At 65.3% G+C, this 114,201-nt stretch carries 110 protein-coding genes and 3 pseudogenes (1 of these 113 only partly in view); 67 read left to right on the top strand and 46 right to left on the bottom strand.

Going from position 1 to position 114,201, the window contains the following annotated elements; translation table 11 throughout:
- Positions 1-476, top strand: the 3' end of a protein-coding gene (locus tag NOF53_RS16030; RefSeq protein WP_255970446.1) for an aldehyde dehydrogenase family protein. The gene continues 949 nt to the left of window position 1, outside the view; 476 of the gene's 1,425 nt are visible here — the last part of the coding sequence; its start codon lies off the left edge, out of view; it ends in the stop codon at positions 474-476.
- A 26-nt stretch (positions 477-502) separates the two neighbouring features.
- Here NOF53_RS16030 and NOF53_RS16025 read toward each other — a convergent pair whose 3' ends face one another.
- Positions 503-1,885: a flavin monoamine oxidase family protein gene (locus tag NOF53_RS16025; RefSeq protein WP_255970443.1), complete on the bottom strand. Its 1,383-nt coding sequence runs from the start codon at positions 1,883-1,885 to the stop codon at positions 503-505.
- A 437-nt stretch (positions 1,886-2,322) separates the two neighbouring features.
- On the opposite strand from NOF53_RS16025, the gene NOF53_RS16020 reads away from it, so the two are divergent.
- Both NOF53_RS16020 and NOF53_RS16015 read left to right on the top strand, forming a co-directional pair.
- Positions 2,323-2,829: an NADPH-dependent FMN reductase gene (locus NOF53_RS16020; protein WP_255970440.1), complete on the top strand. Its 507-nt coding sequence runs from the start codon at positions 2,323-2,325 to the stop codon at positions 2,827-2,829.
- The gene (locus NOF53_RS16015; RefSeq protein WP_255970437.1) at positions 2,829-3,317 is read left to right on the top strand and encodes a flavin reductase family protein; all 489 of its coding nucleotides are present in this window, start codon (positions 2,829-2,831) and stop codon (positions 3,315-3,317) included. The genes NOF53_RS16020 and NOF53_RS16015 overlap by 1 nt, the downstream gene beginning before the upstream one ends.
- Positions 3,318-3,399: 82 nt before the next feature.
- Here the strand turns inward: NOF53_RS16015 and NOF53_RS16010 are convergent, their stop codons facing one another.
- Together NOF53_RS16010 and NOF53_RS16005 are read right to left on the bottom strand one after the other, a co-directional pair.
- Complete coding sequence (locus NOF53_RS16010; protein ID WP_255970434.1) at positions 3,400-4,395, bottom strand: methyltransferase; 996 nt, start codon at positions 4,393-4,395, stop codon at positions 3,400-3,402.
- 2 nt (positions 4,396-4,397) lie between these two features.
- Entirely contained in the window at positions 4,398-5,654 is a 1,257-nt protein-coding gene (locus tag NOF53_RS16005; protein WP_255970431.1) for a tryptophan 2,3-dioxygenase, read from the bottom strand.
- A gap of 285 nt (positions 5,655-5,939) precedes the next feature.
- On the opposite strand from NOF53_RS16005, the gene NOF53_RS16000 reads away from it, so the two are divergent.
- The 5 genes from NOF53_RS16000 to NOF53_RS15980 are packed head-to-tail and all read left to right on the top strand — an operon-like array spanning position 5,940 to position 13,396.
- Positions 5,940-7,100 (top strand): ATP-grasp domain-containing protein, encoded by a 1,161-nt coding sequence (locus tag NOF53_RS16000; RefSeq protein WP_255970428.1) that lies wholly within the window; start codon positions 5,940-5,942, stop codon positions 7,098-7,100.
- 53 nt (positions 7,101-7,153) lie between these two features.
- A complete protein-coding gene (locus NOF53_RS15995) occupies positions 7,154-8,206 on the top strand; it encodes a cupin domain-containing protein (protein ID WP_255970425.1) in 1,053 nt (350 codons plus the stop codon).
- Positions 8,200-11,652: an ATP-binding cassette domain-containing protein gene (locus NOF53_RS15990; protein WP_255970422.1), complete on the top strand. Its 3,453-nt coding sequence runs from the start codon at positions 8,200-8,202 to the stop codon at positions 11,650-11,652. Before NOF53_RS15995 ends, NOF53_RS15990 begins: the two co-directional genes overlap by 7 nt.
- Positions 11,618-12,535 carry a hypothetical protein gene (locus NOF53_RS15985; protein WP_255970419.1) on the top strand — a complete coding sequence of 306 codons (918 nt, stop codon included), beginning with the start codon at positions 11,618-11,620 and terminating at the stop codon, positions 12,533-12,535. Before NOF53_RS15990 ends, NOF53_RS15985 begins: the two co-directional genes overlap by 35 nt.
- Positions 12,536-12,544: 9 nt before the next feature.
- Positions 12,545-13,396 carry an aminotransferase class IV gene (locus NOF53_RS15980; protein ID WP_255970416.1) on the top strand — a complete coding sequence of 284 codons (852 nt, stop codon included), beginning with the start codon at positions 12,545-12,547 and terminating at the stop codon, positions 13,394-13,396.
- 32 nt (positions 13,397-13,428) lie between these two features.
- Here NOF53_RS15980 and NOF53_RS15975 read toward each other — a convergent pair whose 3' ends face one another.
- Positions 13,429-14,445: an AraC family transcriptional regulator gene (locus NOF53_RS15975; RefSeq protein WP_255970414.1), complete on the bottom strand. Its 1,017-nt coding sequence runs from the start codon at positions 14,443-14,445 to the stop codon at positions 13,429-13,431.
- Between the two features lie 130 nt (positions 14,446-14,575).
- Here NOF53_RS15975 and NOF53_RS15970 point away from each other — a divergent pair, with 130 nt between their 5' ends.
- From NOF53_RS15970 to NOF53_RS15960, 3 genes and pseudogenes are all read left to right on the top strand, one after another.
- The gene (locus NOF53_RS15970) at positions 14,576-16,036 is read left to right on the top strand and encodes a flavin-containing monooxygenase (protein WP_255970412.1); all 1,461 of its coding nucleotides are present in this window, start codon (positions 14,576-14,578) and stop codon (positions 16,034-16,036) included.
- Positions 16,037-16,074: 38 nt separating this feature from the next.
- Positions 16,075-17,019, top strand: a complete 945-nt coding sequence (locus NOF53_RS15965) for an alpha/beta hydrolase fold domain-containing protein (RefSeq protein WP_308213830.1) — start codon at positions 16,075-16,077, stop codon at positions 17,017-17,019.
- Positions 17,016-17,282, top strand: a pseudogene (locus NOF53_RS15960) (SDR family NAD(P)-dependent oxidoreductase); the annotation flags it as partial. The gene NOF53_RS15965 and the pseudogene NOF53_RS15960, both read left to right, overlap by 4 nt.
- A 176-nt stretch (positions 17,283-17,458) precedes the next feature.
- On the opposite strand, the gene NOF53_RS15955 reads toward NOF53_RS15960, so the two are convergent.
- Positions 17,459-18,283: an alpha/beta fold hydrolase gene (locus NOF53_RS15955; protein ID WP_255970406.1), complete on the bottom strand. Its 825-nt coding sequence runs from the start codon at positions 18,281-18,283 to the stop codon at positions 17,459-17,461.
- A gap of 249 nt (positions 18,284-18,532) precedes the next feature.
- Between NOF53_RS15955 and NOF53_RS15950 the strand changes: the two genes are divergently transcribed.
- Positions 18,533-19,135 carry a C40 family peptidase gene (locus NOF53_RS15950; protein WP_255970403.1) on the top strand — a complete coding sequence of 201 codons (603 nt, stop codon included), beginning with the start codon at positions 18,533-18,535 and terminating at the stop codon, positions 19,133-19,135.
- Positions 19,136-19,196: 61 nt separating this feature from the next.
- Here NOF53_RS15950 and NOF53_RS15945 read toward each other — a convergent pair whose 3' ends face one another.
- Together NOF53_RS15945 and NOF53_RS15940 are read right to left on the bottom strand one after the other, a co-directional pair.
- Positions 19,197-20,783, bottom strand: coding sequence for a GMC family oxidoreductase (locus NOF53_RS15945; RefSeq protein WP_255970400.1), 1,587 nt, complete (start codon positions 20,781-20,783; stop codon positions 19,197-19,199).
- 31 nt (positions 20,784-20,814) lie between these two features.
- Positions 20,815-22,566, bottom strand: a complete 1,752-nt coding sequence (locus tag NOF53_RS15940) for an aldehyde dehydrogenase family protein (protein ID WP_305086946.1) — start codon at positions 22,564-22,566, stop codon at positions 20,815-20,817.
- A 188-nt stretch (positions 22,567-22,754) separates the two neighbouring features.
- Between NOF53_RS15940 and NOF53_RS15935 the strand changes: the two genes are divergently transcribed.
- The 5 genes from NOF53_RS15935 (at position 22,755) to NOF53_RS15915 (ending at position 26,527) form a co-directional block, all read left to right on the top strand.
- Positions 22,755-23,933, top strand: a complete 1,179-nt coding sequence (locus NOF53_RS15935; protein WP_255970394.1) for a PucR family transcriptional regulator — start codon at positions 22,755-22,757, stop codon at positions 23,931-23,933.
- A gap of 91 nt (positions 23,934-24,024) precedes the next feature.
- Positions 24,025-24,246 carry a hypothetical protein gene (locus NOF53_RS15930; protein WP_255970391.1) on the top strand — a complete coding sequence of 74 codons (222 nt, stop codon included), beginning with the start codon at positions 24,025-24,027 and terminating at the stop codon, positions 24,244-24,246.
- Positions 24,246-25,559 carry a type I glutamate--ammonia ligase gene (locus NOF53_RS15925; protein ID WP_255970389.1) on the top strand — a complete coding sequence of 438 codons (1,314 nt, stop codon included), beginning with the start codon at positions 24,246-24,248 and terminating at the stop codon, positions 25,557-25,559. The genes NOF53_RS15930 and NOF53_RS15925 overlap by 1 nt, the downstream gene beginning before the upstream one ends.
- Positions 25,560-25,632: 73 nt before the next feature.
- Positions 25,633-26,103: a MaoC/PaaZ C-terminal domain-containing protein gene (locus tag NOF53_RS15920; RefSeq protein ID WP_255970386.1), complete on the top strand. Its 471-nt coding sequence runs from the start codon at positions 25,633-25,635 to the stop codon at positions 26,101-26,103.
- 91 nt (positions 26,104-26,194) lie between these two features.
- Positions 26,195-26,527 (top strand): hypothetical protein, encoded by a 333-nt coding sequence (locus NOF53_RS15915; RefSeq protein WP_255970383.1) that lies wholly within the window; start codon positions 26,195-26,197, stop codon positions 26,525-26,527.
- Between the two features lie 55 nt (positions 26,528-26,582).
- Here NOF53_RS15915 and NOF53_RS15910 read toward each other — a convergent pair whose 3' ends face one another.
- Positions 26,583-26,945 carry a VOC family protein gene (locus NOF53_RS15910; RefSeq protein ID WP_255970380.1) on the bottom strand — a complete coding sequence of 121 codons (363 nt, stop codon included), beginning with the start codon at positions 26,943-26,945 and terminating at the stop codon, positions 26,583-26,585.
- Between the two features lie 292 nt (positions 26,946-27,237).
- On the opposite strand from NOF53_RS15910, the gene NOF53_RS15905 reads away from it, so the two are divergent.
- From NOF53_RS15905 to NOF53_RS27930, 14 genes and pseudogenes are all read left to right on the top strand, one after another.
- Positions 27,238-27,951, top strand: coding sequence for a TauD/TfdA family dioxygenase (locus NOF53_RS15905; protein ID WP_255970377.1), 714 nt, complete (start codon positions 27,238-27,240; stop codon positions 27,949-27,951).
- Positions 27,948-28,964 carry an AurF N-oxygenase family protein gene (locus NOF53_RS15900; RefSeq protein WP_255970374.1) on the top strand — a complete coding sequence of 339 codons (1,017 nt, stop codon included), beginning with the start codon at positions 27,948-27,950 and terminating at the stop codon, positions 28,962-28,964. The genes NOF53_RS15905 and NOF53_RS15900 overlap by 4 nt, the downstream gene beginning before the upstream one ends.
- On the top strand, positions 28,961-30,280 hold the full coding sequence (locus NOF53_RS15895) for a KamA family radical SAM protein (RefSeq protein WP_255970371.1): 1,320 nt from the start codon (positions 28,961-28,963) through the stop codon (positions 30,278-30,280). The genes NOF53_RS15900 and NOF53_RS15895 overlap by 4 nt, the downstream gene beginning before the upstream one ends.
- 23 nt (positions 30,281-30,303) lie before the next feature.
- Positions 30,304-31,761 (top strand): GNAT family N-acetyltransferase, encoded by a 1,458-nt coding sequence (locus tag NOF53_RS15890; RefSeq protein ID WP_255970368.1) that lies wholly within the window; start codon positions 30,304-30,306, stop codon positions 31,759-31,761.
- Entirely contained in the window at positions 31,758-32,813 is a 1,056-nt protein-coding gene (locus NOF53_RS15885; RefSeq protein ID WP_255970365.1) for an Ldh family oxidoreductase, read from the top strand. Before NOF53_RS15890 ends, NOF53_RS15885 begins: the two co-directional genes overlap by 4 nt.
- Positions 32,810-34,036: an ATP-grasp domain-containing protein gene (locus tag NOF53_RS15880; RefSeq protein WP_255970362.1), complete on the top strand. Its 1,227-nt coding sequence runs from the start codon at positions 32,810-32,812 to the stop codon at positions 34,034-34,036. Before NOF53_RS15885 ends, NOF53_RS15880 begins: the two co-directional genes overlap by 4 nt.
- Positions 34,033-35,301 (top strand): GNAT family N-acetyltransferase, encoded by a 1,269-nt coding sequence (locus NOF53_RS15875; RefSeq protein WP_255970359.1) that lies wholly within the window; start codon positions 34,033-34,035, stop codon positions 35,299-35,301. Before NOF53_RS15880 ends, NOF53_RS15875 begins: the two co-directional genes overlap by 4 nt.
- Positions 35,298-36,218, top strand: a complete 921-nt coding sequence (locus NOF53_RS15870) for a branched-chain amino acid transaminase (RefSeq protein ID WP_255970356.1) — start codon at positions 35,298-35,300, stop codon at positions 36,216-36,218. Before NOF53_RS15875 ends, NOF53_RS15870 begins: the two co-directional genes overlap by 4 nt.
- Positions 36,215-36,967 (top strand): hypothetical protein, encoded by a 753-nt coding sequence (locus tag NOF53_RS15865; RefSeq protein WP_255970353.1) that lies wholly within the window; start codon positions 36,215-36,217, stop codon positions 36,965-36,967. Before NOF53_RS15870 ends, NOF53_RS15865 begins: the two co-directional genes overlap by 4 nt.
- Positions 36,964-38,268, top strand: coding sequence for an MFS transporter (locus NOF53_RS15860; protein ID WP_255970350.1), 1,305 nt, complete (start codon positions 36,964-36,966; stop codon positions 38,266-38,268). Before NOF53_RS15865 ends, NOF53_RS15860 begins: the two co-directional genes overlap by 4 nt.
- Positions 38,269-38,272: 4 nt before the next feature.
- Complete coding sequence (locus tag NOF53_RS15855; protein ID WP_255970347.1) at positions 38,273-39,529, top strand: ATP-grasp domain-containing protein; 1,257 nt, start codon at positions 38,273-38,275, stop codon at positions 39,527-39,529.
- Between the two features lie 135 nt (positions 39,530-39,664).
- Positions 39,665-40,480, top strand: a complete 816-nt coding sequence (locus tag NOF53_RS15850; protein WP_255970345.1) for an oxidoreductase — start codon at positions 39,665-39,667, stop codon at positions 40,478-40,480.
- Between the two features lie 60 nt (positions 40,481-40,540).
- Positions 40,541-40,934 (top strand): annotated as a pseudogene (locus tag NOF53_RS27935) (ketopantoate reductase family protein); the annotation flags it as partial.
- A 150-nt stretch (positions 40,935-41,084) separates the two neighbouring features.
- Positions 41,085-41,459, top strand: a complete 375-nt coding sequence (locus tag NOF53_RS27930) for a ketopantoate reductase family protein (protein WP_374212620.1) — start codon at positions 41,085-41,087, stop codon at positions 41,457-41,459.
- Between the two features lie 250 nt (positions 41,460-41,709).
- Here the strand turns inward: NOF53_RS27930 and NOF53_RS15840 are convergent, their stop codons facing one another.
- Positions 41,710-41,928 carry a hypothetical protein gene (locus NOF53_RS15840; RefSeq protein WP_255970342.1) on the bottom strand — a complete coding sequence of 73 codons (219 nt, stop codon included), beginning with the start codon at positions 41,926-41,928 and terminating at the stop codon, positions 41,710-41,712.
- A gap of 169 nt (positions 41,929-42,097) precedes the next feature.
- Positions 42,098-42,568 carry a DUF1707 SHOCT-like domain-containing protein gene (locus NOF53_RS15835; protein WP_255970339.1) on the bottom strand — a complete coding sequence of 157 codons (471 nt, stop codon included), beginning with the start codon at positions 42,566-42,568 and terminating at the stop codon, positions 42,098-42,100.
- Between the two features lie 101 nt (positions 42,569-42,669).
- Between NOF53_RS15835 and NOF53_RS15830 the strand changes: the two genes are divergently transcribed.
- The 3 genes from NOF53_RS15830 (at position 42,670) to NOF53_RS15820 (ending at position 47,081) form a co-directional block, all read left to right on the top strand.
- Positions 42,670-43,203, top strand: a complete 534-nt coding sequence (locus NOF53_RS15830) for a PadR family transcriptional regulator (protein ID WP_255970336.1) — start codon at positions 42,670-42,672, stop codon at positions 43,201-43,203.
- 247 nt (positions 43,204-43,450) lie between these two features.
- Positions 43,451-45,805 carry an arylsulfatase gene (locus tag NOF53_RS15825; RefSeq protein ID WP_255970333.1) on the top strand — a complete coding sequence of 785 codons (2,355 nt, stop codon included), beginning with the start codon at positions 43,451-43,453 and terminating at the stop codon, positions 45,803-45,805.
- 10 nt (positions 45,806-45,815) lie between these two features.
- Positions 45,816-47,081, top strand: a complete 1,266-nt coding sequence (locus NOF53_RS15820; protein ID WP_255970330.1) for a cation:proton antiporter — start codon at positions 45,816-45,818, stop codon at positions 47,079-47,081.
- A gap of 85 nt (positions 47,082-47,166) precedes the next feature.
- Here the strand turns inward: NOF53_RS15820 and NOF53_RS15815 are convergent, their stop codons facing one another.
- The 4 genes from NOF53_RS15815 to NOF53_RS15800 all read right to left on the bottom strand — a co-directional run bounded on the left by NOF53_RS15815 (position 47,167) and on the right by NOF53_RS15800 (position 50,199).
- Complete coding sequence (locus NOF53_RS15815) at positions 47,167-48,774, bottom strand: SLC13 family permease (RefSeq protein WP_255970327.1); 1,608 nt, start codon at positions 48,772-48,774, stop codon at positions 47,167-47,169.
- Between the two features lie 134 nt (positions 48,775-48,908).
- Complete coding sequence (locus NOF53_RS15810) at positions 48,909-49,250, bottom strand: YciI family protein (protein WP_255970324.1); 342 nt, start codon at positions 49,248-49,250, stop codon at positions 48,909-48,911.
- A gap of 73 nt (positions 49,251-49,323) precedes the next feature.
- Positions 49,324-49,608, bottom strand: coding sequence for a hypothetical protein (locus tag NOF53_RS15805; RefSeq protein ID WP_255970321.1), 285 nt, complete (start codon positions 49,606-49,608; stop codon positions 49,324-49,326).
- A gap of 210 nt (positions 49,609-49,818) precedes the next feature.
- Positions 49,819-50,199 (bottom strand): PLDc N-terminal domain-containing protein, encoded by a 381-nt coding sequence (locus NOF53_RS15800; RefSeq protein WP_255970318.1) that lies wholly within the window; start codon positions 50,197-50,199, stop codon positions 49,819-49,821.
- A 168-nt stretch (positions 50,200-50,367) separates the two neighbouring features.
- On the opposite strand from NOF53_RS15800, the gene NOF53_RS15795 reads away from it, so the two are divergent.
- From NOF53_RS15795 to nhaA, 3 genes are all read left to right on the top strand, one after another.
- Positions 50,368-51,075, top strand: a complete 708-nt coding sequence (locus NOF53_RS15795; RefSeq protein ID WP_255970315.1) for an alpha/beta fold hydrolase — start codon at positions 50,368-50,370, stop codon at positions 51,073-51,075.
- A gap of 106 nt (positions 51,076-51,181) precedes the next feature.
- The gene (locus NOF53_RS15790; RefSeq protein ID WP_255970312.1) at positions 51,182-51,622 is read left to right on the top strand and encodes an SRPBCC family protein; all 441 of its coding nucleotides are present in this window, start codon (positions 51,182-51,184) and stop codon (positions 51,620-51,622) included.
- A 92-nt stretch (positions 51,623-51,714) separates the two neighbouring features.
- Positions 51,715-53,577, top strand: coding sequence for a Na+/H+ antiporter NhaA (gene nhaA, locus NOF53_RS15785; RefSeq protein ID WP_255970308.1), 1,863 nt, complete (start codon positions 51,715-51,717; stop codon positions 53,575-53,577).
- Between the two features lie 3 nt (positions 53,578-53,580).
- Here the strand turns inward: nhaA and NOF53_RS15780 are convergent, their stop codons facing one another.
- Positions 53,581-54,840 (bottom strand): serine/threonine-protein kinase, encoded by a 1,260-nt coding sequence (locus NOF53_RS15780; RefSeq protein WP_255970304.1) that lies wholly within the window; start codon positions 54,838-54,840, stop codon positions 53,581-53,583.
- Between the two features lie 237 nt (positions 54,841-55,077).
- On the opposite strand from NOF53_RS15780, the gene NOF53_RS15775 reads away from it, so the two are divergent.
- From NOF53_RS15775 to NOF53_RS15745, 7 genes are all read left to right on the top strand, one after another.
- On the top strand, positions 55,078-55,455 hold the full coding sequence (locus NOF53_RS15775; protein WP_255970301.1) for a WhiB family transcriptional regulator: 378 nt from the start codon (positions 55,078-55,080) through the stop codon (positions 55,453-55,455).
- Between the two features lie 63 nt (positions 55,456-55,518).
- Positions 55,519-55,842 (top strand): amphi-Trp domain-containing protein, encoded by a 324-nt coding sequence (locus NOF53_RS15770; RefSeq protein ID WP_255970298.1) that lies wholly within the window; start codon positions 55,519-55,521, stop codon positions 55,840-55,842.
- Positions 55,843-55,951: 109 nt separating this feature from the next.
- Positions 55,952-57,370, top strand: a complete 1,419-nt coding sequence (locus NOF53_RS15765; RefSeq protein ID WP_255970295.1) for a DUF2252 domain-containing protein — start codon at positions 55,952-55,954, stop codon at positions 57,368-57,370.
- A 47-nt stretch (positions 57,371-57,417) separates the two neighbouring features.
- Complete coding sequence (locus NOF53_RS15760) at positions 57,418-59,061, top strand: MFS transporter (protein ID WP_255970292.1); 1,644 nt, start codon at positions 57,418-57,420, stop codon at positions 59,059-59,061.
- 142 nt (positions 59,062-59,203) lie between these two features.
- The gene (locus tag NOF53_RS28060) at positions 59,204-59,389 is read left to right on the top strand and encodes a hypothetical protein (protein ID WP_509908953.1); all 186 of its coding nucleotides are present in this window, start codon (positions 59,204-59,206) and stop codon (positions 59,387-59,389) included.
- 150 nt (positions 59,390-59,539) lie between these two features.
- A complete protein-coding gene (locus NOF53_RS15750; protein WP_255970284.1) occupies positions 59,540-60,931 on the top strand; it encodes a plasmid pRiA4b ORF-3 family protein in 1,392 nt (463 codons plus the stop codon).
- Positions 60,932-61,150: 219 nt separating this feature from the next.
- A complete protein-coding gene (locus NOF53_RS15745) occupies positions 61,151-63,208 on the top strand; it encodes a TerD family protein (RefSeq protein ID WP_255970281.1) in 2,058 nt (685 codons plus the stop codon).
- Between the two features lie 56 nt (positions 63,209-63,264).
- Here the strand turns inward: NOF53_RS15745 and NOF53_RS15740 are convergent, their stop codons facing one another.
- Positions 63,265-64,248 (bottom strand): hypothetical protein, encoded by a 984-nt coding sequence (locus NOF53_RS15740; RefSeq protein ID WP_255970279.1) that lies wholly within the window; start codon positions 64,246-64,248, stop codon positions 63,265-63,267.
- A 9-nt stretch (positions 64,249-64,257) separates the two neighbouring features.
- Between NOF53_RS15740 and NOF53_RS15735 the strand changes: the two genes are divergently transcribed.
- Complete coding sequence (locus tag NOF53_RS15735) at positions 64,258-65,301, top strand: DNA polymerase IV (protein WP_255970277.1); 1,044 nt, start codon at positions 64,258-64,260, stop codon at positions 65,299-65,301.
- A gap of 42 nt (positions 65,302-65,343) precedes the next feature.
- On the opposite strand, the gene NOF53_RS15730 is transcribed toward NOF53_RS15735, so the two are convergent.
- Positions 65,344-66,342 (bottom strand): MBL fold metallo-hydrolase, encoded by a 999-nt coding sequence (locus tag NOF53_RS15730; RefSeq protein WP_255970274.1) that lies wholly within the window; start codon positions 66,340-66,342, stop codon positions 65,344-65,346.
- Positions 66,343-66,562: 220 nt separating this feature from the next.
- Here NOF53_RS15730 and NOF53_RS15725 point away from each other — a divergent pair, with 220 nt between their 5' ends.
- Positions 66,563-67,441 (top strand): glycine-rich protein, encoded by an 879-nt coding sequence (locus tag NOF53_RS15725; protein WP_255970271.1) that lies wholly within the window; start codon positions 66,563-66,565, stop codon positions 67,439-67,441.
- A 143-nt stretch (positions 67,442-67,584) separates the two neighbouring features.
- Here the strand turns inward: NOF53_RS15725 and NOF53_RS15720 are convergent, their stop codons facing one another.
- Positions 67,585-68,034 carry a CarD family transcriptional regulator gene (locus NOF53_RS15720; protein ID WP_374212618.1) on the bottom strand — a complete coding sequence of 150 codons (450 nt, stop codon included), beginning with the start codon at positions 68,032-68,034 and terminating at the stop codon, positions 67,585-67,587.
- 157 nt (positions 68,035-68,191) lie between these two features.
- Here NOF53_RS15720 and NOF53_RS15715 point away from each other — a divergent pair, with 157 nt between their 5' ends.
- Positions 68,192-68,827, top strand: coding sequence for a TetR family transcriptional regulator (locus tag NOF53_RS15715; RefSeq protein WP_255970265.1), 636 nt, complete (start codon positions 68,192-68,194; stop codon positions 68,825-68,827).
- Between the two features lie 25 nt (positions 68,828-68,852).
- On the opposite strand, the gene NOF53_RS15710 is transcribed toward NOF53_RS15715, so the two are convergent.
- From NOF53_RS15710 to NOF53_RS15690, 5 genes are all read right to left on the bottom strand, one after another.
- Positions 68,853-69,263, bottom strand: coding sequence for a secondary thiamine-phosphate synthase enzyme YjbQ (locus tag NOF53_RS15710; protein WP_255970262.1), 411 nt, complete (start codon positions 69,261-69,263; stop codon positions 68,853-68,855).
- Positions 69,264-69,322: 59 nt separating this feature from the next.
- Positions 69,323-70,012 (bottom strand): TerD family protein, encoded by a 690-nt coding sequence (locus NOF53_RS15705; RefSeq protein ID WP_255970259.1) that lies wholly within the window; start codon positions 70,010-70,012, stop codon positions 69,323-69,325.
- A 123-nt stretch (positions 70,013-70,135) separates the two neighbouring features.
- On the bottom strand, positions 70,136-70,549 hold the full coding sequence (locus NOF53_RS15700) for a CoA-binding protein (RefSeq protein ID WP_255970256.1): 414 nt from the start codon (positions 70,547-70,549) through the stop codon (positions 70,136-70,138).
- Positions 70,550-71,106: 557 nt separating this feature from the next.
- Complete coding sequence (locus NOF53_RS27710; protein WP_255970253.1) at positions 71,107-72,081, bottom strand: BsuBI/PstI family type II restriction endonuclease; 975 nt, start codon at positions 72,079-72,081, stop codon at positions 71,107-71,109.
- Complete coding sequence (locus NOF53_RS15690; RefSeq protein ID WP_255970250.1) at positions 72,078-73,595, bottom strand: Eco57I restriction-modification methylase domain-containing protein; 1,518 nt, start codon at positions 73,593-73,595, stop codon at positions 72,078-72,080. The genes NOF53_RS27710 and NOF53_RS15690 overlap by 4 nt, the downstream gene beginning before the upstream one ends.
- Before the next feature lie 564 nt (positions 73,596-74,159).
- On the opposite strand from NOF53_RS15690, the gene NOF53_RS15685 reads away from it, so the two are divergent.
- A complete protein-coding gene (locus NOF53_RS15685; RefSeq protein WP_255970247.1) occupies positions 74,160-75,233 on the top strand; it encodes a DUF262 domain-containing protein in 1,074 nt (357 codons plus the stop codon).
- Positions 75,230-76,207, top strand: coding sequence for a RelA/SpoT-related domain-containing protein (locus NOF53_RS15680; RefSeq protein ID WP_255970244.1), 978 nt, complete (start codon positions 75,230-75,232; stop codon positions 76,205-76,207). The genes NOF53_RS15685 and NOF53_RS15680 overlap by 4 nt, the downstream gene beginning before the upstream one ends.
- A gap of 156 nt (positions 76,208-76,363) precedes the next feature.
- On the opposite strand, the gene NOF53_RS15675 is transcribed toward NOF53_RS15680, so the two are convergent.
- The 3 genes from NOF53_RS15675 to NOF53_RS15665 all read right to left on the bottom strand — a co-directional run bounded on the left by NOF53_RS15675 (position 76,364) and on the right by NOF53_RS15665 (position 79,433).
- The gene (locus tag NOF53_RS15675; protein ID WP_255970241.1) at positions 76,364-77,602 is read right to left on the bottom strand and encodes an IS256 family transposase; all 1,239 of its coding nucleotides are present in this window, start codon (positions 77,600-77,602) and stop codon (positions 76,364-76,366) included.
- Between the two features lie 329 nt (positions 77,603-77,931).
- A complete protein-coding gene (locus NOF53_RS15670) occupies positions 77,932-78,732 on the bottom strand; it encodes a HugZ family pyridoxamine 5'-phosphate oxidase (RefSeq protein ID WP_255970238.1) in 801 nt (266 codons plus the stop codon).
- A 32-nt stretch (positions 78,733-78,764) separates the two neighbouring features.
- Positions 78,765-79,433, bottom strand: coding sequence for an SIMPL domain-containing protein (locus tag NOF53_RS15665; protein WP_255970235.1), 669 nt, complete (start codon positions 79,431-79,433; stop codon positions 78,765-78,767).
- A 144-nt stretch (positions 79,434-79,577) separates the two neighbouring features.
- Between NOF53_RS15665 and NOF53_RS15660 the strand changes: the two genes are divergently transcribed.
- Both NOF53_RS15660 and NOF53_RS15655 read left to right on the top strand, forming a co-directional pair.
- On the top strand, positions 79,578-80,042 hold the full coding sequence (locus NOF53_RS15660) for an NfeD family protein (RefSeq protein WP_255970232.1): 465 nt from the start codon (positions 79,578-79,580) through the stop codon (positions 80,040-80,042).
- The gene (locus tag NOF53_RS15655) at positions 80,039-80,911 is read left to right on the top strand and encodes a slipin family protein (protein ID WP_255970229.1); all 873 of its coding nucleotides are present in this window, start codon (positions 80,039-80,041) and stop codon (positions 80,909-80,911) included. The genes NOF53_RS15660 and NOF53_RS15655 overlap by 4 nt, the downstream gene beginning before the upstream one ends.
- Before the next feature lie 58 nt (positions 80,912-80,969).
- Here NOF53_RS15655 and NOF53_RS15650 read toward each other — a convergent pair whose 3' ends face one another.
- The 4 genes and pseudogenes from NOF53_RS15650 to NOF53_RS15635 all read right to left on the bottom strand — a co-directional run bounded on the left by NOF53_RS15650 (position 80,970) and on the right by NOF53_RS15635 (position 84,002).
- Positions 80,970-81,551 carry a dihydrofolate reductase family protein gene (locus NOF53_RS15650; RefSeq protein ID WP_255970226.1) on the bottom strand — a complete coding sequence of 194 codons (582 nt, stop codon included), beginning with the start codon at positions 81,549-81,551 and terminating at the stop codon, positions 80,970-80,972.
- 31 nt (positions 81,552-81,582) lie between these two features.
- Positions 81,583-81,828 (bottom strand): hypothetical protein, encoded by a 246-nt coding sequence (locus NOF53_RS15645; protein ID WP_255970223.1) that lies wholly within the window; start codon positions 81,826-81,828, stop codon positions 81,583-81,585.
- A gap of 120 nt (positions 81,829-81,948) precedes the next feature.
- A pseudogene (locus NOF53_RS15640) lies at positions 81,949-83,759 on the bottom strand (zinc ribbon domain-containing protein).
- 3 nt (positions 83,760-83,762) lie between these two features.
- On the bottom strand, positions 83,763-84,002 hold the full coding sequence (locus tag NOF53_RS15635; protein ID WP_255970221.1) for a recombinase family protein: 240 nt from the start codon (positions 84,000-84,002) through the stop codon (positions 83,763-83,765).
- Between the two features lie 15 nt (positions 84,003-84,017).
- On the opposite strand from NOF53_RS15635, the gene NOF53_RS15630 reads away from it, so the two are divergent.
- Both NOF53_RS15630 and NOF53_RS15625 read left to right on the top strand, forming a co-directional pair.
- Positions 84,018-84,221: a hypothetical protein gene (locus tag NOF53_RS15630; protein ID WP_255970219.1), complete on the top strand. Its 204-nt coding sequence runs from the start codon at positions 84,018-84,020 to the stop codon at positions 84,219-84,221.
- 9 nt (positions 84,222-84,230) lie between these two features.
- Entirely contained in the window at positions 84,231-84,866 is a 636-nt protein-coding gene (locus NOF53_RS15625; protein WP_255970217.1) for an RES family NAD+ phosphorylase, read from the top strand.
- Positions 84,867-84,944: 78 nt separating this feature from the next.
- Here NOF53_RS15625 and NOF53_RS15620 read toward each other — a convergent pair whose 3' ends face one another.
- On the bottom strand, positions 84,945-85,718 hold the full coding sequence (locus NOF53_RS15620; protein WP_255970215.1) for an IclR family transcriptional regulator: 774 nt from the start codon (positions 85,716-85,718) through the stop codon (positions 84,945-84,947).
- 227 nt (positions 85,719-85,945) lie between these two features.
- Here NOF53_RS15620 and NOF53_RS15615 point away from each other — a divergent pair, with 227 nt between their 5' ends.
- Together NOF53_RS15615 and NOF53_RS15610 are read left to right on the top strand one after the other, a co-directional pair.
- Positions 85,946-86,710, top strand: a complete 765-nt coding sequence (locus NOF53_RS15615; protein WP_255970213.1) for a CoA transferase subunit A — start codon at positions 85,946-85,948, stop codon at positions 86,708-86,710.
- The gene (locus NOF53_RS15610; protein ID WP_255970211.1) at positions 86,707-87,375 is read left to right on the top strand and encodes a 3-oxoacid CoA-transferase subunit B; all 669 of its coding nucleotides are present in this window, start codon (positions 86,707-86,709) and stop codon (positions 87,373-87,375) included. The genes NOF53_RS15615 and NOF53_RS15610 overlap by 4 nt, the downstream gene beginning before the upstream one ends.
- Before the next feature lie 36 nt (positions 87,376-87,411).
- Here NOF53_RS15610 and NOF53_RS15605 read toward each other — a convergent pair whose 3' ends face one another.
- Complete coding sequence (locus NOF53_RS15605) at positions 87,412-87,708, bottom strand: putative quinol monooxygenase (RefSeq protein ID WP_255970209.1); 297 nt, start codon at positions 87,706-87,708, stop codon at positions 87,412-87,414.
- A 254-nt stretch (positions 87,709-87,962) separates the two neighbouring features.
- Between NOF53_RS15605 and NOF53_RS15600 the strand changes: the two genes are divergently transcribed.
- Positions 87,963-88,898 carry a phosphodiesterase gene (locus NOF53_RS15600; RefSeq protein ID WP_255970583.1) on the top strand — a complete coding sequence of 312 codons (936 nt, stop codon included), beginning with the start codon at positions 87,963-87,965 and terminating at the stop codon, positions 88,896-88,898.
- Here NOF53_RS15600 and NOF53_RS15595 read toward each other — a convergent pair whose 3' ends face one another.
- Positions 88,899-89,267: a helix-turn-helix domain-containing protein gene (locus tag NOF53_RS15595; protein ID WP_255970207.1), complete on the bottom strand. Its 369-nt coding sequence runs from the start codon at positions 89,265-89,267 to the stop codon at positions 88,899-88,901.
- Positions 89,268-89,350: 83 nt separating this feature from the next.
- On the opposite strand from NOF53_RS15595, the gene ppk2 reads away from it, so the two are divergent.
- Positions 89,351-90,295 carry a polyphosphate kinase 2 gene (ppk2, locus tag NOF53_RS15590; RefSeq protein ID WP_255970204.1) on the top strand — a complete coding sequence of 315 codons (945 nt, stop codon included), beginning with the start codon at positions 89,351-89,353 and terminating at the stop codon, positions 90,293-90,295.
- 18 nt (positions 90,296-90,313) lie between these two features.
- On the opposite strand, the gene NOF53_RS15585 is transcribed toward ppk2, so the two are convergent.
- A complete protein-coding gene (locus NOF53_RS15585; RefSeq protein ID WP_305086945.1) occupies positions 90,314-91,813 on the bottom strand; it encodes a stealth family protein in 1,500 nt (499 codons plus the stop codon).
- A gap of 238 nt (positions 91,814-92,051) precedes the next feature.
- Here NOF53_RS15585 and NOF53_RS15580 point away from each other — a divergent pair, with 238 nt between their 5' ends.
- A complete protein-coding gene (locus NOF53_RS15580) occupies positions 92,052-92,576 on the top strand; it encodes a flavin reductase family protein (RefSeq protein WP_255970201.1) in 525 nt (174 codons plus the stop codon).
- Positions 92,576-93,304, top strand: a complete 729-nt coding sequence (locus tag NOF53_RS15575; RefSeq protein ID WP_255970198.1) for a pyrimidine reductase family protein — start codon at positions 92,576-92,578, stop codon at positions 93,302-93,304. Before NOF53_RS15580 ends, NOF53_RS15575 begins: the two co-directional genes overlap by 1 nt.
- 1 nt (position 93,305) lies before the next feature.
- Here the strand turns inward: NOF53_RS15575 and NOF53_RS15570 are convergent, their stop codons facing one another.
- Entirely contained in the window at positions 93,306-93,734 is a 429-nt protein-coding gene (locus NOF53_RS15570; RefSeq protein ID WP_255970195.1) for a hypothetical protein, read from the bottom strand.
- Positions 93,735-93,929: 195 nt separating this feature from the next.
- Between NOF53_RS15570 and NOF53_RS15565 the strand changes: the two genes are divergently transcribed.
- Positions 93,930-94,145, top strand: a complete 216-nt coding sequence (locus NOF53_RS15565) for a hypothetical protein (RefSeq protein WP_255970192.1) — start codon at positions 93,930-93,932, stop codon at positions 94,143-94,145.
- A gap of 6 nt (positions 94,146-94,151) precedes the next feature.
- On the opposite strand, the gene NOF53_RS15560 is transcribed toward NOF53_RS15565, so the two are convergent.
- From NOF53_RS15560 to NOF53_RS15525, 8 genes are all read right to left on the bottom strand, one after another.
- Complete coding sequence (locus NOF53_RS15560) at positions 94,152-94,646, bottom strand: hypothetical protein (RefSeq protein WP_255970189.1); 495 nt, start codon at positions 94,644-94,646, stop codon at positions 94,152-94,154.
- A 102-nt stretch (positions 94,647-94,748) separates the two neighbouring features.
- Positions 94,749-96,263 carry an ATP-dependent DNA ligase gene (locus tag NOF53_RS15555; protein ID WP_255970186.1) on the bottom strand — a complete coding sequence of 505 codons (1,515 nt, stop codon included), beginning with the start codon at positions 96,261-96,263 and terminating at the stop codon, positions 94,749-94,751.
- 60 nt (positions 96,264-96,323) lie between these two features.
- Positions 96,324-97,739, bottom strand: a complete 1,416-nt coding sequence (locus NOF53_RS15550) for a phytoene desaturase family protein (RefSeq protein ID WP_255970183.1) — start codon at positions 97,737-97,739, stop codon at positions 96,324-96,326.
- A 108-nt stretch (positions 97,740-97,847) separates the two neighbouring features.
- Positions 97,848-99,122 carry an APC family permease gene (locus NOF53_RS15545; RefSeq protein WP_255970180.1) on the bottom strand — a complete coding sequence of 425 codons (1,275 nt, stop codon included), beginning with the start codon at positions 99,120-99,122 and terminating at the stop codon, positions 97,848-97,850.
- Positions 99,123-99,202: 80 nt separating this feature from the next.
- Positions 99,203-99,487, bottom strand: coding sequence for a YciI family protein (locus tag NOF53_RS15540; protein WP_255970177.1), 285 nt, complete (start codon positions 99,485-99,487; stop codon positions 99,203-99,205).
- A gap of 49 nt (positions 99,488-99,536) precedes the next feature.
- Complete coding sequence (locus NOF53_RS15535; RefSeq protein ID WP_255970174.1) at positions 99,537-100,322, bottom strand: DUF427 domain-containing protein; 786 nt, start codon at positions 100,320-100,322, stop codon at positions 99,537-99,539.
- Positions 100,323-100,400: 78 nt separating this feature from the next.
- On the bottom strand, positions 100,401-100,667 hold the full coding sequence (locus tag NOF53_RS15530; RefSeq protein ID WP_255970171.1) for a hypothetical protein: 267 nt from the start codon (positions 100,665-100,667) through the stop codon (positions 100,401-100,403).
- 93 nt (positions 100,668-100,760) lie between these two features.
- Positions 100,761-101,429: a DUF998 domain-containing protein gene (locus NOF53_RS15525; protein ID WP_305086954.1), complete on the bottom strand. Its 669-nt coding sequence runs from the start codon at positions 101,427-101,429 to the stop codon at positions 100,761-100,763.
- Between the two features lie 170 nt (positions 101,430-101,599).
- Here NOF53_RS15525 and NOF53_RS15520 point away from each other — a divergent pair, with 170 nt between their 5' ends.
- From NOF53_RS15520 to NOF53_RS15505, 4 genes are all read left to right on the top strand, one after another.
- Complete coding sequence (locus NOF53_RS15520; RefSeq protein WP_255970165.1) at positions 101,600-104,479, top strand: FAD-binding and (Fe-S)-binding domain-containing protein; 2,880 nt, start codon at positions 101,600-101,602, stop codon at positions 104,477-104,479.
- 106 nt (positions 104,480-104,585) lie between these two features.
- The gene (locus NOF53_RS15515; protein ID WP_255970162.1) at positions 104,586-106,181 is read left to right on the top strand and encodes an FAD-dependent oxidoreductase; all 1,596 of its coding nucleotides are present in this window, start codon (positions 104,586-104,588) and stop codon (positions 106,179-106,181) included.
- Complete coding sequence (locus NOF53_RS15510) at positions 106,178-106,504, top strand: 4Fe-4S dicluster domain-containing protein (RefSeq protein ID WP_255970159.1); 327 nt, start codon at positions 106,178-106,180, stop codon at positions 106,502-106,504. The genes NOF53_RS15515 and NOF53_RS15510 overlap by 4 nt, the downstream gene beginning before the upstream one ends.
- A 128-nt stretch (positions 106,505-106,632) precedes the next feature.
- Entirely contained in the window at positions 106,633-107,049 is a 417-nt protein-coding gene (locus NOF53_RS15505) for a pyridoxamine 5'-phosphate oxidase family protein (protein WP_374212619.1), read from the top strand.
- Between the two features lie 18 nt (positions 107,050-107,067).
- Here the strand turns inward: NOF53_RS15505 and NOF53_RS15500 are convergent, their stop codons facing one another.
- Positions 107,068-107,220, bottom strand: coding sequence for a hypothetical protein (locus NOF53_RS15500; RefSeq protein ID WP_255970156.1), 153 nt, complete (start codon positions 107,218-107,220; stop codon positions 107,068-107,070).
- Between the two features lie 343 nt (positions 107,221-107,563).
- On the opposite strand from NOF53_RS15500, the gene NOF53_RS15495 reads away from it, so the two are divergent.
- Positions 107,564-108,196, top strand: coding sequence for a restriction endonuclease (locus NOF53_RS15495; RefSeq protein ID WP_255970153.1), 633 nt, complete (start codon positions 107,564-107,566; stop codon positions 108,194-108,196).
- Positions 108,197-108,270: 74 nt separating this feature from the next.
- On the opposite strand, the gene NOF53_RS15490 is transcribed toward NOF53_RS15495, so the two are convergent.
- Both NOF53_RS15490 and NOF53_RS15485 read right to left on the bottom strand, forming a co-directional pair.
- Positions 108,271-108,729: a 6,7-dimethyl-8-ribityllumazine synthase gene (locus NOF53_RS15490; protein WP_255970150.1), complete on the bottom strand. Its 459-nt coding sequence runs from the start codon at positions 108,727-108,729 to the stop codon at positions 108,271-108,273.
- A 23-nt stretch (positions 108,730-108,752) separates the two neighbouring features.
- The gene (locus tag NOF53_RS15485; protein WP_255970148.1) at positions 108,753-109,265 is read right to left on the bottom strand and encodes an Lrp/AsnC family transcriptional regulator; all 513 of its coding nucleotides are present in this window, start codon (positions 109,263-109,265) and stop codon (positions 108,753-108,755) included.
- Between the two features lie 137 nt (positions 109,266-109,402).
- On the opposite strand from NOF53_RS15485, the gene NOF53_RS15480 reads away from it, so the two are divergent.
- Both NOF53_RS15480 and NOF53_RS15475 read left to right on the top strand, forming a co-directional pair.
- Entirely contained in the window at positions 109,403-112,912 is a 3,510-nt protein-coding gene (locus NOF53_RS15480) for an indolepyruvate ferredoxin oxidoreductase family protein (RefSeq protein WP_374212617.1), read from the top strand.
- 6 nt (positions 112,913-112,918) lie between these two features.
- On the top strand, positions 112,919-114,013 hold the full coding sequence (locus NOF53_RS15475) for a Glu/Leu/Phe/Val family dehydrogenase (RefSeq protein WP_255970142.1): 1,095 nt from the start codon (positions 112,919-112,921) through the stop codon (positions 114,011-114,013).
- The last annotated feature ends 188 nt before the right edge of the window (positions 114,014-114,201 follow it).

The following is a 114,201-nucleotide window of genomic DNA, read 5'->3' as shown; positions in this document are numbered from 1 at the left end:
CAGCCACGTCGGTTCTCGGGCCACTGGTCAATTCGAATCAACTCAAACGCGTCCGGAGCTACATCGAGCAGGGAATCGCCGAAGGTGCCAAGCCTGTACTCGACGGACGCGAAACCGGTCAGGAGAGAGGCTATTTCGTCGGCCCCACCGTCTTCTCCGGGGTCACCGAAGACATGACGATCGCCCGCGAAGAGATCTTCGGACCTGTGCTCTCGATCATCGGGTACCAGGACGAGGAGGACGCGGTCCGGATCGCCAACGCCACCGAGTACGGGCTCGCCGGTGGCGTGTGGTCCGGAGACAAGGACCGCGCCGACCGCGTCGCCCGGCAGCTACGGGCCGGCCAGGTCGAGGTGAACGGCGGCGCCTTCAACACCAACGCCCCGTTCGGTGGGTACAAGCAGTCGGGCATCGGCCGCGAAGCCGGCATCCTCGGCTTCGAAGAGTTCCTCGAGATCAAGTCGATCCAGCGGTAGGCGGAGTGCTAGGCGGGTGTCGCCTGTTACTGAGCGCGGGCGAGTGACACCACGCCGTCGTGTTCGGTGACTTCCCGGGCGGCGCGCTCACCGGACCGGACGGCTCCGTCGACCCAGCCGCACATCACGGACGAGCTTTCCGTGCCGGCCCAGTGAATGCGACCGCACGGCTCGCGGAGGGCGTGGCCGAACTGGGTGAGGACTCCTGTCGGGGCGTGGCTGAGCATGCCGCCGCCGGAGTAACGCTCGACGCTCCAGTTCTGCTCGATGTAGTCGACGGGGGAGGCCGCTTTCGCGCCGAACCTCGCGGTCAACTCCGCGAGCACCGCCTTCCTCCGCTCCGCTTCCGACAGCGTCCCCAGCTTGCGGGCGATCGGTCCCTCGACGATCACACACAGAACACCGGGACGTCCCGTGTCTGTGCTCGCGTCGATGGTGATCGTCGCGGGGGAGTCGGGTGCCGCCGACTGTCCCGACAGTCCATCGGCTCGCCAGAAGGGTCCGTCGTAGAGCACGGCGATCTTCATGACCGCACCGCTCGGCATTCTCTGGTGCAGGAACGACCGATCCATCGGAAGCAGGGGCTCGTAGACGATCTGGCTCGCGATCGCGAGGGGTACCGCGACGATCGCCCTCCGAGCCCGCACGGCCAGGTCCGCGGAGCGGACGCTCACGCCGTCGCTGTCCTGTGCGATGTCCCGGACGGGCTGTGACAGATGGAGCGCGTCGCTGATCTCGGCTGCCATCGGACGGTAGACGGCACCCATACCGCCGACCGGCCGCGCGTCCTCGGCGGCGTCCTTCACACCGAGAACGAAGCTCGGACCACCGCCGGACGCCATCTGGTACAGGACGAACAGCATCGACACCTCGGACGCCGCGGACGTGTAGCAGCCGGCGATGGCGGTCTCGAGAAGGTCGTGGGCCGGCTTGGACAGCGTGTTGTCGCCGAGCCATTTGGCAAGGCTGATCGCGTCCCACTTGGCAGCCTTCCTCGCCTTCCACGGCGTCTCGAGCGGAATCGTCCTACACATCTCGCCGAGTTCGACGAACACGGCGCCGAGATTGGCGACCGCCCAGGGACTCATCGTCAGGGGAATTGTTCCCTTGTACCGGTGCTGCTTGCCGTCGACGACCATCATCGCCTCGCCGTCGGTGTACTGCTTGTAACTGTTGACGCCGAATTCGTCCATCAGGGCGTAGATCCGGTCCTGTCCCGGCCCGATCCACGCACCGCCCCGATCGATCCACGAACCGTCCTTGCGGACCTCGGTGTAGGTTCGCCCGCCGGGGCGGTCGCGCGCTTCCAAGATGGCGACCGAGTGTCCGGCCTGTTTCAAGCGCAGTGCCGCCGTCAGTCCGGCGAATCCGGCGCCTACAACGCAATAGTCGACCTCGATGTCTGCCATGGCACATCCTCTTGCGCTCAGCGCGCGGCCCACGTTCGGCCGTATGCAATGGGTGCGCCGCCATTGGTCCTGGGGGTGTGAATTCCTCACTCCGGGAATGACATCGCCGCGCACAGAACCTATTCATCCTTACTCGTGGCGAGTATCCCGGTCAAGGCCTGCGCCGGTAGGTACTCGTCAACCGCCCTGGTTGGCAAGTCCGCGCTGCCGACCGAGTACTCGCGCTTGGACCGTGCGACGTCGAGTTCGGAGAGTACTTCCTCACCACCCGCGGGTCTTCGGGCAATGTAAACCTGACCGTTGGCGCACGCAAGGGTTTGGATCGACGTGATTGGAATGATTCGCGGTCGAAACAGGCTTGCACTCAACCATATTCGACCGTGAAGAGTGAGTTGTTCTATCGTGGGTGCCAACAGTATGCGAGAGGTGAGGGAACGATGAAGGTAACGGTGGTCGCGGGCAATCCCAAGGCGGGTTCGCGCACCCTGGACGCGGGGAAGTTGGTGGCGTCGGCGGTGACGGGTTCCACTGCGGACTCGGTCGTGGATGTGATCGAACTGGGCCCCGGGCTGCTCGGGTGGGGTGACGACACGGTGGTGCAGGCGGTCGAGACGGTGGCGGATTCGGACCTGGTTGTGTTCGCGAGCCCGACCTTCAAGGCCACCTACACGGGTGTGCTGAAGTTGTTCCTGGACCAGTTCGCGACTGGGGAAGGACTGCGGGACGTGGTCGCGGTTCCGGTGATGCTCGGTGCAGGCCCGGCGCACGCGCTCGCACCGGAGTTGCTATTGAAGCCGGTGTTGGTGGAGCTCGGCGCAACAGCGCCGGCGCCGGGACTGTATCTCGCCGACACCACCTATACCACCGATTCGCGGATCGCCGAGTATGTCGAGCGGTGGGGGTCGGTGCTCGTTGCGGCGGTAACGGCACGGACGGGGTTCTGATGAGCGGAACGGTAGCGCTGGATCCCGGGTCACTGCGCGAGGCGTTCTCGCATGTGCCCAGTGGTGTGGTAGCGGTGTGCGCAGAGGTCGACGGTGAGCGGGTCGGGATGGCGGCGAGCACCTTCGTGCCGGTGTCGTTGGATCCGCCCCTGGTCGCCTTCTGCGTGCAGAACACGTCATCGACGTGGCCCAAGCTGGCGGAATTGGCGCGCATCGGAATCAGTGTGCTGGGGGAGGTGCACGATACGGCGGCCCGGGTGCTGGCCGCGAAGACCGGTGACCGGTTCGAGGGACTCGACACGGAAACCAGCGACGGCGGCGCGGTCTTCGTCGGCGGCGCGTCCGTGTGGCTCGACACGACGGTGTCCGAGCAGGTGCCCGCCGGCGATCATGCGATTGTCTTGTTGCGGATCAACGAGGTGCGGATGCAGTCGGAGGTCGAGCCGATCATATTCCACCGCAGCACCTTCCGATGGCTGCAGGCCTGAGCATGTGGCCGCGGTGCTGCCAGGCGAACGGAGCCCGCGTCGCAAATGATGACCACGGTCGGGCACGTGAGGTGCATCTAGATCACGCGGGAACCGCTTCGATGACGGATGAGCGGGGGCCGGCGGTGATCGATTCCAACGTGAAACCGTGATCGCTCAATAGTCGGCGCCATTCGGTCGCCATGCGCTCCCGGCCACCCAACAGAACCAGCATGTGGAGATCCAAGAGGGCCATGGGGTGGGCTGTAGCAACTTCGGGTAAGACTTGTTCGACGATCAGCAGGCGGCCGCTTTCGGGGATCGCTCGCCGGCAATTGCTGAGAATCTTGCCGGCGGATTCGTCGTCCCAATCGTGCAGAATCTGAGAAAGCACGTAAACATCTCCGTTCTGTGGGACTTCCTCGAAGAAGTTTCCCCCCACAACAGACGTCCGGTCACCGATGTCGGCCGAGCAGAATTTCGATGCCGATTCCGAGACGACGTGCGGCAAGTCGAACAGTATGCCTCTGAGGTGTGCGTGATTTCGGAGTAGACGGGTGATCAGCGTGCCCTCCCCGCCACCGATATCGACGACGGTAGTTGCCTCCGTCCAGTTGCGGTTGAGGAGCGGCAACAAGCGCACCTCCACCAGTCCTGCTTGACACCGGTCGAACTCATCGGCAGCCGAGGGGTTCTCGGACAACCATTCGAAGTATGGCTTTCCGAATGCCTCTGTGAACGACTCCTTCCCGGTTCGGACAGAATGAGCCGAGTGTCCCCACGCGACGTAGGCCTCGTTTGACATCAGTCCGACCAAGTGACACAGCGAACCGGGAGTATCGACCCGCAGGAGCTCACCGGCCTCCGTCAAAGCAAAGCGTCCCGCGCCGTCTTCCGCGAACAGTCCTTCCGCTACGAGTACTCGCAAGAATCGACCAAGAGCGTCGGCATCGGCGCCGACCCTGGCTGCGAGATCGGGCAACGAGCGGCATTCATTCGCCAATTCGTCGGGCACTCCCAGTTCGCAGACCACCGAAATAGCCTGGGAAATAATATATCCCATTATCTGTTTTCTCACCCGGTTGTTGATGTCGCTCATGCTCATGCCGCCTCGGGCAGCCCGGGGAAGAGTGACACCTTTGCGGCACTCTGCAGATACGACGCGCCTGCCGTGCCGCCAGTTCCAGGTACCGTGCCGATCACCTTCAAGGTGATGCCCCAGTGGCCACGCTTCATCACCCCCCATGCCCGGTCGAGGCGGCGCATCGATTTCTCGAGAGGCATGGCACCCGCGAGTGTGTTTCGCATCGTCAGAAAGATGTCTTCCAAAGTAGTCTCCTCGGTATCGATTTTCGCAATGTGGTCGGAATTAGCCCGATTACGTGCGCACGCGAACTCGACCTCGCGAAACGCGCGCGACTGAACAGCGCTCCGCCCGTGTGTGAAGCCGCGAATGATGGAGAAGGCGTCCACCGGCATCGTCGTCAAAACCCGAAAGAGAGCAGGTATCGCTTCGAGGCGGCCCGATGCCCCATCGAGGCGGTGCTTCGCACGAGCGGTATCTCCATCGAGGAGGTCCATGATCGCCATCGATATTGCCGTCGCAACCTGTCGGTACAGGCCCTCGAAGATCTGGATGCATCGGATGAACATCTGTTCGTCATGCAGGCGAGTCGTCGGCAGCAAAGTCAGCCGAACTGCAGTTCGGATGTCTTCCGGGACACTCTCGAGCGCCAGTGCCGCAGCGGAAGCAAACGAGTGGTAATCGGCGTCTGCTCGGGCAAGCGCTGCTCCGCCCTCCGTGGCCACGTTCGGATCGACGTCGAAATCGGGTGCGAGCCGCGCTAGTTGCGTCACGACTCGGGTCGTCGCACGCGTTCTGACCATTTGGGCGGGGCCGGGTGCCACCCCGAAGGCTCTCGTCTCCAGCAATGCGAGGTCGATGGCCGCGGCGGATACGAATGCGTCCACGCGCTGGCAGTCGGCTGATCGGACGACCTCGTCGAAGTAGTCGAGACCGACATACGACGAATAGGCGGCGTCATTTTCGTCGAACGTCATCGGTAGCCACGCGTCGAGCACCGGATCGGACCGGTGCCTACCATGAAGCTCGCGCAGCATGGTGACCACGTGTGGCCGCACACCGTTTCGCCCGACCTCCTGATAGTGGGCAACGACGGCCGCGAATGGAAACTCGGAATGACCCGCGGCCCATTGTCGAAGCGCCTCCTCCACATGGCGATCGCACAACGCATCAGTTGTCGCGTCTGCAGCCTGAAGGCACTTGCCGCCGACACCGACGGCACCGCTACGAACGATACCCGCCTCAGCTTCGCGCAACGTTTCGGAAATCAACAAAGGATTCGCCTCTCATCAATTTGCGGGGTTTCGCAATTTTCTATGCCGACAGGCGGATACGGATAGGCACCCAAGGGGGGCCCATGAGCCACCCTCGGCTAGTGGGTGAAGCTTTGGCCCCCCAAGGGTGCCTACCCGGCCGGGCCGGCTCACGCTGATATTGAGTACCAAAGGGTTTCAGAGATCCGCTGGTGAGCGCCTTGACTACCACCCACGACGAGCAGTGCGGTCGGGGTCTCCACCGGTGGGTCGGCCCGACGTTGTGGAAGGACTGGTGAACACGCGATGAGAAACATCGTCCTGATCGGAGGGCACGATGAAACATTCACGCATTTCGCGGGATTGGGATTCCAGTTTACTGTTCTACAGTTGCCCAGCGCCATCGGCCCGAACCTGCGAACGCTCACCGACCACATCTTTGCGGTGGCCGATTTCGAGCCGGACACCGTCGTGGCCGAAATAGCACGAATAATGCGGTCGAAACAGGTGGACTACATTTTTTCCTTTACCGAGGGGGGCTTGCTTACTGCGGCGATTGCGAGCCACCGGCTCTCTATCCCGGGTCTCGACCTCAGCGCATGCGAACTGTGCATCGACAAGCAATTGATGCGTACCTTTCTCGAAGGCACCGAGTTTGCTGTCGAGAACGCGGCATGTCGTACGGCGGCCGATGTCGAAACATTCCTCGCCCGTCACCCCCGGGGGCTGGTCCTCAAGGATCCGGCTGGGTCGGGCAGCGAAAGCGTGTTCATCGTCCGCGACGAACTGGAACTCTCCGCCGCGCTCACCGAGTTGCGCAAGGATGGCTTCCTCATGCTCGCCGAAGAGTACCTACCCGGACGCGAAGTCAGTGTCGAGACTCTGACCGTCGACGGCAAGCATCGAGTTCTCGCTGTGACGAACAAAAAGCTGCACAGAAAATCGCTCGCCGAAGAACAGCACATTATTTCGCCGGACGTCGTCGACGCCACGACATTCGATGTTATCAGCGCCTACTGTGAAAGACTGCTCAACCAAATCAGCTATCAGCACGGGCCGTGTCATATCGAGGTGAAAATCACGGACGACGGGCTCAGCCTTATCGAGATCAACAACCGGGTCGGTGGTGACTACATCGGACTCCTCGTCGAACTCACTACCGGTGTCAGTCAGCTCAGAGAAACGCTACGTTGCTGGAGCGAAATGGACCGGTCCACGAGCGTCGGACCGAACCGGGCGCGGTATACGTACGCTGCATCGCACCAATTCTATGAACCCACGGACTTCGAGCACCTTCGGAGCGCTCTGCGGGATGTCGACATAATCAGGCTTCATATCGAGCCGACACCGTTGCGACTCGACAGGCCACGTACAAACGACGACAAGATCGGCTGGGTTGTTCTCGCCTGCAATGAGAGCGAGCCATTCAAGCGAGCCATCGACTATCTCGACGTCACCTGTTCCTGATACCCAACGCGATCATGAAGATCGCGTCCACTCATCCAGAAGGAAGAAATCGGATGCACATTATTGCCAGAAGCGCACTCGAGACGATCAACGAGGTGGTGGTCGACGGCCACGTCCACGACCTGGGCGTCGTCAAGATCTTCGCCCGAAACCCTGAGCTGGCGCAGTTCATTCCCGCGTCCAGCAATGTGGCGATCAGCTGGGTCAGATTGGAATGCGGGCAGGTGCTGTCTGTGCACAAGCACCCCGAACCGAGCCTGATCCTGGTGTGCGAAGGATCCGGACGAACATCAGGAAGCACGGAGCAGGACGTCAGGGCGGGAGACATGATCCTGGTACCCGGCGACTCATGGCACGGCTTCGAGGGAACTCACGACGGGTTCTGGGCGCTGTCGATCCAGTTCAACGGAAAGGCCCTCTACGAAGATACCGACAAGCCGAACGCCATGTTCGCACCCGCGGTATCCCCACAGGCCGTCGCTCTCCTGGAGGCCAACTCGAAGTACTTGGAAGAATTCGAGAACAGCAGCCTGCTGCGGTTGATCGACGACCCTTCGATGACCGACCCTGACGTTCGCCAGAGGCTGCTCGACTGCCAACAAACCTGGTCGGATGCGTTCCAAGACCTCCTGCACCTGCGTGTGGCGATGACGACCGATCCGCAACACAAGCATGTCGCACTCGATCATCTGGTCGAAGAACTGGGACACAACAACAACCTTCGAGAACAACGGGAATCCCGGCATTCGCCGGTCGACGATGCGACGTTCGTATCGACAATGGATTGGTTCAGGCATCAGATGCTCTACAGGAGCGACATGGTGCGAACTTTGCTGATGCATGTAGTGCTGGAAGGTAGTGGCGAAATCTGGCACCGAGAAGCGGCGCGCGCGTTTCCCGACATTCCACACTTCCAAGAGCACGGTGAAGACGACGGCCACCACGTGAGCATGGGAATCGACCTGCTCGATCGAGCAACGCCGACCGAGACCCGAGAATTACGGGAAGCGCTCGATGAGGGGTGGAAGATGATCACACAATTGTGTGACCGAATTGCTTCCATCGCCCTGGCCGACACCGTCGTCCCCACCTTGTCCGAATGCTGACCGCCCTTAAGCGAATCGTCTGGTTCGAGGTTCCTCGATCCGAATCCCCGTTCGGCAAGCAAGTCAACGTGTTCCAACTTTCCAGGTGGCAGCGCTGGTGCGATGCGGCCCGACACGACGATCGAAATGCCCACCGACCCGAGCGCCTTCATAGATCTGTGTTCAAAGCGCTCCGTCGCGATGTTCTGCTCGCGTTCCTCGCCATCGCGATCAACGCTGGTTGCGCCTTCGGCGCAGCCCTCACACTGAAATCGCTCATCCAGCACCTCGTCGCAGACGGCACACCCCCGTTGGTGAACGTGGCACTGGGCGTCACCTGCATGGTGCTGACTTACTCGGCGTGGCTGGCCCTCAATCACACCTTCCTGCTAGCCGAGCTGGTAGGGATCGGAGCCCGGACATACGTCGAGCAAAGACTGCTACGAAAGAAATGCGGTGGTGACGGTGACGGTGCCAGCCGACCGTCCGGCCTTGTCGCACTGTTGGACCGTGAAGCAGCACGCGTCGAAGCTGCCTGGTCCGGCCTGGTATTCATGGTTCTGGCGCTCGCGACGATAGCTTTCACCTCCGCGTTCTTCTTCGTGGCGTTGGGGTTGAGTGCTTTGTCAACGCTGTCGGTCCTCTTCATCAGTTCTCTGGCGATCTTCTGGATCGCCAAAAGATTGAACATCGCCCACGCTGACCTGTCGGCAACTTCGGCAGAACGCATCGAAGTCGGCTTGTTCGCGGTAAACAACCGACTGCTTGCATGGCTGAAGAACTGGAACGACGATCTGATCCGGCGCTATGCCGACAAGCGGGACGGCGAACAGCGCTCGCTCGAGAAAGCAGCGCGCCTTGTGGCGGGGATCAATCTCATATCTACTCTGACGCCAATCGTGGGAATAGTCGCCGCGGCGTTCACCCAGCTAGCACTTCTCGGTCATGTGGATCCGGTGGGGCTGTTGTCGGCAATGGCGTTGATCGGCGGCCTGAGATCTGTCGCCAACAATGTTCCCGAAATTGTCCAGAGCATTTCTTACGGTGTGGTCGGGCACGCCAATGTTGCGAGGTATCTGTCCGGCGCCGGCTCGTCGGAGACCGATGCGCGCGCAATCTCGTTGCCGACAACCACGGCGAAGCACATCGCTGTCGTCGGCGCAGCGGGTAGTGGCAAGACATCCATTTTGAAGATGTGCGCGCGGCTGAACAGCCGCATCGACAGCACCACGTTGTACGTGCCGGATGAACCGTGGATTTTCCCTGGCGGACTCTACGAGAATCTGTGTCTCTATCGAAGTGACTTCTCGGACGACGAGGCCGGGCAAGCTCTGGCGCAGTCCAGGCTGCCCGAAACCTTCTATACCGAGTACGTCGAGAGCAAATCGAGACGCCGGACCGAGGGCTGGGACGTCTCCCGCGGGCAGGGAAAGCGGTTGGAACTGGCGCGGGCGATACTGGCCGAGCCGACCTGCGTTGTCATAGATCAGCCCACATCAGGACTGGACGGCGACCTGGCGAGAGGATTGCTGTGCTCGCTCCTCCGGGGGCCCTGGCGCGACACGACAGTTGTCTATGCAACAGACAAGCCTGACGAAAGAGACTCTGCACAAGAGATCTGGGTGGTGGCTGACGGGGCAGTCGTCGAAGTCATACGAAACCTGACAACGCGTTCGGACTTCCTTCCGGACACTGCAAGGCGGGGTACTCCCGAAGAGCGATTGCTCCCTCTCCAACTTCCCCACGGCACGGACGTGGACAAACCCCGGACGCAGCCTGGTCGTAGTCTGATCAGCTTCGGGATAGCGAAGGTCGCACTCGTTGCATGTGTCCTGTTTGCATGCCGAGAAGTGTTGACAATTGTCGGTGACTATCTTGCTGCAAGTGGCCTTTCATCCGCGAATGCTCGGAAGTCGTCCATTATTCTGGTTAGCGTGCTGTCGGCCGGGGCGCTCTTGTCGATTTCCGGCGCCTTGCTGACGGTGCAGCACAGTATCAGGGCAGCTTCGCGACAGTGCGTGAATTATTTGTCGACCATTATGAGTCCGACGCTCGATGGCTCGACATTTGTACGGGTCAATCGAGACAGTCAGAGCAAACTCACCTGGGATCAACGACGTGTTGACGAGGTTTTGCCTGTAATACTGCTGCATACGTTGGGTGCGGCGACGCTTCTGATCACAACCGCCGGATTTGTGTTGACCAAGAACATCTTGGTTCTGCTTCCCTTTGCTGGGATGTGCTTGGTCTACTGGCGTAGTTCGAGGCGTTCAGGCAACCGGCTGAACTGCTTCAACGAGCGCGAGATCGGTACGACTTCGATATTGTTTGCGCGGGTAGAGGCTGCGACGCGGAGTTCGGGCAGATTCGAGTTGGCAAGCGAAAACCCGGTTCTGATGAGTTGGCTGAACAGGAGCCTGAAGGAGCGCGCCCTGGCCTCGATGAACAATGTGGCGGCGCGGCGCTGGTTCACCTACAAGCTCGATTTGATGGGTGTGTGCTTTTTGTCGGTCATCGTAGGTTCAACGGTATGGGTTCACGCCCGCGGCGGCGTTGGCCTGGTCAATGTGCTCGCGCTGAGTCTCTCGTACAGCCTGATTGCACTGTTCGCGCGTGTGGGGAGCTGTCTCGTCGAACTCAGGCAGGTGCTCGACAGCGCGGATCGCCTGCTCACACCTCCTGTGGCGGTTCTACCGGACCGTCCTTCCCTTACGGTTGAAGACAAGGCACTTGTGTCGTTTACGGATGTCACCTTCGTTGACAGGCACAGCGGGGTGATGCTGCTCGAGGACCTGACGGAGTCGTTCTATCACCGCGACATCGTGGTGATCACGGGCGCCAGTGGGGTGGGGAAGTCGACGTTCGCGAAGCTTGTTGTCGGCGGTGTGCAGCCGACGGCAGGCGTCGTATCCACATTGGGCCGCACGAGCGGATACGTGTCGGATTCGCACGACCAAGACGTGCTCTTGCTGACGTCGAGCCCGACATTCAAACCTGGAAAACTGTCCGAACACTTCAACAGCCCGCAACCTCTGGAGCTGGCACGTGCGGCTGAATACCTCGAGGTGGCAGATGTCGTCGAGCGATTGCCTTTCGGGTTCGACGAGATAGTCCCCTCAACCGGTCTGTTGAATCTGAGCAAGACAGAGCTACAACGGCTGGCACTGCTGGACGTGATGATCAATCCACCAGCGGTCGCAATCCTCGACGAAGCCACGTCCGAGTTGAGCGCCGAAGCGGAGCTTTGGCTATTGGGGGCCCTGACCTCCGCATTGCCGGACACCCTCTTCTTCATCATCACGCACAATCCCGAGTTGGCGACGCTCGCCAATCGACTTTTCCATTTCAACGGTGAAAGACGTCTCCTCGAGATTCCCGGCCAGCAGCGTGCAACAGGCGTCGATCGGAATTGGGATGGAAAGGAGGAAGTCGATGGAATGGCAACCCCAGCGCGATGCGTTCTGTAAAAGCCACGATGTTTCGCAGCCACAACTTCCACTGATGGACATCGCTCACTGGGATGCCGTGCTCCAGCGCAGAGAGGTCAGGAATGAGTCCCTGCATCGAGAGCTCGCGTACGTCGCACCGGGATACTTCTATATGCCCGTGTCCGACGAGCCCGACGAGCGGAGACTGGCGGCGTTGTTGGATCTGGCTTCCACCGCCGACTGGTTGCTGGTGCCATCTCTGCTCAGGTCTCAGCGCGATCGCGGCGTCCACGTTATTGCGGTTCCGTTCATGCAGGCAGCATATTTCCGGTCGTCCGGACGAGTGGATTTCACATTGCGAGCGACCGTAGGGGACCGGCAATACAAGGCGATTACAAAGCTCACCTCGAAGGCCGAGGCTGCGTGTGACACCGAGATACACCGACTCTCAGAGTTGGCAGACGACCATCGAGCCCTGCACGATTTCGCCGTTCTCCAAGCCCTGAACGTGGCGAAGTATGGGCACTCCAGGAATCTCTATACCCACAATATTCTGCGCTCGTTGGCGCGTTCGCCGGAAGGAACGAAGTATTATCTGAAGCTGGATTACGAGAAGTCGACCAATGCCCCCGTAAACGCGTCGCTGAGCTACGCGGACGACGAACGCGGCGTGTTTACAATGCTTGTTCAGGGACTCGACCGTGACCGAATTCCGCGTGGTCTGAATCTGTATATCACCGACTACTATCAGTTGTACCAATTCGCCGATCGGCTGGGTTTCGAGGACATTTGTCTGGGGCGCGGCGCCATCGAGAGCAAGGTCCGGGTGGGCGCAAATCACGTTGTCGACCTGGACAACTGGCTGATTCCGGTCAACACGCGCCAGAGGCAGGCGATGCACGAATACGCGGGGATGGGATAGGGCGACGATATGATCAGCGATATTGCCTGGGCGGACGGCAGCTTCGTCCGATGTGACGAGATGAGTCTGTCCCCCGCCACTCATTCGTTGTCGTATGGGACCTCGGTGTTCGAGGGAATCCGTAGCTACGGCGGAAACATCTTCAAATGTGAAGACCACGTGGAAAGGTTGCGACGGTCCGCCGACGTGTTCGGGCATACGGTGCCATATTCGAATGCAGACCTGACCAATTTGTGCTACGAGCTACTGAAAGTGAACAAGCTGGCCGACGCATACATAAAGTTCCTGGTTTTCTACGACGATTCAGATGTCAGCTTCAAGGCGCAAGGCTGCTCCAGCAAGGTAGTCGCCATTGCCCTACCCTTTCCCTCGAAATCTGCATCAGAGCCTTATCGGCTTGCTACGGCAACATGGAGGCGCGCGCCTGCGTCGTGTCACCCGTATCAGGCGAAAACATCGTCGACTTACGCCTTGAGCTATTTGAGCTACCATCAAAAGGCCGTCGGCTATGACGACGTAATCTTCCTTTCGACAACCGACACCGTGTGTGAGTCGAGTGGTTCGAACGTGTTTTTCATCAAAGGGGACGACTTGTTCACGCCCACCACGGACTTGGCCCTCGCCGGGATTACCAGAAGGGTGATCATCGACGATCTGTGTCCGCGACTGAACGTGTCGGTCACCGAGCGTGACATTTCATACACCGAGCTCGAATCATTCGATGGCGCATTTTTGTGTGGCACTGCGATGGAAATCACGAGAATCTCTCAGATCGACGAGATCCGGTACAAGACAAGCGCCTTGGTGGGCGCGCTCGCAACCGAGTATCACAACCTGACGAACAGGAGATCGGCGCCGTGAACGCCAGAGCCCTTGACTCGCGGTCCCCGTCTTCACCGGACCAGCGACGTCATGTCCGCCCGGTACTGTCTCGGGGTCTTGCCGAACCATCGGCGACAGGAGCGGTTGAGGGTGCTTTGCTCGGTGTAGCCGAGCAGGCCCACGATCTGGCTGAGGTGTAAGGCTGGTTCGGCGAGGTACTTTGCTGCTTGGTCCCGCCGTTCCCGCTCGATGAGATCCTGGCATCGCACCCCCTCGGAGGCCAGGCGCCGTTGCAGGGTTCGGGGGTGCATCGACAGCTGGTCGGCGATGGTCTCCGCGTTGCAGAGCCCGGTAGCCAGAAGGCGCCGGATCAACTCGGTGACACGTTCGGACAGTGTCACGGTGTTCGGCAGGTAGTGCGACTCGAGGTATTTGGTGGCGATGCGTCTGGCTTCCGGGTCCGCGCTCTCGATTCGTCGATCGGCCAGCTCCGGGGATAGTCCGAACCCGCACCATGTTTGACCGAAGAGCACGGGGCAACCCAGCGTTTCGGTGTACGCCGCGTCCGAGCCCAGTTGGTGGTGCTGGAAATAGATCGCGCGGGGGCGTGCCGTCGGTCCTCCCAAAAGGTGAATCATGCGCACACCATTGGCCAGGCTCAGCTCGTACCCCTGGGGCACATCGCCGAGGTGGGGTTCGGCGATGTGGAAGGTGAACCGCAGATCGGACTCCGCCGTGGGCTGTGTCACGCTCAGTCTCAGGGCCGGCGAATGGACATACAGGTAGCGCCCGATCGCCTCCAACCCTCCTCGAAGGGTCTGAGAGTTGCGCGCGATCACTGCGATCGGTCCGAGCACGTCCAGCCCCTGCCAGCGGGAGAGTCGAAGTCCGAAGTCGTCGCACCCGAGGTCGGCGGCGGAGGCCTCGAGCAGGCGGGCGAACGGCCCGAACGAGATGAAGGCGTCCTCCTGATACTCGACCCCGGGCGGGATGTGAAAGCGCGACAGGAAGGGCGCGGGGTCGGCACCGAGCTCCCTGATCAGGTCGCTGTACCCCCACAAATTCGTGGCGCGGATCAAGCTGCCCATCGAACCAACTTTCGCCTGTCGGCAAATGCTAAAACCGTGTCCGGAAATGTCAAGACGTGTGACGTGGCTCACGACCATTCTTGATGCTACGACGTTCTGCGGGTGCAGGACGCAGGAGCCCGAGGAAGTCATGAACACCACTCATTTCGATGTCCTGATCATCGGTGCCGGTCTGTCCGGCATCGGCACGGCCTGCCAGGTGAGCGCCGAGTTCCCGAACAAGACCATCGCCGTGCTGGAGCGCCGGGAGCGATTGGGCGGCACGTGGGATCTGTTTCGGTATCCGGGTATTCGTTCGGATTCCGACATGTACTCCTTCGGCTACAAGTTCCGTCCGTGGAACGACTCGAAGGTGCTTGCCGATGGTGCGTCGATCCGCGAGTACATCGCCGACACGGCGCGTGAGTACGGCATCGACCGGAAGGTCCATTACGGCGTGAAAATCGTCGCGGCAGAGTGGTCGACGACCGCGGGGCGCTGGACGGTGACTGCCCTGCACGAGGCCAGCGGTGAGACTCGGACCTACACCTGTGGCTTCCTGGTCAGCTGTACCGGCTACTACGACTACGACGCCGGCCACCTTCCCGACTTTCCGGGCCTGGACAAATTCGAGGGGCGGTGTGTCCATCCGCAGCATTGGCCGGAAGATCTCGATTACACCGGCAAGAAGGTCGTGGTGATCGGCAGCGGCGCCACCGCCGTCACCGTGGTCCCGTCGATGGCGGGGGACGCCGAGCACGTGACCATGCTGCAACGCTCGCCGTCGTACATCTTCTCCGTGCCGGCTCTCGACAAGATTTCCCAGGTCCTGGGTCGATTCCTGCCCGACAAGTGGGTGTACTCGTCCGGCCGCAAGCGCAACATCGCCGTCCAGCGCGGGCTCTACCGGGCGTGCCGGCGCTGGCCGCGGCAGATGCGCCGATTTCTGCTTTGGCAGGTGCGGCGCCGCGTCGGCCCCGGTTTCGACATGAGTCACTTCACCCCGAGCTACATGCCGTGGGACGAGCGGTTGTGCGCCGTACCGGACGGCAATCTCTTCAAGGTACTGGCGTCCGGTGAGGCGTCGATCGTCACCGACCACATCGACACCTTCACCGAAACCGGCATCGCGCTCGAGTCCGGACGGGAACTGGAGGCGGACATCATCGTCACCGCCACCGGCCTGAACATTCAGATGCTCGGCGGAATGACGTTGTCGGTGGACGGCGAAGCGCGGGAGCTGCACGAGCAGATGACCTACAAGGGTGTGCTCGTCGAGGGGATTCCGAACCTGGCGTGGGTGTTCGGGTACACCAATGCGTCATGGACTCTCAAGTCCGACATTGCGGGCGCCTACCTGTGCCGGTTGCTGCGGCACATGGACGAGGGCGGCCACACCGTCGCAACTCCCCGCGACGTCGAGAATTCCGCGTTGGACGTCGGCATGCTCGACGAGCTGCAGTCCGGATACGTGCAGCGCGCCAAGGCCGTCATGCCCCGCCAGGGGTCGCGTGAACCGTGGAAGGTCCTCATGAACTACGAAAAGGACACCAAGATGCTTCTTGACGACCCCATCTGCGACGGCCTGCTGCGCTTTGAGGCGTCGGCATGAGTACGCCGGTCCTCCCACGCTCGTCCGAAAAGGTCGTCATGAACATCAGGCGAAGCATCATCAGGGCAGGCCTGCGCAGCTCGCGGCCCCTGTTCGCGTCCCGTCGCGTGTCCGTCGGGGTGAAGCGCCGCATGGTCGAGATGGTTACCGGGGCCGCACGTCCGCCGCGGGGTACCCGGTTCGAGCGCGTCACGATCGCGGGCGTGCCGGTCGAGCGAGTGCTGCCACCGCACCCCCGAATTCGCGGAACGTTGATCTACCTCCACGGCGGCGGATACGCGCTCGGCAGCGCGAAAGGATACCGAGGCCTCGTCGCACATCTCGCCGCAGCCGCGGGAATGGCAGCGGTGATCCCGGATTACTCACGCTCCCCGGCAGCGCGATATCCGATCGCACTCGAGGAGGTAGTCGCGGTCTACTCCCAGCTGATCGACGATGGGCTCGATCCGGAAACCACTGTCATCGCCGGTGACTCCGCGGGTGGTGGACTGACGCTTGCAATGGCAATGACACTGCGCGATCACGGAATCGCCGCCCCCGCAGCGCTCGGGTTGATTTCTCCCTGGGCAGACCTGGCGATTGACGTCGACGAACTGCGGCCGGCCCTGCGCGATCCTCTGATCCTTCCGTCCATGACGGCCGAATGGGCTCGGCGCTATGCCGGAAACCACGATCCGAGAACACCGGGAATCTCACCGGTCCACGGAGACCTGACCGGATTGCCGCCCATCGTCATCCACACCGCTGGCGACGATCCCATCTCTGTCGACGCGGACAGGATCGAAGCGGCCCTCGTGGCTGTCGCGGGCAGCGTCGACCACCGCCGCTTCGACACGCTCTGGCACGACTTCCATCTCCAGGTCAGCATCCTCGCCGAGGCCCGTGAAGCGGTCGCTGACCTCGGCGCAGCGCTGGGCCGTCACATCGTGACGACCGAACTCCTCCTGGCCCACCCGGACAATACAAAGGTCGCATCCACATGAGCACGTTCGAAGACAAGGTCGCCGTCATCACCGGAGCAGGATCGGGCATCGGCCGCGCCCTCGCCCTCGATCTCGCGAGGCGAGGCGCAAAGCTGGCCCTCTCCGACGTCGACTCCGTGGGTCTTGCCGACACCGTCCGTCAGGCCAGAGCGCTCGGCGCGGACGTGAAATCCGACCGACTCGATGTCGCCGAACGGGAGACCGTGCTGGCCTACGCCGATGATGGTGTCCCGCATTTCGGCACCGTTCACCAGCTCTACAACACGCTCGACAAACCGACTGGCGTGCTCGATGTGCTCTCACTCGGCGGGCTGGCCGACGAACGCACTCGCGACTTCGTCGTCGGCGGCACTTTCCGCGACAACCTGGAACTGCCGCCGTTGCCGAGGCGGCTTCGCCGCCCGTGAGCGGTTGACGAGCCTCTGCACTCGTTGACCACTCACGGGGCACGGAGCGCCCTGCCTATCGCGGCGGCGAACGCGGTGGGGTCATGTATCAGCCAACCGTGGCCGCCCGTCACCGTGAGAACCGGTGGATTGCGGAGCGCCGTCCGCAGCGACTCGAAGCTGGCAGCCGGGATCGTGCGGTCTCCGCGGCCCCACAGCAACGTGACTGGCAGACCTCGGTCCGCGAGAGTGCTGAGCTCGTCACGCAAATCCGCGCGGCGAGCGAGATGTGCCGTCCGCCACACCGCACCTGGATCGCGCAATGTATTGGGTATGAAGCCGTTGACGAGCGATGCCGCGGTGTGGACGATCGACCAGATCGACAGCGCCTCGCCCAGGGCCGAAGCGCCCCAATCCCACAGTGGTCTCTCACCTATGTGCTGGATCGCCCGACCGTCGGCGGCAGACCATGCTCCGCCGCCGACGGAGTTGACCAGAACCACTCGTGCTATCCGCTCCGGTAGGTCGTGGGCGGCCTGAATCGCGACACCACCGCCGAAGGAATGACCGACCAGGGTCACCGGCTCGCTGATTCCCGCCGAGTCGAGAAACCGTCCGAGCCAGGCGGCGTAGCCCGCGAAACTACGCGCCTCCGGCGGATGATCGGGAGTCCCCCCGAATCCGGGAAGGGTGGGTGTGACGACACGATGTCCCTGCCGGACGAGAGTCGAGAGGCTGCGGCCGTACACCCGCGGGGTCAGTCCCCATCCATGGAGGAAGACGAGGGGCGGACCCTGCCCCACAACGGTGAGGGTCGAGGCCGTCGGATCTGCGAGTCGCTCGAGGATCTCGGGTTCTGAGTTCTGGATCAGTGACACGGTCCACAGCGTGTCCGACACACGTGCCGGCGGTAACGGCCGATCTACCGGGAGACATACGTATTTCGATCTTTCGTGGCGACCGGTTTGTTCGTTATCGCCCCGTTACGTACCCGTTTTCATGAAAGTAGGTATGCATATGGGCCATTCGGCCGTTGTCCGCTGAGTCCGTGACCGCGATGTTATAAAACGTCTCGTTCGACCGGCACGAAAGCCGTCGGACACCGAGTGAATGAAGGACTCAGCTCAATGGCCAAGCATAGATTGCGTCGGGGCAATCGTCTGCAGATTTCGACCGGTGGCGTTCTGGTTGCCACCGCGGTGGGGTTGGGAGCATTCATGCTCCCCGCTGCCCCCGCTGCAGCGGAGCCGATCACCATCCCAGGTATTGGGACGTTCGAAGTACCGGGTCTACCGCCTCTGCCACCTGCGCCGCAGGCGCCGGCACCGAACCCCGCGCCACCGTCGAACCTGCTCCCTGCCTTGCCGCCGGCTCCCGCCCTGCCGTCCACCCGTGGAGCGCAGGCATTGGCGGCCGCCGAGTCGAAGATCGGCTCACCGTACGTGTGGGGCGCCACCGGACCGAACTCGTTCGATTGCTCGGGGCTGATGCAGTGGGCGTACAAGCAGGCGGGCGTCTCGATCCCGCGCACCACCTACGACCAGGTGAACGGCGGCACACCCGTCGCCAAGGGAAACCTGCAGCCGGGCGATCTGGTGCTCTTCTACGGGGCGTCCCACGTCGGGATGTTCGCCGGAAACGGCATGGTGGTTCATGCCCCCAGCGCAGGCCAGCCGGTGAAGCAGGCGCCGCTCGATTCGATGCCGTTCCACTCGGCGCGGCGATACTAGGCGGCTCCTCCGCCTGTGAGTGGTTAGCGAGTCTCCGCACTCGCTAACCACTCACAGGGCGCTAGCGCCCTATGAGGTCGGCGGCACGTTCACCGATGAGCACCGCGGGTGCGTGGGTGTGCCCCCGGATGATCGTGGGCATGATCGACGCATCGGCGACGCGCAGTCGTTCGACTCCCCGCACCCGCAGATCCGGAGTGACCACGCTGGCGGAGTCTTTGCCCATCCGGCAGGTCCCCACGGGGTGGTAGAGCGTGTGGGCATTCTCGGCGAGGGCACGGTCCAGTATCTCCGGGAGAGGAGTATCCGGTGTGACCGCCGGACGAATCAGGTTGCCCAGCTTCGCCTTCAGTGCGGGAGCTGAGGCGAGGGAATCGCACAGGCGAAGCCCTTCGAGCATCGCCCTTCGGTCCACGCCCTCGGCATCACTGAGGTAGCGGGGATCGATGATCGGTTTTGCCGCGGGGTCCGCCGACCGCAGGGAGATATGGCCGCGACTCTCGGGCTTCACCAGGATAGTGCCGATGACGGCCGCGTGGCCGGTGGCGGGGATGAGTCCCTCATCGAAGAACGGTGCGGGGCCGTAGATCATCTCGAGATCGGGGAGCGGCAGGTCGTCCCGGCTCCGCACGAAGCCGTAAGCCTCCGCGACATTGGACGTGAGCATGCCGCGTCGGCGCGTGAGGTAGTTGATCAGTTCGGGAATCTTCTCCGCCGCGAACAGCGAATCCGCATCCACGCTGTACCCGAGGAACGACACGAGGTGGTCGGCCAGGTTCTTCCCGACCTCGGGAAGGTGATGTTGCACGGTGATGCCGTGCTCGCGCAACTGCTGTTCGTCACCGACACCGGACAGCATCAGGAGTTGTGGCGTGTTGATTGCCCCACCGGCGAGGATCACCTCTTTCGCAGCCCGGACGGTGTGGCGTGCACCACCCTGCTCGTATTCGACGCCGACCGCCGCGGATCCGTCGAACAGAACGCGGGTGGCCAGCGCCTCGGTCACCACGGTGAGGTTCTTCCGTTTCATCGCGGGCCGGAGGTAGGCGTCGGCGGTGCTCCACCGGGCACCCCGCTTCTGCGTGACCATCGTCTGCGAGAAACCCTCGGGCCGAGCGGTGTTCGCTCGCTCCACGGGGTACCCGGTTTCACGAGCGGCGTCGAGGAAGGCTCCCGTCGATGCGCGCGGGCTCCGTTGATGGCACACGCTGATCGGGCCTTCGATGCCGCAGTCGGCCTCGGAGGCGCCTTCCACTCTTTCGATGCGCCGGAAGTACTTGACCACCTCCCGGAACGACCACGACTCGTCGGCGAGTTCCGCCCACTCGTCGTAGTCGGCGGCGAAACCACGCACCCACATCATCGCGTTCATCGACGAGGACCCACCGAGCATTTTGCCGCGGGGCCAATAGATTTCGCGGCCCCCGAGGGTGTCCTGTGGTTCCGTGAGGTAGTCCCAATCCACCTCGCTGCGGAACAACTTGGAGAAGGCGGCGGGGATGTGTGCAAACTTGTTCTTGTCCTCGGGGCCGGCCTCGAGAACCACCACTGCGTTCCGCGAATCGGCACTGAGGCGTTCGGCCAGCGCGGCGCCCGCCGAACCCGCCCCCACCACGACGTAGTCCGCCACCGACGGTGTCTGTTTCATTCGTTCCTCTCCAGTTGACGACAGCGGTGAGTCAGCCACGCAGCGCGGACGCGAAGATGGCAGGGAGCCGGGTCCACGACGGCGCACCGGCGAAGGCGGTCAGCAGACGCCCCGTGGTGGCGGCGGTGCGGTTGTTCACGAACCACGGCGGCTTGGGGGAGATGGACAGCTCCCGCTTCATCACCGACCGCGGTGACGGACGGAACGGCCCGCGCACCACTGTGCGTTCGGGTCGGTCGATCAGCAGCGCGTTGTGGACCACGCCGATGCCGCTCTGGACGTCGTTCACCGTGTGGCCGGGGAACGCGCCCCAGGTGGCGGTCGCGGTCAGGTATCCCACGCCGGTCCAGGCGTTGATGGCGATGGTTCCGTACCGCAGACTTTCCACGAAGGAGTCGAATGCCGAACCCATCGAGCGGATGGTCTGCGGTGTCGCGACGATGTTCACCCCGAGCGTGCCGATGAAGTCGTCGTTCACGAACTGTGCGGCGCGGGTCGCGAATTCGCTTCCCTGGTACGGAAGGTCGATCACGCCGAGCACGGGGGCGAAGTACTCCGTCTGCAGCAACGGCTCGTATTCGCCGGGATCGAGGTTCGTCACCAGCACGCGCCCGCCGTTGTTGCCCAGGCGTTCCGCCTTGGGGAACGACGCTGTGGCCCCGGCGACACGGTCGTCACTGCCCGGGTAGTACGCCGAGCGGTCGGGTGCTCGGTCGAGGGCGTCGCGCAAGGCGGCGAGGAATTCGTCGCGTTGCTTCCATTCCGACGAAATCACGACCGCCTGTGCTGCGACACAGTTGTAGCCGCCGTTGTGCAGTCGTTGGGTGGCAATGTGCTCGGCCTGGAACTTGATGTCGGCACGGCTCCATTCACCGGGCAGCACGATGGTGGGCGACACGCCACCGAGTTCGCTCGAGATCTCCTTTCCGAGGATCGGCTCGTTCGCGGCCTTACGCCTCGCGCCTTCCTCGCCGGTGCCGAAGACGATCGCATCGTGGGTGAGCGCGCTACCCGTCATATGGACGTGATCGACCTGCTGGTGGTGCACAAGATAGGTTCCGACGTCCGCGCCTCCGGTGAGCAGCCGGACGGCGCCCACGGAGATCAGTGGCTCGAGCACACGCGTGAGGACCGGCAGCAACGGGTCGGTAATGGGATTGAGCTTGAGGGCGACGACGCGGTTGTGGGCGATCAATTCGTAGAGCGTGTCCAGCGGGGCGATGGAGGTGATGTTGCCGGCGCCGAGCACGACACCGATGCCCTGGGTGTGCGACGGGTCTCGCTGGGCCAACCCGGCGTCACGCTGTGCCGCTGCACGATCGATTCCCGGCTGCAACCACACCTCGGCGCTGAATCCACTGAGGAGCAGCTTGTCGAAAATGGTGAGGGGAAGGACCTTGACGGTGGTGCGGTTCCCTGGGGCCGTCCCGAAGGTGGCGTCGTCCAGCGGGCTGCCGCCCCCGTCGAGTTCGGCCAGGCTGGCGGACAGCGCCGCGGTGGCGGTCGCGACGGAGTACGGGCCGGACATCCATTCCTCGCCGACCAGCGGCGACTTCGGGTCGAGGCCTTTGATCGAGACGGCGGCGTCCACCCAGTCGGCTGCGTGCTGCACGGTGAGGTCGTGGACTTTGTCGAGAAGCTTCCGTCGGTCGGACAGGGAAAGGTCAGCCCAGGTCTTCTCGCCTTCGGCCAGGTCGGCGAGGGCTGCGTCGACGGCCGCGTGCTCGGGCGCGTCGGAGGGGTGGGGAGTGGCCTCGGGGTCTGAAGTGCTCACTGTGGACATCTCCGCTCGGGTCGACTACATGGAGAATCTCGCCACGGACACTGAAGCAGCTGTGGCGTAGGACTGTGATTCTCGTCGCATCTCGGGCTGCTGCGCCATAGGCAGCGGCTGGCAATGTCCGCTTTGCCCCTATGCGGTCGCACAAAGAGGGTGTGGCGGAGATGACGGCCGGTCGTTAGTCTTGCCGAATGGTTGCCAGTCCGGACATCGCGCCGTCGCCCACCGATCTCCTGGGCGAGATGCTCGAATCGGTGAACGGGTTGTCCCAGGCGCTCACCGAAAGAATCCTGTCGGCCGAGCACGGCTACATCGAGGCGACGTTGCTCACCCCGGAGCAGCTGTACGGGGCCTGCCTGGACAACTTGACCGCGATGCTCGGCAACCTCGCCGGCATCGCGCCGATCCGCTTGGAGGCGGCCCGGGCGGCCGGCCGGCTGAAGGCAGAACAGGGTGTGCCGCTCGCGGCGTTACTGCACGCATTCCGGCTGGGCGGCCGGTTGATCTGGGACGAGCTGATGGACCGCTCGGACGGGCGGGCCACCAACGCGCTCCTCGACATGGCAGCGCAGGTGTGGGCGTTGGTGGACGTGTACTCGGACAGTGCTGCGGAGGCCTACCGGGAAACCGCTGACATGCGTGCGCGGGAAGACGCCGAGTCGCGCGGCCGGCTCGTGAGAACACTGTTCGGTGAGCACTCGGTGAACCCGGCCGGAGCTGCCGACGCCCTGCGCACGTTCCGCATCCCCGAGCTCAGCACCTTCGTGGTCGTGTCGATCGACTCGGCGGCGTCACCGTCCTCGGTGGACAGGATGGAGACCGAACTGCGCGCCGTGGGCGTCGAGTCCGTGTGGGACACGGAGGTCGACGGCAGAATCGGGTTGTTGTGGGCGTCCGCCACCGGCTTCGTCGAGGCAGCACTCGCGCTTCTCGGCCGCACCGATGCCCGGGTCGGCGTCAGCTCCACCTTCTCCCGGCCGGGGGGAACCAGTTCTGCCGTCGAGCAGGCCCGCATCGCCCGCCGGTGCGCAGGACACGGCGGTCGCACGGTCACGCGATACGAGTCCGTGCCCGTCTCGCTACTGCTGGTCAGCGTGCCGGAAGCGGGCAAGCTCGTGGCGGGTCAGATTCTCGGGCCAGTGCTGGCATTACCGCCGGAGGAAAAGCAGAGTCTCCTCACGACGCTCGACGCGTGGTTCGCCTGCCACGGCTCCACCACCTCGGCTGCCGAGCAACTGCACTACCACCGCAACACCGTGCTGTACCGGTTGCGCAGAATTCACACCCTCACCGGGCGTGACTTCACGGACCCCATCGACGCCGCCGAACTCTACGTCGGCTTACGGGCGCATCAACTGCTCGGTTCCTGAAAATCCAGTTCCTGAACTCTCCGTAAGCCCGACAATAAATGCCAGTCGGTTGTCGTCAGCCCGGGGATGTCAGGGCAGTTGGGGCAGTGCAATGGGATTCGTCATCGGATTTGCGCCATGGATCGTCCACCGGTTTCTCGTGGGCAACACCGGGTTCGGCGCTGCAGTCGCCGGCGGCTTCACGGCCACCGCACTTCGGGCGCGGCGCGAGCGAGGACACGAGGAACTCCGCGGCATCTGGCAGACGCGGGCACAACGCGTTGCAGCACCGAGCGTCCTCGGTTTCCTGTCCCGCACCACCACGAGTGCCTGATGCCCGCCGAAGAGGAAACCGGTGCACCCTCGGACCGCGTCGTCGGATCGATCGTCGACATGGCTGGCGTCTCGCGGGCCAAAGTGCTTCCGCTCTCCCGGTTGTCGGCCTTCGCCGAATCGGGGGCAGGGGCGTCACCGAGCTGGAATGTGTTCTGCGTCGACGACCATCTCGCGTTCACACCCTCCTTCTCCGTCACCGGCGATCTTCGGCTCCGCATCGACCGCGACGATGTGCGGAACCTCGGCAACGGCACGTACTGGGCGCCGGCGAACCTCGTCGAGCAGGACGGAACACCATCGGCGGCGTGCACCCGCGGAACGCTGGACCGCGTGACGCGGCAATTGGCGGCAGCCGGAACGGACGCGCTCGTCGGTTCCGAGATCGAGTTCACCGTGTTCGACGCGGTGCACCAAGAGAACTGGGCTGCCTACGGTCTGACCGTCGTCCTCGCGCAGGAGACATTTCTCAGGGACATCCTCGCCGCGGCGTCGACCGCGGACCTTGCCGTCGAACAGGTTCACGCCGAGTACGGGCCGAACCAGTTCGAGGTGTCCCTCGCGCCCGCCGACCCCGTGAAGGCAGCGGATGAAGCGGTATTGGCACGCGCAATCGTCAGCCGTGTTGCCCGCACGCACGGATTGCGAGCGTCGTTCTCACCGATGCCCGTTCTGGGCGGTTCCGGTAATGGGGCGCATCTACATGTTTCGTTCTCCCGAGGCGGAGTCCCGATCCTGTCGGGCGGCGACGGGCAGTGCGGTCTCACGTCGTCTGGTGCCGCGGCCGTCGCCGGAATCCTCGGGGCGCTGCCCGACTTCATGCCCGTGCTCGCCGGGTCGGCGCTGTCGCATCTGCGCCTGCATCCCGGCCGGTGGTCCGGCGTGTTCCGCTGCTGGGGATTGGAGAACCGGGAGGCGGCGGTCCGGCTCTGCGCCAACACTTCCGGGAATCCGCACGGTGCCAACATCGAGGTCAAGCCCATCGATCCCTCCGCGAACCCGTACCTTAGCAGCGCTGCCGTGCTCGGTGCGGCGTACGCCGGAATGAGAGACGCACTCCCGTTGGGTGCCGAGGTACGCGGCAACCCGGCCTTCCTGTCGGATGCCGAACGGCACGAACTCGACGTCACGGTTCTCCCGGTAGAGCCGGCGGCCATGCTCGACCGGTTGCGGTCGTCGCGGCTCGCCAACGAGGTGTTCGGCCCGCTGATCCTCGAAGCCCTGCTCGCGGTCAAAGGTTACGAGTACACCGAGTACCGCGACAAGCCGGTCGACGACGTGGTCCAACGCTTCCGTTACGCCTGGACGTCGTAGCTCCTGCAGTCGCTGCTGAAGGCCAGCCCTATCCTAGGGCAGCAGCCCCTGTGCTCGACGGGGGTTCGCGGGAGTGATCGGACGGTATGAAGTGGGCAGTAGAAACGACGTCGTCTATGCAGACGACCTCGCAGTAGGGGACACGTTCGAGCTGGGCTCGTACACGGTGACCGAGCAGGAACTGGTGGACTTCGCCGACCAGTGGGATCCGCAGTCGTTCCACATCGATCGCGACTCTGCGAGGAATGGCTACTTCGGCGGGTTGATCGCTAGTGGTGTGCACACGATCGCCATCTGCCAGCGGTTGACCGTGACCAGTCTCTACAACGACTGGAGCGTGATCGCCGGTAAATGCTTCCGGAACGTCAACTTCCTCCGCCCGGTCCGACCGGGGGAGGTGCTCACCGGAACCATGCTGATCGACAATGTCGTGCTCGACGATCGCGGGCGCGGCTTGGTGACTGCCGCCGCCGAAATCGTCAACGGGGACGGCAAGCCGATGCTCACGATGATCACGGAGATGTTCATGCGCAGCAGGCCCTGACAGGAATTCCGAGAAATTTTCGCCGTAGAGGATTGTTTGTCGATTCTTTGGGTATCGCCCATGGGCAGAGTCACCTACCTATGGAGGCGTCATGAAGGTCGGCATCAGATTGGCCGCGGTCGCGGCGTGTGCGGTTGCGCTCGGTGGGGGAACTACCGGTGTGGCGTCGGGCAATGCACTGGACTCGGCTGTGGTTCCGGTGCGGGCGCCGGATGTGGTGCAGCCGTTGCCTCCTGGAGTACCTCAGTACGGCCCGGCCGGTTGCGACGACTGGGCAGAACCCTACGAGAACAACGTCCCGGCTTGGGGAGCCGACCCGTACAACCAATACGACAACTGGTGTGACGGCCCCGACGACGGCATCCCGCAACCCGCTACCTACAGCGGTGACGAGGGCGGCGGCGACTCCCCGAACGAACCGTAGCCCGAGCCCGACACCTCCGGCGCGCCCCGGCAGCTTCCCTGCCGGGGTCGCGGCGTCATGCGCCGGACGGGGGTTGGTGGATGCCGAACGCGGATCCCTGGTCGTCGTGGCACAGCTTGAATCGGCCGAACCGTGCCTCCGACTCGGGCTCTTCTCCGAGGTCTACCGCATCGACGGTCCCTCCGAGGGCCAGAACTTTCTGCACCGCGGCGTCGAGGTCTGTAACCCGGAAGAACACATACGGGCCCGCGCCGGGGTCGCCGCCGTGGATTCCGCCCGGAACATTGGGCGTGTCGATCGCGTATCCGGACCCGCCTGGACCGGGTTCGAACTGCCAGCCGAACAGGGCCGAATAGAACTTTCGGCCCTGTTCGGCGTCGGTCACACCCAATTCGAAGAACGACATTTCACCCGACATTGAGCACTCCTGCCGTCGACATTGTGGAGGTGACGCTACGCCGGGCACCCGACTTCCGGAACAGTCTCGGCAGTCGACTTCGTGGCAGCATCGTGAACTGTCACCGGGTGGCATTTCGGCGCCCCTAGGGTGGGTGGTGTGCGCGGCGAGGCGACCGCATTCTTGACGAAACCGATTCCCACGATCCCGATCACGGTCGGCATCGCGGAATGCATGTCCCAGTCGGGTTTCGAAAATGGAGGAACAGATGTCGCCGTATTGTCGCGTCGTTTCAGCGCCGGAGTGCTCGGAAATGCTGGAAGACCGTCTCGAGGGGAGCCGGCTGGACAAGGACGGTTACGTCGTCGTCCGCGATGTGCCCGATCGGGTCGGCGCCACGGAAGTGGTTCGCTCCCTTGGGGAGTTGGTACCGCAGTACAACGGTCATCTCACGCACGAAGTGACCTACCGTCCGGGAAACGATCACCGGGCGTACTCGCAGAGCGCGAACACGATTCTGGCGCACACCGAGGCGCCCGGATGGGATCCGAGCCCCGCCTATCTCGCGTTGTTCTGTCACCGCCAGGCACGTTGCGGGGGAGGCCACACCGACCTCCTCGACGTACGACGATTGGTCGACGCCCTGGAACCGGCCGAGCTCGCGCTGATGACCGACGCAGAACTGACCTTTCCGGGCCCGGATGGAGGCGTGCGCACCACCATGCTGAGCTCGGACCTCAGCGGGCGCACTGTTCTGCGTTTCAGCTACAACCTGCTCACCGCGGCCGACTACGACCCGCACCGTGACGCCGACATCGACGACTCCGTGCTGCCGCTCGGCCAGGCCGGTCGCCGGCTGGCCCACCGCGTCAGCGACCTGTTCCACACGCTGCGCACGCGTGTCCTTATTCCGGAGAACGCGCTGCTCGTCTGGGACAACCAGCGCATGTTGCACGCGCGGTCGGAGTACGCCGACCGCACCCGTCACCTCACTCGCTTCTGGGCCGGCGACCGGAGCCGTGCATGACCATCGACGACCTCCAACTGCAGCGCTCGGATGCCGATGGGCTGGTGCACTTTCCGGGACTGCCGGCTTTCGACCCGGCCGACGAGACCGAGAACGCCATTATCCGTCGTCTCGCGGGAAACTGGCACCGGCGCTCGACGGTGAAGCGCGACGAGCCCGACCTCGACGAGCTGTTCGTCGCCGGGCGCGCGGACTATCCCGAGAAACTCGTGCCGTTCCACGCCCACCCCACCTGGCAGGCCATGCCCGAAGGGTTGCGCTCGCGGCTGCTGAGCTGGGCGTGGATCGCCTACAATCGGCATACGGTGCTCGCCGAGCAACGCGTCGCCAACCCGGCGTTCGCGCTGGTGATGGACGGCGAGTTCCCCGGACTCGGCGGTCCGGATCTGGAGATCGCGCTCGCCCAGGCCATGGTCGACGAGCAGTACCACTCCCTGATGCACATCAATGCGAGCGCGCTGACGAGGCGCAAACGGGGGCATCTGTTCCCCGACGGCGCCCTGCCCGAATCGCATACGTCGAAGATGCACAGTCGGTTGCGGGACCAGGCGGCGCAGCGGTGGCAGCGCAGCCTCACCACCTTGGCCTTTGCCACCGTGTCCGAAATCTCGATCAACGCGTACCTGGATCTCCTCGCAGGCGATCGGGACATTCAGGTGGTTAATTCCACTACCGCACAACTGCACAACCGGGACGAGTACTGCCATGCGTCGATCTCCGACGAGATGGCGAAGCTCGTATACGACGTGCTGGACCCCGTAAAGCGACGCTTCTTCCTCGACATGCTCGTAGCCGGGTTGGAGGCATTCGTGGCCACCGACTACTCCACCTGGGCGGCGATCTTCCGGATCGAGCAGGTCACCGGGTGGGAACAGATGGTTGCCGACGTCCGCGCCGAGAGTTCCGGGGCGCGGCTCGTGCGCGACTACAGCGGCCTCTACTCGCTGATGTCGGACATGGGTGTCCTCGGCGTAGTCGACTTCGACTGGGGTCTGGCGGTGACGAACACATGACGCTCGCCCTCGACACCCGGACGGCCCTCAACCCGCGATCGATCAGCGGCGACCGGTTACGCAAGCTCGTCGTCGATCGCACCGGCAACCCCGTTCTCGGACACGAGGCCCACGTGGTGTCCCAGGTGCTGCCGTTCAAGGTCAGCAGCTACGTGGTGGACCAACTGATCGACTGGAACCGTGCACCCGAGGACCCCATCTACCGCCTGACCTTTCCGCACCGCGACATGCTCGAACCCCAGCACTTTTCGCTGATCGAGCAGGCTGTCGCGCAGGGTGATCGGGCCGGAGTCCGGCGGGCGGCCGAGACGGTCCGCGGCGCCCTCAACCCGCACCCCGGCGACCAGATGAGCATGAACGTTCCTCAGCACGACGACATCGACGGCTCGGGAATGCAGCACAAGTATGCCGAGACACTCCTGGTGTTTCCCCGCCAGGGACAAACCTGCCACAGCTACTGCGGCTACTGCTTCCGCTGGGCCCAGTTCGTGGACCAGCCCGACCTCAAGATGGCCGTGTCCGGGCCGGAGGCAATGACCCGGTACCTCGATCTGCACCCGATGATCACCGACGTGCTGTTGACCGGCGGCGACCCGCTGGTCATGCGGACCGATCTGCTGGCCTCTTACCTCGAGCCCCTCCTCGAACCCGGACGCGAACACGTCGACACGGTGCGGATCGGCACGAAGGCGGTGTCGTTCTGGCCCTACCGCCTGCTGGCAGGACCCGAAGCGGACAGCCTGCTGCGGTTGCTCGAACGGCTGTCGGCGGCCGGTAAGCACGTCGCGGTGATGCTGCACCTGTCCCACGTCGCGGAGCTGCAGACCGATGCGGCCGTGGCGGCGCTCGCTCGGCTGGCGAGCACAGGAGCGGTGCTCCGGGCTCAGGCCCCTGTGGTGCGCCACGTCAACGACGACCCGCGCGTGTGGGCTGACCTCTGGCAGGCGCAGGTGCGCAACAGTGTCGTGCCGTATTACATGTTCGTCGAACGGGACACGGGTGCCCGGCCGTACTTCGGTTTACCCCTGGCAAGGGCGTACGACATCTATCGCGAAGCGCTGCAGCGAGTCTCCGGTCTCGGCCGGACCGCTCGCGGACCGGTGATGTCGGCGTCACCCGGAAAGGTTGTCATCGACGGCGTCGTCGATCTGGACAGCGGGCGTGCGTTCGCGCTGCGTTACCTGCAGGCACGTCAACCGGACATGGTCGGCAGGCCGTTCTTCGCAGCGTACGACGAACATGCGCAGTGGTGGGACGATCTTCGTCCGTACGGCCCGCGCGATCGCGCATTCTTCGGTCTCGGGGGAAACTCGTGAGGGTCACCGCGCACGAAATAGGCTTGACGCAAAGGTATCTGTGGCGCTCCGCCAGGGAAGCGATCCCGGTGCAGCGTGCCCTCGTGGTCGAGGTGGAGCAGGACGGTGTCACCGGATTCGGTGAGGCTTCCGCGTTCATGACCGCCCACTACAACTCCGGTGTGGACCAGCTCCACGCGGATCTGCGCCGGATCGCCCCGCTGCTGGCCGACCTCGGCCCCGGCGACCCGTTCGCCGTGTGGCGGAGGCTCTGCGCGGCGCTGCCCGGTTCGCCGTTCGTCCTCGCCGCCCTCGATACCGCGGTGCACGACCTGCGGGCACGACTGCTCGGCGTGCCGCTGTGGCAGGCCCTCGCTCTCGAGTATCCGCAGGGGTTGCGCTCGAGCTTCAGCATCGGGCTCGACGAAACCGAGGTGATGGTCCACAAACTGCGCGAGCGGCCCGGATGGGCGGCGTACAAGATCAAGCTTGCCGATCCAGGCGATCTCACCGTGCTCGAGGAACTTCGCCGACACACGACGGCGCCGTTCTACGTGGACGGCAACTGTGGCTGGACGCTGTCCCGGCTCCTCCCGGTCCTGCCCGCATTGCAGGAACTCGGAGTGCAGTTGATCGAGCAGCCGTTCCCGCGATCGGCGTGGTGGGAGACACGAACCCTGAAGCAGCACAGCCCGATCCCAGTGATCGCCGACGAGAGCATCACCTCCATGCCGGACTTCGCCGCCTGCGCCGAGGCGTTCGACGGCATCAACGTCAAACCGATGAAAGCCGGTGGCATCACCCCGTCCCTCGAGTTGTTGCGCCGGGCCCGGGAGCAGGGTCTGATCACCATGCTCGGCTGCATGCCCGAGTCGGTGGCCGGGGTGTCGGCCACGGCCCACCTCGGCGGACTGGCCGACTACCTGGACGTCGACGCCGTCGACCTGCTGGCAGTGAACACCGGCTTCGGAGTCTCGCTCGACGGCTCAGGTCGCGTCAGTCTCCCGGATCGGCCCGGATCCGGCTACCTGCCCGACCCCGCCGCCCGCGGCTGGCGCGTTCGGCCGGTGAGCGCCGGCGACGTGCGACCGATCCGCCACCAGGTGCTGCGGCCCGGGCAACCCATCGCGACCTGCGCCTATCCCGAGGACAATTCCGACGGCGCCCGGCACTTCGCCGCACTTGACGACGGACGCTTGGTCGGCGTGGCCTCGCTGTACGACGAGGATCCCGACTACGCCGTGCCGGGACTGGCCGCGGGCCGCGGTCGGCGCCTGCGCGGCATGGCCACCGTCGAGGAGGTCCGCGGCACCGGCGCGGGCACCGCGCTCTTGCGGACCGTGCGCACCAACGCGGTGCTGTCCGGCGCCGACGCGCTGTGGTGCAACGCGCGCACCAGCGCCGCGGGCTTCTACCTCGCACAAGGTTTCCACATTCTCGGCCCCGAGTACGACATCCCTGGGATCGGACCCCACGTCTTCATGTATTGGAGTGCTTCATGATCAACCACACTCGGTGGCCGGAACAGGAGGCGCGCGCCCTCGCTTCGAAGGCGTTCATCGAGGCGGGTGTGCCGGAGGCTGAGGCCGAGCAGGTCGCCGACGCCCTGGTCGATACGTCCCTGCGCGGCATTGACACTCACGGCCTGCGGCTGCTTCCGCAGTACCTCGACGAGCTCGCGACCGGCGTCGCGAATGCAACGGCATCGCCGACCGTGGTCCAGGACCGCGGGGCCGGTCTGCTGCTGGATGCGGACGGCGCACTCGGCGTACTCGCCGGATTGGCCGCCGCCCGGCTGGCCGCCGAGCGAGCCCGGGAGTTCGGCGTCGCGGCGGTGGGCGTGCGCAATTCCAACCATTTCGGTGCGGCGTCGGTCTACACCCGGCACCTGGCCCGGCACGGGCTGGTCGGCATCGCGGTGACCTCAGCCGCCTCACGGGTGGCGCCGTTCGGTGGGGTGCAGCCGCTGTTCGGCACCGATCCGATCAGCGTGGCCGCCGGAGTGGGAGACGACGAGTTCGCCCTCGACATGGCCACCAGCCAGGTGTGCTTCGGTGAGGTGAAACAGCGCCGGGCCGAGGGGCGCCCGCTGAACAGCGGCTGGGCGACCGACGTCCACGGCCGTCCTACCGAGATACCCGACGAGGCGTACGCCCTGTCACCGCTCGGCGGGTACAAGGGGCAGGGTCTGGCGATGGCGGTCACCCTCCTCGGGGCCGTGTTGACCGGGTCGCCGCCCGACTGGCGGCTCGAGCAGGTCGGCGACGGAACCCCCGGCCGCAGCCGCGGCGTCGGCCACTTCGTCCTGGCACTGGACCCGAATGCCTTCAGCGGGCGGGCGGATTTCACCGCCGGACTGGCCGACCTTCTGGGCACCGTCCGGGCGGCTACGCCCGCTACGGACGCGCCCGTGGTGGCTCCGGGCGACCCGCAGCGCGCCCACGAACGAGAACGGTGTGTGCGGGGCATTCCGCTGGACGCGCGAACGGCCGATGTGCTGGCCACGCTGGCGGCGAATGTCGCTGCCGACACGGGGAAGGAAATGGTCCGATGATCCTCGTGCTGATCAGCCCACGGGGCGCGGGGCTGCCCTTCGCTGCGTGGCTTCCCGAGGAGCGCGGACGGCTGGTGGCAGTCTGCGCCGCGGGAGCGGAGCCGGCCGAGGGATTCGCCGAGATCGTTCCGGTCGCCGACTACAGCGACGACGACGCGGTGCTGCATGCCGCTCGCGGTCTTGCGCGGCGGCACCGCCCGACCGCGGTCTTCGCCTTGGCCGAGGTGGACGTCGAGCGGGCCGCCGTGTTGCGCGGCGACCTCGGTCTGCCCGGGCTGGACACCGGCGTTGCGGCCGCCTACCGCGACAAGATCCTGATGAAGGAATTAGCCTGCGCGGCAGGACTTCTCGTGCCGGCCTTCGCGCCGGTGCGCACCCCGTCCGACATCACCGAGTTCATGGCGAGCCACCCGGGACGCGTGGTGGTCAAGCCGCGCAGTGGTTCCGGTTCGTCCGGGGTGTACGTCATCGATTCGCCCGCACAGGCCGCCGGCCTCGCCGACGGCCTCGCGGCGACACCGTACGAGGTCGAGCAGTTCGTCGACGGCGCGGTGCACCATGTGGACGCTTTCCGGGTGGCCGGGCAACCGGTGGCGGCGATCGCCTCCCGCTACACCGGCCAAGGCTGCCTCGAACACTGGACCGACGCCCCATTCGGCTCACGGTCGGTCGATACCGCCGACCCGATTCATGCACGACTGGTCGAGGAGACCTGGAAACTCGTCGATGCACTCGCCTCACCGTCCACGATCTGCGTGCACGCCGAGTTCTTCGTCACCGGCAGTGGCGACATCGTCCTGTGCGAGGTGGCCGCCCGGATCGGTGGTGGCCCGATACCGGTCATGCTGCGCCATGTCCTGGGAATCGACCCGCGCCACCTGTGGGCTCGAGTGGAATGCGGCCTTCCCACTGATCTGGACGCGGTACGTCAGCGTGTGGCAACGGCACCACACGCCGCGTTCTACGGCGTGCCGCCCCGGCAGGGCAGGGTGCGGCGACTCCCCGAGGCGCCGCCGGGCGTACACGACTTCACGGTGAACACCCACGTCGGGGACCGATGGAGCCGCACCCGATACAGCGGACGCAAATCGGCAGATTTCCTCGCCTTCTGGGTGATGACCGACTCGGACTTCACCGCTCTCGGGCACCGGCTCGTCGCCACCGCCAACCGGGTTACCTCCGGATTTGCCTGGGACACTTCCGAAACGGAGGACGCAGCATGACCAGCAGTTCCACCCTCACCGGCGGCCTCACCGCCCACCTCCTGCCCTCCGGTACCCGCCCGAACGCCCCGGACTTCGCAGGCCTCGCCGAGCCGGACATCATCTGGGAGGACGCGCGGTGGTGCAGGTTCCTCGAACGCACCGACCTGCACGAGGTGCGCTACCTCGAGGTCCGGGAGGACGGGCAGACCGTTGCCCTGGCTCCGCTGCTGTTCACGGCAAAGCCCGGCGGCTTGCTCTTCTACGACCCGCCCAGGCTGGTGGGAACCGCGGGCGCACTGGCCGAACCGGAGCTGCTCGACGAGACCGTTCAGCAACGCTGGGCCGAGCTCACCGCAGCGCTCCCCGGCGCGCGAGGGTACCAGTATCCGTCGCTCGCGCTCGCGACCTTCGGGAACCACCACGGCGTGGCGCACGCTCCCGGCCGCAGGCGCGACGAGCGCCTCGCGCTCATGGCCGCGTTGCCCGAGCTGCTCCAGCAGGCCGGGGACGAACTCGGCTGCCGCAGTGTCGCAATGCTCTACGTCGGCGAGCCCGAAGCCGAGGCGGTGGACCACAGCGCCACCCGTGCCGGATACACGGCAACACTGCTGGGCGCCGAAGGCGTACAGGACCTGATCGGTGACAGCTGGGAAGAGTACGTGGCGGGCCTGAGTAAGCGCCGGCGGGTGCGGCTCCGCAAGGAGGTCGCGGACTACGAACGGGCGGGGATGCGCACGGAGGTCCGGTGCGGGCCGGAGGCACTCGACGACGAAGTGGTCGCCCTCCAGGTCGCGCACCGGGCCAAGTACGGACTGCCCGGCGGCGACGACCGGGTCCGCCGCGACTTCGACGCCGTCCGTGAGGAATTGGGTGATGCGTGTGTGGTACTCCGCGCCGAACGCGAGGGCCGGCTGGTGGGTTTCGTGCTCTACCTGCGCGCCCGTGACACGCTGTTCGCGCGCACCGCAGGGTTCGCCGCAGATGCTCGCGGCTGCTACCTGACGCTGACGTACCACGAGACGGCGAGGTGGGCGGTCGAGCACGGCATCCGTCACGTCCACTACGGCATGGCCGCCTACGAGGCCAAATATGCCCGAGGGTGCCGACTACGGCCCCGCTGGGGCTGGTTCGCCTTCCGCGGCGCGGGCTCCGACATCTATCGCGAGACCCTCGCGTTGCAATCACAGAGCATCGAACGCCGGCTCGAACTGGTCGGTGCGCCCGCGGCGCCGGTCGCGTCCCGACACCTCACTGCCCCTACCGAACCGAAAGTGGAACGATGAAACTTACCCCGACCAGCACTGTATGGATGGACGGCGAGTTCGTCGCGTGGGACGAGGCCCAGGTTCATGTGCTGACGCCGAGCCTGCACTACGGATGGGGTGTCTACGAAGGCATCCGGGCTTATGACACGGTGAGCGGTCCGGCGGTGTTCCGGCTGCGCGATCACCTGCAACGGCTCCACGACTCGGCCCGGGTGTATCTGATGGACCCGGGATGGTCGGTGGATGATCTCACCGAGGCTTGCCTCGAGTTGCTGCGGCGCACCGGCTTGGAATCCGGATATCTGCGCCCGATCGTCTACCTCGGCTACGGCTCGATGGGCGTCGCTCCGGCGTTGGACAGCACCCGGGTTGCGATCGCGGCCTGGCCTTGGGGCTCCTACCTCGGTGAGTCCGCGGACCAGGAGGGTTGTCGCCTGATGGTCAGCAGCTGGCAGCGTAACGGCATCCACGCGGTTCCGCCGCTCGCCAAAGCGACTGGTGCCTATGTTAATTCGGCGCTGGCCAAGGTCGGCGCGGTGCGCGCCGGCTATGACGACGCCCTGATGCTCACCTCCACCGGTCACGTAGCCGAGGCGTCCGCGGCGAACATCTTCGCGGTCCGCGACGATGTGCTGATCACCCCGCCGATCAGCGACAACATTCTGCCCGGGCTCACGCGGGACACCGTGATCACACTCGCTCGGGATCAGGGGCTCACGGTGAAGGAGCAGAGCCTGACCCGCAGCGAACTCTACGTCGCCGACGAAGCGTTCCTCACCGGCACTGCGGCCGAAATCGTCCCGGTGGCTTCGGTCGACGACCGCCCGCTGGCTGCAGGTGGCTGCGGTCCGATCACCAAGCAGCTGCGCGACGTCTTCCACGACGTGGTCCGCGGACGCGTGCCCACGTACCAACACTGGCTGGAAATCGCATGAGCACGCATTCCCTCGTCTCGACCGCCCCCGATCAGGTCACCGACGTGTGGGCCGCTGGCGGCGTCGGGATCCTGGAAGACATCGTCGCCGGACTCGCCAGCGGGGCAGATCAATTCGACGACAGCCCATTCGCCGTCGCTCGACGGGAGGAGACCGCCGACCGGGTGGTGACCGTGCTGGGTGCGCGGGCGTGGCACGCCCTCCCGGAGGCCTCCCACGGTCGGGCGCGCCGAGCCGCCCGGCGCGCCGTCGCCTACTCGCTCGCAGCCGACGCCGCTCTCGCAGGTGGGCACGCCACCGCGAGGAGCGATTGCTGGACGCTCACCGTTCACGCTCTGGAACTGCTCACGGTGGCCGCGCACTTCGACGCCGTGACCGACCGGACCCGCGAGCTACTCGGATCGCCTCCCGAAGGACGGTTGCTCGCCGCTTGGCAGATGGTGAACGACGGCCTCGCGGTCCTGGGCACCACACGCCACGAATGGGTCGGGGCAGATCCCGCGATTGTCGCTGCGGCAGGAGGGGTGCTGGTGGACCGGTTGAGCCGGGTGCTGATCGCGGCGGCTCTGGTCGCGCAGGCTGCCACTGCCACTTTGCCCTCCCCGACAACCGAACTGCTCGTCAATGCGGCACGCCGGTATGCCTGGAACCATGTGCGCGGTCCTGCGCCCGAGGCGGCCACCCCCACCCACGTGCACCGTTCGGCCGATCTCGTCCGCGCGTTCGCGACCCGAGGAATACTCCCGTGAACCGGGGCCTACGGCGGCTGGGTGGTGTGCTGCTCCCCAGTAGTCCTGCTGGCCGCACGCTGGCCATCGGGGCCGGGATCGACTCGCTGGGTACCGGCATGTTCTTCGCGTCGTTCGCCCTGTACTTCATCGGCGTGGTCGGCCTCAGTGCGAACCAGATAGCCCTTGCGACCACGATGGCGGGTGCGCTCGCCCTGCTCGGACCGGTGCCCCTGGGCCGGCTGGCCGACCGGGTGGGGCCGGGACGGTTCTACGTCGTCCTGTTGGTGGTGCGCGGCCTCGGCTACGGCTGCTTTGCGCTCGTCTCCGACTTCACCGCCTACCTGCTCCTCACCGTGCTGCTCACCGCGGCCGATCGGTCGAGCAGTCCGATTCAGCAGGCCGTCGTTACGGCCGTGATCGGCGGCCGCGACCGCACTCGGACGATGGCCACGATCCGCGCCATCCGGAATGTGGGACTGACCGTCGGGTTCCTCCTGGCGGGCATCGTCTTCGCGACGGGCGCGCCGGCGGCCTTCACAGCGCTGTTCGTGGGAAACGGGATCTCCTTCCTCGTCGTCGCGGTGGCCGTGCGACTCGTCCTGCGCAGGACGGGAACGGTGGTGGAGCGCAGACCTTCTCGCGCCGACGAGGATCCGGCCGCGGCCGCGGTGCGCTCACCACTGCGCGACCGGTGGTTCATGGTGTTCACCGTCGGGAACGGCGTGCTGGCGCTGTACGACACCGTGTTGATCGTTCTGCTCCCGATCTGGATCCTCCAGTACACCGCGGTGCCACTCGCCTGGGTGCCGGTGTTGATGGCGGTCAACACGGTGCTGACCGTGGTGCTGCAGGTCTATGTGGCCCGATTCGCCCACGGCGCGGCCGCGGCTACTCGACTCCTGGTGTCGACCGGAGCCTTGATGGCGGTCTGCTGTGGGTTGCTCGCCCTGGGGCACCTGGCCGCGACCCCTGCCGCGGTGGTCGCTGCTCTACTCGCTGTGGTGGCGCTGTCAATTGCCGAGAACATCCACTCGGTGGCGGCGTGGGAGTTGTCGGCCGAATTGTCACCGCAGCCCGCCGTCGCCCGCTACCTCGGCGCGTTCAGCCTCGGAATGACCGGCCAGAAGGTGATCGGCCCCACGCTGCTGGTGGTCGTCCTGTTGCCGACCGGGCTGATCGCCTGGCCCGTCCTGGCCGGAACCTTCGGCGCGGCTGCGCTGGTCTCGCGGACGGCAGTGCGTCGCTGCCAGGCCGAGCGCGCACACGCACAGAAGCTCCCGGCCGAGCAGCAACCCTCCCCGCTCGAGAACTCGAGGTGAAGACATGACCGAACACGTTCTTGTCGTCGGCAGCGGGCGCGACCTTCCTGGACAGCTCCGCAGCGCCCTGCCCGGCACGCAGACCTCCGTCATCTGCCGGCTGGAATTCGTTGCCAAGCTCCGGCAACTGACCGAGCACGCCCGGGTGATCGCCGTGCGGCACGACGCCCCGGACGAGGAATGGATAGCAATGGCCACGGCGGCGCACGCCCGGCATCCGTTCACCCGCATCGCGACGTTCGGTGAACGCGATCAGGACCGCTGCGCCGCGATCGGCGAGGCGCTAGGCCTGTCCACCCACTCGCGGCGCACTGTCGCGTTGATCCACGACAAAAACGCCATGCGCGCGCAGCTTCGAGACTCGGGCATCGACTCCACGGCCTCCGCCGTCGTCGTCGACGTGGACGCGCTGCGCACCTTCGTGGCACAACACGGTCTTCCCTGCGTGGTGAAACCGGTCTGCGGCGCGGGCAGCGCCGGGGTGGCCGTGATTTGGGAGGAGAGCGCGCTCGCTGCGGCGTTCGAGCGCGCGGGAGGCAGCTTCGACGGCCTCACGAACAGCGGCGTGCTGGTAGAACAATTTCACGAGGGCCCGCAATTCAGCGTGGAGGCCTTTTCGGAGAGCGGGGAACACCAGGTGGTCGCCATCACCCGCAAGTTCTCCGACCCGGCCACCTTTGTCGAACTCGGCCATATGGCACCCGCCGAACTCTCGGCGGCCGAGGAAGAAGAGGTGCATGCGTATGTGGAGCGGCTGCTCGACGCCCTCGGAGTCGAATTCGGGGCGACGCACACCGAGATCGTTCTCGGGTCGCAGGGTCCGAAGGTGATCGAGACCCACGTGCGTATGGGAGGCGACGAGATTCCTGCTCTGGCCTTCGACGCCACCGGCGTCGACCTCGGAGCTTGTGTCGTGCGGCAGACCGTGGGGGAGAAGGTTCTCCCGGGAATTCGGGCTGTTCTCGCCGAGGAGCGGCCGGCTCGCTGTTCCGCGATCTGGTTCGCGGCCGCCCCGGTTGCGGGAGTGCTCACGGAGGTCGGCGGCCTCGACGACGCCCGGAACGTCGACGGTGTGACCGAGGTGCAGTTGCTGGTCCGACCGGGCAGCAGGGTCGACGTCCTGGAGTCGTCGGACTCGCGGTTGGCCTACGCACGGGCTCTCGGAGACACGGCGGAGCAGGCGCTCGTCGCCGCTCGCGAAGCGATGGGCTGCCTCGAGTTCCAGGTGCGGGTGGCGGCAGCGGACGTGGTGTCGGTGTGACGTGAGGTCGGACCTCCGGCTCCGGTGGCGGGAGTGTGCGGTCCCCGCCGAAGTGGGCGGCTTGCGACTGGAAACCGATCGGTTTATGGTGTGCGGGTAAACCGATCGGTTTCGTTTGGAGTCAGGGAGTCCATGATGACGTCAACTCAGCAGGTGGCCCTCGTAACGGGTGCGTCATCCGGTATCGGGAAAGAAACGGCACTCGCGATGGTCAAGGCGGGTTTCACAGTTGTCGGTACGAGCCGCGACACCTCGCGTATCACCCCGCTCGACGATGTGACGTTCTTCGACCTGGACGTGGCCGACGACGCCTCGGTCAGCGCCTTGGTCGAGCAGGTGATCGCGCGGTTCGGGCGGATCGACGTCCTGGTCAACAACGCTGGCATCGGTTTGATGGGCGCGGCCGAAGAAAACTCCGTTACGCAGGCTCAAGGCGTCTTCGATATCAATGTCTTCGGCGTGATGCGTATGACGAAAGCGGTGTTGCCGCACATGCGAGCGCTGGGAACTGGGCGCATCATCAACCTCTCGTCGGTCTACGGGCTGATCCCGGGCCCGTACCTGGCCGCCTACGTCGCGTCGAAGCATGCCGTCGAGGGCTACTCCGAGTCCGTGGACCACGAGGTGCGCGAACACGGCGTGCGGGTCCTGCTGGTCGAGCCCGGTGGCACGAACACCGGGTTCGAGGCGAACAGTACGCGGCCCGATTCGCCGCTGCCGGCCTATGAGAAGCAGCGCCGGATCGCCGACCAGGTGCTCGCGACGGCGGTCGACGATGGCGACACTCCCGCCACCGTCGCCCGAGCGATCGTGGCGGCGGCAACGGATTCGAAGCCGAAACAGCGGTATACCAGCGGCCCGCTGGCCTCGCGTGTCAGCATGTTGCGCCGCTTCGCCCCAGTCCGAATTTTCGACGGCCAGATGCGCAAGTACCACCGATTGACCAACTGACGCCTGCTCGACACCACTGCAACTCGCGACCACTGCAACTCGCGCTTTCGGGGGCAACTGATGCGAATACTCATCGTCGGCGCCGGCGCGGTCGGCGGATATTTCGGCGCACAACTCGCCGCCGCTGGCCGCGAGGTCGGCCTTCTCGCCCGCGACCGCCGGGTGTCTCAGCTTCGAGCGCAGGGATTGACTGTCGTGCGGCCGGCAGGTCCCACGACTACGCAAAGTACACGCGCTCACCGCTGCCGAGCTCACCGACCCTTATGATCTCGTGGTGGTGGCCGTGAAGGCAGGTGCCCTACATTCGGCTATTGACAACGTCGCGCCCGCCGTGGCCGAGCACACACGAATCCTTCCGCTACTCAACGGCATTCGTCACATCCAAACCCTTCGCGACCGGTTCGGGCAGCGGGCAGTACTCGGGGGCGTCGGCATCGTGTCCACTCAGGTGGATGTGGAGGGACGAATTGTCGTGCTCGCGCCTGCTGCGCATATTTCGTATGGCGAAATCGACGGCAGCCACACCCCGATCCTCGACCGGATTGCCGGGGAATTCTCGGCAGCCGGAATCGATCACACCATTTCATCGACGATCGAGCAGGAGATGTGGGAGAAGTGGTTCTTCATGGCCGCCGGCGGTGCCGCGACCGTGCTGCTCGGCGGGCCCGTCGGTCGGATCGTTGCCGAAGACGGCGGCTCAGCGACCATCACCGACATCGTCGACGAAACTGCTGCCATCCTCGAACGGTCCGGCCACCCGGTCCGGCCAGAAGCGATGTCCCTCGTGACCACCATGCTCACCGCTGCCGGCTCACCGTTCACGACCTCCCTGTACCGAGACTTCGTGGCCGGAAGGGGCACCGAGGTCGAGACGGTTCTCGGCGATCTCCTCACGATCGCAACTCGGCACCAGGCTCGAAGTCCGCTCCTACGCGCCGCAGCGGTCAGACTCCGGGTACATGCCACGACCAACGCTTAGGCGGAGAGCAGCGAGCTACTTGGAGGCGGCCAGCTCTTCTGCGATTTCGATGTCGATTTCCTGCTCGGTCATTTCTCCGAACAGGTGATTGGTGAACATTCTCGACTCGATCCCGTGGTGGTGGTCCGGTCGCTGGAGGCTCCAGCAGCGGCTCTACAAGATGTATCGCCGCAGGGTGCGCTGGTGTTTCACCCCAGCTCCGGGTTCTGTGAAGGTGGTCTGCCTGTTTGGCGGTGTACGCCGGTCCCGCTTACTCACGCATTCCGTCGGCAAGCTCCAGGACGCGCCCGACGTATCGGCTCATGAACGTGTTGAACGCCAGTTGCGACAGTTCGGGGCACCCGGCCTTGCGGAAGAAGTGCTCCAAACCGACGAGTTCGGTGCCGATACAGACTCGTTGGTCATCGAGGTCGGCGAGCCGGCGTACGAGGTGCTCGAGTTCGTCGGCCTTGCTCATCACTTCGTCCATCGGACTTCACCTCGTACTCGATGCGATGGTGGTTTCTCGGTAAGGCTGGCGCGTCGGATGGGGGTCTTTCCGCGTCGCCTTTCCGAGTCTACCAGCTATTCGAACGTGTGTGCGAACAGCTTCCCTGCACGCGCGAACGAGCGATCGGCGCTGCGGCGTCGCGTGGTGGTCAGTTGTGGGCCGCGGCGCTCGAGCGGCTATTGCACCGCACGGTTCCCGTGATCTTGCTGCACTTGCCTTCGCGACCGAGCAGCGTTCGGCTCAGCAGTACCAAGCCCCAGGGCCCGATCACCCAGACGGGCCAGAAGTAGATCATCACGCCGGTGGCGAGCGAGATGATGCCCCAGATCGCGATGTTGAGGCTTCCGGCGGCGAGCCAGGCAAGCCATTCGATCTGCTGGTGTCCCGGGATGTGCCGACGTGCCGGTGTCGTCCGGCTCGGTGCAGGTGTCGGGGTCGGGGCGGGAAGGTCGCGCAGTACCTGACGCGCCTGCGCCTGGGTGACCGACCGATACGCCTGCGCCACCCGTTGGTCGAACTCGCCGATGGTGAGTCGCCCGGCGGTGAGATGCCGGCCGAGTTCGTCGACGACCTGCTCGCGTTCGGAATCGGATATTCGGATGTTGTCCGCGTACTCCATCGGACCCTCCTTGGCGGTGACATTCCACTGTGGAATGTCGCTGCTTCTATGGTCGATATGACACAGTGGAATGTCAACCCCCGATTACGAAGGACGATGCCATGGCCGAACGCCCTCTCAATGCCACCGCTGCGTCGCTTCTCGGGTTCCTGCACGAGGGATCGAAGACCGGGTGGGACCTGGTGGTGACCGCCCAGGAACGCATCGGCAAGTTCTGGTCGATCACGACCAGCCAGGTGTATCGGGAGCTTGCTGCGATGGAGCGCGCCGGGTTGATCGAGGCCGTGGAGCGCGGCACCCGCGAGCGCAAGCCCTACACCCTGACCGAGGAGGGTCGGCGGGCGTTCGCGGACTGGATCGAACGCGACCCCGCCGCGGAGAACATCCGCTATCCATTGCTGCTTACCGTCGCGTTCGGCGCGCATCTTCCGCCCGAGCGGTTGGCCGCGATGCTGAACTCGCACCGCACCGCGCATGAGCATCAGCTCGCCGAGTACGAGCGTGAGGCCGAAGTTCACAGCTCCGACCAATATGCCTTGGCGACACTGGACTTCGGGATCGTGTACGAGCGTGCCGTCCTGGAATGGTTCGATCGCGTCGGCAAGCGGCTGGCGCGCAGCAAGCGGAGCCGCTGACGGATCATCTCGTGCGTCGGCATCTGCAACGAGGGAGGCGTCCTCCTCGCGCCTCGGAGGTCTTCCACCGTGAGATCGGCGAACGCCGTCAGTACTCCGCCGGCCGGCGGCGTGGCGAGCTCACCCGCAGTGGGTGAGGTGTCGGCAGGCTACGCCCGGGCACGCTGAGGTCGGGCAGTGCTGTGCACTCCGGGCCCAGCGGAGGACCGGGAGCGTTCCGACGACACGGAAGAGGTAGTGAGTAGTCATGGTGGAGCGGCGTGAGGTTTTACCCATTCCAGACCGGCAGCACCTCGGACTGATCACCTACGACGCGAAGGACCCGGACACCGCCTTCCCCCCGATCGAACCCCTGCTACCCCCACAGAACGCCCCGAACGTTCTGGTGATCCTGCTGGACGACGTGGGTTTCGGGGCAGCCAGTGCCTTCGGCGGCCCGGTGCACACCCCGACCGCGGAGCGACTGCAACGCGACGGCCTCACCTACAACCGCTTCCACACCACCGCCCTCTGCGCACCGACCCGAGCCGCGCTGCTCAGCGGCCGCAACCACCACTCGGTGGGGATGGGCATGATCACCGAAACCGCGACCTCGGCGCCGGGCTCCTCCGGGCTGCGGCCGAACACCAAGGCCGCACTGCCGATGACCCTGAAACTCAACGGTTACTCGACCGCTCAGTTCGGGAAGTGCCACGAGGTGCCGCCGTGGCAGACGTCCCCGATCGGTCCGTTCGACGCGTGGCCCACCGGCGGCGGTGGCTTCGAGCACTTCTACGGGTTCATCGGCGGCGAGAACAACCAGTACTTTCCGGCGCTGTACGAGGGCGTGGCGCCGGTCGAGGTGGACAAGACACCCGAGGACGGCTACCACCTCACCGAGGATCTCGCCGACCACGCGATCGATTGGATCCGCAGCCAGAAGTCCCTCGCGCCGAACAAACCGTTTTTCGTGTACTTCGCTCCCGGGGCCACGCACGCCCCGCACCACGTGCCCTCGGAGTGGGCGGACAAGTACGCCGGCCGGTTCGCCGGCGGGTGGGACGCGCAACGCGAGTCGACTCTCGAGCAGCAGAAGCGGCGTGGCGTCGTCCCCGCCGACACCGAACTCACGGCGCGCCCGGAGGCTATCCCCGGGTGGGAGGAGATGGACGACGCACTCAAACCGGTGCTGGAACGCCAGATGGAGGTGTACGCGGGATTCCTCGAGCACACCGACTTTCACGTCGGCCGCGTGATCGACGCGATCGAAACGATAGGCGCCCTCGACAACACTCTCGTCTACTACATCATCGGCGACAACGGTGCCTCCGCCGAGGGAACCATCAACGGCGCATTCAACGAGATGGCGAACTTCAACGGTCTCGCCGCCATCGAGACCCCGGAGTTCATGGCCGAGGTGAAGGACAAACTCGGCACCCCGGAGGCCTACAACCACTACTCGGTGGGCTGGGCGTGGGCGATGTGTGCGCCGTTCCAATGGACCAAGCAGGTCGCTTCGCACTGGGGTGGCACCCGCAACGGCACCATCGTCCACTGGCCCGCCGGGATCCGCAGCAAAGGTGAAGTTCGGTCGCAATTCACCCATGTGGTCGACGTGGCAGCGACGGTGCTCGAGGCGGCCGGACTGCCCGAGCCCACGTTCGTCAACGGGGTGCAGCAGGCCCCGCTCGAGGGCCCGAGCATGCTGTACAGCTTCGATCAGCCGGAGGCGCCGGAACGGCACGACCTGCAGTACTTCGAAATGGCCGGTAACCGCGGCATCTACTACAAGGGCTGGAGCGCGGTCACCCGGCACAGCACCCCGTGGTTGCCGAACGAGGTGCTGCCCGCTCTCGATGACGACGTGTGGGAACTCTACGACGGGTCGACCGACTGGTCGCAGGCCCATAACCTCGTCGCCGAGATGCCCGACAAACTCGCTGCACTGCAACGGCTCTGGTTGATCGAGGCGGTGAAGTTCAACGTTCTTCCCATCGACGACCGCCGCTTCGAACGGCTGAACCCGACCATCGCCGGCCGACCGCAACTCGTGACGGGAACCTCGCAGGTGTTGTTCCCGGGGATGAAGCGGCTCAGTGAACACAGCGTGATCGACATCAAGAACCGGTCGTTTTCGGTAACCGCGGCGATCGAGACGCCGAAGGACGGGCCCACCAACGGTGTCATCATCGCCCAGGGTGGTCGCTTCGGAGGCTGGGCCTTCTACGTCAGGGAGGGACGAGTGACATTCGTCTACAACCTGCTCGGCATGAGCGAATTCGTCGTTGGGGCAACGGAAGACCTCGACACCGGCAGTCACCAGGTCCGCGCCGAGTTCGCGTACGACGGAGGCGGTCTGGCGAAGGGTGGGACCGTCACCCTCTACATCGACGGCCGCAGCGTCGGCAGTGGCCGGGTCGACCAGACCCAGCCGATGGTCTTCTCGGCAGACGAGACCACCGACATCGGCAACGACTTCGGTATGTCGGTGAGCACCGACTACACCGGCGCCGCCAAGTTCAACGGGCGTATCGAGGTCGTGAAGATCGACGTCGGCGAAGACGACCACTCCCACCTCATCGACCCCGCCGAAGTCGTCCGGGTCGCGACCTCCCGCCAGTAATCGGTCCGACATGACGTGGGCGCTACCCGCGATCGCTACGATTCTGCTCGCCTACGCGGCGATCTCCGGCCGGACTGCAGGCACGCCGATCACGGCCCCGATCGTCTTCACCGTCGGCGGTCTGCTCCTCGGTGCAAGCACGGTGGGGCTGATCGACGTGCATCCCGCCGCCGAGACGGTGAAACTTCTCGCGGAGGTGACGCTCGCGCTGGTGCTCTTCTCCGACGCCTCCCGGGTCGACCTGTCAGCCCTTCGTGCCGAAATCGCACTGCCCGCCCGTCTGCTCGGCATCGGCCTGCCACTGACCATCGCGGCCGGTTTCGGTGCCGCACTTCTCTTGCTCGGTGATCTGGCGTGGCCCGAGGCGCTCCTGCTCGCGGTGATCCTCGCGCCGACCGACGCTGCTCTCGGCCAGGCCGTGGTCACCCTGCCGATCCTGCCGTCCCGAATACGGCAGGGTTTGAACGTCGAGAGCGGGCTCAACGACGGAATCTGCGTGCCGCTGTTCTTGATCGTGCTGGCGATCGCGCAGGCCGAGTCGGGGGCGATCCGCGGCGGCGCCGCGGCCCGGTTGGTCGCCGAGCAGATCGGTTACGGCATCGTCGCGGGAATCGGTGCCGGGGCGATCGCGGCGGCAATCCTGGTCATAGCCGGTCGCCACCGCACGATCGACCCGTTGTGGGCGCAGACCGTCCCCTTGACGGCGGCCTTACTCGCCTACACCGTCGCCGTGCCCTTGGGTGGTTCCGGCTTCATCGCTGCGTTCGTCGGCGGACTGACCTTCGGCGCCATCCGCCACCGAGCCGAGGTCAACCACGGCGATGGCGAGAGCAGTGACGGTGCCGATCTTCTCGACGAGGCCGGTGACCTGTTCAACGCGATCACCTTCATCGTCTTCGGCGCCGTGCTGCTCGGACCCGCTCTCGGCCATCTGTCGTGGGCCGTGCTCGGCTACGCGGTCGTGAGCCTGACTGTCGTACGGATGGTTCCCGTCACGCTGTCGCTGGTCGGGACGCACCCGCGCGCCCCCACCGTCGCGTTCCTCGGATGGTTCGGGCCGCGCGGACTCGCGACCATCGTCTTCGTCATCCTCATCTTCGAAGAATCCGGCGAGCTGCCTCACGAGGAATTACTGCTGACCACCGCCATCGTCACCATCGGACTTTCGGTGCTCGCCCACGGACTCACGGCCGCGCCACTGGCCGATCGCTATGCCGCGTGGTTCCGTCGCCACCCCCGAGGGGAGGGCCTCATGGCACCAGATCCCGGTCGATGACATCGGTGAACGCTCGTGTGGTTCTCGCTGCCGGCGGCATTTCGAGACGCTGCGACCTGCGACCTGCGGTGGCCGCACCGACTGATCACCCACCGCCGAGGCCGACCACGGCGATCATCAGGGGCAGGAAGACGATGATCAGGATCGCGCCGACGATGTCGAAGGTTATTCCGCTTCGGATCATCGTGGTGATCCGGACGGCTCCGGAGCCGTAGACCACGGCGTTCTGCGGCGTCGAGACAGGCAGCATGAAGCCGAACGATGCGGCGAACGTGGCTGCGAGCGCAGGCACGAAGGGGTTGACCCCGGCGGCCAACGCCACCGGGATCACGATCGGCACCACGACCGCCGCCGACGCGGTGTTGCTCGTCGTCTCTGATACTGCGATGGCCAGCAGCACGGCGAACACGGTGATGGCGACGACGCTCGCAAGGCCCAGCGAGTCTGCGACGGAGGTGCCGATCGTCTCGGCGAGTCCGGTGTCGGCGAGCAGTGCGCCGAAGATGATGCCGCTGCCGAACAGAACGATCGTGCCCCAGTCGATCTCTGCTGCGTCCCGCCAGGTCAGGGTGAACTCCCGATTCTCCCAATCGGTCGGCAGAAGGTAGAGCAACGCCGCCCCGAAGACCGCGACCATGCCCTCGTCGAGTCGGTCGCTGATCGTGCCGTAGAGGTCCGAGTCGTTGCCGGCGATCACCGCGACGACACCGGGCAGGATCCACAGCGTGACCGTGACTCCGAACGCGATGAGCGTGTTCTTCTCCGCACGCGACAGCGGACCCATTTCCGCACGCTGCTCCGCCAGGTAGTCGGCGACGCCTTCGATGCGCCGGATCTCCGGTTTGTTGATGCGCAGCAGGATGATGGCGAGCGCGATGAACATCAGCAGGCAGATCGGGATGGCCATCACCATCCACTGCCCGAAGCTGATCCGCTCCCCGGTGGCCTCCTCGATGAGCCCGCGTCCGATCAGGTTGGGTGGGCTTCCGACCGGTGTCAGCAGGCCGCCCACGCTGGCGCTGTACGCGAGCATCAGCATGATCGCGGCACCCACCCGGACGCGTAACGGGTCGAAGTCCTCGGCGACGACGCCGCGGCGCTGCATGAGCTTCGCGATGACGCCGAGGATCCCCAGGGCGGTGGGCAGCAGCATGGCCACGGTCGCGGTGTTGGATACGAACGCCGAGAGTCCGCACGTGATCGCACCGAACGCGACGATCACACCGGTGGTGGACTGGCCGACACGCGGCAGGGTCAGTATCCGAAACGCGAACCGCCTTGCGACGCCGTGCTTGAGCATCGCCTGGGCAAGGATGAACGCTCCGATGAACGTGAAGATCGTCGACGACCCGAACGCGGCGAGCGCCTCGTCGGCCGGCGCCACACCCAGAAACACCACGATCGCCACTCCGAGCAGCCCGCCGATCGGGATCGGCACCGCCTCGGTCACCCACAACACGATGACGCCGAGCAGCACGCCTGCCAACGTCTGCTGGTTGGGCGGTATGTCGATCGGCAGGGCGAGGAACGCGATCGTGATCAGCGGCGCCAGAAAGAGCCCGATCGTGCGGCGTCCCTTCTCGAACCGCTCCTCGGCGGGTGAGAGCCGCTGTTCGCCGAGGCTGCGATAGGTGGTGTGCCCGAGCAGCGCCTTGTCGACGTCGGTGCGGTCGCCCTGGTTCTCGGCTGTCATGGTCCCTCCCGGCACGGATCGGTACGGAAGTAGTACCCATGAATGAGCGTGATAGTCGTGTCACGACCTGTCTCTCGGCGCGACCGGCTTGCGATCAGTGTCGGACCCGACCCGTCCTGGAAGGACGAGTCCGGTCAGCTGGCGGGGTCGTACTGGAACGCGCGCACCTCCTGCGTGCACCGGCAGGCAACCGCGAACTTCGTAGCCCATTCCAGTGCCGCCTTGCGGGACGGCAACTCCAGTACCGTGTAGCCACCTTCGAGCTGCTTCGTCTGCGGGTACGTGCCCTCGGTGACCGTGCCATCCCCATCCACCAGCACGGGTGGAACGCTCTCGTCGATTCCACCGCCGAACACCCAGACACCGGCATCCTTCGCCTCCTCCACCACCGCGTGCGCCGCATCCGACACTGCCTGCAGGTCCTCGGCGGGAACGTCCATGGCACCACTCGGGAACGAGATCAGGTACTTCGTCATCGCGTCGGCTCCTTCATTTGCACCGCAGGGATCGAACGACACCCTAGGTCGCCGATTTGCTTTTGGGGGACGATCAGCACGGGAACCGGAGCACGACGCAGGATCTTCGAGGAAGCCGAGCCGAGAAACTCGTGGGCGCAGGTCCGGCTGCTCCCGAACCCAGCGACAGCATGCCGCCGGCCTCCCAGGGGACTGCCTCCACTGCCTCGTGCCAGTCGTGGCCGCTCCCGACCACGACGTCCACGTCCGGAACCGGGATTCGGGTGCGAACGACGCTGAGCTGCTTGATGATCTCGTCGCGCGTCCTGCGTGCCCACTGTTGGACGACGAAGTCCTCCGTCGACCGCTCGATCGCCACCGAATATCGTCATCGGCCGCACGGCCGCGATCTCATGGAGTTCCGCTACCAGCAGATCGTTACCGGCGAGGCGACAGAAGCGGAATTCGAACCAGTACTGGTCTTTCTCGACGGATGGGCGCGCGTAAGAAGCGCGCCGGCACCTTCGAGTCCGCGTCGGGGTCGTCCAGATACCATGCGCGATAGCAGGATCGGACTTGGTGATATTGCTCAGCCCAGCGTCTTCGCTTTGAGAGTGTCGTACTCGGCCTGGTTGATGGTGCCCGCGTCGAGGAGTGCTTTCGCGTCGGCGATCTGCTCGGCAGCCGACTTGCCGGCCACCTCCCTGATGTAACGGTCAGTTGCCTGCCTCGCCGAGTTGTGTGCCTCCAGTTGCCTTTCCGCGATCCCACGCCCGCGGGCGATGAGATACACGAACGCGGTGATGTACGGCAGCACGATCAGAAAAATGATCCAGAGTGTTTTGGTGAACCCGGACATAGCGCGATCGCGGAACAGGTCACCGAGGATCTGGAACAGGATCATCAGGTAGGCGACGAACGCGAACACGACCAGCGTGTACCACAGCAGGTCCCAGAATGAATCCATCATGAGTTAGCTCCTTCGCACTTATGTGCACCGCGTACCTGGTCAGCATCGACCTTCGAGCCCACGATTGTCCGCAGTTCCGCATAACGGGCAGCGCGACGCACGCCGGCATCGGGTTGCTCCTGCGACCGCACCGTGGTGTGCTTCTGCTCGTGGAAGGGAGACGATGAGATGGCCGTAACTTTCGTCTTGTTGCCCGGCGCCGGATCCGACTCGTGGTACTGGCACCGAGTCGTGCCCATTCTGACGGGCCACGGGCACGCCGCCATCACCGTCGACCTGCCGTACAGCGACGAGAGCGCGGGCCAGTACGAGTTCGCCGACGTCGTCGTCAAGGCGGCGCGCGACGTAGAGGGTCCCGTCGTGCTGGTCGCGCAGTCGATGTCGGCGTTTACCGCGGCGATCGTGTGTGAACGAACCGACGTCGACGTCGACGTCGATCTGTTGGTCCTGGTTGCTCCGATGCTTCCGGCGCCGGGGGAGTCGGCGGGCGAGTGGTGGGAGAACACTGGGCAGTCCGCGGCCCAGCGTGCGTTCGCGGTCAGCGAGGGACGGGACCCGACCGCCACCAACGATCTGCGGGAACTGTTCTTCCACGATGTTCCGGAGGGGCTCATCGAAGAAGCGTTCCAGGCCGAAGAGGTCGCCATGTCGGACACCCCGTTCGAGACGGTATGGCGGGCGCAGGAGTGGCCGCACGTAAAGACCCGTGTGATCGTGGGCAGTCGAGACCGCCTCTTCCCGGTCGATTTCATGAAACGGATCGTGCGGGAGCGTCTGAGCATTGCACCCGACGTGATCGATGCGGGGCACCTGATCGCCTTGGCCCGCCCCCGGGAACTGGCCGCGGCGCTCGAGGGCTACGTCGAGGGACTCTGATCGTCAAGGTGACCGTCGCCGAGCGCTGACTCATGACCGGCGGTTAGTCTGCCGAGAACGCTGCAACCCGTTCCCGAAGTCCGAGCACATGGAGGTGCGAGACACAATGTCATTGTCGGTATCAGGCGAGTTCGAGATCGAAGCAACCCCCGAACAGGTCATGCGTGCCCTTGTCGATGTGGAACGGATTCCCGAGTGGTCGGCGGTGCACAAGAAAGTCATCGTGGAGTCACGGTTCGAGGACGGACGACCCCGAACTGTGCGGATGACACTCTCCGTTCTGGGTGTCTCGGACACCCAGTTGGCCGAGCACAAGTGGATCGGCGACGAGCAGATGTCGTGGGTTCTCGTCGAGAGCGACAAGCAACGGAGTCAGGAAGGCGAGTACCTTCTCACGCCCACGTCGCGCGGCACCTCGGTGCGGGTCACGATGTCGGTCGATCCGAAGATCCGGTTGCCTCAGGCGGTGCTGCGACAGGGGCAGAAGCAGGCGATCCGGACCATCCGTAAAGGACTGACGAAGTTCGTCGTCGAGAACTACGTGTGACCCTGGCGACGGCCGTCGTTTCGCGCTGCCCCGTCCCCGGTCGCCGGCGTTAGGCTGGCCCAGCGGCAGCACGAACGTGAGCGAGGGGACAGATGGCGGTCGAGAACAACCCCACACGCCTAGGACGGTTGTCGGAACGACTCGCCGTAATTCGTGACGGTACCGACGATGACAAGTTGTCGGCCGGCTTCCTGCTCGTGGCGACCATTCTGGCATTGGTGTGGGCGAACGTCGGGACCACGTACGAGGCGTTCTGGCACACGCCGATCACTGTTCAGGTCGGTGACTACGGCATCAGCCTCGACCTGAAACATTGGGTCAACGACGCGTTGATGACGCTGTTCTTCTTCGTCGTCGGCCTCGAAGTGAAGCGTGAACTCACGATCGGTGAACTCACCGATCGGGCACGTGCCGCCGTGCCTCTCGTCGCCGCCGTTGCCGGTCTGGCTTTGCCGGCCGCTCTGTTCCTCGTCCTCAACCCGAGCGGTGAGGAGGCCGCCGCGTGGGGTGTAGTCGTGTCGACGGATACGGCCTTCGTGCTGGGCGCGCTGGCGCTCGTCGGCCCGAAGTACCCTGCGCGGCTTCGGATGTTCATCCTGACACTCGCGGTCGCCGACGACATCGGGGCCCTCGCCATCATCGCCTTCTTCTACACCGACAATCTGCGGCTCGGTCCGCTGTTGCTCGGTGCGGTCGGGCTGCTGCTGATCATGCAGTTGCGTCGGCTGGAGGTGTGGCGCGGAGTCGCATACTTCATCGTCGCGGCCGGTACGTGGGTGGCCTTCTACGAATCCGGTGTCCATCCCACTCTTGTCGGTGTGTTGATCGCCCTGATCCTCCCCGTCTATCCACCCAGGCGACGCGAGGTGGAGAGGGCAGGCGAGCTCACTCGCGCGTTTCGGCAATCACCGAATTCCGAATACGCCCGGGCCGCCCAACTCGGTGTCCTGCGGGCGGTCTCCGTCAACGAGCGGCTCCTGCGGTTCTATCAGCCCTACACCGCCTTCCTCGTGGTGCCCATCTTTGCGCTTGCCAATGCCGGCGTGGTCATCACCGGGCAGACCCTCGCCGACGCCGCCCGGTCGCCACTGGCCTGGGGCATCGTGCTCGGCCTCGTGGTCGGCAAACTCGTCGGCATCACCGCCGCCACCGCACTCTTTACGAAGTTGCGGCCCGGCAGCCTGCCGCCCGGGCTCACTCTGTCGCGGATCAGCGGTGGCAGTGCGCTGGCGGGCATCGGTTTCACGATCTCCCTGTTCATCGTCGACCTCGCCATCGAATCGCCCGTCCTGGCGAACGATGCCCGCGTCGGCGTCCTGACGGCAGCGGTGATCGCCACCGTCCTGGGCTGGGCGTTGTTCCGATTCTCGGACCGGCGCCATCCACCGACCGAGGCGATCGGGACCACCCTTCTGCGGCCGGTCGCGCCGGGACGTGATCACCTACGGGGACCGGTGGACGCGCCGCTCACCCTGGTCGAGTACGGCGACTTCGAGTGCCCGTTCTGCACCAAGGCCACCGGCAGCATCCGCGACGTGCGCACGCATTTCGGTGATGGACTGCGCTACGTCTTCCGTCATCTGCCTCTCGACGAGGTGCATCCGCATGCGCGTTTCGCTGCCCACGCCGCTGAGGCGGCCGACCGGCAGGGGCGCTTCTGGGAAATGCACGACCACCTGTTCGCCAACAGTGATGCCCTCGACGAGAACGAAATCTACGGGTACGCAGCCGAACTGGGCCTGGACATGGACCGGTTCGAGGAGGAACTGCGCACCGGTGAGTATCTCCACCGCGTGGACGACGACGAACTCGACGCCCAAACCAGTGACTTCCGGCAGACTCCGACGTTCTATCTCGGCGCCACGGGCACCGACCTCACCCGGCACATCGGTCCCTTCGACGCTGCCACGTTGATTCGCCGGCTCGAAGAGGCGCGGGACGCGCAGGGCGACTGAACTTCAGTTTCCGCCGCGCCCGTTTTCCTTTTCCTTCTCCTTGTCCTTATTGTTTCCGTTCCCGCTGTTGTTTCCGTTCCCGTTACCGCTGTTGCCGTTCGGGTTCGGCGGTTCGGGAATCTGTGCCGGTGGGGCGGGAACGGGAACGCCGACCGACACCGGCGGCGCGACTGGAAGTTCTTCGGTGCCGGTCAGGGTCGGCGAGGGTGTGGGAGCCTGGCTCGAGGTTGCGGGTGCCACGGCGGGACTTCCGGCGCCGTCGTTACCCTGCGACGCGATGGCCAGCGCGCCCACAACCAGTGCGACCAACACCGCGGCGACCGCCGCCAGAATCAGACCCGTCCTTCGTGGCCGACGGGGATCGGCCGGGGGTAAGGGCGCCGCGGACAGGGTGGCGGGGGCGAACGCCATCGTCCGAGGTTGCGCGCTCCTCGGCGGGGGTGCTGCCACCCGCCCCGAATAGCCCAGAACCGCGTGGCGCATGGCCGCGGCATCGCTGAATCGGTGCTGCGGATCGTGCGCCATCGCCTTCTCGATGGTGTGCACAACCCCGGGGTCTAGGCCGGGTCGCGCTTCGGTCAGCGGGGGAGCACCCCCGGCCAGGATCGCCCGGGCCAACGACAGAATGTTCTCGCCGCCGAACGGGCGGTGTCCGGCGAGGGCCTCGTAGCCGACAACACCCACCGCGTACAGGTCGTCCGCCACCGTTGCAGGTTTCTCCGCGATGCGATCCGGGCTCAAATACGCGACTGTGCCTAGCACCTGACCCGTCGTGGTATGGCCGCTGTCTGCGCTCTTCGCGATGCCGAAGTCGGCGACCTTCACGACACCCGCGCTACTGAACAGCACGTTGGCCGGTTTGATGTCGCGGTGCAAGATCCCGCATTGATGGGCTGCGCCGACGGCGGCGAGTATGTCCGCGAGAATCCCGCGTGCTCGGGCCTCGGGAAGTGGGCCTTGCGCGATGTCGTCGGCGAGGGTCCGTCCGGGTAGCCGTTCCATCACGATGTACGCGACGCCGGCGTCCTCGCCGCAGTCGTGAACGGCTACCACATTCGGATGGTTCAACGTGGCCGCCACCCGGGCCTCCACCTCGAACCGTCGCCGGATGTCGGGGATCGCCGCATGCTCGGGACGCAACACCTTGACGGCAACCGCCCGTCCGAGGCGCAGATCCCAGCCGTCGTGGACATCGGCCATCCCGCCTCGACCCAGCACAGCACGCAGCTCGTACCGATCTGCGAGAAGCTGGGGCGCCGACATAGCTTTACGCTAGCGCCAGCGGTCCCGACGAGGCCAATGGAGTTCGAGTCGTCAGCCGCAGCGCCGCGCATCTATCTCGGTGTGGTTCAGGTGCCTAGGTAGGACTAGGGGAACGCCTGTGTTCTCTTGCCGTCCGCCCGAGGAGTCTGAAGTGACGACCGGCAACGTCGGTGATCGAGGGCGGAACACCCGACGCATGCCGCCGACACTATCTCCACCGCCGACAGAACGAAGAGGATGCTCGTGCCGACCGACACCGCAGCAGGTCTTGGACGAGGCCTTTCGTCGACGAGTTCCCCAACCCGTGAGGAGATCGTCGGTAACTGGCAGCTGCGTGCCGCGTGCCGTGGCACCGACCTGGCGGTGTTCTTCTCGCCCGACGGTGAACGCGGTTCCGCTCGCGACCGGCGCGAAGCACAGGCGCGGCAGATTTGCATGCCCTGCCCCGTGCTCGCGCAGTGCCGCGATCATGCTCTGACGGTGGGTGAACCCTACGGTGTGTGGGGTGGCTTGACCGAGGCGGACCGAAGAAGGCGCGCCCAACGACCTCGTCGCGGTGAGGGTCGACCGCTCGGGTCGATCAACCCGCGACCTGTTTCGGGTCGCAGCCGTTAGGGCAACGTCGACCCGCCGCAACAGTTACGGTGATGACACACTGCGCCGAGGTCAGGAGTCGTCGTGCCCAAGTTGGAGATCAAGCGGACGTCCGAGCTCACCCGGAAAGAGGTGTCCGACAGGCTGATCGCGCTCGGGCAGGCCCTTGCGAGTGGCTCCGAGGTGGAACTGGGATCGGGTGGCGACTCGATCACGATCGATGTCGCCGACCGGGTCCGCTGGGAATTCGAGATCGAAGTCGAGGGCGATCAGATCGAGTTGGAGATCGAGATCAGTTGGCGCGACGGCCCGTCCGAGAGCTCAAACGTCGATGAGGCCACAGAGGAGACTGCGGTTGCGGCCAAGCCGGCGCGTCGTGGACGACCGCGCAAGACCACCGCGAAGTGACGGTGTTCACCCTGTTCGGATGATTTGCCGGGGGCGGTGAGGTGGGAGGCTGAGCCGGTCGGCACCGGCGATGCCTTGCAGTGTCGACTGTGTCCAGGAGGTGAGTGCGATGTCGACATCCTCGGCAGATCGGGCATCGGTGGCGCATCCGAGCCGGGCCGAGCGCACGCAACGGGGAATGGACGCGCGCGGTGCTACACCAGTGGCTGCGCTGGCGGAACATGTTGCCGCGGATCGGGGCGATCCGGTGGACCTTCTCGAGCGGCAGGCGGCGGACCGGGTACCCGACCTCGTCCCGCTCCGGTACGGGCGGATGGCGGCCACGGCCTTCACCTTCTACCGTGGTGCGGCGGCGATCATGGCCGACGACCTGTCGCGCGCGCCCACGACGGGCCTGCGCACGCAGCTTTGCGGAGACGCGCACCTGAGCAACTTCGGAATCTTCGCGACGCCGGAACGCAAGCTCGCGTTCGGTGTCAACGACTTCGACGAGACACATCCGGGCCCGTTCGAATGGGATGTCAAACGCCTGGTCGCGAGCCTGGCGGTCGCGGCGAACGAGAATGGATTCAGCGCAAAGAAGCGTCGGAAGATCACCCGGGCTTGCGCCGCCGAATACCGCGAAACCATGACTCGGCAGGCGCTACTGGGAAATCTGGCGGTCTGGTATTCACACATCGAGCCGACAGCGGAACTGACCGAGCTCCGAGACGAACTCGACTCTGCGGAGAAGAAGCGCGCCCGCACCGTGCTGGAGAAGGCCCGCCGCCGCGACAGCGTGCAGGCGCTGTCGAAGCTGACCACAGTCGTCGACGGCAAGAGGCGCATCATCAGCACTCCGCCACTGATCGTCCCGATCGAGGAGTTGTATGAGGGCGAAGACCTCGCGTCGTTGTACCGCGACACCCAGCGGCGACTCGACACGTACGCACAGACGCTCCAGAAGGATCGGCGGCTGCTCTACGACCAATTCCATTTGGTGCAGATTGCCCGCAAGGTGGTGGGGGTGGGCAGTGTGGGCACCCGCACCTGGATCGTCCTGATGCTGGGGGCAGACGACAGTGATCCGCTGTTTCTCCAGGTCAAGGAGGCGAAACCCTCGGTGTTGTCGGCGTATGTCGAGAGCCCGTCCTTCGCGACCGAGGGCGAACGAGTCGTCTACGGGCAACGACTGATGCAGGCCGCCAGCGACATCTTCCTGGGATGGGAGCGCGGCCCGGATCTCGAGGGCGTCGAGCACGACTTCTACGTACGCCAGCTGCGCGACGGTAAGGGGTCGGCACTGATCGAATCCCAGACACCCACCGTCATGACGCTGTACGGGCGGATGTGTGCGCGGGCCCTCGCCTATGCGCATGCCCGAGCGGGTGACCGGATCGCGATAGCGTCCTACCTCGGGGAGGACGACGAATTCGACCATGCGATGGCAGAATTCGCCGACACGTACGCCGAGCAGAACACCCGAGACCACGCGGCACTGCTCGACGCGATCGATCGACGCCGCGTCGCCGCCACCACCGGCACGTGAAAGGTGTTCGCTGAGAGAGGGTCCGACATGTCCGATGGCCAGACGTCATGAGCACGGGAAGCAAGTTAGCGGTGGCGGCAGGCTCCAGCCTGGTCCTGACAGTGCTCGCGTCCAGCCAGTTCCTGATGACCTTGGACAGCTCGGTGATGAACGTGTCGATGGCCACGGTGGCCGCGGACCTCGGTACCACGATCATCGGCATCCAGACGGCCATCACCCTGTACACCCTCGTCATGGCGACGCTGATGATCACCGGCGGCAAGGTGGGCACCATCATCGGTCGTCGCCGGGCCTTTGCGCTCGGCCTGATCATTTACGGCATCGGCTCCCTCGTGACGGCGTTGTCACCCAACCTGGCGGTGCTGCTGATCGGCTGGTCCCTGCTCGAGGGTATCGGTGCCGCGTTGATCATGCCCGCAATCGTCGCCCTCGTCGCCGCGAACTTCCCGGCTGAACGGCGTTCTGCCGCCTACGGTCTGGTGGCCGCCGCCGGTGCGATGGCAGTCGCCGCCGGACCCCTCATCGGTGGTGCGGTGACCACGTTCGCCTCCTGGCGGTACGTCTTCGTCGGCGAAGTGGTGATCGTTGTCGTCATCCTCCTCGTGTTACGCCGGATCAATGACGTTCCACCCGTGAAGGTGCGACTCGACCTGGTCGGATCGGCACTGTCGGTGGTGAGCCTGGGCATGCTCGTGTTCGGCGTCCTGCGCTCGAGTGAGTGGGGGTGGATTCAGGCCAAACCTGGGGGAACGCAGGTTCTCGGACTGTCGCCCGTGGTGTGGTTGCTCTTGGCTGGCCTGCTGGTGCTCTACGCCTTCCTGCGGTGGGAATCCCATCTCGCCCACACCGGCGGTGAGCCGCTGATCGATCCCCGATTGCTGCGCAATCGCCAACTCGCGGGTGGGCTCAGCATGTTCTTCGCCCAGTTCACGGTGCAGGCGGGGGTGTTCTTCACCGTCCCGCTGTTCCTGTCGGTGGTGCTCGAACTCAACGCACTGCAGACCGGTCTGCGCCTGATCCCGCTGTCGATCGCACTCCTGCTGGCCGCCGCCGGAATCCCCAAGTTGTGGCCGCAGGCGAATCCGCGCCGCGTCGTCCGTTTCGGTCTGACGTCGATGATCGTCGGCATCCTGTTTCTCGTGGCCGGGATGGACCCCGGCGCCAACGCCGGCGTGGTGGCCGTGCCGATGTTGCTGATGGGCCTCGGACTGGGCGCACTGGCCTCCCAACTCGGGGCGGTCACCGTCTCCGCCGTCCCGGACTCCCAGAGCGCGGAGGTCGGGGGACTGCAGAACACGGCCACCAACCTCGGCGCATCGTTGGGTACGGCGTTGATCGGATCGGTGCTCATCGCGACCCTGAGCACCTCCATTGTTGCGGGAATTCAAGCCAACCCCGACGTGCCGGCTGCGGTGCAGCAACAGGCCACCACCGAACTGGCCGGCGGTGTCCCCTTCCTGTCCGACACGCAACTCGAGGCGGCCCTGACGGACGCTTCGGTGCCCGAGTCCACCGCCCAGGACATCCTCGATCTCAATTCCGACGCCCGTCTCGAGGCGTTGCGGGTCGCGTACGGCGTTACCGCGCTGCTTGCCATCGCGGCGTTGTTCTTCACCGGCCGTGTTCCCCGAATTCCCGTGGGCGCGCCCAAAGGTGAGGGCGTCGGCCAGGATTCCGACGAACTCGGGTAGTTCACCGTCGCCGTAGATCAGGCCACGGCGGACGACGCAGAACAGCCAGCGTGGCTATCACCGCCGACGCCAACCCGATCAACTCACCCAGTAGGGCAAGTCGAGTGGAATCGACGGTCGGCTGCCACCTCACTCTGCCGCCGTGGATGACGAACACGCCGACCGGCGACACAGCGAGATCGCCGCCCCGCCGCCCGGCACCGCCTCCGCTCAGCCTGCCAAGGCGAAGCCCACGGTGAACCCGCGCGACACTAATGATCGTGGAACCGTCGGTTGTCTCGAAAGGCTCACCGAAGACGCGCGGAGCCCCGGCGTCGTCCTGCCGTAGGTCCACGACTTTCCGAACTTCCATCATGTTCTCCACACCGTTCCCGGACGTCAACCAACCGCACCATCGTCACACGCATCGGTGCCCAGATGCCGGATTCGGCTCGTCAACGTTGTCGCGACTCGGTGAAGGTGGCCCTACCATGACCCCATGGCAGCTTCGGGCTCACGCAGACATCTCTCCGTCGTTCCCGACCAGCCGGTCACCGACCGGCCCTCTCAGCGCGCGGGACGACTCGACGTCGTGAGTTACCAACTGCGCATCGAGCTCGACGACGTGTCGCCTACCATTTGGCGGCAGTTCGTCGTTCCGTCGAATCTGGGCCTCGACCAGCTGCATCCGGTGTTGCAGACGGTGATGGGGTGGTACGACAGCCACCTGCATGCGTGGGTCGCAGGGGAGCCGCCCGCATCCGAGCGGTACGAGATGCAGGAAAGCATCGACGAGGGCTTCGCCGACCAAGAGGACGAGTTGTGCGAGGAGGACATCCGGTTGGATCAGGTGTTGGTGCAACCCGGCGACCAGTTGTCCTATGCCTACGACTTCGGGGACGGCTGGGACCATACGATCGTCCTCGAGCAGATCAGGGCCGGCGATCCTGAGCCCAAAACGCATTGCCTCGCCGGTGCCCGGGCGTGCCCTCCCGAGGATTCGGGCGGACCCGGCGGATACGCCGATCTGCTGAGTGTGCTCGCCGACCCCCGTCATCCGGAGCACCACGATGCGAGGGCGTGGGTAGGTTTGGGATTCTCGCCGGAGGCGTTCGACCCCGCGGCCGTGAACGCGAGTTTGGGCGGACACGAGGCGGTGCGGGCGCACGGCCCGGTGCCGGACTCGGCATTCGCCGAGTTGCTCCGCCACATCCCGCCTCGCGCTGCACCGCAGGTCTATTCGATGCTCGAACGTGCCCACCTCACCCAACGATCGGGTGACTACCTGGCCGCGCAGGATGCCGTGACACTGCACCTGCGCTGGTTCCTGCAGCGCATCGGACCCGACGGCATCACCTTGACCAAGGCCGGTCACCTACCGCCGGCCGTGGTGGCGGAGGCAAGGGAACTGCCGGGACTCGACGACTGGCCGTCGACCAACAACCGCGAGAACGACCAGCGCCCGGTGCACTTGCTGCACGCGTACACGAAGACACTCGGTCTGGCGCGCAAGTACAAGGGCAAGCTGGTGCAGACCAAGCTGGGGGCCGAGTTCGCAGGCAATGCGCGCGGAATGTGGAGCCACCTCCTCGCCCGGCTGCCCCTCGGCACCGATCGGGTGGAGCGGGAAGCCGGATACTTGGTGCTCCTCGCCCTCGCCGCCGGCGCGTCGCCGGACGAACGTCAAGCCGTGGTAGCGGAGGGACTGGCCGCCCTCGGGTGGCGGGCGAGCGACAAGACCGTGGTCGAGGGGCTGGAGGCCTACTGGATAGCTCGGCCCACCATCGAATTCCTCGAGCTCACCGGTGCGATCGGCGAAGGTTTCGGGATGCGTGACGCCGAAGACCCGGAGTGGGTGCGACTCCTCGCGCGCATGGTGTTGTCGATGTGAGGCGGTGGCTCTCCGCTACCTGTCGGCCAGTGGGTATTTCGACACGATCGTGCCCTCGGCTGCGCTTTGGGTAAGGAGTGTCATTTTCGCCCAGATGCCGGTTGCGCTCGAATCGGACCGATTAGTATGCGATTCGATGCGACGGACGCTTGTATCCGGCAAGGGCAGTGTTCGGCCGTACAGGTGACTATTATTCCGGGTCGAACGAAGGTGGGTCCGATGACTCTTCCGATGATGTCCAAGGGACAGAACATGTCTCTGCCGAGTGACGTGTTCCAGATCGACGTGGTCATCGGATGGACCGAAGCGGAGATCGAGGTCGACGCGTCGGCTCTACTTCTGAATGCGGACAGGAAGGTTCGCTCCGACGACGACTTCGTGTTCTACAACCAGCCGGAATCGTCGGATGGTTCGGTCAGGTTCCTGGGCGCGGGTACGACCGAGGAAGGAGCGCAGGCACGGATCGCTCTCGACCTGTCTGCCGTGCCCGAGGACGTGCACACGGTGGCATTGGTCGGCAGTGTCAGCTCCGGCAACTTCGGTGACCTCGGCAAACTCGCTCTCCGGGTTGTCGACGGGGCCGGGCATTCGGTGGCGGAGTACGTCACCGCCGACGCCACCACCGAGTCCGCGTTCGTCTTCGGCGAGGTGTACCGCCGTGCCAGTGAATGGAAGGTACGCGCGGTCGGACAGGGCTGGGAGTCCGGGCTGGCCGGCCTGGCGACGGACTTCGGGGTCGCCGTCGATGACGATCCGGATCTCGAACCCACCGAAGCCCCCGAAGACGTCTCGAACACCGAACTCGTCGCGACAGAGCCGCACGACTCCACCGGTGATACCCCGCACAAGGAGGCGGTGCCCGAACAACCGGCCAAGGCGGCCGCCGCGCCGAAAGCGAAGAGCCGGGGCGTGCGCACCGCGAAGCGAGTGGTGAAGAAGTCCAAGCCACGCGAGTTCATGCTCGCCGAACTCGACACCTGGCAGCCGGCACGTTTGTTCTCGGTCATCGGCGTCGGAACCGGGGAGGAACAGGAGCGGCGCGCCACTTCGGCGTTGATCGCCACCATGCAGGCTGTGCGCCCGTTCGCACGCGCGGTGTGTGCGCGGATCGGGGCACCGGCCGGCGCCTTCGAAGGTTACGTCGAGGTGCAGTACGAGCAGGGCGAGACAAAGGTCATTCCGGACGCCGTCCTGAAGGTCTCTCGCGGCAGCCGGCTGTGGACCGCTTTGCTCGAGGTCAAGACCGGCAACGGCAAACTCAAGAAAGAGCAGCTCGAAAACTACCTCGACGTGGCACGCAAGAAGAAGTACGACGTGGTGGTCAGCTTGTCGAACGACGTCCCGGCCAGCGCCGGGGAGCTGCCGGTCGAGGTCGACCGCCGCAAGCTCGCGAAGGTCGCGCTGCGTCATCTGTCGTGGGCCGAGGTGGCCCATGAGGCGCGGATGCTGCTCTCGCACGGCGGTATCGACGACGATCTCCAGGCCTGGATCCTGGCCGAGTTCCTTCGCTATCTCGATCACCCTCGCTCCGGGGCTGCTGAGTTCGTCGACATGGGGCGGCACTGGGTCGCCATCCGCGATGCGGTCACCGCCGGCACACTGCGAGGCGGCGATGAGAAGGCATTGGCGGTGGCCGACACGTGGGTGTCCCTGTCGCGGCATCTTGCGCTGCGGCTGACGGCCGAGCTCGGAGTCACGGTCAAGCACGTCCTCCCTCGCCGATTGAGCACCGACCCGGCAGCTCGGAACGCGTCGGTGGCCGAGCGGTTGGCGGCCGACGGCGTGTTCGAGGCCGTACTACGGATACCCGAAACTGCAGGGGATCTGGTGGTGATTGCCGATGTGCGCACCAACAAGATTCGCTGCCGCACCACGGTAGAGGCGCCCGACGAGGGAACCTCGAGTCGTCGGCTGTCGTGGCTGCTCAAGCAGCTCGAGGACGCACCGGGCGATGTGCAGGTCGAAGCGGTGTTCTCCGAGCGCGGCAACGAAGCGTGCGAGCACCTGGACACGGTGCGTGCGGATCCGAAGGTGCTGACCCAGGGCCGGGCCGGTGACATCGTGTCGTTCAGTCTCGAGCAGACATTCCCGATGGGCGGTCGGCGGTCGGGCACAGCGGCAAGCTTCATCACCAGCGTGACCTCGTCCACCGACACGTGCTACGGAGGGGTGGTCCAGCAACTGCGGGGATGGGTGCCCGCCGCGCCCAAGCAGTCCGAACAGCTCCGCCACGGCGGCACAGATTTCGACGAGGGGGTACTGGAGCCCACCTCGTGACGGAGTGATTCTGCCAGTCCGGCGTCGATGATCGCTGACTTCTGCGAGGAAATCGATCACTCGATCGCTTGGCAGGCCGGTGGATCGAGGACGAGTGCAGTGTCGGCCGGCGCAAACCTAGCGCTGATGCTTACGTGGTCGACCGAATGCTGCTGCCCCAACAAGGAATAGGGTTCGTAGGGCCCAAACTCGAACTCGAGTGAACGTAGCGCACCCTCGTCGGTCAGCTCGACGGCAATCGGGCCACCCAATCGTCCAAGAATCCAACGATCCCCCCAGACCCGGAGTGGTGTGTCCACGAACTCATCCTCCGGCTCTGCGGCCGAGGGCATGAGTTCGACCTCGAAGGAATCGATTGCTGGATCGATCATCCGGGCCTGCTTGATTTCGCCGCGCATGCTCTCGACGACTGCTCCGGTGACCCGCAGCGCTTCTTCGACACTTATGGTGTCGGTGAAGTAGCCAACCGGCGCGTGAGGGTTCATCCAACAGCGCTGTCCGGCGCCACCGATGGATCCACCGACAGTCTCGCTCACCGTGTTTTCGGCGCCTTCTCCACCGAGCCCGACCACCGTCCCGACCTCGAACTCTGCATGCGGTTGCGTCTCACCGACCTCGAACCGGAATTGACCCTCGGATAGGGCGATGAGGCCTTCGCCAGCCCAACGCGCATCCGTGCTCTCGGCCCCTACCGACAGCGTGAGCACCTCTGCCCCGAATGCGTCATTCGCCGCTGCGCCTACGAGTGACGCGGGCGCGCGCCCTCCGCCGGGCGGCGTCGGCGTGTCATCGGCGGAGCAGCCGACTGTCATCGCTACAGAAAAAACGCACAGGACGCTCGCTGCGAGGGTTCTCATGCCGCTATTTCTCAGCCGACTCAACATGCACGGCATCCCTTCGCTCGACTGACGCCCGTGGGTGCCCTGCCACACGTCGCCCGTGCGAGGGATCGAAGAAAAGTCTATCCCTGACTCCGTCCAGTAGCCTTCTGCGTCGTCGAACCCGATAGTTTCAAGGTGCGGCTCCGTCAATTCCGGCACACTGATTCCATGACCGCACCGCCGCATCGCAGGTGGGTGCTGCATGTCGATCTCGACCAGTTCATCGCTGCAGTCGAGGTGCTGCGCCGCCCCGAGCTTCGGGGTAAGCCCGTGGTGGTCGGTGGACGCGGTGACCCCACCGAACGCGGAGTGGTGTCGACGGCGTCGTACGAGGCCCGCGAGTTCGGGGTGGGGTCCGGGATGCCGCTGCGGACCGCGGCCCGCAAGATCCCCGACGCGGTGTTTCTGCCCGTCGACGCCGAGGCCTACACCGAGGTGTCCGCGGTGGTGATGGACACGTTGCGGAAGATGGACGCCGTGGTGGAGGTGATGGGCTGGGACGAAGCATTTCTCGGTGTGGAAACCGAGGATCCCGAAGCATTCGCCCGGGCTATTCAGGCGGCGGTGCTCGAAGCCACCGGGTTGCATTGCTCGGTGGGGATCGGCGACAACAAGTTACGTGCCAAGATCGCGACCGGATTCGGGAAGCCGCAGGGCATTTTCCGCCTGACGGGGGCGAATTGGTTCCCCGTCATGGGGGAGCGGGACACCCGCTCGCTGTGGGGAATAGGCAGTAAGACGTCCAAAAAGCTTGCCGCCCTAGGAATGAACACGGTGACTGAGTTGGCGGCGGCCGCGGACGAGGACCTCGCGGCAACGTTCGGGCCGACGATGGGCCCGTGGTACGGCAGGATCGGCCGGGGCATCGACCGTTCGCCGGTGACCGCCGATCCGTGGGTCGCCCGCTCCCACAGTCGCGAGACGACGTTTCAGCAGAACCTCGACGACTGGTCAGCCGTCACCGACGAAATCCGCCGGCTCGCCGTGCGGGTGCGGGAAGACATTGTGGCAGAGAATCGTCCGGCCGTGCGCGTCGCGCTGAAGGTACGCTACGCGCCGTTCATCACCCGCACTACCAGCAAAGCGCTGCCCGAACCGACCTTCGACGTGGACGTCATCTGCGACGCCGCCGCAGCCCTGATCGACCGGTTCGACCACGACCGCGAAGTGCGTCTCCTCGGCGTGCGGTTGGAGATGACTCCGCCCAGGTGAGTGCGAAAGTACGGTGGAGCGTACTTTCGCACTCACAGCGGATCAGATGCGCGCGAAGAGGGCGGGATCGCTGCCCGGAACCTGCGCGACGAGGCCGCGGGCGACCAGGTGCCGCAGGTGTGCCGCGCCCTCGGAGAGCGCCATGTGCTTGCCCATCGGCGAGATGTCGGCCCATGGCTTGTACCACTTCATCCGCGCGGCCACATCCCACACGCTGAGCTGCTCGTCGCCGAACGCGTTGTAGAGGTGGTCGAGCCGTTCCTCATGGTGTTGGATCAGCTCGCCCGCGCGACCCGCCACATTGTCGATGGGAATGCCGTGGGCCCCGAGACCGCGGGTGATCTCCATGGTCTGCACGCGGCGCAGCGAGTCGAAGAACTCGGCGAGCGCATCACGCTCTTCGAGGGGGTAGACGAAGTTTCCGACATGCGGGGTCGTCTTCTGCAGCACGTGGTCGCCGGTGAACATGACGTCGGCGTCTTCGAGATAGAAGCAGACGTGTCCAGGCGTGTGGCCCGGGGTGTAGACGGCGCGCAGTCCGCGGCCGGTGAGCGCGATCAGTTCGTCGTCGACGAGAACGCGGTCGGGAGCCGAACTCGGACCCGTGGGCGGTTCGGTGGTTGCCGCCTGCTCGAACGCCGCTATCTCGTCCGCGCCAGCGCCGGCACGCACCATGTTGAGGCGTTGAAACTCCAGCCACTCCTCGCTGGCACCCGAAGACATGTGCGCGAACAATTCGTGATCGGATTCGTGCATTGCGATCCACGCACCCGACGCCTCGCGCACGCGCCCGCACAGTCCGGTGTGGTCGGGATGGAAGTGGGTGAGGACGACGCCCTCCACTTCCTTCACGGAGTGGCCGATCTCCTCCAGTCCGGAGGTGAGCCCGGCCCAGGCGTTGTCGTCGTCCCAGCCGGCGTCGACGAGGATCAGTCCACCCGGGGATTCCATCGCGTAGACGAGTGTGTGACCGAGGGGGTTGTCCGTAATAGGGACAGGTATCTGGAAGATGCCATCACCGATGGCCGCCGCACCATTCATCTGCTTTACCTCGCACTAGAAAACAGCTCTTGGGATCCGAAAGGAAAACGCTCTATCACTCCTTCTTAGCCGTTGCAGACCGGTCGTGAACAGCCGGGTCCCGTTTAGCGGGTGTTCAGGCTTTTCCTGATCGCTCGATCCGCCGCGGGACACCGGGGGCTGTGGGATGCTCCGAACCACGATGATCGACGGAGTTCAGACTGCGACGGGGGAGACTGGCATGACAAATCAGCACACGACAACACGACCCGGCTGGTACACGAGCGGGGTGTGCGGGCTGGCCGTGGTCGGCGCATCGGCGCTGCTCGCGCCCAGTGTCGCCGTTGCCACCCCGGCGTTGCCGGCGGGATGCGTTCCGGGGTCGGGCACTGCGGTGACGTGCACCTTCACGTTCACCGGCGATGCTCAGTCCTTCACGGTTCCCGAGGGCATTACCAGCCTGGGCGTGACCGCGACGGGTGCTCGCGGTGGAAATGTAGGTTCCGTTCTCGGGGGCCTCGGTGCAGTCGCGTCGCGCTCGCTCACCGTCGCGCCCGGCGACGCGCTGTATGTGCTCGTCGGCGGCAGTGGTGGCGACGGCACGGGTGCGGCCGGGTTCAACGGCGGCGGAGCCGGTGGGTCGGGCGCGGGTGGGGGAGGCGGTGCATCCGATGTCCGGACGGCAACGGGTGGGCTGGCAGATAGGCAGATCGTCGCCTCGGGTGGTGGCGGCGCCGGAGGCATCTACATCGGTGGCGGCGGCAACCTCGTCCCCAATGCGCCCGCAGGCCAGGCCGGTGGCGGGGGAGGAGCCGGCGGTGGCGGTCAGGCCGACGCAGGTGGTGCCGGCGGCAACGGTGGTGACAACCCCGACGGATCTCCGGGCTTTGGCGGAGTCGGCGGAGCGGGATCCGGGACCGGTGGCGGGGGAGGCGGCGGCTGGTTCGGCGGTGGCGGCGGTGCCGAGAACTTCGGTGGCGGCGGAGGTGGTGGTGGTTCCTCCTACGCACCCGACGGGACGATCAGTGCTGCCGGTGTCGACGCCGTCCCGTCAGTGGTGATTACTTACGGGGCTGGCTCGGGAACCGGGTCGTTGGGAAGCCTGTTCGGTAGTAGCTGAACACGACTACCGCCGTCGCGAGTTCCACCGTCATGAGGAGCGGAAGTGGTTGCGGCTCAACGACAACGGCAGCAGTCCGGACTTTCGTCCGGGCTGCTGCCGATGGCAACACGCTGGGTGACTACGTAACACGAACCGCGGAACTAGACAGCGACGGCGGTGGTTTCGTAGATCGATTCGATACGGCGTCGAGTCACCTCGGGGCTGGTCTTCATGGCGAGGACGAGCTCGGAGATGACGAGCTGCATTGCGTGCTCGAGCTGGCGCTTTTCTCCGGCCGAGAGCGGCTTGGCCTGCGCACGCGTCATCAGATCGCGGATCACTTCACTCACCGTGAAGATTCCACCGACGGTGATCTTCTCCTGGTTGGCCTTGAATCGCCTGGACCAGTTGGACGGGTCGTCGATCGTCGGACCCTGCAGGATGTCGAAAACGCGACCGACCTCGTCGAGATTGATGGCGTTGCGCACACCGATCGCTTCGGCTTTCGCCACCGGAATCTCGATCGACAGCCCATTCTGAGCGACTTCGAACTGCACGTATGCAGTGGGTAGATCGTTGAACATCCGGGTCGTGAGCTTCGTTACCGTCACGGACCCATGGTGCGGGTACAGGAAAATTTCACCGATATTGAGATTCATTGACTACCACCCTTCCCTGACATTATGGCACACACTGCCATGTTGACAACCGGTGACCATGTGGGAACGATGACCGGTGGGTGCCCCTAACCGATTGCGAGGGCCGCTGATGAACCAACTCGAAACATTCGCCCTGTCGCCTGACCTGCCTGCCGGCCCGCTCGGGCTGCGGGAGCGCCGCCGTGTGCAGACGAGCGTGGAGATCAGCGAGGCCGCACTCACCCTGTTCGAGCGCAAGGGTGTCGAGGCCACGACGGTCGGTGAGATCGCGCAGGCAGCGGGAGTGTCTCAGCGAACCTTTTTTCGATACTTCGCCACCAAGGAAGAAGCCGCGCTCCGGGATCACTGGGCCTTCGAGGCGATCCTCGCCGCCGGGCTCGATCGGCTCGATTCCGACGTCTCACCCAGGCTCTCGCTGGAAACGTCCTTCGCTGCGGCACTCACGACTTACTCGGACAGTTCGTCGATCGCATCTCAGCGATTGTTGCGGGTGAACCGGATGATCAAAAAGGAGCCGACGCTGCGTGCCGTGTTGGCACGTGCGAGCGTGGGGCGGACCGCGGCTCTGGTCGACGCGGTGTCGAAGCGATTTGAGTGTTCCGAACTGCAGATTCGACTGGCAGTCGATGTGTCGATCGCCGTACTGCGGGCGGCACTGGAAACATGGGTGGATCGTTCATCCACCGACGAGACGGCAATTCTCCCCGAAATCTATTCCGTGGCACGGACACTCGCGCAGGCCTGATTGACAGATCGTCGCACGCGTCAGCTCACCCGGCGAGGAAGCTGAAGCGGACGCGGCGCACTGGGTTGTCGACGTTGGTGTCGACGAGGCACACGGATTGCCACGTCCCCGTCGTGACGGTGCCATCGACGACGGGAACTGACGCGTAGGGCGGCAGGAACGCCGGCAGCACGTGGTCGCGGCCGTGTCCGTGGCTGCCGTGGCGGTGCCTCCACCGGTCGTCGCGGGGCAGCACGTCGTCGATTGCCCGCAGGAGGTCGTCGTCGCTTCCCGCGCCGGTTTCGATGACGACGAGTCCCGCCGTGGCGTGCGGTACCCACACATGCAGCAGGCCATCGCCTGCGCCGGCCGAGGCGAGGAACTTCTCGATCTCACGGGTCAGGTCGTGCACCACCGGCTCGGCGCCGGTGCGCACCTCGATCTCAGTACTGAACATGCTCCGACGTTAGCGCGGGGGAGCGTGACATTCGATCCGAAGCCACACAGCCCGCGCTGCTACTTGCGGCCCGCCGCCCACTTCATGCCCCAGCTGTAGGCCTTGTCGAGATCGGCCTGGCTGCCTTCGATGTACTTCACCTCGCGGGTGACGGTGATGCCCTGGCCGGTGTTTTGCAGCATCGCGATGGCGCAGATGCGAGCGGAGCTGTTCGAGGAGTCGAGGCGAACCTCAACCTCGGGTCCGCTCGTGGGGTAGAGGGTGACGACGCCGTCCACCGCGGCCCAGTTGGGTGCGCCGTCGTAGATCATTGCGAAGATGAGGATGCGCTTGAACATCTCCGGTCGGTCGAGGTTGATGTGCATGTTCTCGCCCCCGGTCACGGTGCCGGTGCGGTCGTCGGCGTCGAGCTTGATGAACGGGGCGTCCTGCAGCGAACCGAACGTGTTACCGAGTGCCTGGACCACGCCCTTCGATCCGTCGGCGAGTTCGTAGAGGCAGCCGAGGTCCAAATCAATACCAGTGTTCCCGCCGGCGGCCGCCGCGAGCTTCGCGAAGAAGCCGGTCTTCTTCGGTTGCGGCGCCACGCCAGTCGACCAGTTGAGGTTGACCCGCATCGCGCCCTGCCGCTCACCCGACTTGGTGAGGCTGACCGACGGTGCGGCCTTCGACAGCGTCACCTTGCTCAGGCTGACACCGCCCTGCGGTGCGGCCGGAGTGGAGGGACGACGGGTGTAGTCGATGGCCATGGGTAGAACCTTCCGTTTGACGACCGGGCGCCGTGCCGGATCGCTGTCCGATTTGCACGGTTTCGGTCCAGGGTAGTCATACGCTCGAAACTGTCCGACTGGCCCTACATCGGGATCGGCCAGTCAGCTCCGCTTGTTCCACTCGATTGCCGGGCAAGTATCCATCACCATGGCCAGTCCCTTATCGGTCGTGCGTCGGAACGCTTCTTCGTCGATGACGCCGAGCTGGAACCACACGCCCTTCGCCCCCACCTGGACGGCTTGGTCGGCGAATTCCCCCGCAGCGTCGGACTGACGGAACACGTCGACGACATCGATGGGGAACGGCACGTCCGCAAGAGTTGGGTACCCCTGCTCGCCCAGCACCGTCGGCGCGGAAGGGTGGATGGGAACGATGCGTTTGCCCCGTTCCCGCAGCGTCTGAGCGATGCGGTACGCCGTCCGGTCCGGGTTGCCGGACAGTCCAACTATCGCCCACGTCTCCCAGTCGTCGAGCATCGACGAAACAGCGTCAGGGTCCTGCCATGAGATGCTCATAGCCGCAAAGCTACTACCGACTGTGGATGTCAGCCGGGAATCTCCGCGCCGACCCCAACCCTCCGTGCGAAGGTATCGGCATGGTGATGCGTATCCCCGAAAATCCGCGTTTGGTAAATGGTGCCGAGGAGTCGGTGTGGAATGCGTCGATCCGTCAGCTCGGCGAGGATGACCAGCGCATCACCGAAGGCTCAAGGACCACGAGATCGGCTTCGTGTAACGCTCAGCGGTATTGGGGTCGTCTGCCTGGACATTGTGGGCGGGAAGAGCCGGCGCCAATATGGACTGTTGTAACAACGCTTGCCGACGTGAGGTTGTGGATATCATCGAGGCCAATTACCCGGCGATAGTGGATCGACTGCACGGCAGCTTCTGGCGATGAGAGGGACGTTGGACATGGCAGAAAGAGACGCAAACCTTGACCCGGTCTCCAACCACATATCGGTGCATCAGACCGCCATGATGCGACCGACCGGCTCGCCGCCCGATCGGCCAGCCGGAGAACATAGAGAAAATGGCAGCTTGATTCGCCATTGGTTTGAGCACCGTTTTGGCGGTTAGGTGAGGCCTGCTGCCTCGCCGTACGGGCCGAGGAACCGCTCACCGTTGAAATGAATCAGATGAGTGGGGTCGCTCGCGCACCATACTTCCGTCTCCCACGAGATTTCGGCAAGGTACTTCCGCATCGTCGCACGGTCCGGGAAACAAGAGACGTAGACAAGGCCGGCTGTAGAACCTTTGAACAGGGTTGCGAGCTCTTGATGGCGCTTAGCATCGACGGGACCATGAGTCGTGGCGGCCTCGAGTAAGACAAGCCAATTCTTCTCTGGAAGGTACACGATTAGGTCGGGCATCTTGCCATGGTGGTCGACTGTCACTCCTAGCGAAGCTAAGGCAGCCTCGTCAAATGTCATCATCTTTGAGTCGGCGTCACCTACATAGAGCACGTGGCCACCGGGCGTGTAGTAACTGCAGAAGTCCGCAATCATCGCCTTTATCAGTGTGTTCTGGCCTCCTGGGCTCAGAAGCACGAGGTCTCCCGAAGGCAGCGTGACGGGAATTCGATTCATTTCCCGGGCAGCTGCGTACTGGGCCTTGAGTCCTGGAACTTTGGAGAGATACCGTGCCAGTGCAGAATCGAAACCTTCGCAACCGTAGCGTTTTATCACGGCGAGCGCGTCTGCGTGCAGGGTGTAGACCGTCTTTGGTGAGTTGACCGCGCGAGTGGAATCGTCGGGATTCAATTCGACAAACAGTGCATCCACGAATTGATGGAGAGTTTGGCGGCGGATAGTCTCACGGGTGTTTGCCTTATACGGTGTGTCGCGGTAGTGGGCAGCGATGAATTCCATCAAGTCGGTGACCCCGAGCTGAAGTGGATGTACGCCACTCCAGGAATCGTTCGGCTTGAGCTGCAACAGTCCTAGCAGTACCCAGGCCGATCTTTCGTTCGATCGCTGCGCATCGAATCCGAAGGCCCGCAGAATTTGTTGAGCTTCTCGGACCTTAAGTTCCGCAGAGTTGGTGATCACGCAACTTCCTCAACTGGGGTGGTGAAGGCTGCCACTGCGTCGTCTATATCTTCTTGAAGTGGCAGCATGGATGACCTTGAGCGTCCCAGAGCCGAAAGGTCATCGCGAGCGGGGTAGCGCAAGGATCGCAGGTCTGTGGCGTTGACCTGAGTATGACCGGAGAAGGTTCGGAAGTATTGGTCGACGATTGAACTGTTGAGCCACCAGCTCAGCCCGATCGCAAAGTCCCGGTCGAGCCCAGCTCCGTTGCAATGAAAAATGTTGAGGTGGTTTTCGAATGCGATCGACGTGTCGCCGTTTACCTCGGGGTCCCACAGTGCGGCAACAATTCGCCGCCGCTCTTCTTTCGCCGAGAACCGCTTGACCACTACGTAGACGCCTGAGGGCAAGAGCAACTTCTTCCCATCGGCGAGAGGGACGAATCCTTGATTCTTACGGATCTCTCGGGGCCACTCAATAACGCCACCTCGGACATTGCCGGGATAGATCAGGGGTACGGCACCATGCGTGTCGGCGTCACACAGGTTTGCGCGTGACCGGAAATCGACAACACGACCCGTCGATACCTGGACCCTTAGTTCAGGCAACATTGCAGGCAGAGTGACCATTGCCTCGGCGATAGACGTATCACCGGCTGTGCCCGGAACTCGAAGAAATAGGTGAGGGTCGTTTGGTCGAATAATCGCCGTATAGGGCAGCGTAGTAATAGTCACCGCATCGGTGTGTCCACGGCTGGTCGTGAGAACCACCTCTGACGTGTCGTCGCCTCCACGCGTGCCACAAAGAATGATGTTTTCCTGCAGAACTCCTGTGTCGGAAAAGACAGTTGAGCGTGATTCGAAAGTATGAAGTCGGTCAATCGAAATCCTGCTTAGCAATTCGCGACGGAAAGACTCGAAATAGACACCGTTTGCGAACGAGCGAGGCGTAATTGCGACCAACTGCCCGCCTGGTCGCAGGGAGGTAGACCCTAAGGAAAGGAACGCCGCGTACAGGTTCGGACAGTCTGCACCCTGCGTGATAAGAGCCTTGCGGTATGCAGAACTCGCTGCAAGCTTCGCATATGGTGGATTCATAATCACGATGTCGAACGGTTCGGCAAGGTCGTTCTCGGCAACCGAGCTGCCCGTGGTGAGCTCGATATAGTCGCCAGCGACAAGAGTGGTAGACACGCTGGTCCCAGATGTCGCGCCTGCTACCTCACAATCGCGAAGTGTGTCTGCGAGGAACGGTTCGACGGCTGAGTCGATCTCGACGGCTACGACATGAATCTCAAGTTCTGGCGCCTCGCTGAGTGCGCGGTTCACCAGTGCGGCCGCAAGTGAGCCGGCGCCGGCCCCCGGGTCGAGAATGCGGAGTCTTCCCGATTCCGGCAGCTTAGGAAAGCTGGCAATCAGCTCGGCGGCGCCCTCGGGTGTAAAAAACTGTCCGAGCGTGGCCTGAGTGGTTGAGTTGAGCGCGGCGAGTGCGGCTACGCGGCGTGCTTCCGTCCGGGTCATCAGTGTGTCGTCCACGGACCACACTCTAGAGTGCAAGTCCGACTCATTCGTCGGCGCAGCCTCAAGGCCCAGCGCGAGGCAACTAAGAGGATTGATTGACTAGCTCGCCTCGTAGCCGGTCTCGGTCTCGGTACTGTGCACGCTCCACAAAGCCCTCATCCGTGCGGGTGATCCTGCCGAAATTCGTACGTTTGGGGGGATCAAGCGATCTTTCCGTGGCTGGATGATTCGGGATCTCGGCCTTGCTGGCATCCTGTAGGAAGAACCCATACTGTGAATGGAGTATCCGGCTCTGCGTTCTCGATCGCGCGATCTCGATAGGCGATCCCTAGCCCTTGAACACCCTCGCCGGTTTGCGCTCTAAGGTGCCGCCTCACAATTCAGCTGGTCGCGTGATAGCAGCCCAGGTCGTTGAATGAAGTCGATTAGACTGTGTCTTCCGTCACATGACCGTGAAGGTGCTTGTTTGTTCCGAGCGCTCGGGCACTTCGGTGAACTCAGCTATGGATTCCCGGGATGGACTCGGTTTACACTGCGTGCAGCTTCAGTTTTATCCTACCCTAAAGGAAGAATTAACTAATGCAGCGTCGCGTCACCTCGCAAGATATCTCATGGCTGTTGGATCTAGCGGGTTTGAAGCGTCTGGACCTCGAACCGTCTTACCAACGACGCAGCGTCTGGACTCGCCGTGATAGGCAATATTTCCTCGATACGATTTTCAATAACTTTCCTAGTCCGGCAATTTTTTTACATAAGGACTTGGATGAGAACGGCGCCGCAACATACCATGTAATCGATGGCAAACAGCGACTTGAGACGATCTTGATGTTCGTCGCTGACCGAATCTCAATGAAAGATGATTTCGGCGACGCAAGACTCGACGGAAAGAAGTGGTCGAAGATCAAGGCTGACTCCGGCCTTCGGAAGCGATTTATGGACTATCAAATTACTGTCGAGCAAATAGATTCAATTGAAACCACCGTCGTGAATGATGTTTTCGGAAGATTAAACCAGAACTCTCGCAAGTTGACTCCGCAGGAAATCCGCCACGCTCGCTATGATGGCTGGCTCATTGGATTTGCCGAGAGTGAGAGCGAATCGCCCTTCTGGAAGCGAGTCAAGGTAGTGACAACGGGCCGGGCCAAGAGAATGCAGGACACCCAGTTTATATCTGAACTAGTCGCTGCGACAATTCAAAAGGAAATTCTTGGATTTGACCAGAATTCACTTGATGAATTTTATGCAAAGTATGAGTTTCCCGAGGACCTCGAGCCTGCCTTCGATACGGAAGAGTTTATTGATCAGTTCGAGCGGTTGAAGTCATTTATCACCGAGGTCGACGAACTGAACGGGGCAGTTGTTGCGCACGCACGAAACCTTGCACACTTCTATTCCTTATGGGTTTTGATTCTCCTTCATCAAGAGCTCAGGATTGCGCGCGAATTCGCGCCAGCGTACGCGAGATTTATGAATGTGGTTTCGGAGATATCGGAGGTAACCGATAGTCCCGAGGAATCGGCGATCAGCGATCCGATCCGCGTAGAGGCGCTTCGTTATGTCTCGAATGCCCGGGGCGCAACAACCGACCTTAAACTCCGGCGCGCACGTAACGATGCCCTGTTGGCGGGAATCAAACTGGCTTTGGAAGAATGAAAGTAGCGACGTCGGTCAGGAATGAGTTCGATCGACAGTTTGAGCTCAATTCGCTAATCAAGTCGTCGGCTGACGAGCTAATACGTTCGTCCATTCGTGCGAACTGGCACTTCGAATCCAGGCTGAAGAACGAGCAATCTTTTGCCCTGAAGGTCGAAACGGGAAGATTTGACCCAGCCGCCCTTGAGGATTTTTACGCCTGCACTGTTGTTGTTCCGAATCTGGCAATGATGCGCGAGGCGGAGAACAGAATGCGGGAGCTGTTCGTTGTATTCTCTAGGAAGCCGAAGGATGACGATATTGCGACGGGTGACGCTACGACCTTCTCGTTCGATCACACCCGCCTGTATGCGAATCTAAAGCCATCCCCAGGGAAGGACGAGGAAAGCATTCATCGCATCGGATTTGAAATTCAAATTAAGACTTTCCTGCAGCATGCGTGGTCGATAGCCACGCATGACCTGACATATAAGACAACGAAGGTTAGCTGGGGGAAAGAGCGTGTCGCGGCACAAGTGAAGGCAGCGCTTGAGGCGGCTGAAGTCTCGATTCTGGAAGCCGAAACGTTGGCCTCTCAAAACACCAGCGTCTTACATCGCCAAGACATTAAGACCAAAGAGTTGCTACAGATTATCGAAGTCATGTATCGGAGCTTCGACGTCGACGATCTGCCGGACGATATGAAGCGTCTTGCGGACTCGATTCGAAGTTTGTTTCGCCGCTGTAGGATTTCGCTGGATGAATTGGGGGCTATAGTCGAATCTGGCAGACGCCTTCGTGGCGGAGTGCATCCAATGAATCTATCGCCATTCTTATCCATTGTTCAGTACCTGTTTGACGTTCGTCCTGATGTAATAGCAAAGGCGCTCGGTAGGAATGGCGATATTAAGATTCTTGTTCCAGATGAGATTGTGGTCCCGTCATCAATCGATTTGGGATCCGCGCGGGGTGTTTTGAGACTGCGCGGCCGGTAGGATTCGGGAAATTGTGGCGAGGTTGCCTCGGTCCGACCGCTGTTGTCGGGCCTGGGCGCCCGCCGTCTTCCTCGTCCGGTGCATTCTTATGCCTTAGCGAGGGGTCAAGTCCCGGGGCGTGGTGTACGAGGTGGTCGCGTGATTCCTCGTCGGGGGTTATGCGGTTAGCTCCGCGGGTGTCACCTCCTGCTGTGGTTCGGTAGTGATGGTGTGGTCGCCGCGGGAACGGGCGAGCACGTCGAGGCCGAGATAGCGGCGCCCTTCGATCCACTCGTCGTGCTGCTCGGCGAGGACGGCTCCGACGAGCCGGATCAACGCGGTGCGATCGGGGAAGATCCCGACGACATCAGTCCTCCGGCGGATTTCCTTGTTCAGTCTCTCCTGGGGATTGTTGGACCAGATCTGCCGCCAGATCTGCTTCGGAAAGGCCGTGAAGGCGAGGAGGTCGGCCCGCGCGGCGTCGAGATGATCGGCGACCCTCGGCAGCTTCTCCGACAAGGCGTCGATCACCCGATCATATTGAGCATGAACAGAATCGGCGTCCGGTTGGTCGTAAACGGAGTGCAGGAGCGCACGCACCCAGGGCCAATTCTTCGGCGTCTGGGACATGAGATTGGTCGAATAATGCGTCCGGCACCTCTGCCAGGCGGCCCCGGGCAAGGTGGCGCCGATCGCCGACACGAGGCCGGCGTGGGCGTCGGAGGTCACCAACCGAACCCCGGTCAGACCGCGGGTAACCAGCGACCGGAAGAACGCCAACCAGCCGGCCCCGTCCTCGGCGGAGGTGACCTCGATTCCAAGGATTTCCCGGTAGCCGTCGGCGTTGACGCCGACCGCGACCAGGGTGTGCACGTTGACCACCCGCCCGTTCTCGCGGACCTTGAGGACGAGGGCGTCGGCGGCGACAAAGGTGTACGGTCCGGCGTCAAGCGGGCGGCTGCGGAATGCTTCGACCTGGGTGTCGAGGTCCTTGGCCATGACGCTGACCTGCGACTTGGACAGGCTGGTGATGCCCAACGAGTCGACGAGTTTCTCCATCCGGCGAGTGGAGACGCCGAGCAGGTAGCAGGTGGCCACCACCGAGGTCAGGGCACGTTCGGCGCGTTTGCGGCGCTGCAGCAACCAGTCCGGGAAGTACGAGCCCTGACGCAGCTTGGGTATCGCGATGTCGAGTGTGCCGGCGCGGGTGTCGAAGTCGCGGTGCCGATAGCCGTTCCGGCTGTTGATGCGGTCGTCGGAGCGTTCACCGAAACCGGCACCGCACAAGGTGTCAGCTTCGGCGCCCATGAGCGCGTCGATGAAGGTGGACAGCAGGCTGCGCAGCAGGACTGGGCTGGCGTCGGTGAGGCGGTCGGTCAGGAATTGGTGCAGGTCGATATCGTGGGCAGTGGTCATCGCGTGCTCTTTCGTCGAGTCGAGTTGGTAGCTCTCTCGAAGAATCACGCGGTGACCGCCTACTTTCCGGCTACGACACGCCGGTGACGTCCTGATCCGGCTCGTACACCATCGTCGTGGACGCAACCTAGCGAAGGTCATTGGCTTCGACGGTGTTGTTTCGGAGTAAGTTGCATCGCTCGATGCGGAGTCGCCGTTGGAACGCGTGCTCCTGCATAGGCCACTGCATCCAACTTGGATGACTATTGACCCGGGCTCTCGGCTATCTCGAGCACGACGATGTCCTCAAGAGATCTGTGCGTAGTCGGTTGCCACGGTAGTTAGTTCTGTCAGCAGCCCGCAGCTAGACGCGTCAAAGCAACTGTCGCCGCGCGCAACTGGTCGGGGGAGTGGAGTGGCTCCGCGTACCCCACCCGTGTCATGGCGGCTCCGCGCGGGGTGACGACGCGCAGGTCCAGCCCATACCGATCGGCACCCTCGCAGGTGGCGGTGGTGGCGTCCGGGAAGCCACCGAGCGCCTGGGCCATGGCGAGCAGCGCGTCGGCGTGGTCGGCGTTGAGGTGCTCGACCGCGCGGCCGGCGTGCGGTGTGACCGGGTCCGGGGATGCGTCGACATATGCCTCCGCGGTGGTCGAGTCCATCCGCCCGTAGCCGCCGACCCACCTCACCCGATGCACCCGCAACACCCAGAGGGAGAAGTCGCTGAAGTCGATGTAGACGTGCGCGGCCGGGATGGCTGCCAGGTGCGCCTCGCGTGCGGCGGCGAGCTCGTCGCCCTCGGGGCGATAGACGTACCCGGCGAGGGTGATGCGGGTGCTGGCCAACGGATCGGCAGGTGGGTTGGGCGCGACGATCGCGATGCTCGCGCGCGGATTGTGCGCCAGGTTGCGGCCGTGCTCGGCCATGTGCGACACGCACAGCACCGGGGAGCCGCCCAGCAGACCGTAGGTCACGAACGATGCCCAGGGATCACCGTCGGCGGTCAGGCTCGCGAGGGTGCCGATGTTGGTCGAGGCCGCCACCGTCCTGGCCTCCTCGGCCGCGGACGGGCGGGCAGGATTCACCACCTCCGCCAGCGGCGGCGGCACAGTCGGGGCGTCACCCGGATCTCCGTGATCTAAGTTGGTCATTCCCGAACGGTACGCCCGCGTCGAATTCTCGCTCACCACGCCTCGAACCGCGCATGGACGTCTGCGCTGAGCGTGATGTTCTCGGGCTTGAGCGCGATGGCCTCGTTCGACCCGCCGGCGGCGAAGGCGCGGGCCCCGACGCCACCGTAGGACGAGGCCGCGTCGACCCCGAGCATGCCGGGGTCGGCGATCGCCACGGGGTGAACGGTGTTGCGGCCCAGACTGCGGGCGTAGGTTTCGGCCTTCGACTGGGCGTCTCGGATGGCCAGTTCGCGCACCTGGATGATGCGGGTGGCCCGGCTCTTGCTGGTGAGCGCCCAGTCGAAGTTCCCGACGTTCACCCCTTCGAGCGTTGACACCGAATCGACGAAGCCGCCGACGGCGCCGAGTTGGCTGAACTTCACTTGGAGCGCTGCCTCCGCCCGGTACACATATGGCAGCTGGAGACCGTCCTGGCTGTACGGGCGGTGCCGAGAATGACGGACCTGATCGAGCGACCACCAGTTGATCGGACCATGGTGGCTGTCGAACTGCGCGTTGATCAGCTCGGTGAGCCGGCTGACGGTGGCCGTGGCCTTCTCGACCGACCGTTCCACGTCACCCGTCTCGATGCGGACGACGATCGCGACCGTGCAGCGCTCGGGCGCAAACGTGGCCTCACCGTGGCCGGCGACGGTGACGACAACAGGACTCGTATGCATGAAAAGGAGTGTGCCACCCGGGCCGAAAATTGCTGGTGGCGTGACCCCGCGCGCTCGCATACCGTTGACATTGAGGGCCCGATCGCCAGGTGGCTATGCGATGCGGCCGGGCCCTCGCGAAAGCGTGATCGTGGGTGATGCGAGATGGCCGCGTTGGGTGTGCTGGCACTGATACTCGGGGTGCTGCTGATCGTGATCGAGGCACACGCACCGACCGCGGGTGTGCTCGGCGGGCTCGGTGCCCTGGCCTCCGCGGCGGGTGTGTGGCTGCTGTTCACATCCAGCGACACCGCGCAGATGATCGCCGTCCCGGCCGCGGCGGGAGTAGCGGTGGTCGGACTCGGCACCGCGGCGGTGATCGGCCGGAAGGCATTGTCGGCGAGGCGCATTCCCATCCGCTCGGGCCCGCAATCGCTGATCGGCACCGACGCCACGGTCCGCAGCTGGGCCGGGCGGCAAGGACAGGTGGAAACAGCCGGGGGGCTGTGGAAGGCGCAGACCCAGTTCGGCGACGACGAGGCACCGACCGCCGGTGACGCCGTCATCGTCGAACAGATCCGCGGCCTCACCCTCACCGTGCGCCGCCGCGAACCGTGGGAGCTGTTATGACCGAAGTCGTCGTCATCCTGTCCGTCGTCATCATCCTTCTCGCCATGCTGGCGAGCAGCTCCATCCGAGTGCTCCGCGAGTACGAACGCGGCGTCGTGTTCCGGCTGGGCCGGCTGATCGACCTGAAAGGTCCGGGCCTGGTGTTGCTGATCCCGGCCATCGACCGCATGGAACGCGTCAGCCTGCGGACCGTGACGCTGAGGATTCCGGTCCAGGAAGTGATCACCCGCGACAACGTGCCGGCCAAGGTCACCGCCGTCACCTACTTCCGGGTGATCGACGCCGACCGGGCCATCGTCGAAGTCGAGGACTTCCTCGCCGCCACATCACAGATCGCGCAGACCACCCTCCGCTCGATCCTGGGTAAGGCCGACCTCGACGCCCTGCTGTCGGAGCGGGAACGCCTCAACGAAGATCTGCAGAAGGTGATCGATCAGCAGACCGAACCGTGGGGCGTGAAGGTCACCACGGTGGAGATCAAGGACGTCGAGATCCCCACCAACATGCAGCGGGCCATCGCCCGGCAAGCCGAGGCCGAACGCGAACGCCGCGCCAAGGTGATCAACGCCGAGGCGGAATTCCAGGCGTCCGCCAAACTCGCCGAGGCCGCCGACGTCATCAGCCGCAACCCCACCACCTTGCAGCTGCGCTACCTGCAGACGCTGGGGGAGATGGGCGGCGACAACAACTCGACCATCGTCTTCCCGTTGCCGCTCGACCTGGTCCGTCCGTTCCTCACCACACCGACTGCCAACGGGCAGGACGAGTCTCGGCCCGCCGAACCGTCCCAACTCGAGGCCAGACCGGATGTCGACCCGATGCGGGCCATGGCGCGTCCGGAACCCGTAGCGCATCCGCTGCGTAATTGAGCTTGGGCAACTGCGTCGGTCCCGGGGTAGTTTCGAGGTCTTCCGAGGATGGAGGTTGTCAACGGCGCACCCGATAGCGCAGATGAAGCACCCGGTTGCCCTGAATCACCACGTCGGGATCTTCCAACAGGTGCTGTGCGTGGACCGACCCGAAGTAGCGCTTGCCGGACCCGAACACCACGGGTACGACGTCCATGCGCACCTCGTCGACCAAACCTGCGGCAAGCACCTGGCCACCGACGTCGCCGGCGGCGACCTCGACGATGCGGTCCCCCGCAAGCTCCTGCGCCTTGGCCACGGCCGCCTCGACGCCGTCGACGAAGTGAAACGGCGCCTCGGGGTCCCAGCCCTCGGGCTTCGGCCGGTGCGTCACGACGACCACGTGGTCGATCCCGCCCGGAGGCTTTCCGTCCCAGCCGTCCGTTATGTCGAAGACGTGGCGGCCGACGAGTGTCGTCCCGATCTGGTCCCAGTACGGGCGGGTGTAGTCGTAGGACGTCTGCGACATCTTGATCTCGCCGCTCTCGTCCAATGGGACGTCACCGCTGGACAACCAGTCGAACAGCGGTCCGGGCTGGTCATTGTCGTCCGCGATGAAGCCGTCCACCGACACCGAGCTGTACATGACCACCTTGCCCACGGGGCTCTCCTTCGCTTGGGGTGCTCCGAAATTAGCTGGTCGTGAGCGGGAATTGGGCCAAATATTGCTCGATGCCGGGGTAGTCGATGGTGTCGCCGGCGTTGTTGTGTGGAAGGAGAAGAAGATCGTCCACGTCTACGCCGCCACCCCCGATGATGGTGTGTTGTCGATCAGATGCGCCCTCGGGGCTCGTCCGAGGCCCGGCCGCACTGGAGTGGTACCGGACCCAGCCGCTGGGGCGCGATACCGACGGACCCCAACTAATTCCCGCTGTCATGAATTTGTGCTCGATAGTTGGTAAAAGTGAGGGGTTGGGCCACCGATGCCAGCCCCGAAGCCCGCTACCTGCGCGGCGATCTCGGATTCGAGGATGCGCGACCCAGATCCTGCACAGCGTCTACTTAAATCTCATACTATCTGCCACTGACGCGGCCGATGCCGGAGATGTAGGTACGTCACGGCTACCCGTAACACCGTGCGATGTGGCGGGTTTGACCGTGTCCCACACCGACGCTTGTGGTGCAGGAACGATTCTTCTTTGATTCACCCCCGCCGGTGGTGTCGCGGTGGGAACACTGCAGCGGACGCGGCGATGCCGTGGCCTGCTCGGGGTGGGACTTTCTTGTCGCGGCACTGCCGGACCGGCGCATGTTCGGCGATCCGGATTTGCGGGTTCTGTCCGCGTTTGCGGATTGCTGTGCTGCGCCCGAGCAGTGCACGTTTGGCGAGGTTCACAGCGGCTACGTGGTCACGATTGCCGCCTACCTTGCACCGTGCGCACCACGCCCGGTGATAGCCGCCCGGGCGGGAGAGCTTGTCATTACAACTTGGGCACAACGCCGACGTTCCGCGTGCCGGGACGGACACCACCGTCACACCGACCTCCGCGGCGGTGTGTGCGAGAGCGTCGACGGCTTTGCGGCGCGCGGACTGCGCGGCCCGATTGTTGTTCACCCGGCTGTGACCCCGGGTTTCGAGGGTGCTGAGGTCCTCCACCCCGATCACCGCCGCGCCCGCCGCGGCGGCGTAATCGGTCACTTCCCGGCCGAAGTGGAAGGCTAGTTCCCGGTTGATCTTGCCCCGTTTGACACCGACCGCGGCGCGGTGGGCGTCGAGGACCGCGATCTTGCCTTCAAGTTCGGCGCGCACCTCGGGTGGTGCGGTCGCGGCGAGCCGCGTCAAACGTGCAGCCTTACGGTGCAGGTGTTGACCTTCCGCTTGCAGCCGGGCCAGCTTGATCCCCAGGCCCCGGTCGTCGTAGGTGAAGCCCCGGTAGTCCGAGACCAATCCGTCGGGGCTTTCGGTGACGATGGCGGCTGCTCCGAGGGTGGACGGCGACCAATCCACCCCCACCGCCGTCGATCTCGACGTCAGATCGGGCGCCCGAACAGATTCGGTGGCAGCGCAGGCCAGCAGCAGGCCACGGTGGTCGAGGACGAGAGTGGGCAGATGCCAGTCCGTGATTGCTCGGGTGTGCAGGTGCGGTGGGATCGCGGCGATCAGGCGGACCCACTGCCACTGTGAGCGCCCTGCCGGGGCCGGATTCGTGGGAAGTTTGACCGTCAACGTCATGACGGCGTCGGTGACGGCGATCTGGGAGAGTTGCTTGTCGGCGGCCGAGAGCCTAGCCATCGGAGCAGACGTCGGTGGCGTTTGCACGTCGGTGATCCGCACGCGTGCGGTGGGACGCTCCCCGCTTCCGGCGCGGCGCGAGCGCGCTGCGAGTTGCCGTGCCACGCCGCGCGCGAAGCCGGGCGGCACGTATTCGCCAGCCGTGGTGGGCGGCGTCAGTCGGCCGGTAGCCGGGTCGAACCTGGCCGACAGCGCACTGATTGCGGTATCCCGGTACGCCAGGGTGCGCAGCGTGCCGACCGCCTGGGAGGTGACCACCCGGGTCACGCGCGACGGCACGTACACCCCGGTGGGGTAGGACGGGTTCCACCCCAGACGCGCCGCAGTGACATGCCCCTGCGCCGGGAGCTTCCGGTCTTGACTGTCACGTCCGGCGGCGATGGCATCGAAGGTGGCCGGTTGCCACAACCGTGACATCAACTCCGATTGCGCGGCGCCGATCAGGTCGAGCATCCACCGGACACGAACATCGATGGTATCGAGCCCGATCGAGGCGTCGGTAGCGTCGTCGACCGCCGCGTACGGGCGGGTGGTGAACGAAAACTGACGCGGCACAGTGAATCCGGCAACAGTCATCGGCTATCCCTCCTCCAACCTCGCTGCCGCATCGTCGAGAAGTCGGCGTTGATTCTGTTTCGACCGCAGCCGGTAGAACCGGCCCGAAAACGACGCGAGCAACGCCATGAAGTCATCCATCAACTCCTCCACCAGCGACTTGTCGCCATGCTCCCGCAGGACCTCGACCGTAACCCCGACCACCGACAAATACCTTTCGATCCAGGCGACTCCGAACCGGGCCAACCGATCCCGCCACACCACCCGCACCACCGTGCAGTGGCCCTTGGCGTGATGCCGTTGTTGGCGAAGGACCTGCACCCGCTGACCGTGCAGGCGTTGCTGACCCACCCACAACCGTCCCTGACCGTGGAGGGCCGGCAGGTGTCGATCGTGGCGTGGCTGACCGGCAGCGCCGGAACCGCCGCCGACATCGAACAGGTCATTGATGTGATCACCGCCGCCGAATGGGAATCGGCATAGATGGGGTCGATGCTGCCCGCACCCCCGACCATCACCGTCCATCGTGACGCGGGCGTGCGCCCCGAGGAAGTGTTCGACCGGCAACCGGCAGAGGTGGTGTGGCGAGTGCATCGCACCACCGGAACCCATGTGCTGCCGTGGAATGGACTGCGCACGTTCGGGCCGATCCTGCGGTTCGACCACCACTCGCCCCCGCGGACCGAACATCCCGGCTACGGCATCTGGTACGGCGCCTCCAGTCCCCGCGGCGCCTTGGCCGAGGCGTTTCAAAGCGCCCGCGTGATCGACCGCCACCGCGGTGACCCGTATCTGACCGGCCTCCGATTCATCCGCCCGGTGAGACTGCTCGATGTGTCCGGCATCGGCGAGGGGACGTGGGCGACTCGGGTCGGCGGCAACCATGCCCTCGACTCCGCCGCGCACGGCCGAACCCAGCACTGGGCCCGCACCATTCACCGCGCCCATGACGATCTCGACGGGATCGTCTACCGCGGCCGGTTCGCCGGCAGTGTCTGCCTCGCGGTCTCCGAACGGACCACCGACGCGTTTCCTGCGCTGCCGGCGTTGTCGCTGCCGTTGTCGCATCCCGGGTTGTACGGACCGATCGACAGCGCGGCCTACCAGCTCGGCTACACCATCACCTGACGCTGCGACGACACACGGGCGAACCGGTTCGGCCCGCGGAACCTGCCCCGCTGGGCAACTGAACTCGCGAAACTGGACTCACGCCCGCGACTGCAGCAGCTGCGAGAGGACGTGCGCCTGCTCGAGGAGCAGGGTGCCGAGTTCGGGGTGGCGTTCGGGGCGGAAGCGGGTCTCGACGCCGGTGAGGCTCAGCGCCCACGCCGGCCGGCCGTCCCGGTCGAACACCGCCGCACCCATTCCCCAGCTGCCCTCGACAATCAGACCGGGGTTGACCGCGTAACCGGTGTGGCGGGTGAGCGCAATGCGTTGACGGAGTGCCGATGCGTTGTGGTTCTCACCCCATCGTCCGGAGAGATCGGTGCGCGCCAGGTAGTCGTCGATGTCGCGGTCGGGGAGATGCGCCAGAATCACCAGTCCCGCGGAGGCGACGCCGAGCGGAAAACGAATGCCCTCGTGCAGGACGTGCGAGCGCAGCGGGAAGCTACCGTCCTCGGCGGCGATGCACACCGTCTCGTCGCCGCGCCGGGCCGAGAGGAACGCGCTCTCCCCGGTGTCGCGGGCCAGCCGGTCGAGAACGCCGCGGGCGTGCCGGGTGATGTCGTAGCGGGTCGCGGCCGCCGCGCCAAGCAGATACAACTCGGGGCCGAGGGTCCACCGGCCCGTCTTCGCGTCGCGGTCGAGTAGCCCCTCGTCGGCCAGCGAAGACAACAAGCGGTGCGCGGTGGGACGGGCCAGCCCGGCCGCACGTCCGAGCACCGTGGTGGACGCGCCGGTGGGCTCGTGCGATCCGACGGCCCGCAACAGCGCACCCACCCGTCCGACCACGTGGGGTCCGCGCGTCTCCTCTGTCATGCGGCCATCATAGCGTTCACTCAGTGAACGCTCCGCGCGCCGGTGTTCAGGCTGTGAACAACCTTCTCGAGCTCCTTGAAACGTGAGCCAGGGCACGTTCTACTAGGGCCTACGCGTTCACGACGGCGGTCAGCGAAGCCCGGCAGGTGTGAGACACAGCGTCTGCTGAATGAACGCATAGAAGTGAACACCGGCTCGGAGGTCGAGCGGTAGCGAAGGGAGACACGATGACAGGAAAGGTTTCCGAGTCCGCGGCAGCGGCGGTCGCGGGCATCACCAGCGGCTCGTCACTGGCGGTAGGAGGGTTCGGGCTCTGCGGCATCCCCGATGCACTCATCGCCGCCCTCGAAGAAGCGGGAGTCGACCAGCTCGAGGTGTTCTCCAACAACTGCGGAGTCGACGACCACGGGCTCGGAATCCTCCTGTCGGCGGGCCGGATCCGCCGGGTCACCGCGTCGTACGTGGGGGAGAACAAGGAGTTCGCCCGCCAGTACCTGGCCGGGGAACTCGAGGTGGAGTTGACCCCGCAGGGCACGCTCGCCGAACGGCTGCGGGCCGGCGGCGCCGGCGTTCCCGCCTTCTTTACTCCGGCCGGCGTCGGCACCCCCATCTCGGACGGCGGAATGCCCTGGCGCTACGACCACGACGGTTCCGTCGCCATCGCGTCACCGCCCAAGGAGACCCGCGTCTTCGGGACCAAGCGGTACGTCCTGGAAGAGGCCATCAACGCCGATTACGCGCTGGTCCACGCCGCTATCGGCGACACCGACGGCAACCTCGTCTTCGACAAGACGGCCATGAACTTCAACCCCCTCGCCGCGATGGCGGGCAAGGTGACCATCGCCCAGGTGGAGACCCTCGTCGAGCCCGGCGAGATCGACCCGGCGCACGTGCACCTGCCGGGAGTATTCGTTCAGCGCATCGTGCACACCGGACCCCAGAACAAGCGAATCGAAAAGCGCACCGTGCGCGCGGAAGGACGCCCCTCGTGACCACACTTGCTGCTACCGGCTGGACCCGCGATCAGATGGCGCAGCGCGCCGCCGCCGACATGATCGACGGGGAATACGTCAACCTCGGCATCGGGCTGCCCACCCTCATTCCCGGCTACCTCAACGACGACGTGCGGGTAATCCTGCACTCGGAGAACGGGATCCTCGGCACCGGCCCGTACCCCACCGAGGAGGTTGTCGACGCCAACCTGATCAACGCCGGCAAGGAAACCGTGACCGTCAATTCCGGTGCGGCCTTCTTCGATTCGGCGTTGTCGTTCGGCATGATCCGCGGCGGTCACATCGACACCGCGGTACTCGGCGGCATGCAGGTGTCGCGCACCGGCGACCTCGCCAACTGGATGGTCCCCGGCAAGATGGTCAAGGGAATGGGTGGGGCGATGGACCTGGTGCACGGCGCCGAACGCGTCATCGTCGTCATGGAACACACCGACCGCGACGGCAACCACAAGATCGTCGACGCGTGCACCCTGCCGCTCACCGGTCAAGGAGTCGTGAACCGGATCATCACCAACCTGGCGGTGATCGACGTACTCGGCGACGGCACCCTGGCCCTGCGCGAACTTGCGCCCGGGGTGAGCGTCGACGACGTGCAGGCCGCGACGGGCCCCACACTGATCGTCGACCTGGAGACCACTGCCTGATCGGCACTCCAGTTCGACGACCCGCGGGATCGGGATCTAGATGCTGTCTTCGACCGTGTACTTCGTGAGGACCGGTGCGCCGGCCAGCAGAGGTCCGAGGTCGGTGATGGCGCCCGGTCCCGCGCGGAAGGTGCGGTAGGCGGCGTCGTGCTCCTCCGACTCCCACTTCTCGATCAGCAGCCAACGGGCGGGATCGGCGGCGTCGACGAGCACCTCGACGCCCAGGCAGCCGTCGAACGCGCGGGTGGCCTTCAACTCGCGGCTGAAGATGTCACGGGCAGCGTCCACGGACTCGGGCTTGAACTTCAATTCCAGTGTTGCGGTGATCGGCATCTGGTCTCCTCGAAATCGATGCAAATAATATGACGTCGATCACGATAGAGAACGCTTTCTCGACAGCGGTGGGCGGGCGGTCGATCAGCCGGATTCCGTCTGCGCCAATCGGTACGCGGGATCGTCGTGCCGCGTTCACCCGGTGTCCGTCGGGCGTGCCCCCGGTCGTTGTCTGCACGCACTTGTCTAGTGTGGATACCCAGCGGGAGTCCGCCTGGCTCCTGTCCCTCCGGGCGAGCGGAAGCGAGAGACCGATCAACGGTACCGAGGCAGCCGACCTACGTACGGCCGAGTATCCGCGGCCGTCGCACTTCGTGCTCCATCTCAGCGACACGCATCTGGTAGACGAAACCCTGCTCTACGGGGCTGTCGACAGCGAAGCCAAACTGCGCCAGATCTTCGCCGAGGTGGAGGCGTCCCACGCCGCGCCGGACGCTCTGGTGTTCACCGGCGACCTCACCGACAAGGGGGAGCCAGGCGCCTACGAGAAGCTGCGCGACATCGTCGAACCCGTCGCGGAGTCGCTCGGTGCGCAGGTGATCTGGGCGATGGGCAACCACGACGACCGCGGACATTTCCGGACCGCACTGCTCCGGGAGGAGCCGTCGTACGCGCCGATCGACCACTCCTACGACGTCGACGGGCTGCGCATCATCACCCTCGACACCACCGTCCTCGGACATCACCACGGCGAGCTCGAGCAGGACCAGCTCGATTGGCTGGCGGCGGAACTTGCCGTTCCCGCGCCGCACGGCACCATCCTGGCGCTGCATCACCCGCCGGTTCCGTGCGTCCTCGACCTCTCGGTGCTGGTGGAACTGCGCGACCAGCCGCGACTGGCCGACGTGCTCCGCGACAGCGACGTCCGAGCCATCCTCGCCGGACACCTGCACTACTCGACGACGGCCACCTTCGCGGGCATCCCCGTCTCCGTCGCCTCCGCCACCTGCTACACCCAGGACCTCAACGTCCCGGCGGGAGCGCTGCGCGGGCAGGACGGCGCGCAGGGCTTCAACCTGGTGCACGTCTACCCGGAGACCATCGTCCACTCCGTGGTGCCGCTGGGCTCCTACGAGACCGTCGGCGAATACGTCACCGCCGACGAGACCGCGCGCAGGCTCGCCGCCAAGGGTGTGCGAATCCCGGATTCCGGAGAAGACGTCGTTTCGCGTCCGACCGTTCGGGTGTAGTCAGCTCCGACGCGGAAACTGCTCCCGATGCGCCAGCACATCGGAGAGCCGGAACCGGCGGTGGGTGCCGCGCATCTCGATGGGCAGCGCCCCCGAATCGGCGAGCCGCCGCACATACGTGTCCGAGACACCGAGAACCTCCGCTGCCTGTGAGGTGGTGAGTAGGTCCGCCACCGTCCCGAGGGCGAGGCTCTGGCCCTCACCGAGCAGGGCGAGCAGTTGTACGACGGCGTCGCGGACGGGGACGGGTAGTTCCACGCGGTCGACGGTCACCGTCGGAGGGGGATCGTCGGACAGTGCGGCGAGGACCGACCGGAGCTCCGTGACAGCATCGGCGTCGAGCGCGGGAACGATGTGGTCGATGCTCATGCTGGACGCTCTCTGCCGGAGGGACGGACGTTCCACGATCTCACGTGCCCCGCCGGTGAGCCGCCAGGCGGTAGCCTTTTACTGTGGACGAGCTGCACGATTCCAACCCTTTCGAAGCCGTCGGCGACAACGACATCGATGTGACGCCGGAGATCGACGAGATCGGTGAGCTGCTGCGCAAGTCGGGCCGCAAGCGTGGTATCGCCGAGGTGGACGAGCCGTGGAAGCACGGATATCCGTACGACGAGAAGATGACGCGGCGCCAGTACGAGGCCCGCAAACGCAAGCTGCAGATCGAACTGCTCAAGCTGCAGGCCTGGGTGAAGGAGAACCGCGAGAAGGTCGTCATCATCTTCGAAGGCCGGGACGCCGCAGGCAAGGGCGGCGCGATCAAACGGTTCACCGAACACCTCAACCCCCGTGGTGCGCGGGTGGTGGCGCTCGAGAAGCCCACCGAACGCGAGCGCACCCAGTGGTACTTCCAGCGGTACGTGCAGCACCTGCCCGCGGGCGGGGAGATCGTGATGATGGACCGCTCCTGGTACAACCGGGCCGGCGTCGAACGCGTCATGGGCTACTGCACCCCCAACGAGTACCTGGAGTTCACCCGCTCGGCCCCCGAGTTCGAGCGGATGCTGGTGCAGTCGGGCATCCGCGTCGTGAAATTCTGGTTCTCGGTGGGCCGCGAAGAGCAGCACGCCCGGTTCGTGTCTCGTAGCACCGACCCCGTCAAGCAGTGGAAGCTTTCACCCACCGACCTCGCGAGCCTCGACAAGTGGGACGCCTACACCGAGGCCAAAGAGGCCATGCTCTTCTACACCGACACCCCGCACGCGCCGTGGACGGTCGTGAAGTCGAACGACAAGAAACGGGCGCGCATCGAGGCGATCCGGTGGGTGCTCCACAAGTTCGACTACACGGGCAAAGACAAGCGAGTGGTGGGCACGCCTGATCCGCAGATCATTGGCCCGCCCGCCACCGTCTACGACGAAGGCGAACGGCCCGGAGACTCGATCCCCGCAGTCTGACCGGGCTTCCTCGGTCGCTCAGAGCCCGGTCTCCCAGGGCGCCGGGATGGGGAAGTAGCTTTCGAGAAAATCGGTGACCCTCTTGGTGCGCAATTCCAGGTCGATCTCCGGTGTGCTGCCGTCGTTGAGGCAGAAGAAGTCCATGGACCGCTTCGCGAGCAGCGAATCCATGTCGCGCAGTCCCGCCTTCACAGTGGTATCGACGTACTTCACCCGCGCCGACGTCTGCACCACCGCGCGCCCGCTCATCAACGCGTAATAGTGATACAGCGAGTTCGTCACCGAGATGTTGGAGCTGGCGCGGAAGGTGCTCGCGGCGGTGGCGGCGAACTCGTCGGGGAACTCCTTCTCCATCTCCTCGAGCACGCTCTTGCGGAGCGGTGTGGCGGCATGTTCGAGGTGCCGGGTAGTGGTCACACCGAAGCGGTTCTGCAGCAACCGCCGGTTGACGCGGGCCGCGTTCTCGAAACCGCTGCGCTGTTCGTCGTTGTGGCCCAGCCCGATTCGTGTCGTCGCCTCGATGAACATGCTGATGCCGCCGGGGGAGAAGAACATCTCCGGTCCGACCGGGCGGCCGAAGAACATGTCGTCGTTGGAGTACAGGAAGTGCTCCGACAGGTCCGGGATGTGCTGCAGCTGGCTCTCCACCGCCTGCGAGTTGTGCGTGGGCAGCACCGACGGGTCGACGAAGAATTCCTCGCTGGGCACGAACGTGACCCGGGGATCGTCGGCCAGCCACTCCGGACGATCGGAATCGGTGGCGACGAAGATGCGGCGAATCCACGGCGCGTACATGTGGACCGAACGCAGCGCATACTTCAGTTCGTTGATCTGCCGGAACCGGGCCGCGGAGTCGTCGCCCTCACCCACCACATAGTTCTGCATCCGCTTGGCGCGTTGCGCCTGAAACTCTTTGGAAGACCCGTCGACCCACGAGAACACCAAATCGATGTCGAAATTGATGTCGGAGGCGTGGTCGGCGAACATGTTCTCGATCGTCGGCCACACCCGGCCGAACCGCTCGACCGTACCGCGGACGGCTTCCTCCGAACGCACGATGTGACGGGTCAGTGAGTTCTCCGTGGGCAGCACGATCTCGCCTTCGGCGAACTTCCACAGTTCGATCTGCACACCCGTCGCCGCTCCGTAGCTCAGGCCGCTCTCCACGTGCACGCGCGGTCGGAACAACCGGAAGATACGTGCCTTCGCATTCGCCGACAGCGCGCCGTCGGCGACGAGAACGGCCGAGTCACGTTTGGCATCGACCGGTTTCGAGTAGAACGGGCGGTTCCGGCACGCGGCCACGAGAGCGGTGCGCAACTGCTTGCGCAGAGCCCAGTCAACTGCGATCACCGGACGTTCGTCGTTGCCCCGCACTAGCAGGTAGTCGATGCCCGCGCCGTCCAGCACTTCCCGGATGAACAGCAGATCCTCCACCATCGCCTCGTGCGGCGTCGTGGTGGTAATGGTCAGCGCGAAGCGGCCCTTGACCCGCACCACATCGGGCCGGTCAGCCAACCTGGACTGTGCAGCGGCGGAAGCGTGAGCGACGATATCGCCGCTCTCCTGCTCGGGTGGAACCAGGTAAACATCGTGCGGAGCAGAAGAATAAGTAATCTCGGGGGCCTTTCCGGTGACTGCCGCGAGTGCGGCCACCGCCCATTCTAGGCCCTGAACCGGTGTTCCGGAGGACGGCACCGGCGTTCCGGAGGACGGCGGCCTGCATCGCCCCCGTCGAATCTGTTAGACAGGGTAAATGCCGCACAACGGGAATCCCGATACGACGCAGCGCGACGCCGGACAGGCGTTCGAGGATGTCGTCGCGTTGCTGAACTATCCGATGTTCGTGGTCACCACCCGCTGGGAAGAGCAACTGTCGGGGTGCCTGGTCGGGTTCGCATCGCAGGTCAGCATCAACCCACCGCGCTTTCTGGTGGGATTGTCGAACAAGAACCACACCTACGGGGTCGCCGTGAACGCGGAACACCTCGCTGTCCATCTGCTTACCAAAGAGCACCGCGCGCTGGCGACCCTGTTCGGTGAGCAGACCGGTGACGACATCGACAAGTTCGCGCAGTGCGAGTGGCGCGCCGGCCCCAACGGGCTGCCGATCCTCGACAGTTCTTCGGCCTGGTTCAGCGGGCGAATTCTCGAACGCCTCGAGCTCGGCGATCATGTCGCGTTCCTGCTCGCACCCGAAACCGGCTCTGCACCGGACAATCTGGGTGAGCTGATCACCTTCTCGGACGTGCGGGACCTCGAACCCGGACACGAGGCGTGATGCCGACCATGCGCACAGTGAACACTGGCTCCGACGAGGTGTCTGCCGAGGAGTTCTACCGCGACCCGCCCGACGGCGTTCGGGTGAACATGGTCGCCAGCCTCGACGGCGCCGCTGCCTTCGACGGCCGGGTCCGGCCGCTGTCGGACGCGGTAGATCACCAACTGCTCCGCGCTCTGCGCACCTATGCCGACGTGGTCCTCGTCGGAGCCGGAACCATCCGGGCGGAACGCTACGGGCCGGCAATGCTGACGGAGGAGCAGTCGCGCTATCGGCTCGAGCGGTGGGGCCTCGCCGCACCACCGCCGATCGCCGTCGTCACCCGCACCGGCAACATCCCACTCGACACGCCGCTGTTCACCGGGGACGTGCGGCCGATCGTCGTCACTACGCAGCGAACCGCGACCGAGCGCGGCGCCGCCCTGGAAGAGGTCGCGGACGTCGTGGTGGCGGGGAAGGACACCGTCGACCTGCCGGCCCTGATCACTGCTTTCGGGGACCGCGGGTTCCGCCGGATCCTGTGCGAAGGAGGCCCCACGCTCCTGGACGACCTGGTGACGCACGACCTCGTCGACGAAATGTGCCTCACCCTGGCGCCGAAGCTGGCCGGACCGCAACCACAGCGGGCGACCGCCGGCCCGACGCTGGGAGCGCCGCGGTCGCTGTCACTCCAGCATGTTCTGACCCACGACGATTTCCTCTACCTGCGATACGGCCGGGGCCGCTGAGTTAATCGATCACGGTGAAGAACGAGTCGCCGTCCTCCGCGGGTCCGTCGATCTGCCCCCGGTCCGTGCGCGAATCCTCGACGATGACACCCTCCACGACATCGGCATGTTTGGTGCCGAACACCGGGATCACGAAATCGTCCTCGTCGTCGATGACACGGTCGACGTCCTCGGACAGCTGATCATCGGGCAGGTCGGCGATCGGGATGTCGAGTTGCTCCTCGAACGCGATGTCCGGCTCCTCCTCGGACAGCTTCTCGTCGAGCGACTCGCCCTCACGCTCCTCACGTGCCGTGGTACCGAATTTGTCGGCCTCACTCCAGCCGTCGGGAGGATCGACCACATCGTCCCCGTCGTTGTTGCGCACATCGTCGGAGTCGAGGCTCTCACTGGGACTCAGCGTGTCCCCCGGGCCGTCTTCGCTACTCATAGTGCAGAAATGCCCAGTTCAGGCGGGTTCAAAACGCGGCGGTTGCAAACCCGACGTCACCACGATGGCACGGCCGGTGCGTTGCTCAGCGCCTCCAGGGCTGCGACCTGAACCGGCGACCAGGGCGCCGAACTACGGCGGCTGGAATCGATGGTGCCGATCCGGGCCAGGGTGACGTCGACGTGCGCCTCACCCGTGAACAGCTCGCGCCCGAAGTTGCTGACGACGTTGACGAAGGCGATCTGCGCTGACGTCGGCTTCCTCCGCCTCTACGTCGAGGACGCCGACGCGGTCCTGAAACAGGCGTGCTGCCGGCGGGACCGCGGTCGCCGAGGTGACGCACCCCAGCGACCCGACCTTCACTGCCGCGTGGACTACGTGCAGAGTGCGGACTTCTTCCCCCGCCGATAGCCGGGGTCAGCGACTCGGCTTTCCGAAGGTGATGCGCGGAGCCGTCACCGTGATGGACGGTATGCGCACCGCCAGGCCTGGGGGGCTCGGTGGTGCTTCGGCCTCGATCACTGTGGGGCGAGGGGCGCTCTCGTCTCTCGGTGAACGTGCCGGTGCGAAGACGTTCCTGACGACACCGATCGGGGTCCGCGCAATCGCGTCCGCCGAGGATTGAATCTGTTCGAACGTCCGGAAGACCGAGTCGAGATTATCTGCCTGCTGGGTGGTGGCCTCGACCACCGGCCGCATCGTCCGCAGCAAGAACACGACTTCCGCGAGCAGTTCCTCGGTGAGCCGCAGAATGCGGAACGACGTCTTCGCGACCTCGATAGGAACGGTGACAGTGCAGACCACGACACGAATGGGCTGTTCCGACGCCGAGGCCGCCTTCCTGACGGTGTCCTCGACAAATGCCAGCGCCGGGGCCGCGCGGGAGGGCACGAGGCGGGAAGCGAATGTCACCAGTCAGACCCCCTCGCGGCAAAGCGACAGTACTTGTGCGGGAGGTTACCGTGCAGACCAGAGCCACGCAGTTCGAGGAATCTGCCGTCGGAACGCGAGCCGCTACCCCGGCAGCAGCGCGCGCACGGCGTCGATGGTGTCGGCGTCGGCGGGGTCCTTGTCGGGTCGATACCGCAGGACCCGCGCGAATCTGAGCGCGACGCCGCCGGGGTAGCGGGAGCTGACCTGTACGCCGTCGAGTTCGATCTCGACGACGATCCTCGGGTGCAGAAATACGGTGTGGGAGTCGCGGGCGCGTTCGTGACGCGGGAATTCGGCCGTCTGCCACTGCAACAACGCGTCGGTGAGGCCTTTGAATGTCTTGCCGACCATGATCGGATCACCACCGTCGGGGTCGCGGGCACCCAGGTGCAGATTGGAGAGGTAGCCGGTGCGCCGGCCGTAACCCCACTCGGCGCCCAGGACCACCAGATCCAGGGTGTGTTCCGGTTTCACCTTCTGCCACGCGCGACCGCGACGCCCCGCGGCGTACGGGGCCGACAGCGATTTCACCATGACGCCTTCGTGTCCGGCGGCAAGTGCGTCGTCGAAATGTCCTGCCGCTGCGTCGGTGTCGGGTCGGAGAAGCCCGGGAATACGATGCTGCGGGGCCACGGATTCCAGGGCATCGAGGCGCTGGGCGAGTGGTGCGTCGAGCAGGTCGGCCCCGTCGAGATGTAGACAGTCGAAGAAGTACGGGTGCAGCAGCAGTTCGCGGGCACTCTCGGCGCCGAAACGGCTCATCGTTTCCTGGAAGGGGCGGGGACGACCGGAGTCGGTCAACGCCAGTGTCTCGCCGTCGAACACCGCGGATTCGCACGGGAGTCCGGCGACGAGTTCGACCAGTTCCGGCACACTGCCGGTGATCTCACGCAGCGTGCGGGTAAAGATGCGGACCTCGTCGCCGTGGCGATGCACCTGAATTCGCGCCCCGTCGAGCTTGTACTCGACGCTGACGTCACCGGCGAGTTCCGTCCACGCGTCCGCGAGCGATTCGCCGGGGGAGGCCAGCATCGGCCGGATCGGTCGACCCACCTCGAGCCGGAACGCGCCGAGCGCCTCGACGCCGCCGCCGAGCGCGGCGGTAGCAGTGGCAGGCAGCCGCCCCGACAGCATGAAGGCGCGCCGAACGGGCTCGACGGGCAGTGCGGCCGCGGCGGCGATGGCGTCGGTCATAACCCCTTCGAGCGCGCCCTGTCGCAGGTCTCCGGTCAGCAGCCGAACGAGGAAGTCGCGTTCGTCCGGCGTGGTGCGGGTGAACAGGTCGGTGAGCAATGTCCGCCGTCGTTCCGTCGAACCCGATCCAGAAGTCCCGGCCACCTCGGTGATGAATCGGTCGACATCGGCGACGGTGAGGGTGGGGTCACCGGCGGCAGTGGCGGCGGGGAGGTCGGCGAGTGTCCGCCAGCCGATGCCGATACGGCCCTGCCGCAGTTCCCCCGAGAGCCAGGCCACCACCGGCTCCACCTCGGCGGGCTCGAGGTCGGCGAGCAGTGTTCGCAGCGCCTCGATCTTCACCTTGCGGGACCGGGTGGCTCCCACAGCATGCGACGTCTCCACGATCCGCGAAACCAGCACAAACCGACGGTAACCGGATCGATGCCGAAGCGCGCGGCGTTTCCGGTCCCCTCGGGAAGGTCAGCTCTCGAGATTCTTCAGCGCCGACCGGGCGGCGTTGTACCCGCACATGCCGTGGACCCCTGCCCCCGGCGCGGTCGCGGAGGAGCACAAATACACGCCCGGAATTCCGGTCGAGTAGGGGTCGAGCCCGATGCGGGGCCGCATCGCGATCTGCAGTGCGGTGTTGGCGCCCACGCCGATGTCGCCGCCGATGTAGTTGGGGTTGTGCTGTTCCATCTGCGCGACCGAACGCACGTGCTGCCCGACGATGCGGTCCCGGAAACCGGGTGCGAACCGCTCGATCTGGTTGATGATCGCCTGCGTGGCGTCACCCGAATAGTCATGGGGGACATGCGCGTACGACCAGATCGGGTTGACGCCGCCCGCCGAACGGGAGGGGTCCGCGAGGTACTGCTGCCCGACGAGCACCGTCGGGCTCTCGGGCATGACGCCTCGCCCGATCTGTCCTTCTGCTTCAGCGATCTGTTCGAACGTGCCGCCGAGATGCAGGGTTCCCGCGGCGCGGCAGTGCTCGTTGGTCCAGGGGACATGGCCATCGACTGCGAAGTCGACCTTGAAAGCCGCCGGCCCGTACTGATACCGGCGGTATGCACGGGCGACCCTGCCCGGTAACCGATCGCCCGCCATCTGCAGCACCGCACGCGGTGCCACGTTGAGCATCACGATGTCCGGTGTGCCCAGAGAATCCAGCGAATCGACATACACCCCGGTCTCGATGGTGCCGCCGAGCGTGCCGAGCATCGACGCCATCGCGTCGGTGATCGACCGGGATCCACCCTGCGCGACCGGCCACCCGTAGGCATGGCCGGCGGCGGTGAGCATCAGACCCACGGAACTGCTCATGGGGGTGTGCAGCGAACTGAACGCGTGTGCTGCCACCCCGCCGAACAGGGCCCGCGTCTCCGGTCGCTTCCACCGACGGGCCGTCAGCGCCGCCGGGGCGAGCGCGTTGAGGCCGAATTTGGTGAGCTGCACCGGATGTGCGGGCAAGTGGACGATCGGACGGAACACGTCGTCGGTCAGCTCGTCGAACGACCTCGACAGCCCGCCGAACATCCGCTGCCAGGCTTTACCGTCCTCACCCATGTTTGCGGTTGTGCGGTCGATGTCGCGCCAGAGCACACCGGCCGAACCCGAGTCGAGCGGATGGACGAGGTCGATCTCCGGCCAGAGCCACCGCAGTCCGTGGTCGCCCAGGCCGAGCGACTGCAGAAAAGGCGACGCCACCCCGGTGGGATGGAACGCCGAGCAGTCGTCGTGGATCAGGCCGGGAAGCGTGAGCTCGGAGGAGCGGGTGCCGCCGCCGATCGTGTCCTTGGCCTCGAGAACCCGCACCGACACGCCCTGCCTGGCCAAATGGATGGCGGCAGCGAGTCCGTTGGGCCCGCTGCCGACCACTACCGCAGTTGTCACGAGGTAATCCTCACTTCAGTGCCATCGCCCGAGGCGCCTCGGTCACCACTTCGTGTGCGTTGCGAGGCATCCCCCACGGACCATTCAACCTCGAGGGGGATGGGCCCGTCAGGCAGCAGATCGCGACACGACGGCGCGGAACCAGTAGAGGCCTGTGCCCACGCCGAGGACGACGATCCCCCACAGCACCGAAGGAAGGGGAAGGAACGCGGCGAGGATCAGGCATCCGGCGGCACCCGCGGCCGCGACGAGCCGAGGACGTAACTGCGCCGACAACGTCCAAGCAGATGCGTTCGCGATCAGGTAGTACACCAGCACAGCGAACGACGAGAACCCGATCACGCCCCGCAGATCCGCTGTCGCGGCGAGGACGGCGACCACCGCACCCACGGCCAGCTCCGCACGGTGCGGTACCGCGAACCGGGGGTGCACGGCCTCGAGGAACCGGGGCAGGTTGCCGTCGCGGGCCATCGCGAACGTGGTGCGGGAAACCCCGAGGATCAGCGAGAGCAGGGAACCCAGTGCGGCGACGACGGCGGCCACCCGCACGACGGGCTCGACACCGCCGAATCCGGCGGCGCGGACGGCCTCGGCGAGCGGGTCGGTCGCGGCCGCCAGCCGGTCGGGACCGAGGACGCTCAGTACCGCGATCGCGACGAGGAGATACATGAGCAGGGTGAGGCCGAGGGCGAGAGGGATAGCCCGGGAAATCGTCCGGCGCGGGTCCCGAACCTCCTCGCCCAGCGTGGCGATTCGGGCGTAACCCGCGAACGCGAAGAACAACAAGCCGGCTGCTTGCAAAACACCGGTGACCCCATGACCTCGGGTCAGCACTGGGCCGTCGAAACCCGTATCGGTAGCGGTGAGGCACGCCAGCACTACCACGGCCAGGACCGCGAGGACGAAGAATACGATGCCGCCGGTGGCCAGCGCCGACTTCTGCACACCCAGATAGTTGACGGCGGTGACTCCGCCGACGGCAATCACCGCGACCACGTGTTCGTAGCCCGGCCACGCATAGGCGCCGACGGTCAAGGCCATGGCGGCGCAGGAAGCAGTTTTGCCGACGACGAAACCCCAGCCGGCGAGGCATCCGAAGAAGGGGCCCAGACGTTCGCGGCCGTAGACGTAAGTTCCACCGGACTGTGGGTACAGCGCGGCCAGGCGAGCGGAGGAATTGGCATTGCAGTAGGCGATCACCGCCGCGACTGCCAACCCGAAGAGCAGGGCGCCGCCCGCGGCGACAGCGGCCGGAGCGAGCGCCGCGAAGATGCCGGCACCGATCATCGACCCGAGGCCGATCATCACCGAGTCGAACACTCCCAGTCGGCGTTTCAGTTGCGGTGCCGGTGTCGGCTCCGTTTCGGGCCGTTCCCCGGTCATGCTGTCCCTTCCGGCGCCCAACGATGGTCGGTGCCGAGGCTACTGCTCCGGGCCCGACACCGCCGACCACGCCGATCGGGTCACTCGCTGAATTCGCCCATCACCGGATGCCATTCACTGACGCGGACGTTCTCGACGAGCTTCGCCTGAACGAACGGATCCTGCTGGAACAGTCGAGTGACCGTCTCTTCGTCGGGCCCGTCGGCAATGATGAAGGCGCCGGAGCCGTCGGCCAAGGGGCCGGTCGAACGCACCACCTTCCGCCGGATCATCTCCGCGATCCAGCCGCGATGGTCCCCCCGATGATCGTCACGACGCGACGACGTCTCCGGGGTGTAGGTGTATTCCACGACGAACAGAGACATGCTGTTCTCACTTCCTCGGGAGAATCGCGATGTTCTCAGTCTGCAACACTCACTCTTCGAGCGGCACCCCGTCGACGACGATGCGGGTGGCATCGCCCGGGTAGAACGACACATGGTCGTCGATGCCCGACGCCTCGGCCGTCGTGAACGGATAGAACCAGGCGGCGTCGTCGACAGGGTGGTCGTTGCCCGACCCCGTGAACGACAGGTACGACGCGGTGCCCTTGTACGGGCAGGAAGTGCGGGTGTCGGAGTCGGTGAAGAACTCGCCGCGCACGTCGATCCGCGGAATGTAGTAGCGGACGGGTAGAGAAGTCTCGAACAGAAGTCGCGGCCGCACACTGTCGGCGACCAGAGTGTCGCCGATGTACACCTCGACATGCCGAGACGAGGGCAGGACGTCGACCCGCACATACGGGTCTCGGGCGTGCACGAACACCTGCTGGTCCTCCTCGTACCAGGCGTCCATCTTGTTCCAGTAGAACGCGACGTACGGGCTCAGATCCAGCGAGTCGCCGAGAGGAGTGTCGTATCCCCACACCGCCTGCTCGGCGCGGCGGTCGCCCACCACCAGGTCCCAATACCGGGCCGCACCCTTCCACGGGCAGCGCGTGGTCGCGTCGACCGGCTCGAGGAACTCGGTCCGGACATCGTCGCGGGGGATGTAGTAGACGGGCAGCAGCCCCTTCTCGAATAGATATACCGCACGCGTCGTGTCGGCGATCGGCTGTCCGGCGAAGAACACCCGTATGCGCTTGTGGTTGCGTTCGATCGAAATTCGGCCGTTCGCCGCCGACTGCTGGACCTCGGCGGCATGAGTGAGAGCGGTGGACATCGGCACCTCCAGTAGGCGCTCCGCGGCCGTGCGCCTTTCTGGTAGCCGGAGCTACCACAAAGGCGCACGGGCGGAGCCTCAGCGTGTGATGGTGTTGATTACGTCGAACACGGCGGGCGGCGGGATCTCCTGCGGCAACTTCGGACGGATCACCTCGTCGAAGAACTTGTCGTGGTCGGCCTGGGATTCCCAGATCTCGGACACCGTCAGGCCGTCACCCTCCGCAAAGGCGTAGTGGGCGATGAAACCGTTGGCGTTCTGGATCGCATCGGTGGTCTGGGTGGCCACCGCGGAATATTGATCGACCGTCATTCCTGACGCGTGGTGCCGAACTACAACAGACATTGGTCCTGTCCTCTCGATGACTGGAGTGGTGCCTACCGGTCACACGGACGGAAAGCACGGTAGATCCAACCCTTCTCGGTCGAAAACGAGCGGTCAAGGTTCGACACGCCCCTGGTCGGCGCCCCGGCTCACCACCAGTGCGGCGACTCCGGCGCTCACCACCCAGATGGTGAAGGGGTACAACGCAAGCCGTTCGGCGATGCCGAACGACGTGCCTGGGATGACGATGGCGATCGCGCCCAGCACTCCCACAAGGCAGCACGATCCCGTCCAGACGGCGAATCCGCGCCATCGCTCGAACAGCACCACGGCGAGGAAAGCGAGTGCTGCGTTGCGGGCCACGAACGTCGGGGTGGCGACCACCTGATGGAGGTCGGCGTCCACGTTGATCGGTACCAGTCCGGTCAGTGCTGCGCTCACCGCGGTCAGCACCAGTAAGCCCAGGGCGGTCACGCGCGTCCGACCGGCGGGGAGGAACTCCCGCAATCCGATCGCGCCGACGACGATCAGCACGCCGGTCATGACGAAAGCGATGTTCATCACCGCGTGGAGGGGTGAGCAGATTCGTGCGACCGCCAGTTGCGCCGCGGATCCGTCGCAACCTGCGGCACCGAGGTTGCTCACCGAATCGGTGGTCACCTCGTACTTTCTCGGCCACGCCGCCGCGGTGACGACCTCCGCGGCGAAGTACAACGAGATCAGGACCCACGTTGCACCGCCTACCCGCACGGCACGGGCGTCGTGCGCTGATCCGATGTTCAGGACGCTCACCTCTCCGGACCGTCGCGGGATGCGCCGCCTCGATCCACGCTACAGAGCCGCCACCACTATCGTGTGATTGTTGACAATCTCAGGAAGCGACTCGACCATGTAGCCATGGCCCGCGACTACGCTTCCCGAACAGGACTTCGAGACGGAGGGACAGGACACGCGTGGCTGAGCTGACAGGTCTTGCCGCTGACCTATGCGCTGACCTGGCTGCGCTGGGCATCGACCTCGACACCGGGTCGCGCCGGCGGGCCGAGTACTCCTTCGACGCCTCGAACTACCGAGTGCCACCGCTGGCCGTGGCGTTTCCGCGGACCGCGGACGACGTGGTGACGATCGCCCGGGCGTGCACCGATCGCGCGATACCCATCACCAGTCGCGGCGGCGGTACGTCCCTCGCGGGCAACGCCATCGGCAGGGGAGTGGTACTCGACTTCTCCCGGCACATGGCCGCCGTGCGCGCGGTCGACGCCTCCGCACGCACAGCCGTCGTCGAACCTGGAATCGTGCTGACGGACCTGCAGAAAGAGGTCCAGCTCGCGACGGACGGGGCCTTCACCTTCGCCCCCGACCCGTCGAGCAAGTCCCGCGCCACCGTCGGCGGGGCAATCGGGAACGACGCCTGCGGCAACCACTCCGTGCGGTACGGGCGCACGTCGGATCATGTGGTCGCGCTCGACCTGGTGACCGCCGGCGGTCACCGGTTGACCGCGACCCGGAACGGCGTCCGGGCCACCGACCCGGACGACGCGTCCGCGGCGGCCGAAGCCGAACGAATCGGTACCGGGCTACGGGACCTGGCCGACACCCACCTCGCCGAGTTCCGACTCGAACTCGATCGGATCCCGCGGCAGGTGTCCGGGTTTCACCTCGCGAAACTGTTGCCGGAGAACGGCTTCGATGTCGCTCGCGCGCTGGTCGGGAGCGAGGGGACGTGCGCGGTGATCGTGGCGGCCACCGTGGCGCTGGTGCCGGTGCCGCCCGCGGCGATGCTGTTGTGCCTCGGCTACCGCGACCTGGTGGACGCGGCGCGGGACAACGCGATGCTCCTCGAGTACGCGCCGGCGGCGATCGAGGGCATCGACTCGGCGATCGTCGACACCATGCGTCACCTCCGCGGCGCCGACTCCGTCGTGGGACTGCCCGAGGGCTCGGCCTGGTTGTACGTCGACCTCGACGGGGACGATGCTGCCGAGGTCGAGCGGCGCGGAGCCGAGCTGGTCTCGAAACTACGTGCGGCCGGACGGCTCGTCGACGCCCGGGTGGTTGCGGATCCCGCGGAACGTGCATCGCTGTGGCGAGTGCGCGAGGACGGCGCCGGGCTTTCCGCGCGGCTCGTCGAAGGCGGCGAATCATGGACGGGGTGGGAAGATTCCGCGGTCGCGCCCGAGCAACTCGCCGACTACCTGGTAGACATCAAGGCGCTCCTCGCCGAGTTTCACCTCACCGGAGTGATGTACGGGCACTTCGGTGCCGGCTGCATGCACATCCGCATCAACTTCGATCAACGCACCGAGGAAGGCCGGGACGTCATGTCCCGGTTCATCCACCGGGCAGCAGAACTGTGTGTCCGGTTCGGCGGTTCGATGTCGGGGGAGCACGGCGACGGCCGCGCACGATCGTCGCTGCTCCCGATGATGTATTCCCCCACCATGATGTCGGCCTTCGCCCGGTTCAAGCAGCTCTGGGATCCGGCCGCACTGCTGAATCCGGGCAGCATCGTCGATCCCGAACCGTTGCTGGGAAGCCTCGCGCTCCACGGGGTCGACCCACGACCCTGGCAGACCAGCTTCGACCTCACACCCACCAGCGACGTCCCGGTCGCGCCGTTCGTCCATGCGGTGCAGGGCTGTATCGGCGTGGGCCGCTGCCGTGCGTCGACGGGCGGCGTCATGTGCCCCAGCTTCCGGGCGACCGGCGACGAGAAGGACTCCACCCGCGGCCGCGCGCGTGCCCTCCAAGAGATGGTGCGCAACTCGCCGACGATCGCCGACGGCTGGGCGTCCGAGGACGTCAAGGAATCCCTCGACCTGTGCCTGTCCTGTAAAGCGTGCTCCACCGACTGCCCGGTGGGCGTCGACATGGCCACCTACAAAGCCGAATTCCTCGACCACCACTATCGCGGCCGGGTCCGTCCGCGCTCGCACTACTCGCTCGGCTGGTTGCCGGTGTGGCTGCGGGCCGCGGAACGGTCGGCCCCCGTCGTCAACAAGCTCACCACCGGACGGCTCGCGAAGATCGCCGCCCGCCTCGGTGGCATCACGCCGCACCGGAAGCTGCCGGAATTTGCCTCGCGCAAACAGATTCGACGTGAGGTCGGGAGCACGTCGGGTGATACCACAGCGGATGTTGTGCTGCTCGCTGACACCTTCACGCGCGGTTTCCGGCCGCAGGTGGTCGGCGCGGCCGCACGGGTTCTGGGGCAGGCGGGGCTCAGTTCCCAGTGTCGCAGCGACGCATGCTGCGGTCTGACCTGGATCTCGACCGGTCAACTCGATCGCGCCGAGAAAATACTGACCAAGGCGGCGGAACTACTCGACGACGGCAGCGACCGTCCCATCGTCGTCCTCGAACCGAGTTGTGCTGCCGCACTGCGCAAGGATCTGCCCGAATTGGTTCACACCGACGCCGCACGCCGGGTCGCAGCCAGGGTGCAGAGCTTCGCCGGCGCGGTACTCGACAGCGTCGCTGCGGGGTGGCAACCGAGTGTCGCATTGCCGGAAGACGTCACCGTGCAGACCCATTGCCACGAATACGCGGTGTTCGGCGCCGCCACCCAGCGGAAAGCCCTCGAAGCAGTAGGAGTGTCGCGGGTGCGGGAAGCAACCGGATGTTGCGGCGTGGCCGGGAACTTCGGCTTCGAGGACGAGCACTACGACGTCAGCATGCAGGTGGCCGAACAGGCCCTCGCCCCAGCCCTACGCGCAACCCCCGACGAGGCCGCGGTCCTGACCGACGGATTCAGCTGCCACATGCAGGTGCGGCAACTCGAACCGTCGCGGTCGTCGATGCACCTCGCTCAACTGCTCGACCCGGGGCCGTAGGCGCGGAGCCGCCTCCTTCGGTTCACACTGATTCTGACGATGGCGGCGGCGCCAGTGGTGGTGGAGCGTGGAGGGGCAGTTGTCCGCGCCGACAGGAGTGCCCTTCATGACCGAACTTCTCGACCTGAGCACCGACGTCCTCGTCATCGGCGGCGGGCCCGCCGGTGCGTGGGCAGCTCTGCGCGCCGCACAGACCGGCGCCGACGTCGTCCTCGTCGAGAAGGGGTACTGCGGGACGAGCGGTGCGACGGCACCCTCGGGCACCGGCGTCTGGTACGTCCAACCCGACCCGGCCGAGCGCGCCAAGGCAAAGGCCAGCCGCGAGACGCTCGGCGGTCACCTCGCCGACCACCACTGGATGGATCGCGTGCTGCACCAGACGTACGTCAACATGAATCTGCTCGGTGAGGAGGGAAGGTACCCGTTCCCCGTCGACCCCGACACGGGCAAGCAGATCCGCACCGGATTGCAGGGACCCGAATACATGCGCCGGATGCGGGCGTGGATCAAGAAAGCCGGTGTTCGGATCCTCGACCACTCACCGGCCCTCGAACTTCTCGTCGACGCCGACGGCCTGGTACGCGGCGCGGCCGGATACCAGCGCCAGGAACACCGCGACTATCGCGTCAGCGCCGGCGCGGTCGTGATCGCCAGTGGCGGTTGCGCGTTTCTGTCCCGCGCGCTCGGCACCAACGTCGACACCGGGGACGGTGCCCTGATGGCCGCCGAGGTGGGGGCCACGTTCTCCGGCATGGAGTTCTCCAACGCTTACGCGATCGTCCCCGCCAACTCGACCATCACCAAGACCGCCTACTACGGTTACGCCACCTTCTTCCACGCCGACGGGAGCGTCCTCGAAGGCGCCGGCTCCACCAAGGGTCGCTCGGTAATAGCGAGAACGTTGCTGTCCGAACCGGTGTACGCGCAACTCGACCGCGCCGACGACGAGGTGCAGCGCCAGATGCGACTGGGCCAGCCCAACTTCTTCCTGCAATTCGATCGTCGCGGCATCAACCCGTTCACCGACCGCTTCGAGGTGAGCATGCTCGCCGAAGGCACTGTGCGAGGAACCGGCGGCATCGAGGTTGCCGACGACACCTGCGCCACCACCGTTCCCGGGTTGTTCGCCGCCGGCGACGCCGCCACCCGTGAACGCATCTGCGGTGGTTTCACCGGCGGCGGCAGCCACAACTCGGCATGGGCGATGTCGTCGGGCAGCTGGGCCGGGACGGGTGCCGCTCGCTTCGCCCGCGCGGCGGGCCGAATCCCGTCGACCGAGCTCCGCGCGGTGGGCCGCGCCGGACTACGGCCCACGTCGCGATCCGAGCTGGACGCCCCTGCCGTCGTCGCGGCGGCCCAGGCGGAATTGCTCCCGTACGAGAAGAACCTCCTGCGTGACGGAGCAGGCGTGCAGGGTGCGCTCGACGAACTGGAGTCGTTGTGGACGGCGGTGTCTTCAGGCCTCGGTGCCGACTCCGGTGACGAACGGGTCCGTGCCCGACAGGCCGCGGCGATCACCGCGGTGGGCCGATGGATGTACCACTCGGCCCTGGCTCGCACCGAAACTCGCGGCATGAGCAAGCGCGCCGATTTCCCCGACCTCGACCCCGCCCAGCATCACCACATCCTCACCGGGGGACTCGAACAGGTGTGGACCGCGGCCGGAGCCCTCAAAGGCGCGGTATTGCAGGTGGCTTCGTGATCGAGGTAGTGCTGGCCGAGGCGTGCATCGGCTGTGACAAATGCGTTGACGTGTGTCCCACCAACGTTTTCGACCGCACCGAGTCGGGGGTCCCGGTGATCGCCCGCCAATCCGACTGCCAGACCTGTTTCATGTGCGAGGCGTACTGCCCCGTCGACGCCCTGTACGTCGATCCGCAGTCCACGCCGCTGTCGGGCGGTCAGCGTATCGCCGAGGACCACATCGGCCGCTACCGGGAAAAGCTCGGATGGGGGAAGGGGCGCACCGTCGGGTCGCTCACGGCGGTCGGCCCCGTCCTCCAGGCTCCGCCCGTGAGTGGTTGAGGAGTCCAGGGACTCGTTTACCGCTCACAGGCCGGAATAGCGTCGTATCGTCGCGGGTTGGTGCTGTTGCCTGCACCGGCGAACCCGACCGAATGAGTAGATCGGAGCACGACGTGTCCGAGATGACGATGAGTAAGGCCGATCGTGAGAAATTCCTCGCTGCACTTCACGTGGGAGTGATTGCGGTCGACCGGGAAGGGCGGGCACCGCTCGCCGTTCCCATCTGGTACGGCTACGAACCCGGCGGCGACGTGTACGTGTGGACCGGGCGGGGCTTGCTGAAAGAGCGCCTGATCCGGGCGGCGGGTCGATTCAGCCTCGTCGCCCAGGACGAGGCGCCGCCGTACCGGTATGTCAGCGTGGAAGGTCCCGCAACATTCGACGAGTCACCGACTGCCGACGACGTCCGCGGCCTCGCCGCCCGGTACCTCCCCGCCGACGAGGTCGAGGCCTTCGTGGAGCAGTCCTTCGACGCAGCCAGCGCCGTCATCATTCGCATGCGACCCGAGCACTGGCTGAGTGTCGACTACGGCAAGGGTGCCTGAAACCGGAACAAGTGCCGCTCAAAAGTCCACGTGATCGTCGGGGCCCCCGCCGGTAAGCGCGTCGACGACGGCAGCGAGGTCGGTCGTCGAGACCGCTCCATCCGGTTCGCGCCGTCCGTCCTGAAGGCGGACCGGGCGCGACTGCTCGTTGTGTGGTCGTGTATCCGTCATGGGAAGCATCTCCTTCTGCGAGTACGGGAGCGGCCGGGGGTGAACCGTCTCGACTCCATACTCCACGCGCCGTGTTGCTCAGTAGTTACCAGCTAATTACTGGTAGTTGGGTGCTCGGTGACCGGCAAGGTCAGGCCACTACATTCCCCCTGAACCCATTCCCCCACGGACAGGCGCGGTGAACCCCCTCTGTACCGCCACCCGCTCCGATGACGGACACCAGCGGAACAGGCCGCAATCCGCTGGTGCCGCTGTGATATTCGCCCGCAGATAGCTGATTTGGGCGGACGTCCGGGTACCTTCGAGAGGAAGGACTGTTTCGAGTGTGAGGGGGAGGCAAGGCATGGCACGCATACGCACGGCGGCTGAAGCGGAGGTCAACGCCGCCGAGCAGATGCAGCGGCTGGGGTACCACGACGCCACCGCGCTGCTCGGTGGTGTGGACGGCGGTATCGATGTCTATTCGGCACGGGCCTATGCGCAGGTGAAATGGCGCGACGGACGGGCGGATCGGTCGGATCTGCAGAATCTGTACGGTGCCCGCGGGACGAGTTCCGGCAGAGACCTGCTGTACTTTGCGGCGGCCGGATACACCGACGACGCCGTCGACTACGCCGAGGCGGTCGGTATCGCCCTGTTCCGGTGCGAGCCCGACGGCGAGACACCGCCGGTGGGCAGCCACGCCCCGAAGCTGATCAGCGCCGCGCGTAACTCGGCGATTGCGGTGGCCCCGGCGGCAACGCAAGCCCCCGTCCGGGAGTCGCCCGTGCGGTCCGTCGCCCGCACCGTGTGGGACAGGGTCGCGGCGTTCCTCGGCACCCACTGGCGTCTCATCGGAGCCGTCTTGTGCACGCTCGTCCTGGTGATCGCCCCCTTCGGCGAGGGAGACGTGGGACTGCGCGTCTTCGCCACCATCGCGAGTGTCGTCGGTGCACCGGTGTTCTGGTTGCTCTACCTCCAGAACCGGCAGGCGTAGCGACACAGCAGAGAACCACCGTCGGCGAGGCGCCGACGGTGGTTCTCGTGTTCGGGAAGTGGTGCTGCCCGGGACTATTCGGTGGGCAAGGTCTTCAGTGACGTGACGGTGGCGACGCATGCCCGCGCGGCCTCGGCACCCTTCTTGACGAAGTGCTCCCCGAAGTACGTGAGGTGCTCCTCATGCTCGTGGAAGTGATGCGGGGTGAGCACCACCGAGAACACCGGCACATCGGTGTCGAGCTGTACGCGCATGAGGCCGTCGATCACGGCGGTGGCAACAAACTCGTGCCGGTAGATGCCGCCGTCGACGACGAGCGCAGCGGCCACGACGGCGTCGTATCGTCCAGTGAGCGCGAGGCGGCGAGCGTGGAGCGGAATTTCGAAGGCGCCCGGCACCTCGTAGAAGTCCAGCTCGTCCTTCGAGTACCCCAGCGTGGCCACCTCGTCGGTGAAGCCGTCGCGGGCGCGATCGACGATGCTGCGGTGCCACGTGGCCTGTATGAACGCGATCCGTCCCTGACTCTCACTCATGGTCTGAAACTACTGCACTGGTGCTAGCGCTGTGAACGGGGCAGGGCCGTCGATCGACCCCACCCCGATTCGCCGGTGAGGTGCTCGAGCAACGGCTGGATCCGATATGGCAGCGGGCTGGTGAGCGCAATCGTGGTGGTGGAGTGCGTGATCCCGGGGAGATTGGCGATCTTCTCGAGCAGCTTCTGCAATTCCGCGTGCGTCGACGTGGCCACACGCACCAGCAGGTCCTCACGGCCGGTGGTCGCATGAATTTCGATGACCTCCGGCAGATCGACGAGCCGGTTGCCGACCGCGGTGAGTTTGCCCTGCTCGAGTTCGAGTCCGACGAAGGCTTGAATCGGAATGCCCACCTGCGCCAGGTCGAGATTCGGGCGAAAGCCGGTGAGCAGCCCGCTCGTTTCCATGCGCTTCATCCGGGACTGGACGGTGTTGCGGGCGACACCGAGCGAGTTGGCCAGTTCGGCCACGCTCATGCGTGAGTCCTGGCCGAGCAGTCCGAGCAACTGCACGTCGAGCTTGTCGATGCTGAGCACTTTGATACCTCCAGGAAGTGACGTCTGTCACCCGTTGCGTGTACTGATCAGTTGATCCGATTTGCGTTGACCAAATCTTAGACCAGATACAGGATCAAGCTAACGAAATGCTCAACGCGACGGATCGGGAATCGCAGATGACTCAGTTAGACGACGCTCGCACCAGTTCAGCATCCTTTGATCTCGCCGACCGATACCGGGCCGACTCGGGTCCGGTGTTGATGACCGGTGTGCAGGCCATCGCCCGCCAGCTGGTGGAGCAGCACGAACGCGACCGCCGGGCCGGACTGAACGTAGCCACCTTCGTCTCCGGGTACCAGGGCAGCCCCCTCGCCGGCCTCGACCGCACCATCGCCGCGATCCCGACGCTGAGCACCGATCACGACGTGAAGTTCGTGCCCGGCATGAACGAGGAACTCGCCGCGACCTCCGTCTGGGGCAGCCAGGTCGACCTCCCGCAGGGCGAGCGCACCCACGACGGCGTCGTCGGCGTCTGGTACGGCAAGGGTCCCGGCCTCGACCGCGCCAGCGACTCCATCCGGCACGCCGCCATGTACGGCGCAAACGCCCGCGGCGGCGTCCTCGTCCTCGTGGGCGACGACCCCAACGCCAAGTCCTCCACCATCCCCTGCGCCAGCGAGCGATCCATGGCTGCGATGGGCATGCCCGTCTTCTTCCCACGCAACGCCGAGGAGGTCATCACATTCGGCCTCTACGGTGTGGCGCTGTCGCGGATCTCCGGCTGCTGGTCGGGCATGAAGATCGTCGCCGACGTGGCCGACGGACTCTGGACCCTCGACCGCAACTTCGCCGACCTCGACATCGTGCTCCCCGAGATCGAGTGGAACGGCAGGCCATGGACGTATCAGCAGCGTGTGCTGGCGTCCCCGCCCGACAGCGTCTACGCCGAGGCCGACCTGTACGGGCCGCGCTGGGCGATGGTCGAGGCGTTCAACGCCGCCAACGACATCGACCGGATCGAGGTGAACCCACCCACCGCGTGGCTGGGCATCGCCGCCGTCGGCACCGCGTACGACTCGCTGCGCCAGGCCCTGCTCGACCTCGGTCTCGGCGACTCCCGGCTCGAGGACGCCGGCATCCGCATCCTCCGTATCGGCATGCCGTACCCGCTGGGCGCCGACAAGGTTCGCGAACTCGCCGACGGCGTCGAGCAGGTCCTCGTGGTCGAGGAGAAGATGCCGTTCGTCGAGTCGCAGCTCAAGGACATCCTCTACGGCGGCGCCAGCGCTCCCGCCGTGCTGGGCAAGAAGAACGTCCAGGGCAAGGCACTGATCCCCGTCGACGGTGAACTGACCGCCGCCCGCCTGACCGGTCCGCTGCGCCGCATCCTGAAGGACCGCGTCGCGCTGACGCCGGCCCCGCCGCCGCGCCTCGAACTGACCGTCCTCCCGACGTCGCGCACGCCGTACTTCTGCTCCGGCTGCCCGCACAACCGCTCCACCGCGGTGCCCGAGGGCTCGATCGCGGGCGGCGGAATCGGCTGCCACACCCTGGTCACCATGTCGGGCCGCACCGACAGCGCCGTCACCATGCTCACGCAGATGGGCGGCGAGGGCGCGCAATGGATCGGGCAGGCACCGTTCAGCGACGTCAAGCACATGTTCCAGAATGTCGGCGACGGCACGTACTTCCACTCCGGCCAGCTCGCCGTGCAGGCATGCGTCGCCGCCGGTGTCAACATCACCTACAAGGTGCTCTACAACTCCGCAGTCGCCATGACCGGCGCCCAGGACGCCGAGGCCGGGCTGACCGTGCCGCAGCTGACCCACAAGCTGGCATCCGAGGGCGTCAAGCAGATCATCGTCTGCGCCGAGGATCCCAAGCGGCACAAGGGTGCCCGCTTCGCCGAGAACACGCTGCTGTGGGACCGCACCCGGCTCGACGAGGCGCAGCGCGTCCTCCGGGACATCGAGGGCGTCACCGTACTGATCTTCGACCAGCAGTGCGCCGCCGAGGCCCGCCGCAAGCGCAAGCGCGGCAAGCTGCCCGCCCGCCGCACCCGCGTCGTCATCAACGAGGCCGTCTGCGAGGGCTGCGGCGATTGCGGCGTCAAGTCCAACTGCCTGTCGGTGCAGCCCGTCGACACCGAATTCGGCCGCAAGACCAAGATCGACCAGACCAGCTGCAACACCGACTACTCCTGCCTCGAGGGCGACTGCCCGTCGTTCGTGACGGTCGAGCTGCCCGAGGAAGGCGCGCCGAAGACGTTGCGTGAGATCCCGGTTCCGCCCGAGGTCGGCGACCCTGATCCCGCCGTGTGGACCGGAACGCACAACCTGTTCATGGCCGGTGTCGGTGGTACCGGCATCGTCACCGTCAACCAGGTGCTGGGCATGGCCGCGCTGCGCGCCGGGCTGCACGTCGAGGGACTCGACCAGACGGGGTTGAGCCAAAAGGCCGGACCGGTCACCTCGCACCTGCGGCTCAGCGATCAGAAGACGCGGTCGGGAAGCTCGGCGCCGTCCAACCGGATCAGCCCCGCCACCGCCGACTGCGTCCTCGCATTCGACCTGCTGACCGCGGCCGACGCCAAGTACGCCGGGTACGGCAGCTCCGAGCGCACCATCACCGTCGCGTCGACGAGCCAGACCCCGACCGGCGACATGGTCTACGACCCCGCCGTCCGCTACCCGGACGAGGACAAGTTGCTCGAGCGTCTCGACGTCTCGGCCCGCGAACTGACCGCGATCGACGGGCTCGCCGCCGCCACCGCACTGTTCGGCAGCACCGCCGCCGCCAACTTCCTGCTGGTCGGCGCGGCCTACCAGGCAGGCGGACTGCCCGTCCCGTCCCGGTTCATCGAGGAGGCCCTCGAGATCAACGGGGTGGCCGTCGAGTCCAACAAGGCCGCGTTCCACTGGGGACGCGTCGCCGTCGCCGACCGGGAGGCATTCCTCGCCGCCACCAGTTCGGCCGCCGTGCCGCAGCGCAGCGACTCCGTCGTCCCGGCGCACCTGTTCGCCGGGTCCACCCTCGAAGGTGCGACGCGCGAGCTCACCGAACGCCGCGCCGCGAACCTCGTTGCCTTCCAAGGCGACCGCGTCGCCGCCCGCTACATCGCCCTGGTGCAGCAGGCATGGGACGCCGAGCGCCGGCTGGGCAGCCGGACCGAGTTCAGCGAGGCCGTCGCCGCCGGCCTGCACAAGCTCACCGCCTACAAGGACGAGTACGAAGTGGCCCGGATGCTCACCGACCAGGCCTTCCTCGACGCCGCCGCCGGCGAGGTACCCGGTGCCGGCAAGCTCACCTACAAGCTGCACCCGCCCGTCCTCAAGGCCATGGGCCGCAAGACCAAGATCGGATTCGGCCCCCGCTCCCACGTGGCGCTCAAGACCCTCGCCAAGGCGAAGTTCCTGCGCGGCACCGCGTTCGACCCGTTCGGCTACGCCAAGGTCCGTCGGCTCGAGCGTCAGCTGCTCGCGCACTACGAGACCACGGTGGCCGGCCTCATCGCCGAGCTCTCCGCCGACACCTACGACACTGCAACGCTGATCGCCGCGACTCCCGACCTGGTCCGGGGCTACGAGGACGTGAAGCTGCGCAACGTCGCCGTCTACCTCCAGCGTCTCGCCGAACTCGGCGTCGACACCTCCGCCATCACGATCACCACTCCGGAAAGGTCCTGAGAAAAGATGACTCTCACCGTCGAACGTTCCGACACCGCGCTGCCCGAGAAGACCGGTGTCTTCGGACGCACCGACTTTCCCGCCGACTCGGCACACGAGCAGGTCACGTTCTTCCAGGACCCCGCCACCGGCCTGAAGGCGATCGTCGCAATTCACGACACCACACTCGGCCCCGCCCTCGGTGGCACCCGCTTCTACCCGTACGCAGACGAGGCCGCAGCGCTCGAGGACGTCCTGCGCCTGTCGCGGGGCATGACCTACAAGTCCGCGATCGCCGGAGTCGACCTCGGCGGCGGCAAGGCGGTCATCATCGGCGACCCCGCCACCGGCAAGTCGGAGGCACTGCTCGAGGCGTACGCCCGCTTCGTCCAGACGCTCGGCGGCCGTTACATCACCGCCGGCGACGTGGGCACCAACTCCGACGACCTCGACGTGATGGGCCGCGCCACCGACTACGTCGTCGGCCGCAACCCCGCCGCAGGTGGGTCCGGGGACAGCGCACCCATGACCGCGCTCGGTGTCTTCCAGGCCATGAAGGCCGGCGCCCAGGCCAAGTGGGGCACCCCGAGCCTCGCCGGGCGCACCGTCGGAGTCGAAGGCACCGGCAAGGTCGGCTACCAGCTGATCATGCTGCTGCTCGCCGACGGCGCGTCGGTGGTCGCCACCGACGTCAACGCCGCCGCCCTCGACCGCGTGGCCCGCGACTTCCCCGAGGTCAAGATCGCGTCCAGCGTCATCGGCCAGGACCTCGACGTCTACGCACCCTGCGCGATGGGCGCCACGCTCACCGACGAGTCCGTCGCCGCGATCACCGCCCAGGTGATCTGCGGGGCCGCGAACAACCAGCTCGCCCACCCCGCGGTCGAGCACGACCTCGGCGAACGCGGCATCACCTGGGTCCCCGACTACGTCGCCAACGGCGGCGGCATCATTCAGGTGGCCGGTGAACGTGTCGGCACCCCGGCAACCGAGGTCCGCGCACAGGTCGAGAAGATCTTCGACACCGTCGTGGAGATCCTTGACACAGCCCGGCGGAACGGGGTCCTCGCGGGCGCCGCAGCCGACGCCGTCGCCGAGGCCCGCATCGCCGCAGCCAGGTAGGGCGGCTCCGCCGCCCGTGCGTGGTTAACGAGTCCCTGCACTCGTGTGTGTGCTCAGGACATCGCGAATACTTGATGTCTCAGGACATCGTGAACACTGAGCGGCTCATCCCTGGGATCCTCGGGGATGAGCGGAACAGGGTTTTCGATGGATCCAGAGTTTGTGTCCGCGATCGTCCGGGTGGCACG

The organism is Rhodococcus tibetensis (genome assembly GCF_024438035.1).
GTDB lineage: Bacteria > Actinomycetota > Actinomycetes > Mycobacteriales > Mycobacteriaceae > Rhodococcus_F > Rhodococcus_F tibetensis.
This window is presented reverse-complemented; position numbering and strand designations above follow the sequence as displayed.

Coding starts and splice junctions, on each gene's coding strand:
- NOF53_RS15515 (WP_255970162.1), top strand. CDS start 104,586: ATGACCGAACTTCTCGACCTGAGCACCGACGTCCTCGTCATCGGCGGC.
- NOF53_RS15810 (WP_255970324.1), bottom strand. CDS start 49,250: ATGACGAAGTACCTGATCTCGTTCCCGAGTGGTGCCATGGACGTTCCC.
- NOF53_RS15970 (WP_255970412.1), top strand. CDS start 14,576: ATGAACACCACTCATTTCGATGTCCTGATCATCGGTGCCGGTCTGTCC.
- NOF53_RS15855 (WP_255970347.1), top strand. CDS start 38,273: ATGACCGAACACGTTCTTGTCGTCGGCAGCGGGCGCGACCTTCCTGGA.
- NOF53_RS15820 (WP_255970330.1), top strand. CDS start 45,816: ATGACGTGGGCGCTACCCGCGATCGCTACGATTCTGCTCGCCTACGCG.
- NOF53_RS15655 (WP_255970229.1), top strand. CDS start 80,039: ATGACCGAAGTCGTCGTCATCCTGTCCGTCGTCATCATCCTTCTCGCC.
- NOF53_RS15875 (WP_255970359.1), top strand. CDS start 34,033: ATGACCAGCAGTTCCACCCTCACCGGCGGCCTCACCGCCCACCTCCTG.
- NOF53_RS15760 (WP_255970292.1), top strand. CDS start 57,418: ATGAGCACGGGAAGCAAGTTAGCGGTGGCGGCAGGCTCCAGCCTGGTC.
- NOF53_RS15615 (WP_255970213.1), top strand. CDS start 85,946: ATGACAGGAAAGGTTTCCGAGTCCGCGGCAGCGGCGGTCGCGGGCATC.
- NOF53_RS15495 (WP_255970153.1), top strand. CDS start 107,564: ATGGCACGCATACGCACGGCGGCTGAAGCGGAGGTCAACGCCGCCGAG.
- NOF53_RS15925 (WP_255970389.1), top strand. CDS start 24,246: ATGCCCGCCGAAGAGGAAACCGGTGCACCCTCGGACCGCGTCGTCGGA.
- NOF53_RS15950 (WP_255970403.1), top strand. CDS start 18,533: ATGGCCAAGCATAGATTGCGTCGGGGCAATCGTCTGCAGATTTCGACC.
- NOF53_RS15595 (WP_255970207.1), bottom strand. CDS start 89,267: ATGAGCATCGACCACATCGTTCCCGCGCTCGACGCCGATGCTGTCACG.
- NOF53_RS15480 (WP_374212617.1), top strand. CDS start 109,403: ATGACTCAGTTAGACGACGCTCGCACCAGTTCAGCATCCTTTGATCTC.
- NOF53_RS15570 (WP_255970195.1), bottom strand. CDS start 93,734: ATGAGTAGCGAAGACGGCCCGGGGGACACGCTGAGTCCCAGTGAGAGC.
- NOF53_RS15700 (WP_255970256.1), bottom strand. CDS start 70,549: ATGAGCATCTCATGGCAGGACCCTGACGCTGTTTCGTCGATGCTCGAC.
- NOF53_RS15680 (WP_255970244.1), top strand. CDS start 75,230: ATGAAAGTAGCGACGTCGGTCAGGAATGAGTTCGATCGACAGTTTGAG.
- NOF53_RS15780 (WP_255970304.1), bottom strand. CDS start 54,840: ATGTCGGCGCCCCAGCTTCTCGCAGATCGGTACGAGCTGCGTGCTGTG.
- NOF53_RS15830 (WP_255970336.1), top strand. CDS start 42,670: ATGGCCGAACGCCCTCTCAATGCCACCGCTGCGTCGCTTCTCGGGTTC.
- NOF53_RS15580 (WP_255970201.1), top strand. CDS start 92,052: ATGCCGCACAACGGGAATCCCGATACGACGCAGCGCGACGCCGGACAG.
- NOF53_RS15535 (WP_255970174.1), bottom strand. CDS start 100,322: ATGTCCACCGCTCTCACTCATGCCGCCGAGGTCCAGCAGTCGGCGGCG.
- NOF53_RS15945 (WP_255970400.1), bottom strand. CDS start 20,783: ATGAAACAGACACCGTCGGTGGCGGACTACGTCGTGGTGGGGGCGGGT.
- NOF53_RS15850 (WP_255970345.1), top strand. CDS start 39,665: ATGACGTCAACTCAGCAGGTGGCCCTCGTAACGGGTGCGTCATCCGGT.
- NOF53_RS15885 (WP_255970365.1), top strand. CDS start 31,758: ATGATCAACCACACTCGGTGGCCGGAACAGGAGGCGCGCGCCCTCGCT.
- NOF53_RS15575 (WP_255970198.1), top strand. CDS start 92,576: ATGCCGACCATGCGCACAGTGAACACTGGCTCCGACGAGGTGTCTGCC.
- NOF53_RS15990 (WP_255970422.1), top strand. CDS start 8,200: ATGCTGACCGCCCTTAAGCGAATCGTCTGGTTCGAGGTTCCTCGATCC.
- NOF53_RS15505 (WP_374212619.1), top strand. CDS start 106,633: ATGAGTAAGGCCGATCGTGAGAAATTCCTCGCTGCACTTCACGTGGGA.
- NOF53_RS15545 (WP_255970180.1), bottom strand. CDS start 99,122: ATGACCGGGGAACGGCCCGAAACGGAGCCGACACCGGCACCGCAACTG.
- NOF53_RS15685 (WP_255970247.1), top strand. CDS start 74,160: ATGCAGCGTCGCGTCACCTCGCAAGATATCTCATGGCTGTTGGATCTA.
- NOF53_RS15870 (WP_255970356.1), top strand. CDS start 35,298: ATGAAACTTACCCCGACCAGCACTGTATGGATGGACGGCGAGTTCGTC.
- NOF53_RS16025 (WP_255970443.1), bottom strand. CDS start 1,885: ATGGCAGACATCGAGGTCGACTATTGCGTTGTAGGCGCCGGATTCGCC.
- NOF53_RS15865 (WP_255970353.1), top strand. CDS start 36,215: ATGAGCACGCATTCCCTCGTCTCGACCGCCCCCGATCAGGTCACCGAC.
- NOF53_RS15825 (WP_255970333.1), top strand. CDS start 43,451: ATGGTGGAGCGGCGTGAGGTTTTACCCATTCCAGACCGGCAGCACCTC.
- NOF53_RS15910 (WP_255970380.1), bottom strand. CDS start 26,945: ATGTCGGGTGAAATGTCGTTCTTCGAATTGGGTGTGACCGACGCCGAA.
- NOF53_RS15735 (WP_255970277.1), top strand. CDS start 64,258: ATGACCGCACCGCCGCATCGCAGGTGGGTGCTGCATGTCGATCTCGAC.
- NOF53_RS15930 (WP_255970391.1), top strand. CDS start 24,025: ATGGGATTCGTCATCGGATTTGCGCCATGGATCGTCCACCGGTTTCTC.
- NOF53_RS15490 (WP_255970150.1), bottom strand. CDS start 108,729: ATGAGTGAGAGTCAGGGACGGATCGCGTTCATACAGGCCACGTGGCAC.
- nhaA (WP_255970308.1), top strand. CDS start 51,715: ATGGCGGTCGAGAACAACCCCACACGCCTAGGACGGTTGTCGGAACGA.
- NOF53_RS15705 (WP_255970259.1), bottom strand. CDS start 70,012: ATGGCCATCGACTACACCCGTCGTCCCTCCACTCCGGCCGCACCGCAG.
- NOF53_RS15900 (WP_255970374.1), top strand. CDS start 27,948: ATGACCATCGACGACCTCCAACTGCAGCGCTCGGATGCCGATGGGCTG.
- NOF53_RS15475 (WP_255970142.1), top strand. CDS start 112,919: ATGACTCTCACCGTCGAACGTTCCGACACCGCGCTGCCCGAGAAGACC.
- NOF53_RS15710 (WP_255970262.1), bottom strand. CDS start 69,263: ATGTTCAGTACTGAGATCGAGGTGCGCACCGGCGCCGAGCCGGTGGTG.
- NOF53_RS16000 (WP_255970428.1), top strand. CDS start 5,940: ATGAGAAACATCGTCCTGATCGGAGGGCACGATGAAACATTCACGCAT.
- NOF53_RS16010 (WP_255970434.1), bottom strand. CDS start 4,395: ATGAGCGACATCAACAACCGGGTGAGAAAACAGATAATGGGATATATT.
- NOF53_RS15775 (WP_255970301.1), top strand. CDS start 55,078: ATGCTCGTGCCGACCGACACCGCAGCAGGTCTTGGACGAGGCCTTTCG.
- NOF53_RS15840 (WP_255970342.1), bottom strand. CDS start 41,928: ATGGACGAAGTGATGAGCAAGGCCGACGAACTCGAGCACCTCGTACGC.
- NOF53_RS15995 (WP_255970425.1), top strand. CDS start 7,154: ATGCACATTATTGCCAGAAGCGCACTCGAGACGATCAACGAGGTGGTG.
- NOF53_RS27930 (WP_374212620.1), top strand. CDS start 41,085: ATGTGGGAGAAGTGGTTCTTCATGGCCGCCGGCGGTGCCGCGACCGTG.
- NOF53_RS15935 (WP_255970394.1), top strand. CDS start 22,755: ATGGTTGCCAGTCCGGACATCGCGCCGTCGCCCACCGATCTCCTGGGC.
- NOF53_RS15605 (WP_255970209.1), bottom strand. CDS start 87,708: ATGCCGATCACCGCAACACTGGAATTGAAGTTCAAGCCCGAGTCCGTG.
- NOF53_RS15620 (WP_255970215.1), bottom strand. CDS start 85,718: ATGACAGAGGAGACGCGCGGACCCCACGTGGTCGGACGGGTGGGTGCG.
- NOF53_RS15670 (WP_255970238.1), bottom strand. CDS start 78,732: ATGACCAACTTAGATCACGGAGATCCGGGTGACGCCCCGACTGTGCCG.
- NOF53_RS15790 (WP_255970312.1), top strand. CDS start 51,182: ATGTCATTGTCGGTATCAGGCGAGTTCGAGATCGAAGCAACCCCCGAA.
- NOF53_RS15765 (WP_255970295.1), top strand. CDS start 55,952: ATGTCGACATCCTCGGCAGATCGGGCATCGGTGGCGCATCCGAGCCGG.
- NOF53_RS15725 (WP_255970271.1), top strand. CDS start 66,563: ATGACAAATCAGCACACGACAACACGACCCGGCTGGTACACGAGCGGG.
- NOF53_RS15645 (WP_255970223.1), bottom strand. CDS start 81,828: ATGACAGCGGGAATTAGTTGGGGTCCGTCGGTATCGCGCCCCAGCGGC.
- NOF53_RS15965 (WP_308213830.1), top strand. CDS start 16,075: ATGAACATCAGGCGAAGCATCATCAGGGCAGGCCTGCGCAGCTCGCGG.
- NOF53_RS15530 (WP_255970171.1), bottom strand. CDS start 100,667: ATGTCTGTTGTAGTTCGGCACCACGCGTCAGGAATGACGGTCGATCAA.
- NOF53_RS15750 (WP_255970284.1), top strand. CDS start 59,540: ATGGCAGCTTCGGGCTCACGCAGACATCTCTCCGTCGTTCCCGACCAG.
- NOF53_RS15795 (WP_255970315.1), top strand. CDS start 50,368: ATGGCCGTAACTTTCGTCTTGTTGCCCGGCGCCGGATCCGACTCGTGG.
- NOF53_RS15745 (WP_255970281.1), top strand. CDS start 61,151: ATGACTCTTCCGATGATGTCCAAGGGACAGAACATGTCTCTGCCGAGT.
- NOF53_RS15905 (WP_255970377.1), top strand. CDS start 27,238: ATGCTGGAAGACCGTCTCGAGGGGAGCCGGCTGGACAAGGACGGTTAC.
- NOF53_RS15940 (WP_305086946.1), bottom strand. CDS start 22,566: ATGTCCACAGTGAGCACTTCAGACCCCGAGGCCACTCCCCACCCCTCC.
- NOF53_RS16015 (WP_255970437.1), top strand. CDS start 2,829: ATGAGCGGAACGGTAGCGCTGGATCCCGGGTCACTGCGCGAGGCGTTC.
- NOF53_RS15675 (WP_255970241.1), bottom strand. CDS start 77,602: ATGACCACTGCCCACGATATCGACCTGCACCAATTCCTGACCGACCGC.
- NOF53_RS15715 (WP_255970265.1), top strand. CDS start 68,192: ATGAACCAACTCGAAACATTCGCCCTGTCGCCTGACCTGCCTGCCGGC.
- NOF53_RS15980 (WP_255970416.1), top strand. CDS start 12,545: ATGATCAGCGATATTGCCTGGGCGGACGGCAGCTTCGTCCGATGTGAC.
- NOF53_RS15975 (WP_255970414.1), bottom strand. CDS start 14,445: ATGGGCAGCTTGATCCGCGCCACGAATTTGTGGGGGTACAGCGACCTG.
- NOF53_RS15895 (WP_255970371.1), top strand. CDS start 28,961: ATGACGCTCGCCCTCGACACCCGGACGGCCCTCAACCCGCGATCGATC.
- NOF53_RS15800 (WP_255970318.1), bottom strand. CDS start 50,199: ATGATGGATTCATTCTGGGACCTGCTGTGGTACACGCTGGTCGTGTTC.
- NOF53_RS15665 (WP_255970235.1), bottom strand. CDS start 79,433: ATGCATACGAGTCCTGTTGTCGTCACCGTCGCCGGCCACGGTGAGGCC.
- NOF53_RS15660 (WP_255970232.1), top strand. CDS start 79,578: ATGGCCGCGTTGGGTGTGCTGGCACTGATACTCGGGGTGCTGCTGATC.
- NOF53_RS15815 (WP_255970327.1), bottom strand. CDS start 48,774: ATGACAGCCGAGAACCAGGGCGACCGCACCGACGTCGACAAGGCGCTG.
- NOF53_RS15500 (WP_255970156.1), bottom strand. CDS start 107,220: ATGACGGATACACGACCACACAACGAGCAGTCGCGCCCGGTCCGCCTT.
- NOF53_RS16020 (WP_255970440.1), top strand. CDS start 2,323: ATGAAGGTAACGGTGGTCGCGGGCAATCCCAAGGCGGGTTCGCGCACC.
- NOF53_RS15985 (WP_255970419.1), top strand. CDS start 11,618: ATGGAATGGCAACCCCAGCGCGATGCGTTCTGTAAAAGCCACGATGTT.
- NOF53_RS15880 (WP_255970362.1), top strand. CDS start 32,810: ATGATCCTCGTGCTGATCAGCCCACGGGGCGCGGGGCTGCCCTTCGCT.
- NOF53_RS15730 (WP_255970274.1), bottom strand. CDS start 66,342: ATGAATGGTGCGGCGGCCATCGGTGATGGCATCTTCCAGATACCTGTC.
- NOF53_RS15915 (WP_255970383.1), top strand. CDS start 26,195: ATGAAGGTCGGCATCAGATTGGCCGCGGTCGCGGCGTGTGCGGTTGCG.
- NOF53_RS15540 (WP_255970177.1), bottom strand. CDS start 99,487: ATGTCTCTGTTCGTCGTGGAATACACCTACACCCCGGAGACGTCGTCG.
- NOF53_RS15835 (WP_255970339.1), bottom strand. CDS start 42,568: ATGGAGTACGCGGACAACATCCGAATATCCGATTCCGAACGCGAGCAG.
- NOF53_RS15625 (WP_255970217.1), top strand. CDS start 84,231: ATGCTGCCCGCACCCCCGACCATCACCGTCCATCGTGACGCGGGCGTG.